The sequence below is a fragment of the Pseudomonas sp. CAU 1711 genome (assembly GCF_039888625.1).
Classification (GTDB): Bacteria; Pseudomonadota; Gammaproteobacteria; order Pseudomonadales; family Pseudomonadaceae; genus Aquipseudomonas.
In genome coordinates, this window is record NZ_JBDQQT010000001.1 from 279,546 (window position 1) to 390,889 (window position 111,344).

Sequence of the window (111,344 nt, forward strand, 5' to 3'; positions counted from 1 at the left end):
CGACGGCCTGCTGTTCACCCGCTACTTCTCCAACGGCACGCACACCCACCAGGGCATGTTCGCCAGCATGGCCTGCTTCCCCAATCTGCCGGGGTTCGAGTACCTGATGCAGATGCCCGAGGGCAGCCATCGCTTCTCCGGGCTGCCGCAGCTGCTCGGCGAGCGCGGCTTCGACAATCTCTACGTGTACAACGGCGACTTCGGCTGGGACAACCAGAAGGGCTTCTTCGGCAACCAGGGCATGAGCAACTTCGTCGGCCGCGACGACTACGTCGATCCGGTGTTCTCCGACCCGACCTGGGGGGTCTCGGACCAGGACATGTTCGAGCGCGCCGATCAGGAACTGCGCAAGATGGATGGCGAGCGGCCGTTCTATGCGCTGTTGCAGACCCTCTCCAACCACACGCCCTATGCCTTGCCGAGCCCCCTGCCGGTGGCCCCGGTGACGGGCTTCGGCTCGCTCGACGAGCACCTGACCGCCATGCGCTACTCCGACTGGGCGCTGGGACGCTTCTTCGCCAAGGCCCGCCAGGCGCCGTACTTCAAGGACACCCTGTTCGTCATAGTGGGCGACCACGGTTTCGGCAGCCCCGAGCAGCTCAGTGATATCGATCTGTACCGTTTCCATGTGCCGCTGCTGCTGATCGGCCCGGGCGTGCAGGAGCGTTTCGGCCCGCGCAACGACATCGCCGGAACCCAGCTGGACATAGTGCCGACCATCATGGGCCGCCTCGGCGGCGCGGTGCGGCACCAGTGCTGGGGGCGCGATCTGCTGGCCCTGGATCGCGACGATGCGGGGTTCGGCGTGATCAAGCCCTCGGGCAGCGATCAGACCGTGGCCCTGGTCGCTGGCCAGCGATTGCTGGTGCAGCCACGCGGCGCCGGGCCCGTGCTCTATCGCTACCGCCTGCACGCCGACGCGGGTGTCGAGCGGCTGCATGACGAGGGCTTGCAGCAGGCGCTGTTGCCACGCTTGCAGGCCTTTCTCCAGGTGGCCACCGCCAGCCTGCTGGGCAACACGGCCGGGGCCGACGCGGGTGAGTCGCATTCGGTCCTGGCTCAGCGCGGGGCCGCGGCCCCGTAGTTCGGGTGCCGGGCTCAGTCCAGGCGCAGATGCTCGCCGGCCGCCTGCAGTTCCTCGTAGGCGCGGTCCAGCTCCTCCAGCAGTTCGCGGCTGCCGGGCGCCTGGCGCGAGGCCACCAGGCGCAGCTGCAGGTTCTGCAACTCGGTGTAGGCCAGCGGTTCCAGGCCCAGGCTCTGGCGCGCCTGCTCCACCGGGCCCTGGTAGTCGAGCAGGTAGTCGCCGCGCTGGCGCAGCAGCATTTCCAGGGCCGACAGGTGGTGGTTGGTACGGTGCAGGGTCAGATCCAGGCCGGGCTCGGCGAGCATCCGGTTGACCGCCGGCCAGTAGCTGTAGCCGCTGATCAGGATCAGGCCCTTGCCGCGCAGATCGTCCGGTATGCGTGGCGCCGGCAGGCCGGGGCGGGCGTACAGCCCCAGGCGAAACTCGCCGATGGCGTTGCGTGCCTCGTAGGTGTGGCCGACCAGCTCGGCCTTGCCGCCGGCGCCCGGCCATAGCTGCACGTTGCCCTCGCGCAGCTCGGCATACAGGCGGGCATTGGGCAGCGAGCGATACTGGCCGCGATAGCCGGCATGGCGCAGCAGGCGCTCGGTGAGGGCGAGGATGGAACCGCGTGGCAGGCCGTGCTCGTCGGTCCAGGAATAGGGCGGGAACTCGTAGTAACCGACGCTGATGCTCGGCATGGGCGCCTGTTGCGCCAGGGCGCCGGCGCAGCACAGCCACGCCAGCAGGGCAGGGAGGAGGGTCTTGCGCATCGGCTACCGCGCGGCTTGAGCCGTCTTGTTGTGTGCTGTTTTTCGAGCATGGCCAGGCGTGGGGGCTTTGTCCAGCGTACAAGGGCGACCGGTCGGTCGTGTTGCGACGGCGCGCGCACGCCGTGGGCTATGCTCAGCACTGGGGGCCGCCCGGGCGGAGCATTGCCAAACGGGTCCTGTACGAGCAGTCTGCGAGCGGGTATCGCAACGGAGGAAGGCCCATGTACCGCAAGGTGTTCGCCAACAAGGTCTTCGAACGCAAGGTGGTGGCGGTCACCGGCGGTTGCGCCGGCATCGGTCGCGCCCTGGTCATGCGCTTCGCCCAGGCCGGAGCGCGGCTGGTGATTCTCGATCTGCAGCAGGAGACACTGGACAGCCTGGTCCAGCACCTGCGCGATCACCTGGGCTGCGAGGCGCTCGGCCTGGTCTGCGACGTGGCCGATGCGGCGGCCGTGCAGCAGACGTTGAGTCTGGCGGTGGAGCGTTTCGGCGGCATCGACCTGCTGGTCAACAATGCCGGCATCACTCACCGCAGCACCTTCGCCGAGACCGAGCTGGCGGTGTTTCAGCGCATCATGGCGGTCAACTACTTCGGCGCCGTGCACTGCACCAAGGCGGCACTGCCCAGCCTGATCGCCCGGCGCGGCCAGATTGTCGTGCTCAGCTCGCTGTCCGGCTTCGCCCCGCTGCTCTATCGCAGCGCCTACAACGCCAGCAAGCACGCGTTGCACGGCCTGTTCGAGACCCTGCGCGCCGAGCTCAAGGGTTCCGGAGTCAACGTCATGCTGGTGTGCCCCGGCTTCACCGCCACCGACCTGCGCAAGAACGCCCTGGTCGGCGATGGCTCGGTGACCCAGCAGCCACCCCTGGCCATCGGCAAGGTGGCCTCGGCCCAGGACGTGGCCGAGGCAATCTATCGCGGCGCGCTGCGCCGCCGGCGCCTGCTGGTGCTGTCCAACGTCAACTGGCGCGCCCGCCTGCTGGCGCGCTTCTTCCCGCGCCTGTTCGAGCGGGTGCTGCTGCCGCGCCTGTCGGGCCTGAAGCCGGGCTCGGCGGCGCGTTGAGCCATGCGCCGGTTCCTGCTCCTGCTGCTGTGCTGCGGTTCGGCGCTGGCAGAGCCGGCCCAGCAGCCGCTGCAACCGCTGCGGGTGGTGACCGACTACTGGCCGCCGTTTCGCATGCAGGGGGTGTCGGGTCAGCTGGAGGGCCTGGATATCGAGCTGCTGGACGAGCTGCAGCGTCGCACCGGCCTGCGCTTCGAGGTGCACCTGCAGCCCTGGGCGAGGGCGCTGGAGGCCATGCGCCGGGGCCAGGCCGACCTGATGACCGGGCTGGCCCGCACGGCCGAGCGCGAGCGCTACATCGACTATCTGGAGCCCGCCTACTATGCCTGTGCCCCGCGCCTGTACGGCCCGCCGGAGCGTGCCGCGCGGATCGCCGACTACCGGCAGCTGCTCGGCCTGCGCATCGGCTATGTGCTGGAGTCGGCCTATTTCGAACCCTTCGACTCGGACGCCAGCCTGCTCAAGGTGGGGGTGAAGAACGAGGAGCAGCTGTTGCAGATGCAGCTGCGCGGGCGCGTCGAGCTGATGATAGGCACGGACTGCCAGGTGGACTTCCAGCTGCGCGAGCCGGCCCTGGCACGGCGCCTGGTCAAGCTGGCCTACCGCCCGCCGGTGCGCACCGAGCTGTACATCGGCCTGTCGCGGACCCGCGGGCTCGTCGAGGAGCGCGAGCTGCTGCTCGAAGCCCTACACCACCTGCTGCGGGACGGCTGGCTGGAACGGGCCGCTCAGCGGTATCGCTGAGACGGTTATCCCCAGGCCGCTCGGCGCTCGCGCGGCAGCCCCTCTCCCTTCGGGAGAGGGGCAGGGGTGAGGGAGGAGCGCCGGGCTCGCTGTTCCTGGAACCAGGCGCTCAGTGGCCGCCGTCTGCTTCGTTGGGGTCGACATACAGCTCGTAGACCATCTCCATGTCCCAGAAGGCCGCCTCGATCTTGTGCCCGTCGAGGTCGCGGACGAAGCAGCCATAGTAGGGCTCGCCATAGTGCGGGCGCGGGCCGGGCGGGCCGTCCGGGGTGGCGCCAGCGACCACTGCGGCCTCGAAGAAGGCATGCACCTGCTCCTTGCTATTGGCGACGAAGCCGAAGTGGCTGCCGTTGCCGACATTGGCCGGCCGCCCGTCGATCGGTGTCTGTACCCAGAACTCCGGATATTCGCGGCCCCAGGCCACGGCGCCGGGGTGTTCGAGGATGCGCTTGCAGCCCAGGGCGGCCAGAACCTGGTCGTAGAAGGCCACGGCCTGATCGAAGCGGTTGCTGCCGATGGAGACGTGGGAGAGGATGCTGGGGTTCTGCTCGGACATGGGGCGTTCTTCCTTGAGGTAGAAGCCGCAAGACTAGCAGAGGCTCGGCGAATTCCTGGCCGTTGCGTCAGCTGCTGTGGCTGTCCTCGGTCGGCCGCTGGCTGCACAGCATGAAGCAGCGGAACAGCACCACCGTGGAAAACAGCTGGAGGAAACCGTTGACTATGTCCAGCACCAGGCTGCCGAAGGGGTCGGGCTGCTCGTCGAGCAGCTGCAGGGTCCAGTCGTCCAGCAGCCACAGCGGCACTATGACCAGCAGCACGCAGGCCAGCAGCGACCAGAAGTGGCCGATGCTGAGCAGAAAGCTCTCGCGCATCGCCTGCAGCGGAGGTAGGCCGCGCAGCACCAGCAGGTACTCGGAGAAGGCCAGCTTGACCATCGCCAGGAGCGCCAGGGGCAGGAACAGGGCGCCGCTGAGCATGATCAGCAGCGTGCTCAGCCCGGCCAGCACGGCGAAGGATGGCCACAGCTGCAGGCTGGCGGCCAGCAGGTTGCGTGGCGCCGGGCGCAGGCCCTGGCTGCGGGCATCGAGGAAGAGGATCAGCGCGGCGCTGTACAGCGGGTAGAAGAACAGGCCGACCAGCAGCTCGTAGGCCGGCGAGTGGGCCGGATCGACCAGGCTGGCGACCACCGCGCGCACCAGGCATTCGGCGGCGATCAGCGGCAGGCACAGCGGCGCGATGCTGGCCAGGTGGCGGCTGAAGAAGTAGAAGGAGTCTCGCAGAACGCTGAGCGGATTCATCGGCGGGCATCGCGGTAGTACTTCATGAGATCACTTTAGCCGATGGGTGGAGCCGGCGAACATGCGGGCGAATGGCGCATAATGCCGCTCCCTTTTCCCCAGGCCCGCCCGTGAGCAAGATCGCCCTGTTCGCCGATGTGCAGAACCTCTACTACACCGTGCGCCAGGCCCATGGCTGCCACTTCCACTATGCCGAGCTGTGGCGCCAGGTGGCGGCGCTGGGTGAGATTGTCGAGGCGCGCGCCTATGCCATCGAGCGTGGCGACGCCAGGCAGCAGCAGTTCCAGCAGATCCTGCGCAAGCTCGGTTTCCAGGTGCTGCTCAAGCCCTATATCCAGCGCAGCGACGGCTCGGCCAAGGGCGACTGGGATGTGGGCATCACCCTGGATGTGATGGAGGCCGCCGAGCGCGTCGACCAGGTGGTGCTGGCCTCCGGCGACGGCGACTTCGACCTGCTGCTCGAGCGCATCCGCGCCCGCCATGGGGTGAGCAGCTGCGTCTACGGCGTGGCCGGGCTCACCGCCCAATCCCTGATTCGCGCCGCCGACCGCTTCGTGCCGGTCGAGGGCGCGCTGCTGTTGAAACACTGAGGTAGAGAATGTCCGAACCCATCGCCGTGATCGACTTCGAGACCACCGGCATGTCGCCGGCCCAGGGCGCGCGGCCGACCGAGATAGGCGTGGCGCTGATCGCCGACGGCGAGATCGTCGGCCGCTACCAGAGCCTGATGAATGCCGGCGCCTGGGTGCCGCCGTTCATCGAGCAGCTCACCGGCATCAGCAACGCCATGCTGCGCGGCGCGCCGCCGGTGGCCGAGGTGATGGCCGAGGCGGTCGAGTTCATCGGCGCGGCGCCCCTGCTGGCGCACAACGCGGCGTTCGACAGCAAATTCTGGGATGCCGAGCTGGCGCAACTCGGGCGTCGGCGCCAACGCGACTTCGCCTGCTCGCTGCTGCTCTCAAGGCGCCTGCTGCCGGAGGCGCCCAGCCACAAGCTGGGCAGCCTCAACAGCTGGGTGGGCCTGCCCAGTACCGGCCGGGCCCACCGCGCGCTGGCCGATGCCGAGATGGCGGCCAACCTGTGCCTGCATCTGCAGCGCCTGTTGCGCGAGCGGCACGCCATCGAGGCGGACCACGCCTACCTGTGCGGCCTGCAGAAACTCTCGGCCGCCAAGGTACGCGCGCTGCTGCGCGGCGCTCAGCCGGCCAGTTCCAGCTTGCCGTAGTCGATGCGGTTCTCCTTCGGCGAGCCCTCGATGGCCATCACTTCGCGGCGCTTGTAGCGCAGGATGTAGGCGAAGCAGCCGAAGTACAGGGCGATCACCAGGGCACCTACCCACTCGATCTGCAGGAACTCCAGCTTGAACAGCAGGGTCAGCGCGCTCAGCGCCAGCAGATTGCCGAGGATGTAAGCCGTGCGCCCATGGCGGGCGGCGCTGAGGCCGAGGTTGTCGGTGTACAGGCGGATCAGCGAGTCCAGCGAGTTGACCACCATGCTCACGCCGACCACCACCATGGCCAGGTTGAGGAAGCCACCGATGTTCAGCGCCTGCTGGTGGTAGTAGTACAGCACGCTGAACCACACGCCGATGGCCAGCGAGGGGAACACCAGCATGGCGCCGAGCAGCTGCCAGGTGCGCAGGCCGCCGGCGAAGCGCGCGGTGAACTGGCCGATCATGATGCTCCAGGAGAACCACCAGTACAGGTAGAAGGCGTGGTAGTCGTTGATCGGCAGCAGGAAGCTGTCCAGGTGGGCGAAGTAGTCGCCGATCAGCCCGGCGGTGGCGAAGAAGTCGCCGACGCTGCCCTGCTCGCCGAGGAAGGCGGCGCCCCACATGTAGGCGATCAGGCCGATGAACAGCCAGCTGGTGCCGATGCTGAGCAGGCGCACGTAGCGCAGCTGGGTGCTGGAGTACACGGCGATGGCGATCGACAGCAGCACGATCAGGTAGAAGCTCGGCTGCAGCTGCTCGCCGTCGCCCAGCTGCGGCAGGTACCAGGGCAGGTTCTTCAGCAGCAGGAAGGCGGTGAAGGCGCAGGTGCCGATGATCACCAGGTTGTTCAGCAGCTTGACCAGCGGCAGCTCGAAGAAGCGCACGCGCGGCTCGATCACGCAGAAGTAGAAGCAGGTGAGGAAGTAGAAGCCCCAGATGAGGAAGCCCCAGAAGCCGAACTCGATCGCCAGCGGGTTGGCGAAGGCGTATTCGGGGCTGGCCGGGTCGGCGTAGCCGGCGAACTCGGTGAGGGGGAACATGATCAGGCCGACGTCCAGGCCCGAGGTGAAGAGGATGGCGATGAAGGTGAAGGTGCGCACCGGGGTCACGCCGATGCAGCGCAGATTACCCCATTTCGCCAGGATCGCCACGATCGCGGCGAAGGTGAACAACAGTCCTATCGATAACCAGAGAGTCATGGGCGGCTCCTGGTCGCTGTAACGGGTTCTTTGATCAGTAGCATGGGGATGCTCCTCCTGTGCTTATGGTTATTGGGCGCGCCTCGTGCGAGGCTCGTCGGGTGGATCAGGCGAAGCGGCGCTGTGGCGCGTGCGGGCGTTGCCGCTGCCCGCTGTGCTCGGCCAGCAGCACCGGCGCCGCGCTGGGCGCCAGTGGCGTGCGAGCGAGGATCAGGTCGGCGGCGCGTTCGGCGAGCATGATGGTCGGCGCGTTGAGATTGCCGTTGGGGATGCTCGGGAACAGCGAGGAGTCCACCACGCGTAGGCCTTCGAGACCGCGCACGCGGGTCTCGGAGTCGACCACCGCCAGGGCGTCCTCGCCCATGCGGCAAGTGCCGCAGGGGTGGTAGGCGCTCTCCACCGCCTGGCGCACGAAGCGGTCTATCTCGGCGTCGCTCTGCACGCCGGCGCCGGGCTGGATCTCGGCGCCGCGATAGGCGTCCATCGCCGGCTGGGCGATGATCTCGCGGGTCAGGCGCACGCAGGCGCGAAAGCCGGCGCGGTCGTCCTCGTGCTGCAGGTAGTTGAAGCGGATCTGCGGCGCGTCGGTCGGGTCGGCGCTGCGCACGCGCACGAAGCCGCGGCTCTTCGGCTTGTTGTGCCCGACATGCAGCTGGAAGCCATGGCCGTCGAAGGCCTCCTTGCCGTCGTAGCGCATGGCCGCCGGCAGGAAGTGGTACTGCAGGTCCGGCCAGGAACTGTCGGCCGTGGAGCGGATAAAGGCGCAGGACTCGAAGTGATTGGTCGCGCCCAGGCCGTCCTTCTTCAGCAGCCAGCGCGTGCCGATAAGGAACTTGCTCCACAGGTCGAGCTTGCCGTTAAGGGTGATCGGCTGCTTACAGCGGTACTGGAAGTAGAACTCCAGATGGTCCTGCAGATTCTCGCCGACCCCGGGCAGCTCGTGCCGCACCTCGATGCCGGCGGCCTTGAGTACATCTCCCCGGCCGATGCCGGACAGCTGCAGCAGGTGCGGCGAGCCGATCGGCCCGGCGCTGAGGATCACCTCGGCGTTGGCGCGTACTTCCTGCACCTTGCCGTTCTGCCGGAAACGCACGCCGACGGCGCGCTTGCCGTCGAGCAGTACACGCTCGACCAGGGCGTGGGTGACCACCTTGAGATTGTCGCGGGCCATCGCCGGGCGCAGGTAGGCGTTGGCGGTGGACCAGCGGCGGCCGTTCTTGACGGTCATGTGCATGGCGCCGAAGCCTTCCTGCTGCGCGCCGTTGTAGTCGGCGGTGGCCGGGTAGCCGGCCTGCACGCCGGCGTCGATGAAGGCGCGGTACAACGGGTTCTGCATGTTGTTGCCGTTGTTCACCGCCAGCGGGCCCTGCTCGCCGCGGTAGTCGTCGCCGCCGAAGGCCCAGGCCTCGGCCTTGCGGAAGTAGGGCAGGCAGTGCGCGTAGTCCCAGCCCTCGGCGCCGAGGGCCTGCCACTCGTCGAAGTCGCCGGCATGGCCGCGCACGTAGACCATGCCGTTGATCGACGAGGAGCCGCCCAGCACCTTGCCGCGCGGGCAGTGCATGCGGCGCATGTCCAGGTAGGGCTCGGGATCGCTGGTGAACTGCCAGGCGTACTTGCGGCTGTTCATCGGAATGGAGAGGGCGGTGGGCATCTGGATGAAGATGCTCTTGTCGCTGCCGCCGGTCTCCAGCAACAGCACGCGGTGAGCGCCATCCGCGCTGAGGCGGTTGGCCAGGACGCAGCCGGCCGAGCCGGCGCCGATGATGATGTAGTCGTATTCGGAATAAGTCATGCGTGACTGCCGGCCCTTAGAAAGGGCTCTGCAGATCCTCCATGCCGACGTAGACGGCTTTCAGTTGGGTGTAGTGGTTGAGGGTGGCCAGACCGTTCTCGCGGCCGATGCCGGACAGCTTGTAGCCGCCCACCGGCATCTGCGCCGGCGAGGCGCCGTAGGCGTTGATCCAGCAGATGCCGGCCTGCAGGCCGGCCGCCATGCGGTGGGCGCGGCGGATGTCGCGGGTGAACACGCCGGCGGCCAGGCCGGTGTCGGTGGCGTTGGCGCGGCGCAGCACTTCCTCTTCGCTGCCGAAGCGCAGCACGCTCATCACCGGGCCGAAGATTTCCTCGCGGCAGATGCGCATGTCGTCGCGGCAGTCGGCGAATACCGTGGGCTCGACGAAGAAGCCATTGGGCGCCGAGGCCGGTCGCGCGGCCTGGCCGCCGCAGAGCAGGCGCGCGCCGTCCTCCAGGCCGCTGGCGATGTAGCCGAGCACCTTGTCGCGGTGGGCGGCGGAGATCAGCGCGCCGAAGTTGGTCTGCGGGTCCATCGGGTCGCCCATGCGGATGTTGCCCTGCACGCGCTGCAGCAGGCGCTCGAGGAAGGCGTCGTGCAGGCTGTCGTGGACGAACACGCGGGTGCCGTTGGTGCAGATCTCGCCCTGGGTGTAGAAGTTGCCGAGCAGGGCGGCGGACACCGCGTTGTCCAGGTCGGCGTCGTCGAAGACGATCAGCGGCGACTTGCCGCCAAGCTCCATGGTCACTTCCTTGAGCGAGCCGGCGGCGGCGGCCATGACCTTCTGCCCGGTGCTGATCTGCCCGGTGAAGGAGACCTTGGCGATCTGCGGCTGCTCGGCCAGCCAGGCGCCGACCTTGCCGGCGCCCTGCACCACGTTGAACACCCCGGCGGGCACGCCGGCCTCGGTGAAGATTTCCGCCAGCTTCAACGCGCCCAGCGGCGTCTCCTCGGACGGCTTGAAGATCATGCTGTTGCCGCAGGCCAGGGCCGGGGCGGACTTCCAGCAGGCGATCTGCAGCGGGTAGTTCCACGCGCCGATGCCGGCGCAGATGCCCAGCGGCTCGCGGCGGGTGTAGTAGAAGTCGCCGCCCAGGTCCTGCTGGTTACCCTCGATCATCGGCGCCAGTCCGGCGAAGAACTCGATGGAGTCGGCGCCGGTCTGCACGTCCACCACCGCGGCCTCCTGCCAGGGCTTGCCGGTGTCGCGCACCTCGATGGCGGCCAGCTCGTCGTTGCGCGCGCGCAGCAGCGCCACGGCGCGCAGCAGAATGCGGCTGCGCTCCATGGCGCCCAGCGCGACCCACTGACGCTGGCCCTCGGCGGCGCTATCCAGGGCGGCGGCGAGGACCGACTCGTCGGCCACTTCCACCCGGTAGACCGCCTCGCCCGTGGCCGGGTTGATCACGTCGAAAGTCTCGCCGCTGGCATTGGCCAGCGGGCGGCCATGGATGTAGTTGCGATGGAGGGGCAGGCTCATGCGGGGGCAGTCTCCTCGGTGGCGTGGGTTTGCAGGCAGGCCAGGACGAAGCTCTTGCACAGGCGTTCGGCGGCGGCGAAGTCGGCGCTCGGGGTGTCGCCCAGGGTGCTGCGCAGCCAGAAACCGTCGATCATCGCCGCCGCTTGGCTGGCGGCGTCGCTGGCGGCGGCGGGCGCCAGGCAGCGGCCGAAGGCGTAGCGCAGATTGCTGTACAGACGCTTGTTGTTGATCCGCTGCAGGCGCGCCAGCCCCGGCTCGTGGGGCGCGCGGGCCCAGAAGCTGAGCCAGGTGCGGCCGGCCAGTTCGGAGCGCTGGAACTCGCTGAAGTTGGCCTCGACTATGGCCAGCAGGCGTTGCCGCGGCGTGACCCGGCCGTCGCCGAGGCGCTTGAGCAGGTCCTGGCGCAGTTGTTCCAGCAGGTGGCGCAGGGCCGCCTCTATCAGGGCCTGCTTGCCGCCGAAATAGTGGCTGATGATGCCCGACGACAGCTGTGCCTTGCCGCTGATGCTGAGGATGGTGGTGTCCTGCAGACCGAGCTCGGCGATGGACTCCAGGGTGGCCTGGATCAACTGCTGGCGGCGGGTTTCCTTGACTCCGATTTTGGGCATGTCTTGTTTGATTGATCGTTCAATTAAAACCTACCTTAAACAAGACTTCTGTCTGCATGCAACCTTTGTCGGTCAAGTTCTTAAAAGTTCTTCGAAAATGTCGCTATCGTGATAATCGATGGCGGGATTACTGGTGCGCGCGCCCGGGGCATTGCTGCTTGCTTGCCTCGGCTGGAACTGATCGCTGGGTTACGCCTGCGGCTAACCCAGCCTACGAGAGGTCTTCGAACTGGCATGGGCGAGGCACAAAAAAGGGCGCGGTCCTTGCGGAGCGCGCCCTCGGTCTGCGGCGGAGCTGTCAGTGGTGTTCGCGGGTGGCGCGGAATTTCACCTCCGGCCAGCGCTCTTCCATCAGGCTCAGGTTGACCCGGGTCGGCGCCAGGTAGGTGAGGTGGCCGCCGCCGTCCACCGCCAGGTTCTCGAAGGCCTTGTCCTGGAACTCCTTGAGCTTCTTCTCGTCGGCGCACTCGATCCAGCGCGCCGACCAGACGTTGATCGCCTCGTAGGCGCACTCCACCTTGTATTCCTCCTTCAGGCGGCTGGCGACCACATCGAACTGCAGCACGCCGACGGCGCCGAGGATGATGTCGTTGTTGCGCTCGGGGAAGAACACCTGGGTCGCGCCCTCTTCGGCCAGCTCCTGCAGGCCCTGGCGCAGCTGCTTGGACTTCAGCGGGTCCTTCAGGCGCACGCGGCGGAACAGCTCCGGGGCGAAGTGCGGGATGCCGGTGAAGCCGAGGCTCTCGCCTTCGGTGAAGGTGTCGCCGATCTGGATGGTGCCGTGGTTGTGCAGGCCGATGATGTCGCCGGCGTAGGCCTCTTCCAGGTGCTCGCGTTCGCTGGAGAAGAAGGTCAGGGCGTCGCCGACGCGCACGTCCTTGCCCAGGCGCGCGTGGCGCATCTTCATGCCCTGGCTGTACTTGCCCGAGCAGATGCGCATGAAGGCAATCCGGTCCCTATGTTTCGGGTCCATGTTCGCCTGGATCTTGAACACGAAGCCGCTGAACTTCTCCTCCTCCGGCTCCACGCTGCGCTCGTTGGCGACGCGCGCCAGCGGCTTGGGTGCCCAGTCGACCACGGCGTCGAGCACGTGATCCACGCCGAAGTTGCCCAGTGCGGTGCCGAAGAACACCGGAGTCATCTCGCCCTTGAGGAAGGCCTCCGGCTCGAACTCGTGGCAGGCGCCCTGCACCAACTCCAGCTCCTCGATGAAACGCTCGTACATGTCGCCGAGGTGGCTGCGCGCTTCATCGGAGTCGAGCTTCTCGATGATCTTGGCTTCGGTGCGCTCGTGGCCGTGGCCCGGGGTGTAGACGATGATGTAGTCGCCGCCGAGGTGGTAGACGCCCTTGAAGTCCTTGTAGCAGCCGATCGGCCAGGTGATGGGGGCGGCCTTGATCTTCAGCACCGCCTCGATCTCGTCGAGCAGTTCGATGGGGTCGCGGATATCGCGGTCGAGCTTGTTGATGAAGCTGACGATGGGCGTGTCGCGCAGGCGGCACACGTCCATCAGGGCGATGGTGCGCGGCTCCACGCCCTTGCCGCCGTCGAGCACCATCAGCGCCGAGTCCACCGCGGTCAGGGTGCGGTAGGTGTCTTCCGAGAAGTCCTCGTGGCCGGGGGTGTCGAGCAGGTTGATGATGTGCTCGCGGTAGGGGAACTGCATCACCGAGGTGGTGATGGAGATGCCGCGCTGCTTCTCCATTTCCATCCAGTCGGAGGTGGCGTGGCGGTCGGACTTGCGCGACTTCACCGTGCCAGCGACCTCGATCGCCTTGCCCATCAGCAAGAGCTTCTCGGTGATGGTGGTTTTACCGGCGTCGGGGTGAGAGATGATCGCGAAGGTGCGGCGCTTGGCGACTTCTTTGGCCTGGAGGGTCATGGGTGCGTGCCTGGCTGGAATCGGTGGCGGACAGCGAGACGGCTCGCTGTCCGGAAAAACGCGCGATTATAACGGAACGTCGGCCGCGATTGAGGCCGGTGGTCCGTCAGTGCGCGCTGCCGTTGCCTTGCGCCGGGCGATTCGGGTAGATGCGCTTGACCAGCGGGCCGATCGACAGGCCCTGGGCCAGGATCGACACCAGCACTATCACATAGGTCAGCGCCAGCAGCAGGTCGCGCTGCTCGCCGGCCGGCAGCGACAGCGCCAGGGCCACCGAGATGCCGCCGCGCAGGCCGCCCCAGGTGAGGATGCGCACGGTGCCCGGCGGAATCTGCCGGCCCCAGCGGCTGCGGCGCAGCAGGCCGATCACCGGCGCCAGGGTCAGCAGGCGCGAGCCCAGCACCGCCAGGCCGAGCAGCAGCGCCGCTGCGATATGCAGCCAGGTCAGCGGCAACAGCAGCAGCTCCAGGCCGATCAGGGCGAACAGCAGGGCGTTGAGGATCTCGTCGACCAGCTCCCAGAAGCGGTCGAGGTACAGGCGGGTCTCGTCGGACATGGCCAGGCTGCGCCCTTGGTTGCCGATGATCAGGCCTGCCACCACCAGCGCCAGCGGCGCCGATACGTGCAGGTGATTGGCCAGCGCGGCGCCGCCGAGGACCAGGGCCAGGCTGAGCATCACCTCGACCTGGTACTGGTCGATGCTGCGCATCATCAGGTACACCGCGTAGCCCAGCAGCGCGCCGAACAGCACGCCGCCGACCGCCTCGTGCAGGAACATGCCGGCGATGCTGGCGGCGCTCGGCGTTTCGCCGAGGCTGAGGATGCTCAGCAGGATGGCGAACAGCACCACGGCGGTGCCGTCGTTGAACAGCGACTCGCCGACTATGGTGGTGGCCAGCGGCTTGGGCGCGCCGGCCGACTTGAGGATGCCGAGCACGGCGATGGGGTCGGTGGGGGCGATCAGCGCGCCGAACAGCAGGCAATAGATGAAGTCCACCTGCCAGCCGAACAGGGCCAGGCCGTAATAGGCCAGCAGCGCCACCGCAGCGGTCGAGACCAGCACGCCGGCGGTGGCCAGCAGGCCGATCGGCCACTTGTAGCTGCGCAGGTCGCTCAGGTCGACGTGCAGGGCGCCGGCGAACAGCAGCGCCGGCAGGAACCAGGTCATCAGCACGGCGGAGAAGTCGATCTGGCGGATCAGTTCGCGCGACTCCTCCCGCAGGATCGGCAGGCCCAGTTCCGACAGGCCGAGCGCCAGGGCGGAAAACACCAGGGCGGTGGCCATGATGCCGATGGTCGGCGGCAGGCGAATGAAGCGGTAGTTGAAGTAGGTGATCAGGGTGGTGAAGACGATGAAGCTGGCGGCGAGATCGAGCATGCGAGGTCCTGGTGCGGGTCTATCCTTTGACGGATGCAGAGCATAGGGAAGGGCGTGGGCGAGGGCCAGCCACGGCCCCTGGGCGATGTGATCGGAGCCCCGATTTGTGCAGCATTCCGGACGTTTTGTTGCGTATCGAAAACGGTCAATCGGACAGGCGACAACCGGGTGCAAAACTGCGGCAATTTTCGGTTGATCTACTGGGCCCATGGTCCTAAAGTTCGCGCCCGAACGTCCATGCTGGCAACGATCCATCCGGCTCAAGTACTGACGACGAGGGGCTTTCCGCGCTGCGGAGGGTCATCGGCGACATGCCTTGGGAAGTAGGCGAACCAAAGTGGGGAAACTGATCAGACGTTCCGGCCCTCGGCCACCCCCTCACGCGCGGTTGAACCTGCGGCAGGTTCAGCTGCCCCAATAACTGTGTCACCGGTTTTGCCATTTGGGAGTCCACGCATGTCGATCAAGGTCGAAGACTATTTCGCCCCCGCCACTTTCCAACGCATGAAGGCCGTCGCCGATCAGCAGGAAACCCCCTTCGTGGTCATCGATCTGAAGACCATCAACGATGCCTACGACCAGCTGGGCAACTGCTTCCCCTTCGCCAAGATCTACTACGCGGTGAAGGCCAACCCGGCCATCGAGATCACCGAGCTGCTGCGCGACAAGGGCTCGAACTTCGACATCGCCTCCATCTACGAGCTGGACAAGGTGATGAGCGCGGGCGTCGGTCCGGAGCGCATCAGCTACGGCAACACCATCAAGAAGGCGCGTGATATCCGCTACTTCTTCGAAAAGGGCGTGCGCCTGTTCGCCACCGACTCGGAGGCCGACCTGCGCAATATCGCCAAGGCCGCGCCGGGCTCGAAGATCTATGTGCGCATCCTCACCGAGGGTTCGACCAGCGCCGACTGGCCGCTGAGCCGCAAGTTCGGCTGCAACCCGGACATGGCCCTCGACCTGCTGGTGCTGGCCAAGCAGCTGGGCCTGGTGCCCTACGGCATCTCCTTCCACGTCGGCTCGCAGCAGCGCGACATCGACGTGTGGGACGCCGCCATCGCCAAGGTCAAGGTGATCTTCGAGCGCCTCAAGGAGGAAGACGGCATCACCCTCAAGATGATCAACATGGGCGGCGGCTTCCCGGCCAACTACATCCAGCGCACCAACGACCTGGAGACCTACGCCGAGGAGATCACCCGCTTCCTCAAGGAAGACTTCGGCGACGAGTTGCCGGAGATCATCCTCGAGCCGGGCCGCTCGCTGATCGCCAACGCCGGCATCCTGGTCAGCGAAGTGGTGCTGGTGGCGCGCAAGTCGCGCACCGCCGTGGAGCGCTGGGTCTACACCGATGTGGGCAAGTTCAGCGGCCTGATCGAAACCATGGACGAAGCCATCAAGTTCCCCATCTGGACCGAGAAGAAGGGCGAGATGGAGGAAGTGGTGATCGCCGGGCCGACCTGCGACAGCGCCGACATCATGTACGAGAACTACAAGTACGGCCTGCCGCTCAACCTCTCCAGCGGCGACCGCCTGTACTGGCTGTCCACCGGCGCCTACACCACCAGCTACAGCGCGGTGGAGTTCAACGGCTTCCCGCCGCTGAAGGCCTTCTACATCTGAGCCGCTGGGCGGGCAGACAGAACCCCGCCCAGGCGGTAATGCTGTTCACTTAGCGACATCGCGCTCGGCCGAACTTTGATTGAGTCGGCACCGCGGCTGTTGTTCTCCCTCTCCCTCTGGGAGAGGGTCGGGGTGAGGGGCAGGCAACGAGTAGGCGATAGTCCCTCACCCCCAGCCCCTCTCCCGGCGGGAGAGGGGAGCGCTCCGCGACATCCAGGTCATGGTATTGCGCAGTGCCCTTCGCTGCTGGCCAAGCCAGAAAAACGCCGCGACTCTGTAAAGAAATCGCGGCGTTTTCTTAAATGAACAGCATTGCGCCCAGGCGGGGTTTTGTTTGTCCGGCAGTTGCATGCGTCGCGTTAATTGGCCATAACCGGTAGATGAACAGAATTCTCCTCAACTGCGACATGGGCGAGAGCTACGGCGCCTGGCGCATGGGCGACGACGAGCACGCCATGCCGCTGGTCGACCAGGCCAACCTGGCCTGTGGCTTCCACGCCGGCGACCCGTTGATCATGCAGCGCAGCGTGGCCCTGGCCGTGCGGCATGGCGTGGCCATCGGCGCGCATCCCTCCTATCCCGACCTGCAGGGCTTCGGGCGGCGTCACCTGAGCTGCTCGCCGGAAGAGGTCACCGCCCTGGTGCTGTACCAGCTCGGCGCGCTGGGCGCCTTCTGCCGCGCGGCCGGCACCCAGCTCGCCTATGTCAAGCCGCACGGCGCGCTGTACAACGATCTGGTGCGCGACGATGCGCTGCTGATGGCGGTGCTGGTCGCCTGCGCGGCCTACCGCCCCGGCCTGCCGCTGATGGTCCTGGCCCTGGCCGACAACGGGCGCGAGCGGCAGTTGGCCGAGGCGGCCGGGGTGCCGCTGCTGTTCGAGGCCTTCGCCGACCGTGCCTACCTGGCCGACGGTCAGCTGGTGCCGCGGCGCCTGGCCGGCGCGGTGCACCAGGACCCCGAGCGCATCCTCGCCCAGGCCCTGGCCATCGCCGGCGGCGAGCCCTTCGCCGATATCGACGGCCGGCCGTTGCGGCTGCAGGCCGACAGCCTCTGCGTGCACGGCGACAACGCCGAGTCGCTGGCCGTGCTGCGCCGTCTGCGGGCCCGCCTGGACGCCCTATGATCCGCCTGGAGCCGGCCGGTGCCGAGGCCCTGCTGCTGGTTCTGGCCGAGCAGGCCGAGGCCGACCTGCCGCTGCGCATCGCCGCCCTGGCCGAGCGAGTCCGCCAGGAGCTGGGCGATCTGCTGATCGATCTGGTGCCGGGCTGGACCAGCCTGCTGCTGCATTACGACCTGCTGCGCACCGACCATCTGCGCCTGGCCGAGCGCCTGGCGCCACTGCTCGAGGCCTGGCTGGACGAGCCGGCGCCGAGCGGGGGTGGGCGCCTGCACGAGATCCCGGTGTGGTATGCCGGCGAGGACCTGGCCGAGGTGGCGCAGGCCTGCGGCCTCTCCAGCGCCGGCCTGATCGAGCTGCACAGCGCCGGCGAGTACCGGGTCGGCGCCATCGGGTTCGCCCCCGGCTTCGCCTACCTCGGCGAGCTGGACGAGCGCCTGGCCCTGCCGCGCCGGGCCACGCCACGCACCCGGGTGCCGGCCGGCAGCCTGGCCATCGCCGAGCGGCAGACCGCCATCTACCCGCAGGCCTCGCCGGGCGGCTGGCACCTGCTCGGCCTCTGTCCCTGGCGGCTGTTCGAGGCGAGGCGCACGCCGCCCTGCCCGCTGGCGCTGGGCGACCGGGTGCGCTTCGTGCCGGTCGACGAGGCGACCTATCGCCGGGAGCTCGACGCATGAGCGGCCTGCGGGTGCTCAAGCCGGGGCCGCTGAGCCTGCTGCAGGATGGCGGCCGCCACGGCTGGCAGCACCTGGGCGTATCGCCCGCCGGGCCGCAGGACTGGCACGCGGCGGCCTGGGCCAACCGCTTGCTGGGCAATGCCTGGGGCGCGCCGCTGCTGGAGATCGCCCTGGGCGGGGTCGAGTTGCGCGCCGAGAGCGATGCCTGGCTGGCGCTCACCGGTGCCGAGGCCGCCAGCGAGCGCGACGGCGCGGCGTTGCCGCACTGGTCGCGCTTCGCCCTGCGTGCCGGCCAGCGCCTGCGTATCGGCTTCGCCCGCAGCGGCCAACGCCTGTACCTGGCGGCGGCCGGCGGTTTTCGCGCCGAGCCCGTGCTGGGCAGCGTCAGCACCCAGGTGCGCGAGGGCCTGGGCGGCCTGGATGGCTGCGGCACGGCGCTGCAGGAGGACGATCTGCTGGTCTGCACCGCCGGCGCCTTCGCCCATGGCGCCGGCGTGCCCTGGCGCTACTGGCCGGACTACCGGGCGGCGCCGCTGCTGCGAGTGATCACCGGCGCTGACGCGGTGGACTTCAGCGAGCCGGCGCTGGCCACCTTCTTCGAGCAGGTCTGGCGCCTCGATTCACAGTCCGACCGCATGGGTGCGCGCCTGCAGGGCGAGCCGGTGCAGGCGCCGGCCCGGCAGTGGTCGCTTGGCGTCGCGCGCGGTGCCATCCAGGTGCCGCCGGACGGCCAGCCGATCATCCTGCAGGCCGACCGCCAGACCATGGGCGGCTATCCCGTGCTCGGTTGGCTGCACCCGCTGGACCAGTGGCGCCTGGCGCAATGCCCGGCGGGGCAGAGCCTGCGTTTCACCCAGGTCAGCGTCAGCGACGCCCAGGCCGAGCTGCGCGAGTTCTACCGCTTCTTCAAAGCCTGAGCCCCAGAAAAGGCGAAGGCGCCACATGGGGCGCCTTCGGGTTCTCGAGCTGTGCACACTTCATCGCTTGCGGGCTCCCGGCTCCATTCGGTTACTCAGGCGACGTTGCTGTTGGTGCGGTCGAAACCATCTTCGGCGACGTTGCGGCCGGTGCGGTCGAAGCCATCTGCGGCAATGTTGCTGCCGGTACGGTCGAAGCCATCTTCGGCGACGTTGCTGCCGGTGCGGTCGAAGCCATCTTCGGCGACGTTGCGGCCGGTGCGGTCGAAGCCATCTGCGGCAATGTTGCTGCCGGTACGGTCGAAGCCATCTTCGGCGACGTTGCTGCCGGTGCGGTCGAAGCCATCTTCGGCGACGTTGCTGCCGGTACGGTCGAAGCCATCTGCGGCGACGTTGCTGCCGGTGCGGTCGAAGCCGTCTTCGGCGACGTTGCTGCCGGTGCGGTCGAAGCCATCTGCGTCGATGTTGCTGCCGGTGCGGTCGAAGCCATCGGCGGCGATATGGCTGGCGGTACGGTCGAAGCCGTCGGCTGCCAGGGTCAAGCCGCTGGCGGCGAAGGTGGATACGAACAGGGCGGCGAGGATTTGCTTTTTCATGCTGTCTTGCTCCGGGTGGGGGCTGAAAGTTGACTACGGAGCAGATGTTACTCAGAGAATCTTGATACAGAACTTGTTGCGCTCGATGTTGCCTATCGATGCCGTCGATAGTCTCCGTATGCCCTGTGGTTGCTGGGTTATGTTGGGATTATGGGGGCGTTCTAGAGGCTGCTGAGGAGGGAGGTCGCCGCTCTGCTTGTATCTAATTTATCGATCTGTTCATGGGCGTTCTGCCGACAAGGCGCCGCGGTGGGCGCCTTGTCGGGTCAGTCCCGCCGGCCGGACGCTTTCCCGCGAACCAGGCCGGCGGGGAGGCGCTCAGCCGGCCAGCTCCTCGGCGTGGTGGCAGGCCACCTGGCGCGCGTCGATCAGGCGCAGCTGCGGCACTTCCACCTGGCAGCGCTCGCTGGCGTGCGGGCAGCGCTTGTGGAAGGCGCAGCCGGAAGGCGGGTCGAGTGGGTTGGGCAGTTCGCCGGCGATCTTGATCTTCGGTTTGCTCGGGTCCGGGTGGATGGCCGGGGTGGCCGAGAGCAGGGCGCGGGTGTAGGGGTGCAGCGGCCGCTGGTAGATCAGTTCGGCCGGGCCCATCTCGGCCGGGCGGCCGAGGTACATCACCAGCACCTCGTCGGCCACATGGCGGACCACCGCCAGGTTGTGCGAGATGAACACATAGCCGGTGCCGTACTGGTCCTGCAGGTCCATAAACAGGTTGAGCACCTGGGCCTGGATCGACACGTCCAGCGCCGAGGTCGGCTCGTCCGCCACCAGCACCTTGGGCTGCAGCATCATGGCGCGGGCCAGGGCGATGCGCTGGCGCTGGCCACCGGAGAACATGTGCGGGTAGCGCTGATAATGCTCGGGGCGCAGGCCCACCTGCTGCATCATCGCCTGCACTTTCTCGCGGCGCTCGCCGCGCGACAGATCGGTGTTGATCAGCAGCGGCTCGGCCAGCTGGTCGCCGATCTTCTGTCGCGGGTTGAGCGAGGCGTAGGGGTTCTGGAACACCATCTGCACGTCGCGGCGCAGCTGTTTGCGCTCGGCCTTGCCTGCGCCGGCCACTTCCTGGCCGGCGATCTGCAGGCTGCCGGCGCTGGGCTGCTCGATCAGGGTCAGGGCGCGGGCCAGGGTCGACTTGCCGCAGCCGGATTCGCCGACCACGGCCAGGGTCTTGCCGGCGGACAGCGAGAAGGACACGCCGTTCAGCGCGCGCACCAGGGCATTCGGCTTGAACAGGCCGCGGGAAATCTCGTAGTGACGGGTCAGCTCGCGGGCCTCGAGGACGATGCTCATCGGGCCACCTCCGGGCTCAGGTTGACGGGCAGATTGAGGGGGTAGAAGCAGCGCACCGCGCCGCGCGCGTGCGCCTCCAGCGCCGGGCGCCGCTCGCGGCAGCGGGCCTGGGCATAGGGGCAGCGCGGCTCCAGCAGGCAGCCACTGGGCCTGTCGTAGCGGCCGGGCACTATGCCGGGCAGGGTGGCCAAGCGCTCGGCGCCCAGACAGTGTTCGGGAATGGCCTTGAGCAGCGCTTCGGTGTAGGGATGGGTGGGCGCGTCGAACAGCGCCGGCACGCCGCCGATTTCCACGGCCTGCCCGGCATACATCACGCACACGCGCTGGGCGGTCTCGGCGACCACGGCCAGGTCGTGGGTGATCAGCACCAGGGCCATGTCCTGCTCGCGCTGCAGGTCCAGCAGCAGGTCCATGATCTGCGCCTGGATGGTCACGTCCAGCGCCGTGGTCGGCTCGTCGGCGATCAGCAGCTTGGGTTCGGCGGCGATCGCCATGGCGATCGCCACGCGCTGGCTCATGCCGCCGGAGAGCTGGTGCGGATAGGCGTCGAGGCGGCTGAGGGCGCCGGGAATTTCCACCCGCTCGAGCAGCTGCAGGGCGCGCACGCGGGCGGCCTTGCCCTTGAGGCCGAGGTGCTGGCGCAGCACCTCCTCGATCTGCATGCCCACGGTGTAGCTGGGGTTGAGCGCGGTCATGGGGTCCTGGAACACCATGGCCAGGTCCTTGCCGACCACCTGGCGGCGCTGGCGGCCCTTGAGCGCGAGCATGTCGTGGCCGTCGAAGCGCAGGCTGTCGGCCGTGACCCGGCCGGGGGCGTCGATCAGGCCCATCAGCGCCATCATGGTCACCGACTTGCCGGAGCCGGACTCGCCGACTATGGCCAGCACCTCGCCCTTGTCCACGGACAGGTCGAGGCCGTCGACCACCGGCACGGCGTCGGCGGCGCCGAAGCGCACGCTGAGGTTCTTGATATCGAGAAGGCTCATGGACGGCCCTCCGATCCGTAGGCTGGGTCGGGCCGCGCAGGCGAGCGCGCGAAACCCAGCGCGTTTTGGCCCGCTTGCTGGGTTTCGGCGCTGCGCGCCTCTACCCAGCCTACAAAGGTCATTCGAATCATCTCGGGTTCCTTACTGCGCATTCTTCAGTTTCGGGTCGAGCGCGTCGCGCAGCCCGTCGCCCATCAGGTTGATCGCCAGCACGCTGAGCAGGATGGTCAGGCCCGGCAGCGATACCACCCACCAGGCGCGCTCGATGTAGTCGCGCGCCGAGGCCAGCATGGTGCCCCACTCGGGCGTCGGCGGTTGTACGCCGAGGCCGAGGAAGCCCAGTGCCGCCGCGTCCAAGATGGCCGAGGAGAAGCTCAGGGTGGCCTGCACGATCAAAGGCGCCATGCAGTTGGGCAGCACGGTGACGAACATCAGGCGCGGCAGGCCGGCACCCGCCAGTTGCGCGGCGGTGACGTAGTCGCGGCCCAGCTCGCCCATCACCGCGGCGCGGGTCAGGCGCACGTAGGAGGGCAGCGAGACGATGGCGATGGCGATCACCGTGTTGATCAGGCCCGGGCCGAGGATGGCGACGATGGCCACCGCCAGCAGCAGCGAGGGCAGGGCCAGCATGATGTCCATCAGGCGCATGATCGAAGGGCCGAGCAGGCGCGGGAAGAAGCCGGCGGTGAGGCCGAGGAGGATGCCGGGGATCAGCGACATCAGCACCGAGGCCAGGCCGATCAGCAGCGACAGGCGCGCGCCGTGGATCAGCCGCGAGAGCAGGTCGCGGCCCAGCTCGTCGGTGCCGAGCAGGAAGCGCGCCTGGCCGCCCTCCAGCCAGGACGGCGGGGTGAGCAGGGCGTCGCGGAACTGCTCGCTGGGATCGAAGGGCGCGACCCAGGGGGCGAACAGGGCGCAGAACACTATCACCAGCATGAACAGCAGGCCGCCGACGGCGCCCTTGTTGTGGGCGAAGGCCTGCCAGAACTCCTTGAGCGGCGAAGGGTAGAGCAGCGCCTGGTCGCGGAGGGAGGTATTGATTTCAATTGTCATAGTGGGCTCCGTAGAACCTGTTCATGGCCTCGCGAGCTAGAGCGAGACAAGGAAAAAGCGGCTGAGGAAGCGGAGTGTGCTGTTGCACATGAGCATGACTCGCTTTGCTCGCCCCTATGGGGCCGCCCTTGCGGGCGTTAGCAGCAAGCTGCTTCCGAAGCTGGTTTTGACGCGGTATCGCCGACGCGCAGCAGGTCATGGACAGGTTCTTAGCGCTGATGGCGAATGCGGGGATTAACCAGGCCGTAGAGCACGTCCACGACGAAGTTGACCAGGATCACCAGGCAGGCGATCAGCAGGATGCCGTTCTGCACCACCGGGTAGTCGCGCGCGCCGATGGCCTCGATCAGCCACTTGCCGATGCCCGGCCAGGAGAAGATGGTCTCGGTCAGCACGGCGCCGGCCAGCAGGGTGCCGACCTGCAGGCCGAACACGGTGAGCACCGGGATCAGCGCGTTGCGCAGGCCGTGCACGAACACCACGCGCGCCGGCGACAGGCCCTTGGCGCGGGCGGTGCGGATATAGTCCTCGCGCAGCACTTCGAGCATGGCCGAGCGGGTCATCCGCGCGATCACCGCCAGGGGGATAGTGCCCAGCACTATGGCCGGCAGGATCAGGTGCATCAGGGCGTCGCCGAAGGCGCCTTCCTCCTCGCTCAGGAGGGTGTCGATCAGCATGAAGCCGGTCCTGGGCTCTATGTCGTAGAGCAGGTCGATGCGCCCGGATACCGGGGTCCAGCCCAGGTGTACGGAGAAGAACATGATCAGCAGCAGGCCCCACCAGAAGATCGGCATCGAGTAGCCGGTCAGCGAGATGCCCATCACCCCGTGGTCGAACAGCGAGCCGCGTTTGAGCGCGGCGATTACCCCGGCCACCAGACCGAAACTGCCGGCAAATAGCAGGGCGGCCAGGGACAGCTCCAGGGTGGCCGGGAACAGGGTGAGGAACTCGTGCCACACGCCCTCGCGGGTGCGCAGCGACTCGCCCAGGTCGCCCTGGGCCAGCTTGCCGATATAGTCCAGGTACTGGGCCGGCAGCGGCTTGTCCAGGCCCAGGCGGTGCATGGCTTCGGCGTGCATCTCGGGATCGACCCGGCGCTCGCCCATCATCACTTCCACCGGGTCACCGGGGATCAGACGGATCAGCGCGAAGGTCAGCAGGGTGACGCCGAAGAAAGTGGGGATCAGCAGCCCCAGGCGTCTGGCGATAAAGGACAGCATTGCGTGGTGGTACTCCGCTTCATCGTTTGGGTACTCCCTCTCCCAGGGGGAGAGGGGAGCTATGGTGTGCGCCGCACCCGGGCGAAATTGTTCGAGCCCAGCGGGCTGAGCACGAAGCCCTCGACGTCCCGGCGCAGGGCGACGAACTGCCTGGGGTGGGCCAGGGCGATCCACGGCGCTTCGCGCTGGAAGATCGCCAGCGCCTCGCGGTACAGCGCGGCGCGGCGCTGCGGCTCGGCGATGCGGCGGGCCTCGCGGATCAGCTGGTCGAACTCCCTGTGGCACCAGCCGGCCTGGTTGTCGCCGCTTTCGGCGGCGGCGCAGGACAGGTTGGGGCTGAGGAAGTTGTCCGGGTCGCCGTTGTCGCCGGCCCAGCCCATGAACACCAGGTCGTGCTCGCCGTTCTTGGCGCGCTTGATCAGCTCGCCCCATTCGAACACGCGAATCTCGCTGTGGATGCCGATGGCGGCGAGGTCCGCCTGCAGCATCTGGGCGCCGATGCCCGGGTTGGGGTTGGTCGGGCCGCCGCCGGGGCGGGTCCAGATCGCCAGCTTCAGGCCCTGGGCATGGCCCGCCTCGGCCAGCAGTTGGCGGGCGCGTTCGAGGTCCCTGGGCCAGGGCTGCAGGCGCTCGTCATGGCCGGGCAGGGTGGCCGGGTAGGGCGCCGCCGTCAGGCTGGCATTGCCCTCGCCGTACTGGGCGCGCAAGTAGGCCTGGCGGTCGAAGGCCAGGTTGATGGCCTGGCGCACGCGCACGTCGTCCAGCGGCGGGTGCCGGGTGTTGATGGCGACATAGGCGGTGAGCAGCGAGTCCAGCTCCAGCACGCGCAGGTCCCGGTTCTCGCGCAGCGCCGGCACGTCGCTCGGGCGCGGGAACAGGGCGACCTGGCAGGCGCCGGCCTTGAGCTGCTGCACGCGGGTATTGGGATCGGGGGTGATGGCCAGCAGCAGGCGCTCCAGCGGCGGCTTGCCGGCCCAGTAGTGCGGGTTGCCGGCGAAGCGCACCTGGGCGTCCTTGGCGTAGCGCTCGAAGACGAAGGGGCCGGTGCCGATCGGCTGGCTGTTGAGCTTGCCCGGCTCGCCGGCGGCGAGCAGCTTGGCGGCGTACTCGGCGGAATAGATGGAGGTGAAGCCCATGGCCAGGTCGGCGAGGAAGGGCGCCTCGGGGTGTTTCAGGGTGAAGCGCACGCGGTGTTCGTCGAGTGCCTCGATCTTGTCGATCAGATCGGCGAAGCCCATCGCCTCGAAGTAGGGGTAGCCGCGCGGCGCCAGCTCGTGCCAGGGGTGCGCCTTGTCGCGCTGGCGCTGGAAGCTCCACAGCACGTCGTCGGCGTTCAGCGCGCGGCTCGGCTCGAACCAGGGCGTCTTGTGGAACTGCACGCCCTGGCGCAGGTTGAAGGTGTAGCTCAGGCCGTCGGCGGAAATCTCCCAGCTCTCGGCCAGGGCCGGGACTATGCGGGTGCTGCCGGGGGCGAACTGCACCAGGCGCTCGTAGACCGTCTCGGCCGAGGCGTCGGCGGTGGTGGCGGCGGTGTACTGGACGATGTCGAAACCTTCCGGGCTGGCCTCGGAGCAGACCACCAGGGACTGCTGGGCGAGCACGGGCAGGCTGGCGCACAGCGCCAGGAGTGCGAGGGTATTACGCATGAAGGCGTCCTTCTATGGATGGATGCCGGGCGGCACTGGGGTCGCCCGGCAGCCGGCTTACTCGCCGACGCTCACGCCGTAGAAGGAATTGAGTGCGAAGGGACTGATCTTGAAGTCCTGCACGTTCTTGCGCATCGGCTGGTACACGGTGGAGTGGGCGATCGGGGTGATCGGCACCTGCTCCTTGAGGATCACCTGGGCCTGCATGTACAGCTTGGTGCGCTCGGCCACGTCGGTGGTGCGCTTGGCCGCCTTGATCAGCTTGTCGTAGTCCTCGAAGCACCACTTGGAGAAGTTGTTGCCGTCGACCGCGTCGCAGCCGTACAGGGTGCCCAGCCAGTTGTCCGGGTCGCCGTTGTCGCCGCTCCAGCCGATCAGCATGCTGTCGTGCTCGCCGGCCTTGGAGCGCTTGAGGTACTCGCCCCACTCGTAGGTGACGATCTTGGCCTTGACGCCGACCTTGGCCCAGTCGGCCTGGATCATCTCGGCCATCAGCTTGGCGTTGGGGTTGTAGGGGCGCTGCACCGGCATGGCCCACAGGGTGATCTCGGTGCCTTCCTTGACGCCGGCGGCCCTGAGCAGCTCCTTGGCCTTCTCTGGGTTGTAGCCGGCGTCCTTGATGCTGTCGTTGTAGGACCACTGGGTCGGTGGCATGCCGTTGACCGCCAGCTGCCCGGCGCTCTGGTACACGGCGTCGATGATCGCCTGCTTGTTCACCGCCATGTCCAGCGCCTGGCGCACTTGCAGCTTGTCCAGCGGGGCGTGCAGCACGTTGTAGGCGATGTAGCCGTCGTTGAAGCCCGGCTGCGAGGGCATGACGATGTTCGGGTCCTTGGCCAGCGAGTCGAGGTCGGCCGGGCGCGGGTTGAGGGTGACCTGGCACTCGCCGGCCTTGAGCTTCTGCATGCGCACCGAGGCGTCGGTGTTGATGGCGAAGATCAGGTTGTCGATCTTCACGTCCTCCGGCTTCCAGTAGTCCTTGTTGCCGGTGAAGCGGATCTGCGCGTCCTTCTGGTAGCGCTTGAACACGAAGGGACCGGTGCCGATCGGCTTCTGGTTGATGTCGGCGGCCTTGCCGGCCTTGAGCAGCTGGTCGGCGTATTCGGCCGACTGGATCGAGGCGAAGCTCATCGCCAGGTTCTGGATGAAGGCGGCGTCCACCTCGTTGAGGGTGAAGCGCACGGTCATGTCGTCGAGCTTCTCGAGCTTGGCGATGTTGGCGTCCATGCCCATGTCGGTGAAGTAGGGGAACTCCGAGGGGTAGGCCTTGCGGAAGGGGTGGTCCTTGTCGAGCATGCGGCCGAAGGTGAACAGCACGTCATCGGCGTTGAACTCGCGGCTCGGCTTGAAGTAGTCGGTGGTGTGGAACTTCACGCCCGGACGCAGGTGGAAGGTGTAGGTCAGGCCGTCCGGGGTGACTTCCCATTTCTCGGCCAGGCCCGGCTCCACGGCGGTGCCGCCACGCTCGAACTGGGTCAGACGGTTGAACATGGTCTCCGCGGCGGCATCGAAGTCGGTGCCGGTGGTGTACTGGCCCGGGTCGAAGCCGGCGGGGCTGCCTTCGGAGCAGAACACCAGGTTGCTGGCGGCGCTGGCGAGCGGAGCGCTGGCGATCAGCCCAGCGGCGAGGAGAGCCTGGATGACGGCGTTTTTACGCATGTTGACCTCATGTTGTTGTGGTTATGTTCCCTGAGGGGTGCCTTGTGGGCGCCTTGCGTGAAGCTATGCACGGCATGTGCCGCGATCAAGCGCGAAACGACCTTGAGTGTAGAAGCTGTGGCGAAGCTGTAATCCTTTGTCGCAATTGTGCAAATTCGCGCGGCGGATATGGCGATGCGCCACTGCCCGAGGCCGTGGCGCATCGCTCCGGATCAGGGCAGTTGCACCTCGATCACGCCATCGGCGCTCATGCTCACCCGGCTGGTACCGGCCTCGATCTGCGGGGCGGCCTCGCTCTTGGCGAAGCTGCCACTGTCCATGGCCATGGCGCGCATCGGCATCACCGGCTGGAAGCCGCCGCCGTTGAGGCTCAGGCTGACCAGCCTGTAGCCCTTGCCGCCGAGGGCCTCGGTGGTCAGCTGGGCGCGCGCCTTGAAGGCTTCCACGGCCTGCTTGATCAGCTGGTCCTCGCTGGCCTTGCGGCTGTCCTCGGCCACGGCGAAGCTCATCTCGGCCATCTTCAGCTCGCCCAGCAGATCGGCGGACAGCTGTGCCAGACGGGCGAACTCGGCGCTCTCCAGGCGCAGCTCGGCGCGCTCGCGCCAGGCGCCGATCTTGCTGCCCTCGTCCTCGTATACCGGGTAGCTGTGGCGGCTGCCCAGGCTGATCTTGACGTCCTGCACCTGGCGCGCCCGTTCCAGTGCCTTGTTCAGCGTGGCGGTGATGGTGCTGGCCAGGCGGGCCGGGTTCTTGTCCTGCGCCTCGGTGTAGAGGGTGACGTACATGCGGTCGTGGGCCACTTCCTGGCTGACCTCGGCGCGCAGCGATACCTGGTTGTAGCGCGGCTCGTCGGCCAGGGCCGGCAGGCTGGCGAGAGTGGCCAGGCCGAGGGCGAGGGTGGCGGCGAGACGGTTGAGTGCGTGCATGGGAACTCCTTGCGGGTGGTTGTCCTTGAGGTTGACGAACAACTCAGACTGTTCGGGTTAAGCCCGGTTCGCAATTATTTTCCTGCGCTTCGTGCGCTGCGGCCGGTTGCCGCAGGCGGGCGGCCGGTACGGCGCTCTGGTTATACTCGCTGGCATGCCGACGACCTCCCTGTATGCGCCCGTGCAACTGCTCTCCGCCAGCCGCCAGAACCTCTGGCGCCTGACCCTGATCCGCCTGCTGGTGCTGGCCGCCCAGGCCGGCTCGGTGGGCATCGCCTACCTCTCCGGGCTGGTGCCGCTGCCCTGGCTGGCGCTGTGCGTGACCCTCGCCGTGTCCCTGGCCCTGTGCCTGTTCACCGCCCTGCGCCTGCGCCTGCGCGGGCCCTGGCCGGTGACCGAGCTGGAGTACACGGTGCAGCTGGCCTGCGACCTGGTGATCCACAGTGTGCTGCTGTACTACTCGGGAGGCGCCGCCAACCCCTTCGTCTCCTATTACCTGGTACCGCTGACCATCGCCGCGGCGACCCTGCCCTGGCTGCACACCATGGCGCTGTGCGGCCTGGGGCTGGCCGGCTACAGCCTGCTGCTGTTCTGGCCGCACCCGCTGAACATTCCGCTGGCCCAGCGCGAGTCGCTGCTGATCTACGGCATGTGGCTGTCGGTGGCCATGGCCGCGGTGCTGATCACCTTCTTCGCCGCCAAGATGGCCGGCGCCCTGCGCCGCCAGGATGAGCTGCAGGCGCTGCGCCGCGAGGAGGGCATGCGCGACCAGCAGCTGCTGGCCGTGGCCACCCAGGCCGCCGGCGCCGCCCATGAGCTGGGCACCCCGCTGGCGACCATGAGCGTGCTGCTCAAGGAGCTGCGCCAGGAGTACCGCGACAAGCCGGCGCTGCAGGACGACCTGGCCCTGCTGCAGGAGCAGGTCAAGCTGTGCAAGGACACCCTGCAGCAGCTGGTGCGCGCCGCCGAGGCCGAGCGCCGCCAGGCGCTGCAGGAGCAGACCGTGGTGCAGTGGCTGGAGGCCACGCTCAACCGCTGGCACCTGATGCGCCCCGAGGCCACCTACCGTTTCCAGTGCCTGGGCGGCGGTGCCGTGCCGCGCCTGCTGCCGCCGGCGGACCTGACCCAGGCCCTGCTCAACCTGCTGAACAACGCCGCCGACGCCTGTCCGGACAGGCTCGACATCCGCCTGGACTGGGACGAACACTGGATCGACCTGAGCATCCGCGATCATGGCGCCGGCGTGCCGCTGGCCATCGCCGAACAGATCGGCCGGCCCTTCTTCACCACCAAGGGCAAGGGCTTCGGCCTCGGCCTGTTCCTCAGCCAGGCCAGCGTGACGCGGGCCGGCGGTTCGGTGAAACTCTACAACCACGAAGAGGGCGGTACGCTGACGGAACTGCGTCTGCCCCGGGGAGCGCGACATGTCTGACGAACAGCTGAACGAGCAGGAAGAGCAACCGCATCTGCTGCTGGTGGACGACGATCCCACCTTCACCCGCGTCATGGCGCGGGCCATGGAGCGTCGCGGCTTGCGCGTGAGCGTGGCCAACTCGGCGGAGGAGGGCCTGGTGCTGGCCAGGGACGACCTGCCCGACTACGCCGTGCTCGATCTGAAGATGGAGGGCGACTCCGGCCTGGTGCTGCTGCCCAAGCTGCTGGAGCTGGATGCCGAGATGCGCGTGGTGATACTCACCGGCTATTCGAGCATCGCCACCGCGGTGGAGGCGATCAAGCGTGGCGCCACCAACTACCTGTGCAAGCCGGCCGACGCCGACGACGTGCTCACCGCGCTGCTCTCCGAGCACGCCGACCTGAATACCCTGGTGCCGGAAAACCCCATGTCGGTCGACCGCCTGCAGTGGGAGCACATCCAGCGCGTGCTGGCCGAGCACGACGGCAATATCTCCGCCACCGCGCGGGCGCTGGGCATGCACCGGCGCACCCTGCAGCGCAAGTTGCAGAAGCGCCCGGTCCGGCGCTGAGCGGAGGCCATCCGACCAAGGTCTGAAAGCCTGGCGAAAGGTAGCGGACGACTCTTGCGGTTATCATTAGCCGCCTAATCAATCGTCCGGTGCCGCCATGCTCGCCGTCATCCAGCAGACCCTGGTCGCCACCGCCCCGGTCTTCGCCATGCTGTTCCTCGGCGTGGCGCTCAAGCGCCTGGGCTGGATCGACGCGCGCTTCATCGATACCGCCTCGGCCCTGGTGTTCAGGGGCACCATGCCGGTGATGCTGTTCCTCGCCATACTGCGCGCCGACCTCGACGCCGCGCTGCAGCCGGCGCTGCTCGGCTACTTCCTGCTGGCCACGGTCGTTACCTTTCTGCTCGCCTGGGGCTGGGCCATCCTGCGGGTGCCGCGCGAGGAGCGCGGGGTCTATACCCAGGGCGCCTTTCGCGGCAACAACGGCATCCTCGGCCTGGCCCTGGCCACCAGCCTGTACGGCGACTACGGCCTGTCGCTCGGCGGCATCCTCGGCGGCGTGGTGATCCTGTCCTACAACTCGCTGTCGGCCATCGTCCTGGCCGTCTACGGGCGCGAGGCCAAGGCCGACCCGCTGGCCATCGCCCGCAGCATCATCAGCAACCCGCTGATCCTCGGCGTGCTGTCGGCCATCCCCTTCGCCTACTGGCGCGTGCCGCTGCCGCACTGGCTGCTGGTCTCCGGCGACTACTTCGCCAGCATGACATTGCCGCTGGCGTTGATCTGCATCGGCGGCACCCTGTCGCTGGCCTCCCTGCGCCAGGGCAGCGGCCTGGCACTGAGCGCCAGCCTGATGAAGATGATCTGGCTGCCGCTGCCGGCCACCCTCGGCGCCTTCCTCTGCGGTTTCCGCGGCGCCGAGCTGGGCATCCTCTTCCTCTATTTCGCCAGCCCCACGGCGGCGGCCAGCTTCGTCATGGCCAAGGCCTGCGGCGGCAATCACGAACTGGCGGCGGCCATCATCGTCATCACCACCCTGCTGGCGGTGCTGAGCATCAATCTCGGCCTGCTGGCGCTGCAGTGGGGCGGCTGGATCTGACGGGCGCCCGGCCAGGGGTGTCGATAAACCAGCGCCGGCTAATTGGCTTAATTGCCCGGCAGGCCGCAGAAAACCCCTTCGATTTGGGGTACATTGCCCGCCGACATTCGACGGCCTGCCTTCCCCGGGCGGGCCGTACTGTTCAACGGGAAACCACTATGAAGTTCATTTCGCCGTCTAGTCGGTCCCTTACCCGTGACGCCATTCGGGTCGTCAATCCACGCCGCCTGCTGCTGCCGGGCCTGGCGCTGTTGCTGCTGTGCAACCTGGGCGCCTTCGCCGGCGGCGTCTGGCTGGGCCAGGGCCTGGGCTCAGCCCAGGCGCCTGCGCGCGCGGGCGTGGCCAAGGTCAAACCGGCCGAGGAAAGCTTTGCCCTGGCCCGGCTCGGCGAGCTGGTCGGGCGCTTGCGCTCGCTGGAGGCCGACGCCCTGCAGTTGCGGCGCATGCTGGTGGAGCACAAGGCCCTGAGCGAGCAGGTGTCGGCCCTCGACCCGGCGTTGCTGCCGGAGCTGGCGCCGAGCATTCCCGCCGGCGGCCGGGGTGGGGTGCTGCTGCCGCCGCGCGGCTGTGCCGCCGCCCGTCTCGACACCGACGCCCAATCGCTGGAGGCGCTCGGGCGCAGCGAGACGACCGCGCGCTGCCTGCGTGGCGCGCTCGACCACCTGCTGGAGCGGGTGGCCAATCGCAATGCCGCGCTGATGGCGATTCCCTCCCACCGTCCGGTGCAGGGCGCGCGCCTGGGCTCGGCCTTCGGCAATCGCGTCGACCCCTTCAACAAGCGCCTGGCCTTCCATTCCGGCCTGGACTTCTCCATCGCCGGCGGCACCGCCGTGGTCGCCGCCGCCGGCGGCCGGGTGATGTCCGCCCAGCGTCACGGCGGCTACGGCAAGTTGCTGGAGATCGACCACGGCAATGGCCTGGTGACCCGTTACGCCCACCTGTCGCGCTTCTATGTGAAGGCCGGCGATGTGGTGACGCCTGGCCAGCGCGTCGCGGCCGTAGGCTCCACTGGCCGCTCCACCGGCCCGCATCTGCATTTCGAGGTGCGTCACCACGGTCGCTTCGTCGATCCGCAACGCTTCCTGGCCCTGGCCGACCTGCCGCACGACAGCGATCTGGCCCATGACTAAGGGACTGTCGACCCGCGAGCTGTTGCGTGGCGAGCATCGCCTGCAACTCGACCGGGGCCGCTGGCGCGGGGGCCTGCTGTTGTTGCTGTTGCTGGCCTGCATCGGCCTGGCCTTCTTCCTGCACCTGCGCCAGGACGCCAGGCAGTGGGGGGAACTGGACGAGCTGGCGGCGGAGAACCGGCAGCTCAAGGCTCGCCTGGCCCAGCTGGACATGCAGCAACGCGAGGCCGAGGCCGCCCAGGCCCAGCTGGTGCGGCGCAACGGCGATCTGGCGGCGCAGGTGAAGAAACTGAAAACCGATCTGGCGTTCTTCCGGCAGCAGCAAGAGCGTTAATCACTATCCGGGAGTATGAGGATGTTCACCAGCAAGAAAACGGCGCCACGGCTGTCCGTCGACAAATTCTCCAGCCTGATCTCCGACAACCTGGCGCTCAGCGGCGACCTGGAGTTCGAGGGCGGCCTGAAGATCAGCGGCAAGGTGCGCGGCAACGTGCGCCACAAGGCCGGCTCCACCAGCCTGCTGGCGCTGAGCGCCGGCGGTTGCATCGAGGGCAATGTCAGCAGCCATGACGCGCTGATCGACGGCAGCATTGTCGGCGACCTGGTGGTCGAGCACCTGCTGGAGCTGCATTCCAACGCGCGGGTGCGCGGCAATATCAGCTATCGCCAGCTGAGCATGGAGAACGGCGCCCAGGTGCAAGGCACCCTGACCCGCCTGGACGACCAGGTGCAGTTGCAGCTGCCGCGTCCGGCGCCGGTTGCTGGCGAGGAAGCCGAGCCGGCCTGAGGCTCAGGGCAGGAACTCCACCCGCAGCAGGCGCGAGCTGCTGCGCCCCTGATCGTCGACGACGCGCAGTTGGTACTGCCCGGACTTCTCCGGTCGCCATTGCAGGGGCGCCTGCGGCGCCCCCTGGCCCAGCAGACGCTGGTCGGCGAACCAGTACAGGGTGCGCGCGTCGGCGGCGGCGCTGGCGGCCAGGGCGATGTTCTCCTGCGGCTGTGACAGGCGCAGGCTGTAGGTCACCTTACTCAGCGGCGAGCTGATGCGTGGCACCTCGAGGCTGTCGATGGCCGCCTGCACGCGGCAGTCGCGCTCGGCATCCGGCGGCGTGCGCCGCGGCAGGCCGGCGGCGGCGAACAGGCGCTGCAGCTCGGTCGGCCAGAATTCGAACACCTGCAGCTCGCTGCTCGCCGCATCGTAGGGCGGGCAGGCGGCCTTGCCGCTCAGCCGGTCCACCCACACCGGGCGGTGCAGGTCGGAGACGCGGATCGGCGACACACCGGGGATATACCAGGTCTTGCGGGTCTGTGGGCACCAGCGGTTGGGCAGCTCGCCGGAGGCGGCACAGACGTCCACCCGGGTCAGCCCGGGCGGCGGCCGATCCACGGGCGCCCGCACCTGCGGCAGGGCCAGCGGCAGGGCGTCGGCGATGCGGAAGAACAGCGGCGCGGCGGTTCTCACCCCGACGAAGGCCGGGTTCGGCGTGGCGTCGAAGTTGCCCACCCAGACCACCAGCACATAGGGGCCGACCAGACCGGCGCTCCAGGCGTCGTGGAAGCCCCAGGAGGTGCCGGTCTTCCAGGCCACCGGCCAGTCGCGCCCGCGCGCATCGGCCGGCAGGCCATCCGGGCGCGGGTTGTGGCGCAGCATGTCGCGCACCATGAAGGCGGCCTGCGGCGACAGCAGCTGCGGGCCGGGCTCGCTGCGGTCTGAGCGGGTCCAGCGCAGCGCGCGCAGGCGGCCATCGCCGGCCAGCATCAGGTACAGCCCGGCCAGCTCGGCCGGGGTCAGCTCGCCGCCGCCCAGGGCCAGGGCCAGGCCGTAGTGCTCCTCGCTGCGCAGGCCGCGGATGCCGGCGCGCTGCAGCAGGCCGTGCAGCGATGGCTGGCGCAGCTGGCTGGCCAGCCATACGGCCGGCACGTTGCGGCTGCGGATCAGCGCGTCCTGGGCGGTCAGCGGGCCGGCGAACCTGCCGTCGAAGTTTTCCGGCTGGAAGGCGCCGAAGGCATGCGGCGCGTCACGCAGGATGCTCATCGGCTGGATCAGCCCCTGGTCCAGGGCCAGGCCGTAGAGAAAGGGCTTGAGGGTCGAGCCCGGCGAGCGCCGTGCCTGCGCGCCGTTGACCTGGCCATGGATGGCGGCGTCGAAGTAGTCGGCCGAGCCGACCATGGCCTTCACCGCCTGGTCGCGGCTATCCACCAGGATGGCGCTGGCGTTGTGCACGCCCTGGCGGCGATGGTCGCCGACGAACTGCTCGATCAGGCGTTCCAGGCGAGTCTGCAGGGCCAGATCGAGGGTGCTGTGCAGGGTGTCGTCGGGGCGGCTGGCCAGCAGTTGCTCGCTCAGATGCGGCGCGCGAAACGCCAACTGCTGGCGGCTGCGTGCCGTCAGCGGAAGCTCCAGCAGGCCATCGTTGCGTGGATCGTCGGCATGCTCCTGGCGCCACTGGGCCATCAGCTGCAGGCGGGCCCGCTGCAACGCCGGGCCGAAACGGCCGCGCCGTGGCTGTTGGGGGATCACCGCCAGGGCCAGGGCCTCGCTCAGCGACAGCTGCGCCGCCGACTTGCCGAAGTAGATGCGGCTGGCCGCCTCGACGCCCTCGATATTGCCGCCCATGGGCGCCAGGTTGAGGTAGGCCTCGAGTATGTCGTGCTTGCTGTGCCGCGCTTCCAGCCACAGGGCCAGGGCGATCTGCTGCAGCTTGCCGGCAATGCTGCGTGAGTTGAGGCCGTACAGCCGCCGCGCCAGCTGCATGCTCAGGGTCGAGCCGCCCTGGCGCATGCCGCCGCCATAGGTGGCCAGGGCCGCGCGCACCAGGGCGCCCGGGTCGACGCCGGGATGCCAGTAGAAGTTGCGGTCTTCCTTGAGCAGCTGGGCCTCGACCATGGCCGGAGCGATCTCCTCCAACGGCAGCCACAGGCGGTACTGGCCATCGCTGGCCAGGGTCATGCGCAGCAGCTCGCCGTTCTCCGCCAGGACCAGGCGCGACAGCGGCGCCGCCTCGCGCAGCGGCGTCTGCGGCCATAGGCGCAGGGTCAGAAGCAGCAAGGCGAGCAGGCCGAGGCCGAGCAGAATGCGTTTGAATCTGGGCATGCGGGGCGGCCCTCCCGTCTGGAGAGGGCCGTCGGCTCAGGGTTTGACTATGGTCAGCGTGCCCGCCTTGCCACGGGCCTGCTGACTGCTGTCGTACATGCCTTCGGCGTAGGCCGGTGGCGTGCCGAAGGTGCCGGCATTGGTGGCGCGCACCCGGTAGACGAAGGTGGCGGCATCGCGATACACGGTGCCATAGAGCACCACGCGGTCGTCGCGCACATCGGCGAACTCGGGGCGCCAGTCGCTCATGGCATATTCGCCGATCGGCGGCTGCCAGCCGGGTTCTTGCTCGTATTCGCCTTCCTCGTCGTACTCCTCATCGCTTTGCCTGGCCGGGGCCGGCTGGTTGTACACCGGCTCGGTACCGCCCGGCAGCAGGTCGACCACGGCCACCTGTTGCACCTGGTCGAAGTCCTTGGCGCGCAGGCGCAGGCGTACCAGGAACTCGTCGCCGACCGTGACCCGCTCCAGCGGCTCGCCTTCCAGGTCGGTGTATTCGTGACTCACTTCCAGGCCGTTGGCGATTACCTTGTTCGGTGCGCCGTGGTCATAGCCGGCCTCGCTGAGCATGTAGAACACTGGGGCGTCGCCGCTCTTGCGCAGCAGGATCATCTTCGCCGCCATCGGCACCTCGGCGAGCGGAGGCTTGCCGCTCAGGCTCAGGGGCTGCTCGCCCTGCTTGCCCAGCCAGGCGCTGACCCGCAGGCCCAGGTCCTGTTCGGCGCGCTCGCCGTAGTTGTCCAGGGCGCGCAGCAGCAGGGCGGCGGACAGCGAGTTGTAGCGCTGCTCGCTGAGGCGCGCGCCGAGGGCGTCGAGCAGTTTCACCGGCACCTCATCCAGCTCGTCGGGGAAGTGCCTGGCCAGCAGGCGCAGGTGTTCGGCGTCGTGTACCAGCGGGTCGTAGTACAGGCCGTAGCTGTGCCAGCCCTGCTCCAGGTTGCGCCAGACCTGCTGGGCGAACAGCGCATCGGCCTGCTTGTCCTGTTTGAGCAGCTTGTAGCTGGCGGCCAGATATGCCGCGCCTATGTCCTGCTGCCAGTGCTTGCCGTGGTAGGTCTCGTAGCGCTCGCGGATATCGGCCAGGGCACCGCTGGTGACCACCCCCTGGCGGGTCAGCAGGTAGGCGGCGTAGGCGCGGTTGCGCAGCTCATCGAGGCCCTCGCTGGGGCCGTTGGCCAGCTGCGACAGATAGCCGTTGGCGCGTCCCAGCAGGTCACCCGGCACCGGGAAGTCGCGTTCCTTGGCCTCGATCAGGAAGTCGGTGGCGTACAGGCTGGCGTAGGGCGCCACCTGCGGGTTGGCCGCCCACAGGCCGAAGCCGCCTTGCAGATTCTGCCGCGAGCGGAGGATGCGCACGGCGTTGTCGAAGGTGCTTTGTGCCTGTGCCTCGATGCCGTTCGCCGAGCTGCCCCAGACCAGCGCCGGCATGGCCTTGGACACCAACTGCTCGGTGCAGCTGTAGCCGTAGTCGGCCAGGTAGCTGTCCAGGCCTTTGGCCCACACCAGCGGCGAGCCGGCGGCGGCGAAGCGCACGTCGCGCAGTTGCGGATAGAGGTCGCGGCCGACCTCAACTTCGCCGCTGGAGGCTTCGCTGCGGCCCAGGGTCAGAGTCACGCGGCGTTCGGCCAGCGGGCGCACGGAGACGCTTTCGCCGATCTGCACGCGCTTGCCGCCCTCCAGGGTGGCGACGAAGTTGAGATCGGCCGCGCCCAGCGCTTCGCCGGCCAGCAGCTCGATCTCGACCACGCCCTCCTGGCGCGGCGCCAGTTGCAGTTCGGCCTGGTCGATAGCCTGGACTTTCAGGCCATCGCCGGTTTCCAGGCTGAACTTGACCTTGGCCGGCTGCTTCAGGTTGCTGAACACGCCGGCGCTGACCTTGAACCTGTCGCCGGGGGCGACGAAGGCCGGGACGTTGGGTGTGAGAACCAGCGGCCCGCGCACCTCGGTGGCGCCCTCGACGACGCCGATGCGGGCCTCGTCCACCGCCACCACGAACAGGTGCAGCTTGCCGTTGAAGTAGTCCGGCACCTGGTAGCGGAAGCTATTGTCGCCGGCCTGCAATTCGACCAGGCCGGACCAGTAGGCCACCGGTGGTTTGCGCTTGCGCTTGAACGGGTTGAGGTGGGCGCCGAGCAGGTCCTCGCCATCGCCACCGGCCGCGGCGGCGTCGAGCAGGCGACTGAACTCGGGCAGCAGCAGGTCGAGGATCTGGCTGGTCTGCACTTCCAGGGCGCGCTTCTGGAAGAAGCGCGCCAGCGGATCGGGCGCCTGGTAGCGCGCCACCTGCAGGATGCCTTCGTCCACCGCGTAGACCACGGCGCGGCCGGGGCGCTCGCTGTTGACCCGGATGTCCAGTGCCTGGCCCGGCTCGATATGCTCGGCGGCGCTGACCTTGAGCGCAATGCGACGGGCATCGAGCTTGATGCGCAGCGGCGCCACGCCATAGGACAGCGGGCTCATGTACACCTCGGGCGAGGCGCTGTCGCGGACGAACTGCACGTTGACGTAGGCGTTGCCTTCCAGTTCGGCCGGCAGGCGAATGCGCTGCACGCTGCTGGTGCTGTCGGCCTTGAACCACTGGTGGGCGTAGACCCGGTCGCGCTCGATGGTGATCAGCCCGGCGCCGGTGTAGGGCGCGCGGATGCTGATCTCCACTTCGTCGCCCTGGGCGTAGGATTTCTGGTCCAGGCGCAGTTGCAGTTCGGCATTGCGCTCCAGCGAGCGGCTGGCGTTGCCGTGGCCGGCGACGCTGTAGTCGATCTGGTTCAGCGGCGTGCCGTCGGCGGCCCTGAGGGTCAGGGTGAAGTCGCCCGGCTCGTTGGTGTTGAGAAGCTGCTTGCTGCCGCCGGCGGCGATGTCCAGCGGCTGGTTGCCCAGGGTGATGTTCTTGATGCGCGACTGGTATTTGTAGGTGCCATTGGACTGCTTGACCAGTACCGACACATGGCGATGTTCGACCAGTTCGGTGGACAGCCCGGTGACGGCCAGCGGGGCGAGGTCGGGGCCTATGGCCAGCCATTCCACCTCGCGCTTGGCGCCCTTGCTCACGTAGTCCAGCGAGTCGACGCTCTTGACCCCCACCAGCCAGGGCGCGGAGGACACCATCAGGCTCTGCTGGGCGGCGACGTTGCGTCCGCCCTCGGCCTCGAACACCCGCGCCAGCAGGCTCAGGCGGTAGGTGCGGGCGGCGTAGCGGTTCAGGCGCAGGTCGAGGGCGAACTCGCCGTTGTCGTCGGTCTGGCCTTGCGCCAGTTCCTCGGTCGTGCTGTCGCTCAGCGAGTCAATGATGCGGAAGCGGTGGGCCGGGTATTCGGCGAAGCCGGCATAGGCCGGCGACAGGGTCATCTCGGCGCTGACCCGGCGCGCCGAGGCCGGCGCGCCGAACAGGTGCATGGCCTTGACCCTGGCCGCGACCTGCTCGGGCGCGATCCAGCCTTTGACCGGGGCCTTGGCCAGGTCGACGCCGACCTTCATGCGCTCGGGCTCGAAGTCGCGCACCTTGAAGTCGACGCTGCCCAGCTCGACGCGCCGGTCGTCCTCGTCGATCAGGCTGAGGCTGGCGGTGTAGGTGCCGGCCGGCGCCGCTTCGCTGGTCTTGAAATCGAGGCTCTCGAAGCCGCTGGCGGAGAGCTTCAGGCGCTGGCGCAGCACGCTCTGGCCGCGCGGGTCACGCACGTCCAGCTCCACCGGCAGGCCCTGCAACTGGCCGCTCCAGTCGGCGCTGCGCACTATCATGGCCAGGTGTGCGGTCTCGCCCGGGCGGTACAGGCCGCGGTCGCTGAACAGGTAGGCGCCGAGGCGGTCCGGCTCGCCGTTCTCGTACTGGCCGCCGATATCGAAACGCGACAGGTCGAGGCGATGCTGGCTGCGCGCCACCGGCAGGAAGGACTGGTCGTTGCCATGCGTGACCACGTACATCAGCGGCGTCTTTTCGCGGCGCAGCTCGTCGAGCTTGGCGAAGTGCGCCTGGCCGTTGGCGTCGGTGTGGCCGCTGGCCACCGGCAGGCCGTTGCGGCCGAGAATCTCCACCTCGGCGCCGGCCACCGGGCCGCCCTGGCTGATGGACTGCACGAACAGGTCGTGGCTGCCGTCGCTGCTGCGCTTGGCGATGATGCCGAGGTCGCTGACCACCACGAAACGCAGGTCGCGGGTCGGGTTGTCGTCGTAGTAGTAATCGAAGGTCTCCTGGCTCGGATCGTCCTGGGCGCTGAGCTTGATCACGAAGATGCCGCGCCGGCCGCCCTCGGCATTCAGGTAGGGGCCGAGGTCGACATGGCTGTATTGGGTCTTGGCCGGGTCGCTGGCATCCAGCGGCAGGCTGACCTCCATGCGTTCCACCAGGCGGTCGAAGTAGCCGTTGGAGAATTCGGGGCGGGCGAAGCTGCCGTAGTTCTGGTCGACCAGGTGGTGCAGCTGGTTGGGTAGCAGGCGTGAAATCTCCACCTGGGCGCCCGGCACGCCACGACCCATGATGCCCAGGCGCTGCTCGCCACCCAGGCTGAGCAGGGCGCCCTCGGAGAGGAAGGCCAGGGCGCGCGGGTACTTGGGCATCTGCAGCAGACTGTAGGTCGGCTCCTTGGCCAGGTAGCCACCCACCGCCTCGACCTTGGCGGCGACCTTCACGTACAGGTAGCGGCCCGGTTCGGCCTTGAACTTGAAGGCGTGCAGGCTGTTCAGCTGCTCGACGCTGGGGATATGGGTGAGAGGCAGGCGCTCGGCCTTGGCCAGGGTCTGTTCGTCGATCTCCGCTTCGCTCCAGTACTCGGAGCCGCGCGCGTTGTGCCTGGGCAGCAGCCAAGCCTGCACCTGGCTGGCGATGGCCTCATCGGCCACGGCGCTGGAACTGCTGAACATCAGTACCGGCTCAGGCTCGCCGCGATCGTTGTCGACGAACTGGATATTGCTGGCGCTGAAGCTCAGGCGATAACGACCCGGCACGGTGACCGAGGTGTGCAGCGCCTGGGCGCTGGCATTGCCGCCGTCGCGTGCCTGCACGCCCTTGTCCAGGCTGAGGCCGACCGTGGTGCTTTCCAGGGGCGTGGCCAGCGGCGCGGAGTGCACGTAGGCCTCCAGTCGGTTCTTGTTGAAGCGGATTTCCGGAGTGGGCGCGACATCCTTGTCGCGGTATTCCAGGCCGCGGTCCAGATTGATCGCGACGCGCTGGCGCACGGAGGCCTCATCCACCGGATGGGAGAAGCGGATGGTCGCGACCAGCTTCTTCAGGCTGGGTACCACCGGGTCCTGATACAGCTCGCGGGAGGCCACGTCGGCGCCGAAGGGCTGGGTGGCGAAGCTGGCCTTGTAGTCATTGAGCAGCACGCCGTCGGCCAGCAGGCCTTCCTCGGCCAGGCTCACCTTGTAGCTCTGGTCGATGGGCCAGTCGCCGGCAGGAGTGAACACCAGGCTGCGGTCACTGGCCCAGTGCCAGGCGCCTTTCAGTTCGGGTTGCAGGGTAAGGCCTGCATGCACCTCCTTGCCGATGGCCTCCAGCGGCGCGGCGGACTCATGGAAGTCGATGCGCAGATTGTCGACCGTGATCGGTTCGTGCCGGTAGTCGGTGAGCTGTGGTGCATGCAGCGAGTAGGCCATGGTATGCGGCACCGGCAGATTCTTGTACCAGAGCCAGGCATAGGCGCCGGCGCCACCGAGCAGGGCCAGCACGGCCAAGGCGCTGGCCGTCTGCCTGGGCCGCGCGCGCAGCCAGCGGGCGCAGGCGCACAGGCTCTGCAACAACTTGCTCAGCCACAATGGCGGTTGCCAACTGCCGAACAGGGCGCCGAGCAGCCAGCGCGTCAGGCGCAGGACAGCGAGAACGATAATAGAGACAAACGCGAAGGCGCGGCGACAGGCCGCTATGAGCGAGGCGAACATGTGCATCCCTGCAGATGATGAGTGGGCATTGCGCCCGCGGCACCGAATGTACCGGCAATCGGCACGCAGATTATGCGCTTGGCGGCCGTGCCGCCGCTTCGGGCTCGGGAGCAGTATTCCGCCGATTTGTGATTGCTGTCACGGGGTGCCCAGGGTGACTCGAATGTGACTGGCTGCCAAACTCCAGGGTCTGGCGGTCGGCGGCAATTGTAAGGTGCCGTGCCACCCGATAGCCTTGGCCACTCTGCGCCTTTAAAGGACTAATCATGCGCACCCTGCTGCTGCCGGCATGCCTGACGCTGTTCGCGTCGGCCGTCTGGGCGGACCCCTCCGCCAGCCTCGAAGGCCCCGCCGGCGGCTGGCGCCACGACGGCCTGCTGGAGCGCTCGGCCGACGCCCGTGTCGCCTACCCGACGCCGCCCATCGATCGCGGCGGCCAGCGCGGGCGCAGCCTGATCGCTGGCAGGCTCGCAGGCACCCAGGGCCTGCGCCAGCCCTATACCCTGGCGGTCAACGGCAATCCCCTGCCTCTGTATACCGACGCCGAGGGGCGCTTCGTCCGCCCCTACAACTTCGGCGCCGGCTCCAACAGCGTCGAGCTGCGCGCCGACGGCAAGCCGCTGCGCCGCGTGCAGTTCTATGAGGCCAACCGCCTGAAGACCCCGGCGCGGGTGCGCATCGTCCTCGGCTGGGACGACCCCAAGGCCGAGCTCGACCTGCATGTGATCACCCCCGACGGCCAGCACGCCTTCTGGGCCGACCCGGTGATGAGCAACGGCGGCGGCCTCGACGTGGACAGCGTCGACGGTCCCGGCCCGGAGATGTTCACCATGACCGCGCCGCTGCACGGCACCTACCTGGTGTACGTCAACTACTGGGGCAACCTGGGCAGCCAGGGCTACAACTTCCAGGCCGGCAGCAACCAGAACGAGGTGATCACCGCGCAGATCAGCCTGGTGTTCAACGAGAACACCCTCAACGAGCGGCGCGAGACCTTCATCGTGCCGCTGCGCACCATCGGCGAGCTGCTGCCGGTGAAGTCCTTCAACTACTGAACGCTCCCGCGGAGTCTCTACCTATGAGCGACACCACCCCTCCCGTCGCGCCCGCCGTCACGCCGGGCCCGCGCCGCTGGCGCCCGCTGCTGCTCGGCCTGGCCGTGGCCCTGCCGCTGAGCGCCGCCGGCCTGTTCGCCTGGCTCGAGTACGAGCCGCAGGACGAGCGTCAGCTGGTCGAGGCCAGCTACCTGGGCCTCGACCTGGCGCGCCCGGACGTGCTGATCGAGAGCGCCTCGCTCAGCCGTCTGCCCAAGGACGTGCTCAGGGTGCCGCTGCTGCGCGACACCCTTACCGAGGACCTGGTGTTCTACTACGAGAACAACGCCGACCGCCTCGGCCTGACCGGCAGCCTGCGCCGGATCATCTACGAGCACGACCTCGAGCTGCGCGACAACCTGCTCGACGAGCTGCTCGACCAGCCGGCCGAGGTGGCCCTGTGGCGCGACGCCGGTGGCCGCCTGCGCCACTTCCTGGTGCTGATCCAGCGCGGCGGCCTGGCCAAGGTGCTGGAGCCGCTGGCCAGGGTGGCGCTGGACGATACCCAGCTGGGCCAGGCCGGCGAGTTCACAGTCGATGGCGCCGCGGTGCCCTTCTATCGCCTGCGCTACAACGGCGACCGTTCGATCCTGTTCGCCTCCCATGGCGACCAACTGCTGCTGATGTCCAGCATCGACATGCTGTTCGGCCCGACGCCGCAAGTGGCGCTCGATGAAGACGCCGCGGAGGATGCCAGTGGCGAGGAGGCCTCGGTCGAGTCGCCGCAGCCGGGCCTGGCCAAGGTCTCGGCCGAGGTCGCCGAGGCCCTGCTGGCCGGCCGGCATCCCTTCCCCGAGCGCTTCGGCCTGGCCGAGCGCGGCGCCCTGCGGCAGCGCGTCACCCTCGGCGCGGACTTCCTTGCCCTGGGCTACCGGCGCTTCCTGCCGGCCTTCGCCGGCCTGCGCTTCGAGATGAACGAGCAGGGCTGGAGCAGCTTCCTGGCCCTGGACGAAGTGGAGGGGCAGGGCGCCTTCGACTTCACCCCGGTGTGGCGTGCCATGCCCATGGGCGCCAGCGCCTGCGTGGCCCTGCCGGTGGCGCCGGGCCTGCCCGAGCGGTTGCTGACCAAGGTCGGCGCCGAACCCAAGGCCGCCAGTGAGCTGGCCGGCCAGCTCAGCGGCAGCGCCGGCCTGTGCTGGTACCCGGACTCGCGCCTGCACTCGCCGCTGCTGGTCGGCACGCTGAAGGACAAGCCCGGCGCGCAGACCGATGCCGAGCTGGGCAGACTGTTCGACAGCCTGATCGGCGCCTGGGAGCCCCAGGCCGAGGGCGGTAGTTTCCCCGTAGAGGAGACTGCCCAGGGCGAGCTGCGCAAATGGCAGCGCCAGGTCGGCTCCAACTTCGGCCAGTACCCGGCGGACCTGGCCGAACAACCGGACGCCCTGGCCTCGCGCGGCTTCTTCCGCGTCGGCCTGGCGCGCCATGGTTCCACCCTGCTGTTCTCGCTGGACGACCGCCTGCTGGACAAGGCCCTGCAGACCCTCGACAAGCGCTTCCCGCCGCTGGCCGAAGTGCTGCCGGGCAACGCCCTGGTGCCGGCCTACCTGGCGCCGGACAGCCTGGCCGCGCTGCTCGAGCGCGAGACCCTGGACAGCCTGCCGGAAGACATCGAACCGGTGTTCCGCAACGCCGCCCAGGCCAACCTGCTGCCCAAGCTGCGTTCGCTGTCCGGCCATGGCAAGTACGCGCTGAGCCTGCCGGCCGATGCCGAGGCCGACGAAGCCTGGCAGTGGCTGCCTCTGCAGTGGCGCGCCCTGTGAGAGCCGGCCTACGATCTCCTGGCTGTCGGCCATACGACGGCAAAAACGCCCTCGGAATGCTCATGTACTGCTTGTACATTCCGCTTCCTCGGTTGTTTTTGCCGCCGTCTGGCTCTAATCCAGAAAATCGTAGGCCGGCTCTGCGGCAACTGCTGATCGGCGTGTTGCTGCTCGCCCTGGGTGGGCCGGCGCTCGCCATCGAACAGGTGCCGCCGTTGGATGTGCAGCAGTCCCAGGTGTTCCGCGCCTGGTTCGTGCGCATCGCCCAGGAGCAGCTGCGCCAGGGCCCCAGCCCGCGCTGGCACCAGCAGGACTGCGCCGGCCTGGTGCGCTTCGCCGCCAACGAGGCGCTCAAGGTCCACGACGCCAAGTGGCTGCGCGCCAACGGCCTGAGCAACCGCTACCTGCCGCCGGAGCTTGCGCTGAGCGAGGCCCAGCGCGGCCTGGCCCAGCAGTGGCGGCAGGGCGGCGACCGGCTCGGCCCCTACGTCAACGCGATCAAGCTGATCCAGTTCAACAGCACCCTGGTGGGTCGTGACCTCAACCAGGCGCGCCCCGGCGACCTGATCTTCTTCGATCAGGGCGACGACCAGCACCTGATGATCTGGATGGGCCGCAACATCGTCTACCACACCGGCACCACCACCCCGACCGACAACGGCATGCGCTCCGTGAGCCTGCAGCAACTGATGACATGGAAGGACACCCGATGGATTCCCGACGCATCCAACCCCAACTTCATTGGCGTCTACCGGCTGCACTTTCTCAGCCGATGAGCGCGCCCATGAACCTGCTGCGTCTCGCCGCCACGGCCCTGCTGGCTGCCGTGCTGCCGCTGGCCGCCCAGGCCGACGACAGCGTCGAGCCCAGCGGCTACTCGTCGGTGGCGGGGCAGTCGTTCTTCCTCCTGGCCGACAGCAGCTTCGCCAGCGACGAGGTGGCCAAGGTGCGTCTGGAGGCGCCGGGCCGCGACTACCGTCGCTACATGATGGAGCCCTACGGCGGCGTGGACGTGCGCCTGTACCGCATCGAGCAGCCGCTGGAGTTCCTCAAGCGGCAGAAGAACCTGCACCGGGTGGTGGCCGAGGGGCAGTACCAGGGCGAGGGCCTGTCCAACACCCTGGCCTACCTGTGGGACAACTGGTACCGCAAGTCGCGTCGGGTGATGCAGCGGGCCTTCTCCTACGAGTCGCGGGTGCAGGTGACTGAGGAAGCGCCGGAGCTGAAGATGGGCGACGCGATCAAGGCGCCGACGCCTTTCGAGGCCCAGCCGCAGTACGCGCCGATGAAGGGCGTGCCGCTGGTAAGCCAGTTCCGCTACCCGCTGTGGGACGCCAAGGCCATTCAGCCGCCCAAGGGCGTGGAACTGGCCGGCTCGTCCAGCCAGTTTCTCAGCGTCAATCCGGGCAACGTCTATATCCCGTTGGGCAGGCTCAAGCCCGGCCTGTACCTGGTCGAGGCGCTGGTCGGCAAGTACCGCGCGACCACCGTGCTGTTCGTCTCCAACACAGTGGCGGTGAGCAAGATCGCCGGCCAGGAGCTGCTGGTGTGGACCGCGCGCAAACACGAGGGCAGCGCCGTGGCCGGCGCCAAGGTGCTATGGACCGACGGCCTGGGCGTGATGCGCAGCGGCAGCACCGATGGCCAGGGCCTGCTGCGCCTGCAGCACGCCAGCCCGGAACGCTCCTACCTGCTCGGCGAGGACGCCGAGGGCGGCGTGTTCGTCTCGGAAAACTTCTACTACGACAGCGAAATCTACGACACCAAGCTTTACGCCTTCACCGACCGCCCGCTGTACCGACCCGGCGACTGGGTCGAGGTGAAGATAGTCGGCCGCGAGTTCACCAGCGCGCGTGACTCCAAGGCCGCCGAGGCCGCGCCGCTCAAGCTGGCGGTGCTCGACGCCAACGGCACCACATTGCAGACCCTGGACCTCAACCTGGATGCCAAGGCCGGCACCCAGGGCCGCTTCCAGTTGCCGAGCAATGCCGTGGCCGGCGGCTACGAGCTGCGCTTCCTCTACCGCGACCAGCTGTACAGCAGCGCCTTCCGCGTCGCCGACTACATCAAACCGCACTTCGAGATCGCCCTCGACCTGGCCAAGCCGGACTTCCGCACCGGCGAGCCGGTCAGCGGCAACCTGGTGCTGCTCTACCCGGACGGCAAGCCGGTGCGCAATGCGCGCGTGCAGCTGAGCCTGCGAGCCCAGCAACTGTCGATGATCGACAACGAGCTGCAGTACCTCGGCCAGTTCCCGGTCGAGCTCGCCAGCAGCGAGCTGGTCACCGACGCCAAGGGGCGCGCGGCCTTCGAGCTGCCGGCCGCTGACAAGCCGAGCCGCTACCTGCTGACCCTGTTCGCCAGCGACGGCGCCGCCTACCGGGTCAAGACCAGTAAGGAGATCCTCATCGAGCGTGGCGCCGCCCGCTACCGCCTGGAGGCGCCGCAGCGCTTCAGCGCCGCCGGCGAGGCCGTGCAGTTCAGCTACCGCAGCGAGCAGCCGACCGAGCTCAAGCCGGCCAGCTACGAATGGGTACGCCTGGAGGACCAGAGCAAGCACAGCGCCAGCCTGGGCGACGACGAGCAGGGCTTCAGCCTGAGCTTCGAGCACCCCGGCACCTACAACATCACCCTCAAGGACGAACATGGTTTGATCCTCGGCGCCACCGGCCACTCGGTCAGCGGCAGCGGACTCAAAGCGGTGGCCGGCACAGTCGAAGTGGTGTTCGACCGCGACCAGTACCAGCCGGGCGACGAGGCACTGGCGCTGATCACCTTCCCCGAGCCGGTGGGCGACGCCCTGCTGACCCTGGAGCGCGACAGGGTCGAGGCCACCGCGCTGCTCTCGAGCGGCGGCGACTGGCTCAAGCTGGAGAAGCTCAACGACACCCAGTACCGCGCGCGCATCCCGGTCGACGATCACTTCGCCCCCAACCTGACCTTCTCGGTGCTCTACACCAAGGGTGGCGACTACAGCTTCCAGAATGCCGGGATCAAGGTGGCCAAGGCGCAGATCGAGATCGCCATCAGCACCGACAAGGAGCTCTACCAGCCGGGCGAGACGGTCACCGTCGATCTGACCACCCAGTTCAAGGGCCAGCCGGCCGCCACCCGCCTGACCGTGAGCGTGGTGGACGAGATGATCTACGCCCTGCAGCCGGAGATCGCCCCGGGCATCGATCAGTTCTTCTACCACCCGCGGCGCAACAACGTGCGTACCAGCGCCAGCCTGTCGTTCATCAGCTACGACGTGGCCCTGCCGGGCAACGCCAGCGCACCGGGGCGGGCCAACCGCAGCGAGCGCGGGGTCAAGGTGCTGGAGCGGCCGCGTCGCGAGGAAGTCGATACCGCCGCCTGGCAGCCCGATCTGGTCACCGATGCCCAGGGCAAGGCGCAGTTCAGCTTCCGCATGCCCGACTCGCTGACCCGCTGGCGTATCACCGTGCGCGCGGTCGACGAAGCCGGCGAAGTGGGGCAGAAGAAACAGTTCATCCGCTCCGAGAAGCCGCTGTACCTGAAGTGGAGCGGGCCGAGCCTGTTCCGCGACGGCGACAAGCCGCAGCTGGGCCTGTTCGCCTTCAACCAGGGCGAGGAGGAGAGCGAGGCCGAGCTGGTCACCCGCTTCGCCGGCCAGGAGCAGCGGCAGAAAGTGGAGCTGGCCCGTGGCGCCAACTACCTGGCCCTGCCGCCGACCGCCCTGGCCGCCGGCGAGCTGACGGCCGAGCTGGTGCAGGACGACAAGCCGGTCGATGCCCTGGCCGTCGGCCTGCGCGTGGCCGGTGAAGGCTGGCAGCGCCTGCATGTGCAGAACCTGGCGCTCAACCCGGGCAGCAACCCGCTGAGCCTGCCGGCGGACGCCCGCAACATCCGCCTGCGTCTCGGCGACAGTAGCCAGATGCTGTTCCGCTCGGCCCTCGACGACCTGCTGGAATACCCCTACGGCTGCGTCGAGCAGACCGCCAGTCGCCTGCTGCCGCTGAGCCTGGCCTACCCTGCTCTTGCGAAAGAGGGAGCCCAGGGCGAGGCACGCATCGGCGAGCGCCTGCGCCTGATCATGCAGAACAGCCGCCTGCGCCTGGTACAGATGGCCGGTCCCGAGGCGACCTTCACCTGGTGGGGGCAGGGCGAGAACGCCGATGCCTTCCTCACCGCCTACGCCTACTACGCCGACTGGCACGCCAGCCGCGCCCTGGCCGTGCAGCTGCCGCCCGAACACTGGCAGCGCGTGCTGGATATCTACGCCCAGCAGGCGCCGAGCGTGCCGTTGTTGCAGCGCGCGCTGATCCTCGGCTTCGCCCGCGAGATGCAGCTGCCCACCGAGACCCTGCTCAAGGGCCTGCTGGAAGACCTGGCCAACGCCGCCGAAGGCCAGGAAGTGGCGCTGGACGACAGCGGCGAGACCAGCCTGGTGATGGCCTACCCGGACTCGCGCCTGGGCCTGGACCTGGCCCGCGTACTGGCCGCCGATATGGCCGCCGGTTCGGGCGGCAGCAAGATCGGCCTGCCGCCGCGCTTCGCCGCCGATCTGGCCGCAGCCCGCGAGCGCGTGGCGGCCAGCAGCCAGCCGTTCGCCGAGGCCGTGCGCCTGTCCCGTGGTCCGCTCGAGCCGCTGCAGATCAATGCCCTGCTGCAGCGCCTGACCCCGGCCCAGGCCACCCTGGAGCGCGCCTTGGCCCTGACCTGGCTGCAGCGCCGCCTGGGCGATGCCCCGGCGGTCGTCGTGCCGCAACCTGGCGCCGGCTGGCAGGCCCGCGAGGGTGCCAGCGGCGAGACTCTGTGGCAGTGGCAGGGCAACCAGCCGCCGAGCGTGCTGGAGCTGCCGGCCGAGCTGGGCAGCCCGCTGGTGGCGGCGCTCAGCTACGACAGCGCCGCCACGCCGCCGAGCGGGCCGCTCGAGGTGAAGGTCAGTCGCCGCCTGCTGCGTCTGGTGCCGGGAGAGAAGGCATTCGACTTCAGCGTCGAGGAAGTCGGCGACGGCCCGATCTCCGGCGACCAACTGTATCTCGACGAGATCACCCTGCAGAGCGAGGCCGAGACGCCGCGCCGCTACGGCCTGCTGGAAGTGCCGCTGCCGCCGGGCGCGGACGTCGAGCGCACCACCTGGGGCCTGCAGGTCAGCGGCCTGGATTCGGCAGAGGCGGCGCCGCTGGAGAAGGCCCGCCACGAGCCCGGCCAGCTGCTCTACGCGGTGCCGGTGGACAGCCTGCAGGGCACTCTCAAGCTGCGCCACCTGGTGCGCTTCTCGCAGAAGGGCGAGTTCCACCTGCCGCCGGCGCGCTACTCGCGCATGTACGACCCGCAGGCCCAGGCCTTCGAGCAGCAGCCGGCGCTGGCCGAGCTGAAGGTCGAGTAAGGGTGCGCGCGCTCGCCTGGCTGGCGCTGCTGCCGCCGCTGCTGGCGTCGGCCGCGCCGGCGCCGCTGCAGCTGGCCTGGCACACGCCGCAGGGCGCCGAGCTGCTGCGTCTGGACGGGCGGCAGCTGCTCTCTCGCGAGCCGCTGCCGGCGAATCTGGAGGCGCCGCTGGGTAGCCTGTGGAAGCTGTTCGTCTACGCCTACCAGGTCGACCGCCAGTTGCCCGATCCGGGCTATGCCTGCACCGGCCAGGATCGCGAGGAGGTTTACTGCTGCACGGCCGGCGAGCGCATCGACCGCGACCAGGCGCTAGTGCGCTCCTGTGGCCTGTACTTCGCGCCGCAGCATCTGGGCCTGCGGGCCGGCGAGTGGCGCGACTACTGGCAGGCACGCCAGGCCCCCGAGTGGCTGCTCGGCCTCGATCAGTTGCAGCCGCAGCGCCGGGTGGCGGTGGCCGAGCTGCTCGACAGCCTGGCCAGGCTGCCGGCCCAGACCGAGGCGCGCCGCGTGCTGCTGGATGTGGCGGCGAATGCCGGCGACGGCGCGCTGCTCGGCCCGCTGGGCGGACGCCTGCGGGTGAAGACCTGGAGCTGGCTGGCCGATGGCGATGCCCAGGCCCGTCAGGGCGGCTTCGCCGGCTGGCTGGTCGATGGCACGCCGCTCTGGGCCGGCGGCTCCGGCACCAGCCAGGGCGTGCTCAAGCGCCATGCCGAGGCGCTCGGCAAGGTGTTGCCGGCGCCCTGGCCGGCGGAGCCGGGCGGTTGCGTCGAAGTGGCGCTATTCGACCGCTATCCGCTGCGCGGGCTCAGTCGTGCGGACGGCGTCGCCGTGAACCAGCCCGGCGCGCTGCGCGGCCGCTACCGGGTGGCCTTCGCCAACGGCAACGCCCTGGAGATCGAGAGCCAGGGCGAGCTGTTCCTACTGGCCGGTGAGCGGCCCAAGCTGGTGGCGCGCCTGAGCCGCGAGGAGTACGTGGCGCGGGTGCTCGACCGCGAGGCGGCGGCGCAGCCGGCCGAGGCGGCCAAGGCTCTGGCGGTGAGCATCCGCAGTTACCTGCTGCAGAATGGCGAACGGCGTGGCGAGTGCCTGGCGATCCGCGACAGCAGCGCCCAGCAACGGGTGGCGCCGCGCCCGGCCAGCGTTGCCGCGCGCGAGATCGCCGCCTGGACCGCCGATCTGGTGCTGGCCGGCGGCACCGTCACCTATCACGCCGACCAGCCCGGCACGGATCGCCTGGCCTGGAGCCGGGCCGTCGAACAGGCCCAGGCCGGCCTGCGCTACGACGCCATACTCGCCCGCGCCTTCCCGCGCGCCAGCCTGAGCCGCTGGGACAAGCCGGTGGCCGCCTGCCAGCCGCTGCCGGCCGCCGAGGACTGGCTGCACAAGCAGCGTCGGCGCTGGCGTGAGTCGCTGGATGCCGAGCCGGGCTATGCCGAGACCGCCGAGTTCGCCGTGTGCCGCCTGCACGGCGGCAACCCGCACGTCGACCGCGAGCGCCGGCGCATCTATGTGCGCGGCCTGCTGTCGCTGCAGGATCGCCTCGACCTGACCCACGAATACCTGCACCTGGCCTTCGACGCCCATCCGAATGGCCAGGACGAAACCTATATCGAGGGCCTCGCCCGCCATCTGCTGCTGGAAGCTCAGCCATGAAGCATCGTCTCTCCCCCCTCGCCCTGCTGGCCTGCGCACTGCCGTTCGGCGCCATGGCCGAAGTGCGCCTGGATACTCCGCGCGCCGGCTGGCGTACCGGCTCGGACGAGGGCGCGCACTTCATGCAGGAGGTCAATTACCCGGCCTCGGCGGTCAACAGCGCGCCGGACCAGGGCGACAGCGCGCGCATCCGCGGGCAGATCGGCGCCACCGGCAAGGCCCCCGGCGGCGAGCCGGCGCGCCTGGTGGTCAACGGCCTGAGCATGCCACTCAAGATGCAGGAAGGCGGCGGCTTCGACCGGCCCTTCGTGTTCCCGGCCGGCAGCAACAACGTCGAGGTGCGCAGCCCGGATGGCCAGCAGGTGCGCCGCGTGCAGTTCTACAACAATGGCAGCGGCGAGACGCCGGCCAAGCTGCGCGTGGTGCTGTCCTGGGACAGCGACAACACCGACCTCGACCTGCACCTGGTGACGCCCGACGGCGGCCATGTCTGGTATGGCGAGCGCGCCCTGGCCAACGGCGCGGCGCTGGACGTGGACGTGACCGGCGGCTACGGCCCGGAGATGATTGCCTCGCCGACCCCGCTCAAGGGCGAGTACCTGGTCTACGTCAATTACTACGGCGGTGGTCAGGGCGCCGAGGGCGACCCGGCGCAGGAGCTGACCACGGCGCAGGTGACGCTGATCAGCGACGAGGGTTCGTCCAACGAGAAGCAGGAGTCCTTCCTCATCCCCATGCGTGCGCCGGGCGAGCTGACCCTGGTGAAGCGCTTCAGTTATCCCTGATCGGCCTGCCAGGCGTCTATCGCTTCCTGCGCCGCGCGGAAGGCGTCGATGGCCGCCGGCACGCCGGCGTACACGGCGCAGTGCAGCAGGGCCTCGCGGATCTCCTCCAGGCTGCAGCCGTTGTTCAACGCGCCGCGCACATGGCCCTTGAGCTCCTGCGGGCACTTCAGCGCGGTCAGCGCGGCCAGGGTGATCAGGCTGCGGGTCTTGCGCTCCAGCACGCCGCGGGTCCACACCCCGCCCCAGGCGTGCTGGTTGACGAACTCCTGCAGCGGCTGGCCGAACTCGGTGGCGTTGTTCAGCGCGCGGTCGACGAAGGCGTCGCCCATCACTTCGCGGCGTATCTGTTCGCCGGCTTTGGCGTCGTCGCTCATACGAGATTCCTTAACGTTGTTGGTGCCAGGCGCGGGCGCCGACCACCGCCAGGGTGATCGCCGTCAGCGGCAGGGCGAAGGTCAGCATCGCCTGTTGGAAGGCGTCGAGCCAGGGCGCGTCGTTGCTGTGGGCAATCAGGTAGGCGGTGTACAGGCTGTAGTAGCCGACGAACAGGGCGCCTTCCCAGCGGTTGATCGCATAGCCGCTGAAGAAGATCGGCAGGCAGGCGATGGCCACCGCGATCATCACCGGGAAGTCGAAGGCCAGGGCGTTGGCGGCCACAGGAATGGCGTTCGGCGCCACCAGCGAGGCGAGGCCCAGCACGCACAGCAGGTTGAAGATGTTGCTGCCGACTATGTTGCCCACGGCGATGTCGCGCTCGCCCTTGAAGGCGGCCATCACCGAGGTGGCCAGCTCCGGCAGCGAGGTGCCGATGGCGACCACGGTCAGGCCGATCACCAGCTCGCTCATGCCCAGGGCACGGGCCAGTTGCACGGCGCCTTCGACCAGGAAGTTGGAACCGCCGACCAGCAGCACCAGGCCGGCGATCACCAGGCCCAGGTTGATGGCCCAGGCATGCGGTTTGGGTGCTTCGTGCAGGCCGTATTCGTCGTCGAACTCGTCGGCGCCCTCGGCCTTCTGCTCGCGGCGGCTGCTGACGATCAGGAAGGCGGTGTAGGCGACCACGCCGGCGAACAGCAGGGCGCCGTCCAGGCGGCTGAGGCTGCCATCGTAGGCCAGCGCCCAGGTGACCAGGCTGGCGCCGATCATGATCGGCACGTCGAGGCGGATCAGCTGGCGCGACACCAGCAGCGGCGCCACCAGGGCGGTGACGCCGAGGATCAGCAGGACGTTGGCGATATTGCTGCCGATCACGTTGCCGATGGCCAGGTCGCCGCTGCCGCTCCAGGCCGACTGCACGCTGACCGCGGTTTCCGGCGCGCTGGTACCGAAGGCCACCACGGTGAGGCCGATGATCAGCGGCGGGATGCCGAACTGCGCGGCCAGGCGGGCGGCGCCACGCACCAGCACCTCGGCGCCGGCGACCAGCAGCGCCAGGCCGGCGATCAGGTAGACGAGGGTCATCGGGGTCATGCCGGGCTCCTTGCACAAAAACCGGCACAGCATACCCAGGTGGCGCGGCGCCTGCAGGTCGCAGCTGTTGCGCTTTGCTTCAGTCGTCCAGGCTTTCCACGCGCACCTGGGCGACGCCGGCGCGCAGCATGTCCAGCTGCCTGGCGGCGGCCTGGGTCAGGTCGATCAGGCGGCCACGGCCGTGCGGGCCGCGGTCGGTGATGCGCACCACCACCGAGCGCTCGTTGGCCAGATTGGTGACCTTCACCCGCGTGCCGAAGGGCAGCTCGCGGTGGGCGGCGGTGAAGCCGCGGTTGTCCAGCCGTTCGCCGCTGGCGGTGCGCCGGCCATTGCTGCGCAGCGCATAGTAGGAGGCCTGTCCCTGGGCCAGGTAGCCGGGTTCGGCCTTGGTCTCTGGCTGGGGGCTGGCCGCGATGGGCTCTGGCTTGGGGGTTGGCGCGGTCCTGGCGGTGGCCGTTGGCGGCGGCTGCGGCTCGACGCGCTGCACGGTGCAGCCGCCCAGCAGCGTCAGGGACAGAAGGAGTAGCGCGATTCTGTGCATGGCGGCTCCCGCAGAAAGCGACGCCGGGTTGCCCCGGCGTCGTCTGCTCAGCTGTCGAGCTTCTTCTTCAGCAGCTCGTTGACCTGGCCCGGGTTGGCCTTGCCCTTGGAGGCTTTCATCGCCTGGCCGACGAAGAAGCCGAACATCTTGCCGCGCTTGGCCTCGTCGCTGGCGCGGTACTGTTCGACCTGTTCGGCATTGGCCGCCAGCACTTCGTCGAGCATGGCCTCGATGGCGCCGGAGTCGGTGACCTGCTTGAGGCCCTTCTTCTCGATCACCTCGTCGGCGCTGGCACCTTCGCCGGCGGCCAGGGCTTCGAACACCATCTTGGCGATCTTGCCGCTGATGGTGTTGTCCTTGATGCGCAGGATCATGCCGCCCAGCTGCTCGGCGGATACCGGCGACTGCTCGATCTCCAGGTTGTCCTTGTTGAGCAGGCTGGACAGCTCGCCCATCACCCAGTTGGCGGCCAGCTTGGCGTCGCCGCAGACCTGGGCCACCCGCTCGAAGTACTCGGCCATCTCGCGGCTGGCGGACAGCACGCTGGCGTCGTAGGCGGACAGCCCGTACTGGCTCTCGAAGCGCTCGCGCTTCTGGTTCGGCAGCTCCGGCAGCTGGCCGCGCACCTCGTCGAGGAAGCTCTGCTCGATCACCACCGGCAGCAGATCGGGGCAGGGGAAGTAGCGGTAGTCGTTGGCTTCTTCCTTGCCGCGCATGGAGCGCGTCTCGTCCTTGTTCGGGTCGTACAGGCGGGTTTCCTGCACCACCTTGCCGCCATCCTCGATCAGCTCGATCTGACGCTGGATCTCGTGGTTGATGGCCTTCTCGATGAAACGGAAGGAGTTGACGTTCTTGATCTCGGCGCGGGTGCCGAAGGCTTCCTGGCCTTTCGGGCGCACCGAGACGTTGCAGTCGCAGCGCAGCGAGCCTTCGGCCATATTGCCGTCGCAGATGCCCAGGTAGCGCACCAGCGCGTGGATGGCCCTCACATAGGCCACCGCTTCCTTGGCGCTACGGATATCCGGCTCGGAGACGATTTCCAGCAGCGGCGTGCCGGCGCGGTTGAGGTCGATGCCGCTCATGCCGTGGAAGTCTTCGTGCAGGCTCTTGCCGGCGTCCTCTTCCAGGTGGGCGCGGGTGATGCCGATGCGCTTGCTGGTGCCGTCTTCCAGGGTGATGTCCAGGTGACCCTTGCCGACGATGGGGTGGTCCATCTGGCTGGTCTGGTAGCCCTTGGGCAGGTCGGGGTAGAAGTAGTTCTTGCGCGCGAAGACGTTCTTCGGCGCGATCTCGGCGTCGATCGCCAGGCCGAACTTGCAGGCCATGCGCACGGCTTCGGCGTTGAGCACCGGCAGGGTGCCGGGCATGCCCAGGTCAATCAGGCTGGCCTGGGTGTTGGGCTCGGCGCCGAAGGTGGTGGCGCTGCCGGAGAAGATCTTCGATTGGGTGCTGAGCTGGGCGTGGATTTCCAGCCCGATCACGGTTTCCCATTGCATGTGCGTATTCCTCAATCCTGTGTGGCCTGCTGCAACCCTCTCCCGGCCCTGGGGGCCACCCTCTCCCTGTAGAAGGGAGAGGGGGAGGTGCTGCATGGCTGCGCCATGACTTAAAAGCCGGTCGGGGCTTGGCGGTGCCAGTCGGTGACCTGCTGGTACTGATGCGCCACGTTGAGCAGGCGGCTTTCATGGAAGTAGGGGGCCAGCAGCTGCACGCCGACCGGCAGGCCGTCGACGAAACCGGCGGGCATGGACAGCCCCGGCAGGCCGGCGAGGTTGGCGGTGATGGTGTAGATGTCTTCCAGGTACTCGGCGACCGGGTCGTTGTTCTTCGCGCCGATCTGCCAGGCCAGGTTCGGCGTGGTCGGGCCGAGGATCACGTCGACATCCGCGAAGGCGCTGACGAAGTCGTTCTTGATCAGCCGGCGGATCTGCTGGGCCTTGATGTAGTAGGCGTCGTAGTAGCCGGCGGACAGGGCGTAGGTGCCGACCATGATGCGCCGCTTGACCTCGGCGCCGAAGCCTTCGCCGCGCGAGCGCTTGTACAGGTCCTCGAGGTTCTGCGGGTTCTCGCAGCGGTAGCCGAAGCGCACGCCGTCGAAGCGCGACAGGTTGGAGCTGGCTTCCGCCGGCGCGATCACGTAGTAGGCGGGAATCGCGTGCTGCATATTCGGCAGCGAGATGTCCTTGACGCTGGCACCGAGCTTTTTCAGCTCCTCGACCACGGCCATGACCTTCTCGCCGATGCGCGCATCCAGGCCGCTACCGAAGTATTCCCTGGGCAAACCGATGCGCAGGCCGGCCAGCGGCTGGCTGAGCGCGGCCAGGTAGTCATCGACCGGCTGATCGACGCAGGTGCTGTCCTTGGGGTCGAAGCCGGCCATGGCGCCCAGCAGCAGGGCACAGTCCTCGGCGGTGCGGGCCAGCGGGCCGCCCTGATCGAGGCTGGAGGCGTAGGCGATCATGCCCCAGCGGGAGACGCGGCCGTAGGTCGGCTTGATCCCGGTGAGGTTGGTCAGCGCGGCCGGCTGGCGGATCGAGCCGCCGGTGTCGGTGCCGGTGGCGGCCGGCAGCAGGCGCGCGGCCACGGCGGCAGCCGAGCCGCCGCTTGATCCGCCCGGCACGCGGGTCAGGTCCCAGGGGTTCTTCACCGGGCCGTAATGGCTGGATTCGTTGGCCGAGCCCATGGCGAACTCGTCCATGTTCAGCTTGCCAAGGGTCACGGTGCCGGCGGCGGCCAGCTTCTCCACCACGGTGGCGTCGTAGGGCGCCTTGAAGCCTTGCAGGATTTTGGATGCGCAGCTGGTCAGCACGCCCTGGGTGCAGAACAGGTCTTTGTGGCCGATCGGCGCGCCGAGCAGGGCGCCGTCCTCGCCGGCGGCGCGGCGGGCGTCGGCGGCCCTGGCCTGCTCGCGGGCCAGCTCGGCGGTGACGGTGATGAAGCTGTTGAGCTGCGGATCGAGTTGCTGGATGCGCGCCAGCAGGTTCTCGGTCAGCTCGACGGAGGAGAAGGTCTTGTCCTTCAGGCCACGGGCGATCTCGGCCAGGGTCAGTTGATGCATGGGCAGGCCTTCCTTTTATTCGATGACTTTCGGCACGAGGAACAGGCCGTTTTCCACGGCCGGAGCGATGGCCTGGTAGGCGTCGCGGCGGTTTTCCTCGGTCACCGCGTCGGCGCGCAGGCGCTGGGTGGCTTCCAGTGGGTGGGCCAGCGGCTCGATGCCGTTGGTGTCGACCGCCTGCATGGCGTCGATCAGGCCGAGGATGTTGTTGAGGGTGGCGGTGGTCTGCGGAATTTCCGCCTCGGTCAGGCCCAGGCGGGCCAGGTGGGCGATTTTTTCCACGTCGGAGCGTTCGAGCGCCATCGTGAGTCTCCAGAAAAACGGGCGGGGAACGGATGCCGCGGGGAGCGGTCAAAGGCCGCGAATTGTGGGCCCTGAGGCCCGGAAAAGCAGGCAATTTAGCACATCTGGCGCCTTGCCCAAAAGGCGGGGCGTTGATAGAGTTTGCCGCACTTTTTTACCCAGCGTTTTCATCGCGCTCTGTCTAGGTCTTCCTATCCCATGTTCAAGAAACTGCGTGGCATGTTTTCCAGCGATCTGTCGATCGACCTGGGCACCGCCAATACCCTGATCTACGTGCGCGAGCGCGGTATCGTACTGAACGAGCCGTCGGTGGTCGCCATCCGCGCCAGCGGCAACCAGAAGAGCGTGGTCGCCGTCGGTACCGAGGCCAAGCGCATGCTCGGCCGTACCCCGGGTAACATCTCCGCCATCCGCCCGATGAAGGACGGCGTGATCGCCGACTTCAGCGTCTGCGAGAAGATGCTGCAGTACTTCATCAACAAGGTGCACGAGAACAGCTTCCTGCAGCCGAGCCCGCGCGTGCTGATCTGCGTGCCGTGCAAGTCGACTCAGGTCGAGCGCCGCGCCATCCGCGAATCCGCCCTGGGCGCCGGTGCCCGCGAAGTGTTCCTGATCGAAGAACCGATGGCTGCGGCCATCGGTGCCGGCCTGCCGGTCGAGGAGGCGCGTGGTTCGATGGTCGTCGATATCGGTGGCGGCACCACCGAAATCGCCCTGATCTCGCTGAACGGCGTGGTTTATGCCGAGTCCGTGCGGGTCGGCGGCGACCGTTTCGACGAAGCCATCATCACCTACGTGCGGCGCAACTACGGCTCGCTGATCGGCGAGTCCACCGCCGAGCGTATCAAGCAGGAGATCGGCACCGCCTACGCCGGCGGCGAAGTGCGCGAGGTCGATGTGCGCGGGCGCAACCTGGCCGAGGGCGTGCCGCGCAGCTTCACCCTGAATTCCAACGAGGTGCTGGAGGCGCTGCAGGAGTCCCTGGCCACCATAGTCCAGGCGGTCAAGAGCGCCCTGGAGCAGTCGCCGCCTGAGCTGGCCTCCGACATCGCCGAGCGCGGCCTGGTGCTGACCGGCGGCGGCGCGCTGCTGCGTGACCTGGACAAGCTGCTGGCCCAGGAAACCGGCCTGCCGGTGATAGTCGCCGAGGACCCGCTGACCTGCGTGGCGCGCGGCGGTGGCCGTGCCCTGGAGATGATGGACCGTCACTCCATGGACCTGCTGTCCACCGAGTGAGCCTGAAGAGGTGAGACGAAGCCGGAAGCTGGTCCTTCCGGCTTTGTGTTTTCTAGCCATCGGCTGAAGGGGATTCGCCATCAAACCGCTATTTGCCAAGGGTCCGTCGCTGGGCGTACGACTGCTGGTGCTGGTCGTGCTGTCGGCCGTGCTGATGGTGGTGGATGCGCGTTTCGAGGTGCTGCAGCCGCTGCGCGCGCAGCTCGGCATCATCACCGGACCGGCCTACCAGTTGGCGCGCCTGCCGCTGACCCTGTGGCAGGGGGTGACCCAGCAGTTCAGCAGCCGCAGCGAGCTGATGGCGGAGAACGAGAAGCTCAAGGCCGAGGCCCTGCTGATGCAGGGCCGGCTGCAGAAGCTGGCCACCCTCACCGAGCAGAACGTGCGCCTGCGCGAGCTGCTCAACTCGGCGGCGCTGGTCGACGAGAAGGTGCTGGTCACCGAGCTGATCGGCGTCGACCCCAACCCCTTCACCCACCGCATCCTGATCGACAAGGGCGAGAAGGACGGCGTGTTCCTCGGCCAGCCGGTGCTCGACGCGCGCGGCCTGATGGGCCAGGTGGTCGAGGTCATGCCCTACTCGGCGCGCGTGCTGCTGCTGACCGACACCAGCCATAGCATCCCGGTGCAGGTGAACCGCAACGGCCTGCGCGCCATCGCCACCGGCAGCGGCAATCCGGAACGCCTGGAGCTGCGCCATGTGGCCGATACCGCGGATATAAAGGAAGGCGACCTGCTGGTCAGCTCCGGCATGGGCCAGCGCTTCCCGGCCGGCTATCCGGTGGCCACGGTCAGCGAAGTGATCCACGACTCCGGCCAGCCCTTCGCCATCGTCCGCGCCGTGCCGACCGCGGCGCTCAATCGCAGCCGTTACATGCTGCTGGTATTCACCGATGCGCGCAGCGCCGAGGAGCGCGCCGCCGAGGCCGCCGAGGCGCAGGAGGCGGCCGACCGCCAGGCCACCGAGGGCGAGACCAAGCCCGGCGAGCAGCCGGCCGCGGGCCAGCAGCAGGCTGAGCCGGCGGCGCAACCCGCCGCGCCTAGGGTGTCCGGCGCAGGGGGGAATCGATGATGGTCCAGGTCAAGTCGCGCAATGGCTGGGTGATCTGGACCAGTCTGCTGCTGGCCCTGCTGCTCAGCGTGGCGCCCATGCCGCAGTTCATGGAGATCGGCCGGCCGCTGTGGCTGGCCCTGTTTCTGTCCTACTGGGTGCTGGTCTTGCCGCACCGCGTCGGCATGGTCGGCGCCTGGTGCCTGGGGCTGGTGCTGGACGTGCTCAACGGCACGCTGCTCGGGCAGAACGCCCTGACCCTGACCCTGATCGTGTTCCTGGTGCTGTCCCTGCAGCGCCGCCTGCAGATGTTCCCCATGTGGCAGCAGAGCCTGGTGCTGCTGGTGGTGTTCGGCCTGGCCCAGCTGGTGCAGCTGTGGCTCAACGCGCTGACCGGCAACCGGCCGCCGACCCTGACTTTCGTCCTGCCGGCGCTGATCGGCGCCTTGCTCTGGCCCTGGGTGTTCGCCATCCTGCGCGGACTGCAGCAGCGCTTCGGTGTCCACTGAGGCGTCGCCTCGACCATTTCTGACAGGGAGATGTCTGCATGGCCACCCTGTATCTGGCCTCGGGTTCCCCGCGCCGGCGCGAGCTGCTGGCGCAGGTCGGTGTGCCCTTCGTCACGCTAAGCGCTTCCATAGATGAAACGGCGTTGCCCGGCGAGCCGGCCGAGCGCTATGTAGAGCGCCTGGCGCGGGACAAGGCGGTGGCCGGCCTGGCCGCCCTGGCGGATGAGCGCGATGCCGTGGTGCTGGGTGCCGACACCGCCGTGGTGCTCGACGGGCTCATCCTCGGCAAGCCGGCCGATCGCGCCGAGGCGCTGGCCACCCTGGGCGTACTGTCCGGCCGCGAGCATCGAGTGCTGACCGCCGTGGCTCTGGCCGCCGCAGGGCGCGTCGAGTCGCGGGTGGTGACCAGTCGGGTGAGCTTTCGCGCCCTGGCCCCGGGCGAGGCCGAGGCCTACTGGGCCACCGGCGAGCCCCGCGACAAGGCGGGCAGCTATGGTATTCAGGGGCTGGCGGCGGTGTTCGTCGAGCGGCTCGAGGGCAGCTATTCGGCCGTGGTCGGTCTGCCGCTGTGCGAGACCGCGCAGCTGCTGGGGGAATTCGGAATTTCGTGCTGGCAGCTTCCTGCCGGCCCACAATAAAAACGGCGGTGGCCCCTGGCCGGCAGCCGCGACGCGCAGAGTAGGACGCATGAGCGAAGAGATCCTGATCAACATCACGCCGATGGAGTCGCGCGTGGCCGTGGTGGAAAACGGCGTGCTGCAGGAAGTGCACGTCGAGCGCACACAGAAGCGCGGCATAGTCGGCAACATCTACAAGGGCAAGGTGGTGCGGGTGTTGCCGGGCATGCAGGCGGCCTTCGTCGACATCGGCCTGGAGCGCGCCGCCTTCATTCACGCGGCGGAAATCTCCAGCCGCGAGGGCAGCGCGGTGGAGTCCATCGGCGCCCTGGTCCACGAGGGCCAGAGCCTGGTGGTGCAGGTGACCAAGGACCCGATCGGCACCAAGGGCGCGCGCCTGACCACCCATCTGTCGATTCCCTCGCGCTACCTGGTGTACATGCCGCGCACCGCGCATGTCGGCATCTCCCTGAAGATCGAGGACGAGGCCGAGCGCGAGCGCCTCAAGCAGGTGGTGGCCGACTGCGTCGCCGCCGAGGGCATCGAGGAGGCCGGCGGCTTTATCCTCAGAACCGCCGCCGAGGGGGCCGGCAGCGATGAGATCCTGGTCGATATCCGCTACCTGCGCCGCCTGTGGGAGCAGATCGCCGGGCAGATGCAGACGGCCAAGACGCCCTCGGTGATCTACGAGGACCTGTCGCTGGCCCTGCGCACCCTGCGCGACCTGGTCAACCCGAAGATCGAGAAGATTCGCATCGATTCGCGGGAGACCTTCGGCAAGATCACCCAGTTCGTCGACGAACTGATGCCGGAGATCGCCGACCGCCTGGAGCACTATCCCGGAGAGCGGCCGATCTTCGACCTGTACGGCGTCGAGGACGAGATTCAGCGCGCCCTGGAGCGCAAGGTGCCGCTCAAGTCCGGTGGCTACCTGATAGTCGACCCGGCCGAGGCGATGACCACCATCGACGTCAACACCGGCGCCTTCGTCGGCCATCGAACCCTCGAGGAAACCATCTTCAAGACCAACCTCGAGGCGGCCACCGCCATCGCCCGGCAACTGCGCCTGCGTAATCTGGGCGGGATCATCATCATCGACTTCATCGACATGGAGGACGAGGAGCATCAGCGCCAGGTGCTGCGCACCCTGGAGAAGCAGCTGGAGCGCGACCACGCCAAGACCAATATCATCGGCATCACCGAACTGGGCCTGGTGCAGATGACCCGCAAGCGCACCCGCGAGAGCCTCGAACAGGTGCTCTGCGAGCCCTGCGAGGCCTGCCAGGGGCGCGGCAAGCTGAAGACCCCGGAGACCATCTGCTACGAGATCTTCCGCGAGATCCTGCGCGAGGCCCGTGCCTACCAGGCCGAGGGCTACCTGGTGCTGGCCAACCAGAAGGTGGTCGACCGCCTGCTCGACGAGGAGTCGGGCAATGTCGCCGATCTGGAGGCCTTTATCGGCCGCACCATCAAGTTCCAGGTGGAGAGCATGTATTCGCAGGAGCAGTACGATGTGGTGCTGCTCTGAGGCGCGCGACTGAATGAGCCTGCTGATGCGTCTGCTGCGCCTCGCCCTGGGGGGCTGTGCGCTGGCCCTGGTGCTGGCCGCGTTCTATGTCAGCCTGGGCCGCGAGCTGACCCCGCTGGTGGCCGAGTACCGCGACGAGGTCGAGCGCGAGGCGCGCACGCTGCTCGGCCTGCCATTGACCATCGGCAGCCTGGAGGGGGGCTGGAGCGGTTTCGACCCGGTGCTGACCGCCCACGACGTGCTGCTCGGCGAAGGCGCCAGCGCCCTGCGCCTGGATCAGGTGCGAGTGGTGCCGGACGTGCTGGGCAGTCTGCTGGCGGGGCAGGCGCGCCTGGCCAACCTGCAGGTCGAGGGGCTGCAGCTCAGCCTGCGCCAGGGCGAGGACGGCCGCTGGGCGGTGGAGGGCCTGCCACGACGCGAGTCGGCGACGCCCGTCGATCCCGCCCGCCTGCACGAGGCGCTGGCGATGGTCGGCAGGGTCTCGCTGTTCGGCAGCCAGCTGACCTTCGAGCCGCAGGGGCGCGAGCCGCTCAGCCTCACCTATATCGACCTGACCCTGCGCAGCGGCCGAGTGCGCCAGCGCCTCGACGGCCGCCTGCGCCTGCCCGACGGTCAGCCGCTGGCCTTCAACCTGCGCGTGCGCCTGGCTGCCGCGGACTGGCGCGACAGCCAGGCCGAGGCCTATCTCAGCCTGCCGCAGAGCGACTGGGCGACCTGGTTGCCGCCGGCGCTGAGCGGGGCCTGGAAGCTGGACAAGGCCCAGGCCGGCGGCGAACTCTGGCTGGACTGGAGCGCGGGGCGCGTACAGCGCGCCGCCGTGCGCCTGCATGCCCCGGAGATTCGCGCCGCGCATGAAGGGCGCAAGGCGGTGCGGATCGGCGACCTCGGCCTGAGCGCTTACCTCGAGGGGCGCGCCGATGGCTTCGACCTGCTGGTCGACGGCCTGGCCATGAGCCTGGGCGAGAGCCGCTGGGGCGAGGCGCAGCTGGCGCTGCGTCAGCGTCGCGCCGCCGATGGCCGGGTGGAGAGCTGGCAGCTGAGCGCCGACAACCTCGATCTGACCCCGCTGACGCCGGTGGTGCAGGCCCTGGCGCCGCTACCGGAGCCGGCGGCGCAGGCGCTGGCGGCCTTGCACCCGCGCGGCGCGCTGAGCAATGTTCGGCTGGATTATCGGCCGCTGCAGGACGATCCCGGGCGTGTGCAGTTTTCCGCCAACCTGACTCGGGTCGGCATCGGCGCCTGGCAGGGCGTGCCGGCCGTGGAGAACGCCAGCGGCAGCATCAGCGGCGACCTGGCGGGCGGCGAGGCGCTGGTCGACAGCGAGAACTTCGGCCTGCACTTCCCCAACCTGTTTCCCGAGATGTGGCGCTACCGCAGCGCCGGCGCGCGCCTGCTGTGGGCGCTGGACGAACAGGGGCTGACCCTGCGCAGCCCCTACCTGCGGGTGGTGGGCGACGAGGGGCGCATCGCCGGCGACTTCCTGGTGCGCCTGCGCAGCGATCCGGAGCAGGAGGACTACATGGACCTGCGTGTCGGCCTGCGCGACGGCGACGCGCTGCAGGCCAAGAAGTACCTGCCGACCCGCTCGCCCGGCCTCAGCCCGGCGCTGGCCGAATGGCTGCAGACGGCGATTCGCGGCGCCCATATCGACGACGGCTGGTTCCAGTACCAGGGCTCGCTGGCCAAGGGTGCCGAGGACGCCGCGCGCAGCATCGGCCTGTATTTCCGGGTCAGGGATGCCGTGCTGGCGTTCCAGCCGGGCTGGCCGGAACTGCGCGAGGCGCACGGCGAGGTGTTGATCGAGGACGATGGGGTCGATGTGCGGGTGCCGCAGGGGCGCATCCTCGACAGCCGCCTGCATGACGTGCTGGCCAGCGTGCCGAAGCCGGCCAACGCTCAGCCGCCGCGCCTGGCGCTGAGCGGGCAGCTGGAAAGCAGCCTGACCGACGCCCTGAAGATCCTCCAGGAAGCGCCCATCGGCACCGCCGAGACCTTCGCCGGCTGGCAGGGACAGGGGCCGCTGGCCGGCCAGCTCAAGCTGGACATTCCCCTGGCCCAGGAGCCGCCGCAGGTGCAGGTGGACTTCGCCACCGAGGGCGCGACCCTCAAGCTGGTCAATCCCGACCTGACCCTGACTCAGCTCAAGGGCGCCTTCCGCTTCAACAGCGCCAGCGGCCTCAGCGCGCCGGATATCCGTGCCCAGGCCCTCGGCCATGCCGTGCGCGGGCGGGCCCTGGCCGAGGGCGCGCGCGGCAATGCGCGTACCCGCATCGAGGCCGGCGGGCGTATCCCGCTGGCCAACCTGACCCAGTGGCTGGGCGTGACCCGGCCCCTGCCGCTGAGCGGCACGCTGCCCTACGACCTGCGCCTGACCCTGGAGGGCGCCGACAGCCAGTTGCGTATCGACTCCGACCTGAAGGGGCTGGCCATCGAGCTGCCGGCGCCTTTCGCCAAGCCGGCCGACGAGGCCCGGCCGAGCGTCTGGCGCATGACCCTGCAGGGCCAGGAGCGGCGCTACTGGCTGGAGCATGGCCAACTGGCCAGCCTGGACTTCGCCGCTCCCCCGGGACAGGCGCTGGCCGGGCGCGGCGAGCTGCGCCTGGGCGGCACGCCGGCGCGCTTGCCGACCGACAGGGGGCTGCGCCTGCGCGGGCGACTCGCCGAACTGGACTGGGCCGCCTGGCAGCAAGCGCAGGCCAAGTTCGCCGGTGTTGCCGGCGATGCCCAGCAGTTGCAGCTGCTGCGCGATGCCGAGCTGGAGATAGGTCGGTTTAGCGGCTTCGGCGCCCAGGCCGACGACCTGCGGGTGCGCCTGACCCGGGCCGAGTCCGCCTGGCAGCTGGATGTGCAGAGCCAGCCGCTGGAGGGCCGCGTGAGCCTGCCCGATGTCCAGGGGGCGCCCATCGCCCTCGACCTGCAGCGCCTGAGCTTTCCCCCGGCGAAGCCGCCCGGCGCGGCGCAGGAGGACGGTCCCGATGCGCTGGCCGACGTCGACCCGCGACAGATCCCGGCGCTGGATGTGCATATCGCCAGGGTCATGCAGGGCGACGCGCTGATCGGCGCCTGGTCGCTGAAGGCGCGGCCGACCCCCCAGGGGCTGCGTTTCAGCGATATTTCCCTCGATCTCAAGGGCCTGCGGGTCGGCGGCGAGGCCGGCTGGGAAGGGGCGCCGGGCAGCAGCAGAAGTTGGTACAAGGGCCGCCTGAAGGGCGACAACCTGGCCGACGTACTGAGCGCCTGGGGCTATGCGCCCAGCGCCACCAGCGAGCGTTTTCGCCTGGATGTCGACGGCAACTGGCCGGGATCGCCGGCCTGGCTCAGCCTCAAGCGCTTCACCGGTACTCTCGACGCCAGTCTGCGCAAGGGCCAGTTCGTCGAGGTGCAGGGCTCGGCTTCGGCGCTGCGGGTATTCGGCCTGCTCAACTTCGATTCGATCAACCGTCGCCTGCGCCTGGACTTCTCCGACCTGCTCGGCAAGGGCTTCAGCTACGACACCACCAAGGCCCTGCTGGCCGGCCAGAGCGGCGTGTTCGATACCCGCGAGCCGCTACGCGTGGTGGGCCCCTCCAGTACCCTGGAGCTGAACGGCGAGCTCGACCTGGCCAACGACCGCATCGACGCCAAGCTGCTGGTGACTCTGCCGGTGACCAACAACCTGCCGCTGGCGGCGCTGATCGTCGGCGCGCCGGCCATCGGCGGCGCGCTGTTCATCGCCGACAAGCTGCTGGGCGACAGGGTGGCCCGCTTCGCCAGCGTGCAGTACAAGGTCAAGGGCCCCTGGCAGAACCCCAAGATCAGCTTCGACAAGCCGTTCGAGAAGCCGCGTTGAGTGAAGCCTCCCCTCTGCTGCGGCCTTGGATTTTTTCACGCCCTCCGAGTTGCGGTAGCATGCAGGCATCAACCGGACGGAAGCATCCATGTCGCTCGCCGTAATCCAGATGGTCAGCCAGGACGATGTCCTGGCCAACCTCGCCGCCGCCCGCCGCCTGCTGCAGCAGGCCGCCGAGGGCGGCGCGCGACTGGCCGTGCTGCCGGAGAACTTCGCCGCCATGGGCCGCCGCGACCTGGCCGCCCTCGGTCGCGCGGAAGCCGCAGGCAGCGGCCCGATCCTGCCCTGGCTGCGCCAGGCCGCGCGCGACCTGCGCCTATGGATAGTCGCCGGTACCATTCCCCTGCCGCCGGACGAGCGGCCCGAGGCGCGCGCCCATGCCTGCTCCCTGCTGGTCGACGAGCGCGGCGAGCGGGTGGCGCGCTACGACAAGCTGCACCTGTTCGACGTCGATGTGAGCGACGCCCGCGGGCGCTACCGCGAGTCGGACGACTACGCCTTCGGCGAGCGCGTGGTGGTGGCCGACACCCCGGTCGGTCGCCTGGGCCTGACGGTGTGCTACGACCTGCGCTTCCCCGAGCTGTACACCCGGCTGCGCGAGGCCGGCGCCGAGCTGATCAGCGCGCCGGCGGCCTTCACCGCCGTGACCGGCGCCGCCCACTGGCAGGTGCTGACCCGCGCCCGCGCCATCGAGACCCAGTGCTACCTGCTGGCGGCGGGGCAGGGCGGCAGCCACCCGGGTGGGCGGCAGACCTTCGGCCACTCGGCGATCATCGATCCCTGGGGGCGGGTGCTGGCCGAGCAACCCGGCGGCGAGGCCGTGCTGCTGGCCGGCCGCGACGCCGCCGAGCAGGCGCTCGTCCGCCAGCGCATGCCGGTGGCGCGCCACAGAAGATTCATCGCGGCGGATCGTCCCGGTCCGGCGCCCACGGAGTAGTTATGAGCGATATCCTCGGCCGCGTCGGCGGCCTCCTGTTGAGCCCCGGCAATCTTTCCATCGAGCAGTTGCCGGCGATTCTCGGCGACCTGGCCGGCCCCGGCATCGACGCCGCCGATCTGTACTTCCAGAGCCAGGTCAGCGAGTCCTGGGTGCTGGAGGACGGCATCGTCAAGGAAGGCAGCTTCAACCTCGACCAGGGCGTCGGCGTGCGCGCCCAGTCTCTTGATAAGACCGGCTTCGCCTACAGCAACGCCATCCATGCCGAGGCCCTCGGCCAGGCGGCGCGTGCCGCCCGCTCCATCGCCCGGGCCGGCCAGCAGGGGCGGGTGCAGGCCTTCGCCAGCCCGGCGGTGACCGCGCTCTATGCCCAGGACAACCCGCTGGAGGTGCTGCAGCGTGCCGAGAAGGTCGAGCTGCTCAAACGCATCGACCGCGCCACCCGCAGCCTCGACCCGCGCATCAAGCAGGTCACGGTGAGCCTGGCCGGGGTCTGGGACCATGTGCTGGTGGCCGCCAGCGACGGCAGCCTGGGCGCCGATATCCGCCCGCTGGTGCGCTTCAACGTCAGCGTCATCGTCGAGCATAACGGCCGTCGCGAGCGTGGCGGCCACGGTGGCGGCGGGCGCACCGACTACCGCTACTTCCTCGAGCGCGACGGCAGCGGCGACGAACGTGCCATGGGCTACGCCCGCGAGGCGCTGCGCCAGGCGCTGGTCAACCTGGAGGCGATCCCCGCGCCGGCCGGCACCCTGCCGGTGGTGATGGGCGCCGGCTGGTCCGGCGTGCTGCTGCACGAGGCGGTCGGCCATGGCCTGGAGGGCGACTTCAACCGCAAGGGCAGCTCGGCCTACAGCGGCAAGATAGGGCAGAAGGTGGCATCGAGCCTGTGCACCATAGTCGACGACGGCACCCTGGCCGGCCGTCGCGGCTCGCTGAGCCTGGACGACGAGGGCACGCCGAGCCAGTGCACCACGCTGATCGAGAACGGCGTGCTCAAGGGCTATATGCAGGACAAGCTGAACGCACGCCTGATGGGCGCCGCGCCGACCGGCAACGGTCGCCGCGAGTCCTACTCGCACCTGCCGATGCCGCGCATGACCAATACCTACATGCTGGCCGGGCAGAGCGAGCCGGAGGAGATCATCCGTTCGGTGAAGCGCGGCATCTACTGCGCCAACCTGGGCGGCGGCCAGGTGGACATCACCAGCGGCAAGTTCGTGTTTTCCACCAGCGAGGCCTACCTGATCGAGGACGGCCGCATCACCGCGCCGGTCAAGGGCGCGACCCTGATCGGCAACGGTCCGGAGGCCATGAGCCGGGTGTCCATGGTCGGCAACGACCTGGCCCTGGACAGCGGCGTGGGTACCTGTGGCAAGGACGGCCAGTCGGTGCCGGTGGGCGTCGGCCAGCCGACCCTGAAGATCGATGCCATCACCGTGGGAGGCACAGGCGCCTAAAGGCAGTAGCAAGCTTCAAGCCGCAAGCCTCAAGGAAAAGCCGCTCTCACTTGCGGCTTGAGGCTCGCAGCTAGTCGCTGCTTTAACGCAGGCCGCGCTGGATCTCGTCGAGATCGCGGAGGTATTTGAAGATTTTGCGCGCGGCGCTCGGCGGTTTGTTCCGCGCCGCCTCGTGCTGGGCATGGCGGATCAGGCCGCGCAGGTGCTGGCGGTCGGTCTCCGGGTAGTCGGCGACGAAGCTCTCCAGGGTGCTGTCGTCGCCGGCGATCAGGCGATCGCGCCAGCGTTCCAGATTGTGGAAGCGCTCGTTGTATTCGCGGGTGGAACTGTCGACCTGGTCGAGCAGTGAGGTGATCGCCTCGATGTCCTGGTCGCGCATGAGCTTGCCGATGAACTGGATGTGGCGCTTCTTGGCCGCATTGGCGGTGTGTTTCGGCGCTTCGGCCAGGGCCTTGCGCAGGCCGTCGGTCAGCGGCAGCTTGGCGATCAGCTCGGGCTTGAGGGTGGTCAGGCGCGCGCCCAGGTCCTGCAGGGCATGCAGCTCGCGCTTGATCTGGGTCTTGCTCTTCTCGCCGGAGAAGTCGTCGTCGTAAGAATCAGCCATGGGGGCGGTCCGGATGGAAACGCCGCCATGATAACCAGTCAGGGGAGGCCTGTCCCGAATGGCCGCCTCCCGCCGATGGAGTCGAACATGAGTGCAGTGGAAACAGTCGGACCGCAGGCGTTGCCGGTCCTGCAGGAGCAAGTCGAACGAATTCTCGCCGAGGCCAAACGCCAGGGCGCCAGCGCCTGCGAGGTGGCGGTTTCCGTGGAGCAGGGGCTGTCGACCACGGTGCGCCAGGGCGAGGTCGAGACGGTGGAGTTCAACCGCGACCAGGGCTTCGGTATCACCCTGTATGTCGGCCAGCGCAAGGGTTCGGCCAGCACCTCGGCGAGCGGCGAGGCGGCGATACGCGAAACGGTGGCGGCGGCCCTGGCGATTGCCAGGCATGCCTCCGAGGACGACTGCGCCGGCCTCGCCGACGCCGAGCTGATGGCCCGCGAGTTGCCCGAGCTGGATCTGTTCCATCCCTGGAGCATCACCCCGGAACAGGCGCTGGAGCGTGCGCTGGCCTGCGAGGCCGCGGCCTTCGCCAGCGACCAGCGGATCAGCAACGCCGACGGCACCAGCCTCAGCACCCACCAGGGCTGCCGGGTCTACGGCAATAGCCACGGTTTCGTCGGCGGTTACGCCAGCAGCCGGCACAGCCTGAGCTGCGTGATGATCGCCGAGAACGCCGGGCAGATGCAGCGCGACTACTGGTACGACGTCAATCGCCAGGGCGAGCTGCTGGCCGAGCCGGCGCTGATCGGCCGCCTGGCCGCCGAACGCACGGTGGCGCGCCTGGGCGCCCGGCCGGTGGCGACCTGCGAGGTGCCGGTGCTGTTCGCCGCGGAGCTGGCCACCGGGTTGTTCGGCCATTTCCTCGCGGCGATTTCCGGCGGCAACCTGTATCGCCACTCCTCGTTCCTCGAGGGCGCGCTGGGCCAGCGCCTGTTCCCCGAGTGGCTGACCCTCGACGAGCGCCCGCACATCCCGCGCGCCATGGGCAGTGCCGCCTTCGATGGCGACGGCCTGGCCACCCGGGCCAAGCCTTTCGTCGCCGGTGGCGAGCTGGTGTCCTACATCCTCGGCAGCTATTCCGGGCGCAAGCTGGGCCTGCCCAGCACCGCCAACGCCGGCGGGGTGCACAACCTGTTCGTCAGCCACGGCGACGAGGATCGCCAGGCGCTGATCCGCCGCATGGGCCGGGGCCTGCTGGTCACCGAGCTGATGGGTCAGGGGCTCAACCTGGTCACCGGCGATTATTCGCGCGGCGCCGCCGGCTTCTGGGTGGAAAACGGCGAGATCCAGTTCCCCGTGCAGGAGGTCACCATCGCCGGCAACCTCAGGGACATGTTCCGCCAGATAGTCGCGGTGGGCAGCGACCTAGAGCTGCGCGGCAATATCCGCAGCGGCTCGGTGCTGATCGAGCGCATGACGGTGGCCGGCAGCTAGGGCGGCAGCGGCAAGCTACAAGCCATAAGCTGCAAGTATCAGCGGGTCGCGGGATGGGGCGTATGCTGATTCGCTTGCAGCTTGCAGCTTGCAGCTTGCAGCTTGCAGCTTGCAGCTTGCAGCTTCCGCTTATTCGCCCTCGTCGAACTTGTTGTCGATCAGCTCGACCAGGGCCGCCAGCGCCTCGTCCGCTTGTTCGCCCTCGCTGAACAGGTGCAGGCTGGTGCCCTTGCCGGCGGCCAGCATCATCACCGCCATGATGCTCTTGCCGTCCACCGTGCTCTCGGCCGAGCGGCCGACCCGCACCTGGCAGGGGAAACCGTTGGCCACGCCGACGAACTTGGCGGCGGCGCGGGCGTGCAGGCCGAGCTTGTTGCTGATGGTGATCTCGCGGGAGGGCATTGCGGTCCTTAGCCGAGGTCGCGGTGGCGCACCTGGACGTTCTTCAATACGGGTTTGAGGGCCTGGCCCAGGCGATTGGCCAGATACACCGAGCGGTGGTGTCCGCCGGTGCAGCCGATGGCGATGGTCACGTAGGAACGGTTGCTGGCGGCGAAGCGCGGCAGCCATTTGTTCAGGTAGCCGAGGATGTCCTGGTACATCTCCTCCACGTCCGGCTGCGCCGCCAGGTAGTTGGCCACCGGCGCCTCCAGGCCGGACATGTCGCGCAGGTCCGGCTTCCAGTAGGGGTTGGGCAGGCAGCGCACGTCGAACACCAGGTCGGCGTCGACCGGCATGCCGCGCTTGAAGCCGAAGGACTCGACCAGGAAGGCGGTGCCCGGTGCCGGCTGGTTGAGCAGGCGCAGCTTGAGGCTGTCGCGCAGCTGGTAGAGGTTGAGATGGGTGGTGTCGATCTTCAGATCGCACAGGTCGACTATCGGCGCCAGCAGCGCGGCCTCGTCGCGGATGGCCTCGGCCAGCGAGCGGTTCTCGTTGGTCAGCGGGTGGCGCCGGCGGGTCTCGGAGAAGCGCTTGAGCAGGGTTTCCTCGTCGGCGTCGAGGAACAGCACGTCGCACTGGATATGGCGGCCCCGCACCTCGGCCAGCAGTTCGGGGAAGCGCTGCAGCTGGCTGGGCAGGTTGCGCGCGTCCACCGACACGGCGACCTGCGGATGCAGCAGCTCGGTCTGCAGCAGGGCGCGTTCGGCCAGGTCCGGCAGCAGGCTGGCCGGCAGGTTGTCGATGCAGTAGAAGCCGTTGTCTTCCAGCACGTCGAGGGCGGTGCTCTTACCCGAGCCGGAGCGGCCGCTGACGATGATCAGGCGCATGGCTGGGACCCCTGGGCTCAGTGCCCGCTCTGCACGTCGACCACGACCTGGTACAGGCTCTCGTTGCTCTGGGCCTGGCGCAGGCGTTCGCGCACCTCGGTGCGGTCGAGCATGCTGGCGATCTGCCGCAGCAGCTCCAGGTGTTCGTCGGTGGCCGCCTCCGGCACCAGCAGGACGAACAGCAGGTCCACCGGGGCGCCGTCGATGGCGTCGAAGTCCACGGCGGTGTCCAGGTGCAGCACGGCGCTGATCGGCGCCTGGCAGCCGGGCAGGCGGCAGTGGGGAATGGCGATGCCGTTGCCGAAGCCGGTGGAACCGAGCTTCTCGCGGGCGATCAGGTTTTCGAAGATGTCCTGGCCGTCCAGATCGGGAAGATCGCGGGCGACCAGGTTGGCGATCTGTTCGAGTACGCGTTTTTTGCTGCCTCCCGGCACGTTCACCAGGGAACGCGCGGGAGTCAGAATGGTTTCGAGTCGAATCATGGGGTGGGGGGTGTCAGCGAGCCGTGGCGCCTTGCAGGCGGTTCAGCTGCTTTTCCTTGTGCTTGATCAGTTGACGGTCGAGTTTGTCGGCCAGCAGGTCGATGGCGGCGTACATGTCTTCGTGTTCGGCGTTGGCGACCACTTCACCGCCGGCGATGTGCAGGGTGGCTTCGATCTTCTGCTTGAGCTTCTCGACCTCCATGATGACCTGCACATTGGTGATTCTGTCGAAGTGGCGCTCCAGTCGGCTGAGTTTTTCACCGACATAGTCGCGCAGGGCGTCGGTCACATCCAGTTGATGTCCACTGATGTTGACTTGCATAACGCATCTCCTTGTTGCCTTGTGTAAGAGACAGGCTATCGGGCCTGCCGCCGTAACACGTTGGCTGGGAGGGCTGTGCACTGCGGGCCGTGGTTCCCCCGACAGGGTATCCGGCGCTCGATGCTGTGGTGCAGAAGTCTCCCCCTCAGGGCCGCTTACATCAGTCGCTTGCGTTCGCTGGACGGCGCTATGCCGAGGGATTCGCGGTACTTGGCGACGGTGCGGCGGGCTACCTGAATGCCCTGTGCCTCCAGTAAACCAGCGATCTTGCTGTCGCTCAACGGCTTTTTCGCGTTTTCCGCGGCCACCAGCTTCTTGATGATGGCGCGGATCGCGGTGGAGGAGCATTCGCCGCCCTCGGCGGTGCTGACGTGGCTGGAGAAGAAGTACTTCAGTTCGTAGATGCCGCGCGGGGTGTGCATGAACTTCTGCGTGGTGACCCGCGAGATGGTCGACTCGTGCATGCCCACCGCCTCGGCGATGTCGTGCAGGACCAGCGGCTTCATGGCCTCGTCGCCGTAGTCGAGGAAGCCGCGCTGGTGCTCGACTATCTGGGTGGCGACCTTCATCAGGGTCTCGTTGCGGCTCTGCAGGCTCTTGATGAACCAGCGCGCCTCCTGCAGCTGGTTACGCATGAAGGTGTTGTCGGCGCTGGAGTCGGCGCGGCGCACGAAGCCGGCGTACTGCGGATTGACCCGCAGGCGCGGCACCGCCTCCTGGTTGAGCTCCACCAGCCAGCGGTCGTTGTGCTTGCGCACTATGACGTCCGGCACCACGTATTCCGGCTCGCTGGCCTCGATCTGCGAGCCCGGGCGCGGATTGAGACTCTGGATCAGCTCGATGATCTGCTTGAGCTCGTCCTCCTTGAGCTTCATGCGCCGCATCAGCTGGGCGTAGTCGCGGCCGCCGAGCAGATCGAGGTGATCGCCGGCCAGGCGCTGGGCCTCGGCCAGCCAGGGCGTGCCGGGCGGCAGCTGGCGCAGCTGCAGCAGCAGGCATTCGCGCAGGTCGCGGGCGCCGACGCCGGCCGGCTCGAAGTGCTGCAGGCGGTGCAGCACGGCCTCGACCTCGTCGGCCTCGACCTCCAGTTCCGGGTCGAAGGACTCGACTATCTCGTCGATGCTCTCCTCCAGGTAGCCCTGGTCGTTGATGCAGTCGATGAGGGTGACGCCGATCAGTTTGTCCTTGTCGGACATCGGCACCAGGTTGAGCTGCCACAGCAGGTGGCTCTGCAGGCTCTCGCCGGCGGAGGTGCGGGTGGTGAAGTCCCACTCGTCGTCGTCGTTGCTCGGCAGGCTGCTGGCGCTGGTCTGGTAGACGTCTTCCCAGGCGGTGTCGACCGGCAGTTCGCTGGGGATGCGGTCGTGCCACTCGCCGTCCTCGGCGCTCTCGCTGTTGTTTACCGCGACGGTGCTGTCCTGAAAGCTGGAGCTGTCCTGCTGCGCCTGGGTGTTCTGCTCGGCGCCGTCGGCCATGGGGTCTGAGTTGTCGAAGTCCTCGCCGTCTTCCTGGCGTTCGAGCATGGGGTTGGATTCCAGGGCCTCCTGGATTTCCTGTTGCAGGTCCAGGGTGGAGAGCTGGAGTAGACGGATGGCCTGTTGCAGCTGCGGAGTCATCGTCAGCTGCTGGCCCATCTTGAGGACTAGCGACGGTTTCATGGTGTGGGGCTGGGTACCTTGTTCACTTGCCGGCGCGTGGCGCCATCCACTGCAGGGCGCCGGGGCGCCCTAGTAAGCAAATTATATGCCCGACCTTGAAGGATTCCAGTCCTTTGCGCAAGCCCCTGGCGGGGCTGCTCACAGGCGGAATTCGTGACCCAGATAGACTTCCTTGACCAGCTGGTTGGCCAGGATGGCCTCGGCGTCGCCCTCGGCGATCAGCTGGCCATCGTTGACTATGTAGGCGATCTCGCAGATGTCCAGGGTCTCGCGCACGTTGTGATCGGTGATCAGCACGCCGATGCCCTTGGCCTTGAGGTGGTGGATGATCTGCTTGATGTCGCCGACCGAGATTGGGTCGACGCCGGCGAAGGGTTCGTCGAGCAGGATGAACTTGGGTTCGGTGGCCAGGGCGCGGGCGATTTCCACCCGGCGCCGCTCGCCGCCGGACAGGCTCATGCCCAGGCTGTCGCGGATATGGCTGATGTGGAATTCCTGCAGCAGGGCTTCCAGAGCCTGCTCGCGGCCGGCGCGGTCGAGGTCCTTGCGGGTCTCGAGGATGGCCATGATGTTGTCGGTCACCGACAGCTTGCGGAAGATCGAGGCTTCCTGCGGCAGGTAGCCGATGCCGGAGCGGGCACGTCCGTGCATGGGTTGGTGGCTGAGGTCGCGGTTGTCGATCAGCACGCGGCCCTGATCGGCCTGGACCAGGCCGACGATCATGTAGAAGCAGGTGGTCTTGCCGGCGCCGTTGGGGCCGAGCAGGCCGACGATCTGGCCGCTGTCGATGGATAGGCTGACATCGCGGACCACCTGGCGGCCCTTGTAGCTCTTGGCCAGGTGCTGGGCTTTGAGGGTGGCCATTACTGCTGCTGCTCTTGCTGGGCGTTCTTCTTGCGCGGCTGCAGGATCATGTCGATGCGCGGGCGCGGCACCGAGACGTTGCTGCCCGTGGCGCGGCCGGCGTTGACGATCTGGCGCTGGGTGTCGTAGACGATCTTCTCGCCTTCGAAGACGTTGCCCTGCTGGATCACCTTGGCCTGGTCGATCAGTACGATGCGCTCGTTGGCGGCGAAGTACTGAATGGTCAGGCCGTAGGCCTTGACCACCTCCTTGTCCTCGGCAGGCTTCTGCTCGTAGTAGGCGGGCTTGCCCACCGAAGTGAAGACCTCGATCTCGCCGTTGGCGTCCTGGGTGATGGTCACCGTGTCGCCGGTGATCTTCAGGGTGCCCTGGGTGATCACCACGCCGCCGCGGTAGACGGCCACGCCCTGCTTGTCGTCCAGTTCGGCGCTGTCGGCCTGAACGCGGATCGGCTGCTCGCGGTCGCTGGGCAGGGCCCAGGCGCTGGCGCTTCCGAGCGCGGCACCCAGGCAGAGCAGTAGGGGGAAGGTTTTAACGAACCTCATGCTGGCCTCTTACCTTGGACAGCAAGTGGATCTTGCCGTCGTTCATGTACGCTTTCATTCCCTGGGCCGTGGTCACCCCATTGGCGGCCTCGATTCTAACGGCTTGCTGGGTCTGCGCATATTCCTCGTCGGGGAATACGGTGACTCGGCTGCTGGTGATCACGGTAGGGCGGTTCTTGGCATCGGTGCGAGCGATGCGCACGTTGTCGATCAGCTCGACTTCCTTGCCTTGCGGGGCGACTTCGCCCCTGTCGCTGCGGACATGCCAGGGGTACTGGCTGCCGCGGTAGAGCTGCAGGTCGGGCTTGTCCACCAGGGTCGCGTCGCTGGCCTTGAGGTGCTCCAGCTTCTCGGCGGTCATCTCGTAGTGCAGCTGGCCGTCTTCCTGAAATTGCAGGGTGTGGGCGCCGACCACATAGAAATCGATGGCGTTGTCGGTGGTCGCGGGCTTCCTCTCCATAAAGCTTTCCGGGCGAACGTTCCAGTAGCCGAGGGCGCCGACCAGGGCCACCAGCAGGGTGCCGAATAGATAGGTGCGCAGTTTGCCGTTCATGGGGCGTTCCTAGAGGTAGGCGGCCTGGGCGGCTTCGAGCGTGCCCTGGGCGCGCATGATCAGTTCGCAGAACTCGCGGGCGGCACCCTCGCCGCCGCGGGCGACGGTCACGCCATGGGCGTGCTGGCGGACGAAGGCGTCGGCGCTGGCCACCGCCATGCCCAGGCCGACGCGACGGATCACCGGCAGGTCGGGCAGGTCGTCGCCCAGATAGGCGACCTGTTCATAGTTCAGGCCCAGCTCGCCGAGCAGCTCGTCCAGTACTACCAGCTTGTCCTCGCGGCCCTGGTACAGGTGCTGGATGCCCAGGTTCTGCGCGCGGCGCTCGACCACCGGAGTCTTGCGCCCGCTGATGATGGCGGTGCGCACCCCGGAGCCGATCAGCATCTTGATGCCGTGGCCGTCCAGAGTGTTGAAGGTCTTGAATTCGCTGCCGTCGACGAGAAAGTACAGCTTGCCGTCGGTCAGCACGCCATCCACGTCGAAGATGGCCAGTTTCACGCCCTTGGCGCGTTGCAACAGGTCTGCGCTCATTTACAGCACTCCGGCGCGCAGCAGGTCGTGCATGTTGAGGGCGCCGATCGGTCGGTCCTCGTCATCCACCACCACCAGCGCGTTGATCTTGTGGTCTTCCATGATTTTCAGCGCCTCGGCGGCGAGCATCTCGGCGCGGGCGGTCTTGCCGTGGGCGGTCATCACCTGGTCGATGCTGGCCTCGCGCACGTCGATGCCCTTGTCCAGGGTGCGGCGCAGGTCGCCGTCGGTGAAGATGCCGGCCAGCTTGCCGTCGGCCTCGACTATCACGGTCATGCCCAGGCCCTTGCGGGTCATTTCCAGCAGCGCCTCGCGCAGTGGGGTGCCGCGCGCGACCAGGGGCAGGCGCTCGCCGGCATGCATCACGTTCTCCACCTTGAGCAGCAGACGGCGGCCGAGGGCGCCGCCCGGATGGGAGAAGGCGAAGTCTTCGGCGGTGAAGCCGCGGGCTTCCAGCAGGGCGATGGCCAGGGCGTCGCCGAGCACCAGGGATACGGTGGTGGAGGCGGTCGGCGCGAGGTTCAGCGGGCAGGCTTCCTGGGCCACGCGGGCGTCCAGGTTGACTTCGGCGGCCTTGGCCAGTGGCGAGTCCGGGTTGCCGGTCATGCTGATCAGGGCGATGCCGAGGCGCTTGATCAGCGGCAGCAGGGTGACGATCTCGGCGGTGGAGCCGGAGTTGGACAGGGCCAGCACCACGTCGTCCTTGGTGATCATGCCCATGTCGCCATGGCTGGCCTCGGCCGGATGGACGAAGAAGGCCGGGGTGCCGGTGCTGGCCAGGGTGGCGGCGATCTTGTTGCCGATGTGCCCGGACTTGCCCATGCCGACCACCACCACGCGGCCCGTGCAGGCCAAGATCATCTCGCAGGCGCGCACGAAGTCGGCGTCGATGCGGCTCAGCAGGTCGTTCACGGCCTCGGTTTCGAGGCGGATGGTGCGCTGTGCGGACTGGATCAGGTCGCTGGTCTGGCTCATGGATGTACGGCGAGGCTCGGCATAAAAGATGTGGAGTATAACGATAACTGCGTCCGGCCTCACCTGGCTTGCTGCGTGCGCCGTGCATCTTGTGACCGATTGTTATGAAAAAGTTGCAGCCTGTTGGGCTGCAGGCCCCGCCGATGCTATATTCCGCGCCCTGTTTGGCCTGACCCCGGCGCCAGGTATCCCCGCCGCGGGATGGCGCGTCTGATCCCAGGAAGGGCCATGTAACAAGGAGTTTGGATGAGCGCCGAGAATGCCTATGCCGTCGAATTGAAGGGCCTGACCTTCAAGCGTGGCTCGCGCAACATCTTCGACAATGTGGATATCCGCATCCCGCGCGGCAAGGTCACCGGCATCATGGGACCGTCCGGCTGCGGCAAGACCACCCTGCTGCGCCTGATCGCCGCCCAGCTCAGGCCGGCCAGCGGCGAAGTGTGGGTCAACGGGCAGAATCTGCCGAGCCTGTCGCGCGCCGACCTGTTCGACATGCGCAAGCAGTTCGGCGTGCTGTTCCAGAGTGGCGCGCTGTTCACCGATTTGGACGTGTTCGAGAACGTGGCCTTTCCGTTGCGCGTGCACACCCGCCTGCCGGACGAGATGATCCGCGACATCGTGCTGATGAAGCTGCAGGCCGTGGGGCTGCGCGGCGCCGTCGAGCTGATGCCCGATGAGCTGTCCGGCGGCATGAAGCGCCGCGTGGCGCTGGCCCGGGCCATCGCCCTGGACCCGCAGATCCTGATGTACGACGAGCCGTTCGTCGGCCAGGACCCCATCGCCATGGGCGTGCTGGTGCGCCTGATCCGCCTGCTCAACGACGCCCTCGGCATCACCAGTATCCTGGTCTCCCACGATCTGGCCGAGACCGCCAGCATCGCCGACTACCTCTATGTGGTGGGCGATGGTCAGGTGCTTGGTCACGGCACGCCGGCCGAGCTGATGAATTCCGATAATCCGCGCATCCAACAGTTCATGAAGGGCATTCCGGACGGTCCGGTGCCCTTCCACTACCCGGCGCCGGATTACCTCGACGATCTGCTGGGAGCTCGCTGATGCGCAGGAAGTCCCCTCTCGAACGCATAGCCCTGCTCGGCCGTGCCGGCATCGACGTGGTCGAGGCCATGGGCCGCTCGACCCTGTTCCTGCTCAGCTCGCTGTTCGGTCGCAGCGGCCTGCGCAACGGCGGCCAGTTGCTGATTCGTCAGCTCTACTCGGTGGGCGTGCTGTCGCTGCCGATCATAGTGGTGGCCGGCCTGTTCATCGGCATGGTGCTGGCCCTGCAGGGTTACAACATCCTCACCAGCTACGGCTCGGAGCAGGCGGTGGGGCAGATGGTCGCCCTGACCCTGCTGCGCGAGCTGGGGCCGGTGGTCACCGGCCTGCTGTTCGCCGGGCGCGCCGGTTCGGCGCTGACCGCCGAGATCGGCAACATGAAGTCCACCGAGCAGCTGTCCAGCCTGGAAATGATCGGCGTCGATCCGCTCAAGTACATCATCGCCCCGCGCCTGTGGGCCGGCTTCATCTCCATGCCGCTGTTGGCCGCCATCTTCAGCGTGGTCGGCATCTGGGGTGGGGCCATGGTCGCGGTGGACTGGCTGGGCGTATACGAGGGCTCGTTCTGGTCGAACATGCAGAACAGCGTGGAATTCACCGAAGACGTGCTCAACGGCGTGATCAAGAGCATGGTGTTCGCCTTCGTGGTGACTTGGATCGCCGTGTTCCAGGGCTACGACTGCGAGCCGACTTCCGAAGGCATCAGCCGCGCCACCACCAAGACAGTGGTTTATGCCTCCTTGGCCGTGCTCGGCCTCGACTTTATTCTGACCGCACTGATGTTTGGAGATCTCTGATGCAAAGCCGCTCCCTGGAAATCGGCGTCGGCCTGTTCCTGCTGGCCGGATTGCTGGCCCTGCTGCTGCTGGCCCTGCGGGTCAGCGGGCTGTCGGTCGCCAGCTCCGGCGATACCTACAAGCTTTATGCGAACTTCGACAATATTGCCGGTCTTACCGTTAGGGCCAAGGTGACCATGGCCGGCGTGACCATCGGCAAGGTCACCGCCATCGATCTGGACCGCGACAGCTACACCGGTCGCGTGACCATGGAGATCGAGAAGCGGGTGAACAATCTGCCGCTGGATTCCACCGCCTCCATCCTCACCGCCGGCCTGCTGGGCGAGAAGTACATCGGTATCAGTGTCGGTGGCGAGGAAGACCTGCTGGCCGACGGCAGCACCATCCACGACACCCAGTCGGCGCTGGTGCTGGAGGATCTGATCGGCAAGTTCCTGATGAATTCGGTAAACAAGGAGAGCAAATGAACCTGCTCAAGACCCTGCGTCACGGCCTGCTGGCCGTGCTGGCCTGCCTGCCGCTGCTGGCTGCGGCCACTCCGAGCGCCCACGAGGTGGTCAAGGGCACCACCGACCAGCTGCTCGGCGACCTCAAGAGCAACAAGGCGGCCTACCTGCAGAACCCGCAGTCCTTCTACGACAGCCTGGAGCGCATCCTTGGCCCGGTGGTGGACAGCGAGGGCATCTCGCGCAGCATCATGACCGTGAAGTACTCGCGCGGCGCCAGCGCCGAGCAGATGAAGCGCTTCGAGGACAGCTTCAAGCGCAGCCTGATGCAGTTCTACGGCAACGCCCTGCTCGAATACGATAACCAGGACATCCGCGTGCTGCCGGCCAAGGCCGAGGGCAGCGATCGCGCCAGCGTCGGCATGGAGGTGCGCGACAGCAAGGGCACCGTCTATCCGGTGTCCTACACCATGGTGCAACTGGACGGGCAGTGGAAGCTGCGCAACGTGATTATCAACGGCATCAACATCGGCAAGCTGTTCCGTGACCAGTTCGCCGACAGCATGCAGCGCAACGGCAACGACCTGGATCGCACCATCGACGGCTGGGCCGAAGTGGTGGCCAAGGCCAAGAATGGCGCCGAAGGCCAGCAGGCGGGCGGGCAATGAACGACGGCGCCATCCGTCTGGGCGAGTCCGGCGAACTGCTGCTGTCCGGCGTGCTCGACTATCGCAGCGGTCCGCGCCTGCGCGAGGCCGGGCGCAAGCTGATCGCCGCCAATGGCGCCAGCCTGGTGCTGGACTGCTCGGCGGTGGAGAAATCCAGTAGCGTCGGGCTGTCCCTGCTGCTGGCCTTCGCGCGTGACGCCAAGGCCGCGGGCAAGCACCTGGAGGTGCGCGGCCTGCCGCAGGACATGCGCGAAATCGCCAAGGTCTCCGGGCTGCAGGAGCTGTTCGGCGCCCAGTCATGAGGGCGTCGAGGGCCCTCCGTCCTGTCGGGCTTCGCAGGCGGGGGGCTTTTTTGTATGATTGCCGGCCCTTAGCGCCGCACCGAGGTCGAGCATGCAGGCCGTAGAAGTCAAGAACCTCCTGGAGGCCAAGCTGCCCAACACCCGCGTCGAGGTGGAAGGCGAGGGCTGCAACTTCCAGCTGAACCTGATCGGCGACGAGCTGGCCGCGCTCAGCCCGGTCAAGCGCCAGCAGCAGGTCTATGCCCACCTCAACGAGTGGATCGCCAGCGGCGCCATCCATGCCGTGACCATGAAATTCTTCAGCCAGGCCGCCTGGGCCGAGCGTTCCTGAGCCTGCGGGCAGCGAGATTCCCTAGATGGACAAACTGATCATTACCGGCGGCGTGCGCCTCGATGGCGAAATCCGTATCTCCGGGGCGAAGAACTCGGCCCTGCCGATTCTCGCCGCCACCCTGCTGGCCGATACCCCGGTCACCGTGTGCAACCTGCCGCACCTGCACGACATCACCACCATGATCGAGCTGTTCGGCCGCATGGGCGTGCAGCCGATCATCGACGAGAAGCTGTCCGTCGAAGTCGATGCCAGCACCATCAAGACCCTGGTCGCGCCCTACGAGCTGGTGAAGACCATGCGTGCCTCGATCCTGGTGCTCGGCCCCATGGTCGCCCGTTTCGGCGAGGCCGAAGTGGCCCTGCCCGGCGGCTGCGCCATCGGCTCGCGTCCGGTCGACCTGCACATCCGCGGCCTCGAGGCCATGGGCGCCGAGATCCTGGTCGAAGGCGGCTATATCAAGGCCAAGGCGCCGCAAGGCGGCCTGCGTGGCGCGCACTTCTTCTTCGATATCGTCAGCGTGACCGGTACCGAGAACATCATGATGGCCGCGGCCCTGGCCAAGGGTCGTACCGTGCTGGAGAACGCCGCGCGTGAGCCCGAGGTGGTCGACCTGGCCAACTTCATCAATGCCATGGGCGGCAAGGTCAGCGGCGCCGGCACCGACACCATCGTCATCGATGGCGTCGAGCGCCTCGGTGGCGGCCGCTACAGCGTGATGCCCGACCGTATCGAGACCGGCACCTATCTGGTGGCCGCGGCCGCCACCGGTGGCCGGGTCAAGCTCAAGGACACCGATCCGACCATCCTCGAGGCCGTGCTGGCCAAGCTGCAGGAGGCCGGCGCCGAGATCACCACCGGCAAGGACTGGATCGAGCTGGACATGAAGGGCAAGAAGCCCAAGGCGGTCAACGTGCGCACTGCGCCGTACCCGGCCTTCCCGACCGACATGCAGGCCCAGTTCATCTCCCTCAACGCCATCGCCGAGGGCACCGGCACCGTCATCGAGACGGTGTTCGAGAACCGTTTCATGCACGTCTACGAGATGAACCGCATGGGCGCGCAGATTCTGGTCGAGGGCAACACCGCCATCGTCACCGGCGTGCCGGCGCTCAAGGGCGCTCCGGTGATGGCCACCGACCTGCGCGCCTCCGCCAGCCTGGTGATCGCCGCGCTGGTCGCCGAGGGCGAAACCCTGATCGACCGCATCTACCACATCGACCGTGGTTACGAGTGCATCGAAGAGAAACTGCAACTGCTCGGCGCCAAGATCCGCCGCGTACCGGGCTAGTAAGGGCGTTCCATGCTGACCATCGCGCTGTCCAAGGGCCGTATCCTCGATGACACCCTGCCGCTGCTCGCCGCGGCGGGCATCGAGCCGACCGAGAACCCGGACAAGAGCCGCAAGCTGATCATCCCCACCACCCAGGCGGATGTGCGCCTGCTGATCGTGCGCGCCACCGACGTGCCGACCTATGTCGAGCAGGGCGCCGCCGACCTCGGCGTGGCCGGCAAGGACGTGCTGATGGAGTACGGCGGCCAGCTGTACGAGCCGCTGGACCTGCGCATCGCCAACTGCAAGCTGATGACCGCCGGCAAGGTCGGCGCGCCTGAGCCGAAAGGGCGCCTGCGCGTGGCCACCAAGTTCGTCAACGTGGCCAAGCGTTACTACGCCGAGCAGGGCCGCCAGGTCGACATCATCAAGCTGTACGGCTCGATGGAACTGGCGCCGCTGGTCGGCCTGGCCGACAAGATCATCGACGTGGTCGACACCGGCAACACCCTGCGCGCCAACGGTCTGGAACCGCAGGAGCTGATCGCCCACGTCAGTTCGCGGCTGATCGTCAACAAGGCCTCGATGAAGATGCAGCACGACCGCATTCAGGCGCTGATCGGCACCCTGCGCGATGCCGTCGAGGCTCGACACCAAAGCTGACACCACTCCGACGCGACCATTGGTCGCGTCCGCCTATCCGTGTCATAGCCAGAATTCTCAGGTGCCCGCACGGAGCGGCTGGTACTCTACGGGCGCCTGAGCAATAGCCAACTATGAGGCCCGCTATGACCGCTCCCGTTGCCATTCGCCGACTCGATGCCGCTGACCAGGACTTCGCGAGGCACCTGGATCATCTGCTGAGCTGGGAAAGCGTGTCGGACGACGCGGTCAACCAGCGCGTGCTGGATATCATCCAGGCAGTGCGCGAGCGCGGCGATGCCGCCCTGATCGAGTTCACCGAGAGGTTCGACGGCCTCAGCGTCGCCTCCATGGCCGAGCTGATCCTGCCGCGCGAGCGCCTGGAACTGGCCCTCACTCGCATCAGTGCCGAACAGCGCGAGGCCCTGGAAAAGGCTGCCGAGCGCGTGCGCCTTTACCACGAGCGCCAGCGCCAGGATTCCTGGACCTACACCGAAGCTGATGGCACCGTGCTGGGGCAGAAGGTCACCCCGCTGGACCGCGCCGGCCTGTACGTGCCGGGCGGCAAGGCCTCCTACCCCTCGTCGGTATTGATGAACGCCATTCCGGCCAAGGTCGCCGGTGTGCCGGAAGTGGTCATGGTGGTGCCGACCCCGCGCGGCGAGATCAACGAGATCGTCCTGGCCGCCGCCTGCGTGGCCGGCGTCGACCGTGTGTTCTGCATCGGCGGCGCCCAGGCCGTGGCCGCCCTGGCCTATGGCACCGAGAGCGTGCCGCCGGTGGACAAGATAGTCGGGCCGGGCAACATCTACGTGGCCACCGCCAAGCGCCACGTGTTCGGCAAGGTCGGCATCGACATGATCGCCGGACCGTCGGAAATCCTGGTGGTGTGCGACGGCCAGACCGACCCGGACTGGATCGCCATGGACCTGTTCTCCCAGGCCGAGCACGACGAGGACGCCCAGGCCATCCTGGTCAGCCCGGATGCCGCCTTCCTCGACCGCGTGGGCGAGAGCATCGCCAGGCTGCTGCCGACCCTGGAGCGCGAGGCCATCGCCCGCACTTCCATGGAGGGTCGTGGCGCGCTGATCCAGGTCGCCGACATGGCCCAGGCCATCGAGGTGGCCAACCGCATCGCCCCCGAGCACCTGGAGCTGTCGGTGGAGAATCCCGAGCAGTACCTGCCGCTGATCCGCCACGCCGGCGCCATCTTTATGGGCCGCTACACGGCGGAGGCGCTGGGCGACTACTGCGCGGGGCCCAACCACGTGCTGCCGACCTCCGGCACCGCGCGCTTCTCCTCGCCGCTGGGCGTGTACGACTTCCAGAAGCGCTCGTCGATCATCCACTGCTCGGCCGAGGGTGCCTCCGAGCTGGGCAAGGTCGCCAGCGTGCTGGCCCGTGGCGAGTCGCTGACCGCTCACGCGCGCAGCGCCGAGTACCGCATCAAGAGTTGAGGCGTAGGGTGGGTTAGGCCGCAGGCCATAACCCACCGTGCCGACCGATGCGTGGGTTACGCCGTTGCACGGCTAATCCACCCTACGCAAACCGAAGAATTCGAGGAGAGAAGGGCAGATGAGCAAGTTCTGGAGCCCCTTCGTCAAGGACCTGGTGCCCTACGTGCCGGGCGAGCAGCCGAAACTGGCCAAGCTGGTCAAGCTGAATACCAACGAGAACCCCTATGGCCCGTCGCCCAAGGCGCTGGCGGCCATGCAGGCCGAGCTGGGTGACAGCCTGCGCCTGTACCCGGACCCCAACGGCGACCGCCTCAAGCAGGCGGTGGCCGACTACTACGGCGTGAGCACCGCCCAGGTGTTCGTCGGCAACGGTTCCGACGAGGTGCTGGCGCACGCCTTCCACGGCCTGTTCCAGCACGGCAAGCCGCTGCTGTTTCCCGACGTGACCTACAGCTTCTACCCGGTCTACTGCGGGCTGTACGGCATCGAGTACGAGGCGCTGGCGCTGGACGAGCAGTTCCAGATTCGCGTCGAGGACTACGCGCGACCGAATGGCGGGATCATCTTCCCCAATCCCAACGCGCCGACCGGCTGCCTGCTGGCGCTGGATGCCATCGAGCGCATGCTCCAGGCCAACCCGGACAGCGCGGTGCTGGTGGACGAGGCCTATGTCGACTTCGGCGGCGAGACGGCGATTCGGCTGGTCGACCAGTATCCGAACCTGCTGGTGACCCAGACCCTGTCCAAGTCGCGCTCGCTGGCAGGCCTGCGGGTCGGTATCGCGGTCGGCCATGCGGACCTGATCGAGGCGCTGGAGCGGATCAAGAACAGCTTCAACTCCTACCCGCTGGATCGCATGGCCATAGTCGGCGCGGCGGCGGCCTTCGAGGATCGCGAGTATTTCCAGCAGACCTGCCGGCGGGTGATCGAGAGCCGCGAGGCGGTGGTCGCCGGGCTCGAGGGGCTGGGCTTCGAGGTGCTGCCCTCGGCCGCCAACTTCGTCTTCGCCCGCCACCCGGGCAAGGACGCCGCGACCCTGGCCGCCGGCCTGCGCGAGCGGGGGGTGATAGTGCGGCACTTCAAGCAGGCGCGCATCGCCCAGTTCCTGCGCATCAGCATCGGCACCCCGGAACAGAACCGGGCGTTGCTGGACGCCCTCGGGCCGCTGGTCTGAACCCATGAAAAAGGCGCCGCGAAGGCGCCTTTTTCTTGTCACTGCGGCTGGAGTTCGGCGGGCGGTCGCAGGCCGATCTCGGCGGTCAGCTCCAGCGGCTCGCCGCCACGCAGCACTTCCAGGCGGATCTTCTCGCCGGGCTGGGTGCGCGCCACCTGGTTCATCGAGCGGCGGCCGTCGGTGGCCGGCTCGTCGCCGATCTTCAGAATCAGGTCGCCCGGCTGCAGGCCGGCCAGCTGCGCCGGGCCGCCGCGGTAGATGCCGGCCACCAGGATGCCGGCGCGGCCCTGCAGGCCGAAGGACTCGGCCAGCTCCGGGGTCAGCGGCTGCACCTCGATGCCGAGCCAGCCGCGGATCACCTGGCCGTGCTCGATGATCGCCTTCATCACCTCGCGCGCCAGCTTGACCGGGATGGCGAAGCCGATGCCCTGGGAACCGCCGGACTTGGAGAAGATCGCGGTGTTGATGCCGATCAGGTTGCCGTGGGCGTCGACCAGCGCGCCGCCGGAGTTGCCGGGGTTGATCGCCGCGTCGGTCTGGATGAAGTCCTCGTAGGTGTTCAGGCCCAGCTGGTTGCGCCCGGTGGCGCTGATGATGCCCATGGTCACGGTCTGGCCGACGCCGAAGGGGTTGCCGATGGCCAGGGTCACGTCGCCGATCTTGATCCGGTCGGAGCGCCCCAGGGTCATGGCCGGCAGGTTCGGTAGGTCGATCTTGAGCACCGCCAGGTCGGTTTCCGGGTCGCTGCCGATCAGCCGGGCCAGGGTCTCGCGGCCGTCCTTGAGCGCCACCACTATCTGGTCGGCGCCGGACACCACGTGGTTGTTGGTCAGCAGGTAGCCTTCCGGGCTCATGATCACCGCCGAACCCAGGCTCGACTCCATGCGCCGCTGCTTGGGCAGGCTGTCGCCGAAGAAGCGGCGGAACACCGGGTCCTCCAGCAGCGGGTGGCTCGACTTGCTGACCACCTTGGTGGTGTACAGGTTGGCCACCGCCGGCGCCGCGCGGCCCACGGCGTCGGCATAGGACACCGGGCCTTCCTGGGCGATGCCGTACTGCGGCGCCTGGTGCAGGTTCACCCCGTTGGACGGCAGGCCGACCCAGTGCGGGTAGCGCTGGATCAGCAGCAGTGCCAGCAGCAGGCCGACCAGCAGGGGCCAGCCAAGGAAGCGCAGAGCCTTGAGCATCGCAGAGGAATCCTGAGGGTTGCGGGGCCCCGAAGCGGCCCTTAAGGTGGCGGCATTATAGAGAGGCGGTCGCCGATCCGGCAGCGCTTCGCAACAGTTTGACGAGGAATTCCCATGGCCATTGCCCTGACCACCCTGGTGGAGGAAGCCGAACGCTTCCTCGATGCCGCGCGCATCGCCGACTACTGTCCCAACGGCCTGCAGGTCGAGGGGCGGCCGCAGGTGCGCCGCATCGTCAGCGGCGTGACCGCCAGCCAGGCGCTGCTGGACGCCGCGGTGGAGGCCGAGGCCGATGTGGTGCTGGTGCATCACGGCTACTTCTGGAAAGGCGAGGATGCGCGCATCACCGGTATCAAGCGCCGCCGCCTGCAGACCCTGCTGACCAACGACATCAGCCTGCTGGCCTATCACCTGCCGCTGGATGTGCATCCGCAGGTGGGCAACAACGTGCAGCTGGCGCGCCAGCTGGAAATCACCGTGGAGGGCCCGCTGGACCCGGACAATCCCAAGGTGGTCGGCCTGCTCGGCTCGCTGGCCGAGCCGATGAGCCCGCGCGACTTCGCCCGCCGGGTGCAGGAGGTGCTGGGCCGCGAGCCGCTGCTGGTGGAAGGGGCGGGCACGGTGCGTCGGGTCGGCTGGTGCACCGGTGGCGGTCAGGGCTATATCGACGATGCCATCGCCGCCGGCGTCGATCTGTTCCTCACCGGCGAGGCCTCCGAGCAGACCTTCCACAGCGCCCGCGAGAACGGCATCAGCTTTATCGCCGCGGGGCATCATGCCACGGAGCGCTACGGCGTGCAGGCGCTCGGCGACTATCTGGCGCGGCGCTTCGCCATCGAGCACCTGTTCATCGACTGCCCCAACCCGGTCTGACGGCCGGGCATATATCTAGACCGTTTCGGTCTAATAGCCTCCGTCAATAGAAGCGGGCGCTGTGCTAGAGTGCGCCCTCGTCCACGGCCGTCGGCCGTCCACTCCAGATCCGTGACCAGCCATGCTCGATAAACTGACGCACCTGAAACAGCTCGAGGCGGAAAGCATCCACATCATTCGTGAGGTGGCCGCCGAATTCGATAACCCGGTGATGCTGTACTCCATCGGCAAGGACTCCGCCGTGATGCTGCATCTGGCGCGCAAGGCCTTCTTCCCCGGCAAGTTGCCGTTCCCCGTGCTGCACGTGGACACTCGCTGGAAGTTCCAGGAGATGTACCGTTTCCGCGCGAAGATGGTCGAGGAGATGGGGCTGGACCTGATCACCCACATCAACCCCGATGGCGTGGCGCAGGACATGAACCCCTTCACTTACGGCAGTGCCAAGCACACCGACGTGATGAAGACCGAGGGCCTCAAGCAGGCGCTGGACAAGTACGGCTTCGACGCCGCCTTCGGTGGCGCGCGCCGCGACGAGGAGAAGTCCCGCGCCAAGGAGCGCGTCTACTCCTTCCGCGACAGCAAGCACCGCTGGGACCCGAAGAACCAGCGCCCCGAGCTGTGGAACGTGTACAACGGCAAGGTCAAGAAAGGCGAGTCGATCCGCGTGTTCCCGCTGTCCAACTGGACCGAGCTGGACATCTGGCAGTACATCTACCTGGAGCAGATCCCGATCGTGCCACTGTACTTCGCCGCCGAGCGCGAAGTGGTCGAGCTCAACGGCGCCCTGGTGATGATCGACGACGAGCGCATCCTCAATTACCTGACCCCCGAGCAGAAGGCCAGCATCACCAAGAAGATGGTGCGTTTCCGCACCCTGGGCTGCTACCCGCTGACCGGCGCCGTGGAGTCCACCGCGCAGTCCCTGCCGGAAATCATCCAGGAAATGCTCCTGGCCAGGACCAGCGAGCGTCAGGGCCGGGTAATCGACCATGATTCGGCCGGTTCGATGGAAGAGAAGAAACGTCAGGGCTATTTCTAAGCCACAAGTTGCAAGCGACAAGCTTCAAGTGGACTGGAGCTAGAGCAAATGGATTTTGAAAAGCTTGAGGTCTGGCAAAGGGCCAGGCAATTGGCGGTTCAGGTTTTCCGGGTATTGCAGGACTGCCGGGATTACGGCTTCCGGGATCGGATAGGGCGTTCGGCTTTATCTGTCCCCAGTAACATTGCCGAGGGCATGGAGCGTGGTAGTGGCAGGGAGAAGTGTCACTATCTGCGCATCGCCAAAGGCTCCTGTGCGGAGTTGCGTACGCAATTGCTGATCGGCAGTGATATCGGCTATTTCCCGGAGCCGCTTGCGACTGAGTGGATACAGGAAACTCGTGAGCTTTCCAGAATGCTCAGCGGGTTGATCAACAGAATTTCAGGCTAGCCGCGTGCTTTGGCTTGCCGCTTGAAGCTTGCAGCTTGGAGCTACGAAGAATGAGTCACCAATCCGAACTGATCAGCCAGGACATCCTCGCCTACCTGGCCCAGCATGAGCGCAAGGAACTGCTGCGCTTCCTCACCTGCGGCAACGTCGATGACGGCAAGAGCACCCTGATCGGGCGCCTGCTGCACGACTCCAAGATGATCTACGAAGACCATCTGGAAGCCATCACCAAGGATTCGAAGAAAGTCGGCACCACCGGCGAAGAGGTCGATCTGGCGCTGCTGGTCGACGGCCTGCAGGCCGAGCGCGAGCAGGGCATCACCATCGACGTGGCCTACCGCTACTTCTCGACCGCCAAGCGCAAGTTCATCATCGCCGACACCCCCGGCCACGAGCAGTACACCCGCAACATGGCCACCGGCGCCTCGACCTGCGACCTGGCCATCATCCTGATCGACGCCCGCTACGGCGTGCAGACCCAGACCAAGCGGCACAGTTTCATCGCGTCCTTGCTGGGCATCAAGCACATCGTCGTCGCGGTCAACAAGATGGACCTCAAGGACTTCGACCAGGGCGTGTTCGAGCAGATCAAGGCCGATTACCTGGCCTTCGCCGACAAGATCGACCTCAAGCCCAGTTCGCTGCACTTCGTGCCGATGTCGGCGCTCAAGGGCGACAACGTGGTCAACAAGTCCGAGCGCTCGCCCTGGTACGACGGCCAGTCGCTGATGGAGATCCTCGAAACCGTGGAGATCGCCGGCGACCGCAACCTCGACGACATGCGTTTCCCGGTGCAGTACGTCAACCGCCCCAACCTGAACTTCCGCGGCTTCGCCGGCACCCTGGCCAGCGGCGTGGTGCGCAAGGGCGACGAAGTGGTGGCCCTGCCCTCGGGCAAGGGCAGCAAGGTCAAGTCCATCGTCACCTATGACGGCGAACTGGAGCAGGCCGGTCCCGGCCAGGCCGTCACCCTGACCCTGGAAGACGAGATCGACGTGTCGCGTGGCGACATGCTGGTGCATGCCGACAACCGCCCGCAGGTGGCCGACGGCTTCGAGGCCATGCTGGTGTGGATGGCCGAGGAGCCGATGCTGCCGGGCAAGAAGTACGACATCAAGCGCGCCACCAGCTATGTGCCCGGCTCGATCCCGAGCATCCTGCACAAGGTGGACGTGAACACCCTGGAGCAGGCCGCCGCCAGCGAGCTCAAGCTGAACGAGATCGCCAGGGTCAAGGTCGCGCTGGACGCTCCGATCGCCCTCGATGGCTACGAGTACAACCGCACCACCGGCGCCTTCATCGTCATAGATCGCCTGACCAACGGCACCGTCGGCGCCGGCATGATCATCGCCAAGCCGGCCGCTGGCAGCCATGAGCAGCACGGCAAGCTGGCCCATGTCAGCGCCGAGGAGCGTGCCGCGCGCTTCGGTCAGCAGCCCGCCACCGTGCTGTTCAGCGGCCTGTCCGGCGCCGGCAAGAGCACTCTGGCCTATGCCGTGGAGCGCAAGCTGTTCGATATGGGGCGCGCGGTCTATGTGCTGGACGGCCAGAATCTGCGCCATGACATCAACAAGGGCCTGCCGCAGGATCGCGCCGGTCGCGCCGAGAACTGGCGTCGTGCCGCCCAGGTGGCCAAGCAGTTCAACGAGGCCGGCCTGCTCACCCTGGCCGCCTTCGTCGCCCCGGATGCCGAGGGGCGCGAGCAGGCCAAGGCTGCGATCGGTGCCGAGCGCCTGATCACCGTGTACGTCCAGGCCTCGCCGGCCGTGTGCCGCGAGCGCGACCCGCAGGGCCTGTACGCCGCCGCTGGCGACAACATCCCGGGCGAGTCCTTCGCCTACGACGTGCCGCTGGATGCCGACCTGGTGATCGACACCCAGGCGCTGTCGGTGGAAGAGGGCGTCAAGCAGGTGCTGGAGCTGCTGCGTAGCCGCGGCGCCCTCTAAGCGCCGGCTCACAAGGAAGCCCCGCCCGTGCGGGGCTTCCTTGTTTTCGGGGTGTCGCGCGCGGCTTTCACCCGGACATAAAAAGCCCCGCATCTGCGGGGCTTTTTATTGCGGGCCGTTAGCGCTTGAGGCCGAAACCCTCGTCCAGGGTGCCGGGCTGGTCCGGTGCCTTGGGCGCATAGTCCTTCGGCGCCTCGTTGCTCTTCGGCGGAGTCAGGCGCTCGCGCGGGGCTTTGGCCTCCTCGGTGTTGAGCGCGGCCAGCAGGCGCTGGCGGGTCAGCTCGTCGGCGGCCAGGCGGTTGGCGCCCTGGGACAGGTGCTCCTGCACTTCCTGGTAGCTCTGGGTCAGTTTCTTGACCAGGCTGGCGGTGGTATTGAAGTGAGTCACCACTTCGCTCTGGTAGCTGTCGAAGCGCTGCTGCATCTCGTCCAGCTGGCGCTGGGTGCGGCCGGGCGCGGCGTTGGGCAGCAGGCGTGCGGCCAGGAAACCTATGGCCACGCCGGCCAGCAGGGCGATGGCGGGCAGCAGCCAGGGGGTGAGCGATTGTTCCACGAGTCCTTCCTCTGCAAGCGGCTTTGTTTTACGGTAGCGGCTCTCGCCGGCGCTGTATACCGCGGCAAAGCCCGTTGTGCGATGTGCCTAACCAAGACGTGTCGACCCTGCCCGGGGTCACGGAGTTCCCGCTGTTGATCCGCGAAAACCCGCTCTCCCTCGACGGCCCCTGCGGTGCGCTCGAGGCGCTCCTCTGTGAAGTGGCGGACGCCCGTGGCGTCGCCCTGATCTGCCATCCCAACCCGGTCCAGGGCGGCACCATGCTCAACAAGGTGGTCTCCACCCTGCAGCGCAGCGTGCGCGACATGGGCTACCACAGCCTGCGTTTCAACTATCGAGGCGTCGGCGCCAGCGCCGGCAGCCATGACATGGGCGCGGGCGAGGTTGACGATGCCGAGGCCGTGGCCCACTGGCTGCGTGAGCGCTATCCCGAGCTGCCGCTGATCCTGCTCGGCTTCTCCTTCGGCGGCTTCGTCGCCGGTGCCCTGGCCGGGCGCCTGGAAGAGCAGGGCATGGCGGCCGCCAAGCTGTTCATGGTCGCCCCCGCCGTGCACCGCCTGCAGGCCCCCGAGCGCCTGCCGCAGGGCGGCGAGCTGGTGGTGATCCAGCCGGAGCAGGACGAGGTGGTGGCGCCCGAGGCCGTCTACGCCTGGTCGGCGGCGCTGGCGCGTGCCCATGAGCTGCTGAAGGTGGCAGAATGCGGCCACTTTTTTCACGGCAGGCTGCCCGAGCTGAAAGACCTGGTGCAGCCTCGTATCCAATAAGCTGAAGCGAAATCCCGATGACCACTCGTATCCTGACCGGCATCACCACCACCGGCACCCCGCACCTGGGCAACTACGCCGGCGCCATCCGCCCGGCCATAGTCGCCAGCCGTGCCGCCGATGCCGACTCCTTCTACTTCCTCGCCGACTACCATGCGCTGATCAAGTGCGACGAGCCGGCGCGCATCCAGCGTTCGCGCCTGGAGATCGCCGCCACCTGGCTGGCCTGCGGCCTGGATGTGGACAAGGCGACTTTCTATCGCCAGTCCGACATTCCCGAGATCCCCGAGCTGTGCTGGCTGCTCACCTGCGTCGCCGGCAAGGGCCTGCTCAACCGCGCCCACGCCTACAAGGCCTCGGTGGACAAGAATGTCGAGCAGGGCGAAGACCCGGACGCCGGCGTGACCATGGGTCTGTTCAGCTACCCAGTGCTGATGGCGGCGGACATCCTGATGTTCAACGCACACAAGGTGCCGGTCGGCCGCGACCAGATTCAGCATGTGGAAATGGCCCGCGACATCGGCCAGCGCTTCAACCACCTGTTCGGCAACGGCAAGGAACTGTTCACCCTGCCCGAGGCGGTGATCGAGGAAGAAGTAGCGACCCTGCCCGGCCTCGACGGGCGCAAGATGAGCAAGAGCTACGACAACACCATCCCGCTGTTCGGCAGTGCCAAGCAGCTGAAGGAGGCGATCGCCCGCATCGTCACCGACTCGCGCGCGCCGGGCGAGCCCAAGGATGCCGACGGTTCGCACCTGTTCACCCTCTACCAGGCCTTCGCCACTGCCGCCCAGCAGGCCGAGTTCCGCGCCGAGCTGGAAGGCGGTCTGGCCTGGGGCGAGGCGAAGAATCGCCTGTACCAGCTGCTGGAAAACGAACTGGGCGAGGCCCGTGAGCGCTACAACGCGCTGATCGCCAGGCCCGCCGAGCTGGAAGACATCCTGCTGGCCGGCGCCGCCAAGGCGCGCAGGATCGCCACGCCCTTCCTCGGTGAGCTGCGCGAGGCGGTGGGCCTGCGGTCATTCAAGAATGTGATGACTGTCGTTGATGGGAATAAGAAAAAGAAGTTGTCTGCAGAGAAAACAAAGTTCGTAAGTTTTCGCGAGAAAACCGGCGAGTTTCATTTCAGAGCGACAGCCAAGAACTCCAGAGATGTTTTCCTCTCTCGAGCTTTTAAAGATCCTAAGAAGGCTGGTTCCCGTAGAGAGTGGTTGGAAAACGCCTTCCTGAACGAAAGCCTGCGACACACGGTGAAGATCAAGCGTCCTCGTAAACCAGATGCAAACTACTTTTTTGTTTGTATCGGAAAGAAAGTTCTTCTGAGTGATCGTTACAAAACTAAAGAGGAGAAGGAGAAAGCTCTCTCTGCTCTTGAGATGGAGCTTAAGGCTTAGTGCGCCGGGGCTAATGGCCGATTGCCAAGCACGGGGCGCGTCGCTAAAGTGACGCCCCCGTTTTTACTTGCCCGGCTAACGAATCATGACTCCTCTCGAGCGCTATCAGGCCGATCTGCAGCGGCCGGACTTCTTTCACGACGCCGCCCAGGAAAACGCCGTGCGTCACCTGCAGCGCCTGTACGACGACCTGGTCGCCGCTGATGCGGGCAAGTCCGGTCTGTTCGGCAAGCTGTTCGGCAAGAAGCCGCAGGGGCCGGTCAGGGGCATCTACTTCTGGGGCGGGGTAGGGCGCGGCAAGACCTACCTGGTCGACACCTTCTTCGAGGCGCTGCCGTTCAAGCAGAAGATGCGCACCCACTTCCACCGCTTCATGAAGCGCGTGCACGAGGAGATGAAGACCCTCAAGGGCGAGAAGAACCCGCTGACCATTATCGGCAAGCGTTTCGCCGACGAAGCGCGGGTGATCTGTTTCGACGAGTTCTTCGTCAGCGACATCACCGACGCCATGATCCTCGCTACCCTGCTCGAGGAGCTGTTCAAGAACGGCGTTTCCCTGGTGGCCACTTCCAACATAGTGCCGGACGGCCTGTACCGCGACGGCCTGCAGCGCGCGCGCTTCCTGCCGGCCATCGCCCTGCTCAAGGAGCACACCGAGATCGTCAACGTCGACAGCGGCGTGGACTACCGCCTGCGCGCCCTGGAGCAGGCCGAGCTGTTCCACTTCCCGCTGGATGCCGAGGCCGAGGTCAGCCTGGAGAAGAGCTTCCGCAGCCTGCTGCCGGAGCACTGTTCGGTGCAGGAGAACGAGGCGCTGATGATCGAGAATCGCGCGATCGTGGCGCGCAAGGTCGGCGACGATGTCGCCTGGTTCGAGTTCCGCGAGCTGTGCGACGGCCCGCGCAGCCAGAACGACTACATCGAGCTGGGCAAGATCTTCCACGCGGTGATCCTGGCCAACGTCGAGCAGATGGGCGTGGCCAAGGACGACATGGCGCGGCGCTTCATCAACCTGGTGGACGAGTTCTACGACCGCAACGTCAAGCTGATCATCTCCGCCGAGGTGGAACTCAAGGACCTGTACACCGGCGGTCGTCTGAGCTTCGAGTTCCAGCGCACCCTGAGCCGCCTGCTGGAGATGCAGTCGCACGAATTCCTGTCGCGCCCGCATAAACCCTAAAGGCAGCTACAAGCCGCAAGCGGCAAGCCTCAAGTTAAGCGCTTGCCGATAGCCCGGCAGGCCGCAAGCTGATTCGCTTGCAGCTTGCAGCTTGCAGCTTGCAGCTTGCAGCTTGCAGCTTGCAGCTTGCCCTTATTCCTTGTGCTGGAACTGGCGGCGGTACTGGTTGGGCGATAGCCCGGCGTGCTGGCGGAACAGGCGGGCGAAGAAGCTGGCGTCGTCGTAGCCCACCTCGTAGCTGATGGTCTTGATGCTCTTGCGGGTGGCCGACAGCAGGCTCTTGGCGGTTTCGATGCGCAGGCGCTGCAGGTAGTGCAGCGGCTTGTCGCCTGTTGCGCTCTGGAACCGGCGCATAAAGTTGCGGATGCTCATGCCGTGCTGGCGCGCCACGTCCTCGATGCGGAACTTCTCCGCGAAGTGCTCTTCCAGCCACTGCTGCACCTGCAGGATGGCCACGTCCTGGTGCAGCTTCTGCCCGCCGAAGCCGATGCGCCCCGGGCTGTAGCTGCGCTGGGTCTCGTAGAGGATGTCGCGGGCCACGCCCCGGGCGATGCCGGCGCCGCAGTAGCGCTCGATCAGGTAGATGTAGAGGTCGCAGGCCGAGGTGACGCCGCCGGCGCAGTACAGGTTGTCGGCGTCGGATAGGTGCTTGTCCTGGTTCAGCAGCACTTTCGGGAAGCGCTCGGCGAACTCGCGGAAGAAGCGCCAGTAGGTGGTCGCCTCCTTGCCGTCGAGCAGGCCGGCCTGGGCCATCCAGAACACTCCGGTGGCCTCGCCGCAGATGGCGGCGCCGGCCGCATGGCGCTCGCGCAGCCAGGGGGTGATCTGCGGGTAGCGCCGGCACAGCGCGTCGAAGTCGCCCCAGAAGGCCGGCAGTACTATCACATCGGCGTCGGCCAGGGTGCCGTCGACCGGGATCAGCGCCTCGCTGAAGCTGGTCACCGCCTGGCCGTCGGGGCTGAGCACGCGAATCTGGAAGGGCGAGCTGGCGCCATGACCCTGCTGCTTGCCGTGGCGCAGGCCGGCCATGTGGAAGAAGTCGCGGGCCTGCATCAGGGTGGCGGCGAAGGTGCCATCGATGGCGAGGATGGCGATGCGAATGAGCGGCATGGTTGTTCTTTTTGGTGATTAAACGGTCATTGGCTGGCTGGATCGTCTTATTTTTTGTCGCATGTGTCCAGTGCCGGCTGCCGGGGCCCTGGCCTAGAGTGTGGGCCACCCAATGACCACTCGATCGCAGGTGTAACAATGATTCCAAGAACCCTGTTCAGCCCCGAGCACGAGCTGTTTCGCGACTCCGTGCGCAAGTTCTTCGAGCAGGAGGCGGTGCCCTTCCATGCCCAGTGGGAGAAGGACGGTCATATCGATCGTGCCCTGTGGAACAAGGCTGGTGAGGCCGGCATGCTCTGCTCGCATATCCCCGAGGAATACGGCGGCATGGGCGCGGATTTTCTCTACAGCACCGTGGTGATCGAGGAGCAGTCGCGCCTGGGGCTGTCCGGCGTCGGTTTCTCCCTGCACTCGGACATCGCCGCGCCCTACATCCTCCACTACGGCAGCGAGGAGCAGAAGCAGCACTACCTGCCCAAGCTGGTCAGCGGCGAGCTGGTCGCCGCCATCGCCATGACCGAGCCGGGCACCGGCTCCGACCTGCAGGGGGTGAAGACCACCGCCGTGCTGGACGGCGACGAGTATGTGATCAACGGCTCCAAGACCTTCATCACCAACGGCTGGCTGGCCGACCTGGTGATAGTGGTGGCCAAGACCGATCCCAAGGGCGGCGCCAAGGGCATCAGCCTGTTCCTGGTCGAGGCCGATACCCCTGGTTTTTCCAAGGGCAAGCGCCTGGAGAAGGTCGGCATGAAGGCCCAGGACACCTCCGAGCTGTTCTTTCAGGACGTGCGCATCCCCAAGGAGAACCTGCTGGGCAAGGAGGGCATGGGCTTCGTCTACCTGATGCAGGAGCTGCCGCAGGAGCGCCTGACCGTCGGCGTGCTGGCCCTGGCCTCGGCCGAGGCGGCGCTGCAGTGGACCCTGGACTACACCCGCGAGCGCAAGGCCTTCGGCAAGCCCATCGCCGAGTTCCAGAACAGCCGCTTCAAGCTGGCCGAGATGGCCACCGAGATCCAGATCGGTCGGGTGTTCGTCGACCGCTGCCTGGAGCTGCACCTGCAGGGCAAGCTGGATGTGCCGACCGCGGCGATGCTCAAGTACTGGGGTACCGACCTGCAGTGCAAGGTGATCGACGAGTGCGTGCAGCTGCACGGCGGCTACGGCTACATGTGGGAATACCCGATCGCCCGTGCCTGGGCCGACTCGCGGGTGCAGCGCATCTATGCCGGCACCAACGAGATCATGAAGGAGATCATCGGCCGCGCGCTGTAAGGCGCGGTCGATGCGAAAAGCCCGGCGAATGCCGTAATGCTGTTCGCTTAGCGGAATCACGGCCACGGCCGGGCTTTTCTTGGTTCGGGTCTGCTGTTCTCCCTCTCCCCCTGGGAGAGGGTCGGGGTGAGGGCTAGGCAACGAGTAGGCGATAGTCCATCACCCTCAGCCCCTCTCCCGGCGGGAGAGGGGAGAGCACTCTCAAGACGCCGCGACATCCAGGTCATGGTATTGCGCAGTGTCCTTCGCTGCTGGCCAAGCCAGAAAAACGCCGCGACTCTGTAAAGAAATCGCGGCGTTTTCTTAAGTAAACGGCATTGCGGCGCTTGCCGGGCTTGTCGTTTCAGGGCGCCGGGTTGGGCTGCTCGCGCTGGATCGCCTCGATGGCCTCCAGCAGCTCATCGCCCAGCTCCAGGCTCAGGCTGCCGAGGTTGCTCTCCAGCTGCTCCAGGCTGGTGGCGCCGATGATGTTGCTGGTGACGAAGGGCTGGCGGGTGACGAAGGCCAGGGCCATCTGCGCCGGGTCCAGGCCATGTTCCTCGGCCAGGCGCACATAGCGGCTGCAGGCGGCCACCGCCTGCGGATTGGTGTAGCGGCTGAAGCGGCTGAACAGGCTGATGCGCGCATTGGCCGGCCGCGCGCCGTTCTCGTACTTGCCGCTGAGCATGCCGAAGGCCAGCGGCGAATAGGCCAGCAGGCCGCACTGTTCGCGCATCGCCACCTCGGCCAGGCCCACTTCGAAGCTGCGGTTGAGCAGGTTGTAGGGGTTCTGGATCGACACCGCGCGCGGCAGGCCCAGGCTGTCGGCCAGCTGCAGGTACTTCATGGTGCCCCAGGGCGTCTCGTTGGACAGGCCGATATGGCGGATCTTGCCGGCCTTGACCTGTTCGTCGAGCGCCTCGAGGGTCTCCTGCAGCGGGGTGAAGTCCTGTTCCTGGTGGCGATAGCCGAGCTGGCCGAAGAAGTTGGTGCTGCGCTCGGGCCAGTGCAGCTGGTAGAGGTCGATCCAGTCGGTCTGCAGGCGCTTGAGGCTGTCGTCCAGCGCGGCGACTATGTGCCGGCGGTTGTGCTTCAGGCTGCCGTCGCGGATATAGCCGATGCCGTTGCCGGGGCCGGCCACCTTGCTCGCCAGTACCCAGTCGGCGCGATTGCCGCGCGCCTTGAAGTAGTTGCCGATGATGCGCTCGGTGGCGCCGTAGGTCTCGGCGCGCGGCGGCACCGGGTACATCTCGGCGCTGTCGAGGAAGTTGATCCCGGCGGCGTACGCCCGGTCGAGCTGGGCGAAGCCCTCGGCCTCGCCGTTCTGCTCGCCCCAGGTCATGCTGCCCAGGCACAGGGCGCTGACTTCCAGTTCGGTTCGGCCCAGTTTGCGGTATTCCATGGCGACTCCTTGTGTCTGACTGCGCGGTCGATCATAAAGCAGGTTGCCTTTTCCGCAGTAATCGGCATAATTCCGCGGCTTTCTCGGCGGGGATGCCTAGCCTGTCCGGGAAGGAAGGTGGGGATGCCTAGCCCGCCGAACCCCCGCCGTGGCGGACGCGCTGACCCGAGCCCCCGATAGCGTCTGTTTCCGGCCGTCTTTGACCTTGTCAAAGCAAGCACTATTCAGTAAGATCCGCCGTCTTATTTTCAGGGCGGCCCCTGAGGCTATAGCGAATGAAGACTTTTACTGCAAAACCGGAAACCGTTAAGCGCGACTGGTACGTCGTCGACGCTGCCGGCCAGACCCTGGGTCGTCTGGCTACCGAAATCGCCAGCCGTCTGCGCGGCAAGCACAAGCCGGAGTACACCCCGCACGTTGATACCGGCGACTACATCGTCGTGATCAATGCCGAGCAGGTGCGTGTCACCGGTGCCAAGACCAGCGACAAGATGTACTACTCGCACTCCGGTTTCCCGGGCGGCATCAAGGAAATCAGCTTCGAGAAGCTGATCGCCAAGGCCCCCGAGCGCGTGATCGAGACCGCGGTCAAGGGCATGCTGCCGAAGAACCCGCTGGGTCGCGACATGTATCGCAAGCTGAAGGTGTACAAGGGTGCCAACCACCCGCACGCCGCTCAGCAGCCCCAAGAACTGAAGATTTGACGGAATAGTTCATTATGTCGGCGACTCAAAACTACGGCACTGGCCGTCGCAAGACCGCAACCGCGCGCGTATTCCTGCGCCCGGGCACTGGCAAGATCTCCATCAACAACCGCAGCCTGGATAACTTCTTTGGCCGCGAGACCGCTCGCATGGTCGTGCGTCAGCCGCTGGAGCTGACCGAGACCACCGAGAAGTTCGACATCTACGTCACCGTGCTCGGTGGTGGTGTCAGCGGTCAGGCCGGTGCCATCCGTCACGGCATCACCCGCGCCCTGATCGAGTACGACGAGAGCCTGCGCAGCCCGCTGCGCAAGGCCGGCTACGTCACTCGTGATGCCCGCGAAGTCGAGCGTAAGAAAGTGGGTCTGCGCAAGGCGCGTAAGCGTCCGCAATACTCCAAGCGTTAATTCGCTGCTACGTTCAAAGACGCCCAGTTTCCTCGCGGAGCTGGGCGTTTTTTATTGTCTCGAAATTCTTCTGCGACAACCTGTCGCATTGGTGCAAGGCCCGTTCCGCAAGGCCTGCGGCCAATTTGTATCCGGTAATTACCTTGTCAGAAAAGGGGCTTTTCTTTACCATTCGGCAAATTTTTGTGCGGCCCGATTTATTACTTAGTAGAGGCCTGACCACAGGCCACAAAGCTGATGGGAGACGACTGAATGAGCAATGACGGCGTGAATGCAGGCCGGCGTCGCTTCCTGGTGGCGGCCACTTCGGTGGTAGGCGCTGCCGGAGCGGTGGGTGCTGCGACTCCGTTCGTGGGGTCATGGTTCCCCAGTGCCAAGGCCAAGGCGGCCGGCGCACCGGTGAAAGTGAATATCGCCAAGGTCGAGCCCGGCCAGCAGATGGTTGCCGAGTGGCGCGGTCAGCCGGTGTTCATCGTGCGTCGTACCGAAGAGATCCTGGCCAATCTGGGCAAGATCCACGACAAGATGGCCGACCCCGAGTCCGCCTCGTCGGTTCAGCCGACCTATGTCGACAAGTCCAATCGCGCGATCAAGCCGGAAATCCTGGTGCTGGTCGGCCTGTGCACCCACCTGGGCTGCTCGCCGTCCTTCCGCCCGGAAGTGGCGCCGGCCGATCTCGGCCCGGAGTGGGTCGGCGGCTACTTCTGCCCCTGCCACGGTTCGCGCTACGACCTCGCCGGTCGCGTCTACAAGGCCCAGCCCGCGCCGCTGAACCTGCCGGTTCCGCCGCATTCCTACGAATCCGATGACGTCATCGTCGTCGGCGTGGACCAGGAGAAAGCATGATGGAAAAATTCATGGCCTGGATCGATGCGCGCTTCCCCGCCACCAAGATGTGGGAAGACCATCTGAGCAAGTACTACGCACCGAAGAACTTCAACTTCTTCTACTTCTTCGGCTCGCTGGCCCTGCTGGTGCTGGTCAACCAGATCCTCACCGGCATCTGGCTGACCATGAGCTTCACCCCGTCCGCCGAGGAAGCCTTCGCCTCCGTCGAGTACATCATGCGCGACGTGGAGTTCGGCTGGATCATCCGCTACCTGCACTCCACCGGTGCCTCCGCATTCTTCATCGTGGTCTACCTGCACATGTTCCGCGGCCTGCTCTACGGCTCCTACCAGAAGCCGCGCGAGCTGGTGTGGATCTTCGGCATGCTGATCTACCTGTGCCTGATGGCCGAGGCCTTCATGGGCTACCTGCTGCCGTGGGGTCAGATGTCCTACTGGGGCGCCCAGGTGATCATCTCGCTGTTCGGTGCCATCCCGGTGATCGGCGACGACCTGACCCAGTGGATCCGCGGTGACTACCTGATCTCCGGCATCACCCTGAACCGCTTTTTCGCCCTGCACGTGATCGCCCTGCCGATCGTCCTGCTCGGCCTGGTCGTGCTGCACATCCTGGCGCTGCACGAAGTCGGCTCGAACAACCCGGACGGTGTCGACATCAAGAAGAAGAAGGACGATAACGGCGTACCGCTGGACGGCATCGCCTTCCACCCGTACTACACCGTGAAGGACATAGTCGGTGTCGTGGTGTTCCTGTTCGTCTTCTGCGCCGTGGTGTTCTTCTTCCCGGAGATGGGCGGCTACTTCCTGGAGAAGCCGAACTTCGAGCAGGCCAACCCGTTCAAGACCCCCGAGCACATCGCTCCGGTGTGGTACTTCACCCCCTTCTACGCCATCCTGCGCGCCGTGCCGGACAAGCTGCTGGGCGTGATCGCCATGGGCGCGGCCATCGCCATCCTGTTCGTCCTGCCGTGGCTCGACCGTAGCCCGGTCAAGTCCATGCGCTACAAGGGCTGGCTGAGCAAGATCTGGCTGCTGGTGTTCTGCATCTCCTTCGTGATCCTCGGCGTGCTGGGCGTGCTGGCGCCGACCCCGGAGCGAACCCTGCTGTCGCAGGTCTGCACCGCGCTGTATTTCGCCTACTTCATCCTGATGCCGTTCTACACCCGGATGGAGAAGACTAAACCGGTTCCGGAAAGGGTGACTGGCTGATGAAAAAGCTATTTGCTGCATTCGTATTCGCCGCGCTGCCGGCCCTGTCTCTGGCATCCGGCGGTGCCGCGGTGCACCTGGATCAGGTCGATATCGATCTGACCGACAAGGCCGCCCTGCAGGACGGCGCGCGCACCTTCGCCAACTACTGCATGGGCTGCCACAGCGCCAAGTTCCAGCGTTACGAGCGTGTGGCCGACGACCTCGGCATTCCGCACGAGCTGATGCTGGACAACCTGGTGTTCACCGGCGCCAAGATCGGCGACCACATGAAGATCGGCATGAAGCCGGAAGACGCCAAGGTTTGGTTCGGCGCCGCGCCGCCCGACCTGACCCTGGTCGCCCGCGTACGCGGCACCGACTGGCTGTACACCTATCTGCGTACCTTCTACGAGGACCCCAGCCGTCCGCTGGGCGCCAACAACAAGGTATTCCCCAACGTCGGCATGCCCAACGTGCTGGTCGGCCTGCAGGGTCGCCAGGTGATCGGCTGCAAGCAGGTGCAGGTGGTCGAGGATGGCAAGAAGCAGTACGACCCGCTGACCGGCGCGCCCATCACCCATGAGGCCTGCGACCAGCTCACCGTGCTGCCCGACACCGGCAAGCTGAGCGAGGCCGAGTTCGACGAGAAGGTACACAACCTGGTGACCTTCCTCGCCTACTCGGCCAACCCGGTCAAGCTGGAGAGCCAGCGCATCGGCACCTACGTGCTGCTGTATCTGGCCTTCTTCTTCGTGTTCGCCTACCTGCTCAAGCGCGAATACTGGAAGGACGTCCACTGATATCCCGCGTTACCGTTGTCGACGCACGCACCCTCTGGGGTGCGTGCGTCTTTGCTTTTCTAGGAGGGCGCCATGGCCGCCACCAATAAGCTGGCCTGCTATTCCGACCCCGCCGACCACTATTCCCATCGCGTGCGCCTGGTGCTGGCCGAGAAGGGCGTCGCCGCCGAGATCATCGAGGTGCAGGCCGGGCGTTGCCCGGCCAAGCTGGCCGAAGTGAACCCCTACGGCAGTCTGCCGACCCTGGTCGACCGCGATCTGGCGCTGTACGAGTCCACCGTGGTGATGGAGTACCTCGACGAGCGTTACCCGCATCCGCCGTTGTTGCCGGTGTATCCTGTGGCCAGGGCCAATAGTCGGCTGCTGATGCACCGCATTCAGCGCGACTGGTGTCAGCTGGTCGATCGCATCCTCGATGCGCGCGCCAAGGACGCCGACAAGGCGCTGGCCCGCAAGGAGCTGCGCGAGAGCCTGACCGGCGTGTCGCCGCTGTTCGCCGACAAGCCGTTCTTCCTCAGCGAGGAGATGAGCCTGGTGGACTGTTGCCTGCTGCCCATCCTCTGGCGCCTGCCGCAGCTGGGGATCGAGTTGCCGCGCCCGGCCAAGCCGCTGCTGGACTACATGGAGCGGATGTTCGCCCGCGAGGCCTTCCAGGCCAGCCTGTCCACCGTCGAGCGTGATATGCGCTGAGCCGAGGAGAGCCGAGATGAATTCCAGTCGTCCCTACCTGGTGCGCGCACTCTACGAGTGGATAGTCGACAACGACTGCACGCCACATCTGCTGGTCAATGCCGAGTATCCGGGCGTACGGGTGCCGGCCGGTTACGCCAACGACGGCCAGATCGTGCTCAACGTGTCGCCCAGCGCCGTGCGCAACCTGCATATGGACAACGAGGCGGTCAGCTTCGAGGGGCGCTTCGGCGGTGTGGCCCACAGCCTGTTCATCCCGGCCGGCGCCATGCTGGCGATCTACGCGCGGGAGAACGGCCAGGGCATGGTCTTCGAGCTGGAGCCTCCGGTCGACGACGAGGACGAGGGGCCGGAGCCGGATGGCGATGGCCCGTCCGGCGGCGAGCCGCCGCGTCCCAGCGGGCGGCCCAGCCTCAAGGTGGTCAAATAGGCGCAGCGATAAGCTTCAAGCTGCAAGCCGCAAGTAGAGGCAACAAAAAACGGGCGCCGATGGCGCCCGTTTTTTGCTTGAGGCTTGAAGCTTGTGGCTTGCAGCTGCCTAGTTGGTGTACTGGTACAGCTGCACGATCTTCTGCACGCCGGACACGCTCTGCACCACGCGGGTGGCGGCGGCCCCTTCGGCGCGGGTGACCAGGCCCATCAGGTAGACGATGCCGTTCTCGGTCACCACCTTGACCCGTGCGCTCGGCACCTGGCTGTCGAACAGCATCTGCGTCTTGATCTTGGTGGTCAGCGCCGTGTCGCTGCTGCGCGCGGCCAGTGAGCTGGGCGGCAGCACCTGCAGTTCGTTGTGCACCTTGGTCACGCCCTGCACGTTGCGTGCGACTTGGCCGGCCTTTTCCTTGAGCTCGGCGCGCGGGGTCTGCCCGGCCAGCAGGATCACGCCGTTGTAGGCGGTCACCACCACGTGGGAGGTGGGCGAGGTCAGGTCGGCGTGGCTGCGCGAGATGTTGTTGGCCACGTCCGGTTCGAGGAACTGGTCGTCGATCTTGTTGCCGATGCTGCGGTTGCTGCAGCCGCCCAGCACGAGGCCGAGGGCGAGGGCGAGGATCAGGGCATTGCGGGTCATTCTTCGCTCCCGAACAGTTGACGGTCGATCAGGTCGCACAGGCAGTGGATCACCAGCAGGTGCACCTCCTGGATGCGCGCGGTGACCTTGGACGGCACGCGGATCTCCACGTCCTCCGGCAGCAGCAGCGAGGCCATGCCGCCGCCGTCGCGGCCGGTCAGGGCGACCACGGTCATCTCGCGGTCGTGGGCGGCCTGGATGGCCTGGATCACGTTGGCCGAGTTGCCGCTGGTGGAGATCGCCAGCAACACGTCGCCGGGGCGGCCGAGGGCGCGGATCTGCTTGGAGAACACCTCGTTGTAGCTGTAGTCGTTGGCGATCGAGGTGATGGTCGAGCTGTCGGTGGTCAGGGCGATGGCTGGCAGGCTCGGGCGCTCGCGCTCGAAGCGATTGAGCAGCTCCGAGGAGAAGTGCTGCGAGTCGCCGGCCGAGCCGCCATTGCCGCAGGAGAGGATCTTGCCCTCGTTGAGCAGCGAATGGACCATCACCGTGCTGGCGTGTTCGATGAAGGGCACCAGCACGTCCATGGCCTGCTGCTTGGTGTCGATGCTGGCCTGGAACATCTGGCGGATTCGGGATTGCATGTCCATGGGGCGAACCTTAGGTGTGCTGGCTGAGACAGCCGGGAAATAGCGAAGTTGCAGCGGTTTTTACCCGAGCCGGCGCGGTGTGTCGACTAGAAATCCTCGATCGGCGCGATTCAGCTTTCGAAGGCATTGCGCAGCCAGTTCGGCACGGCGCCCTCGGGGCCGAGCGCCACCACGTCGAAGCGGCAGGGCCGGTCGCGCCAGCGGCTCTCGCGCTGCAGGAACTGCCCGGCGGCGAGGATCAGGCGCTGGCGCTTGCGCGCGTCGATGCTTTCCAGGGCGCCGCCCCAGGCGGCGTGGCTGCGGTAGCGCACCTCGACGAAGACCAGGGTGTCGCCGTCGAGCATGATCAGGTCCAGCTCGCCGCCGCGGCAGCGCCAGTTCTGCGCCAGCAGGCGCAGGCCCTGACGCTGCAGGTGCTCGCGGGCCAGCGCCTCGGCGGCGCGGCCGCTGTCCTGGGGCTTACTGATAGACGACATCCGGCAGGCGCTGCACCTGGCCGCCGCGGAACTCGGCCCAGGGCAGCTGGCGCTCGATGCGCTGGCTCTGGTTCAGGCTGAGGCTGCCGGAAAGGCCTTCGACGCGGCTGTCCGGCAGGGCCTTGAGCTGGCTCAGGCGCGGTGCCAGGCGGAAGGCGTCGACGCCCATGGCGTACAGGCGGCCCAGGCTGCCGGCGGCCTGCGGCCACTGGCGGTCGACCTGCTGGCGCAGTGGATCGTTGGCGTCCAGCAGCCAGGGGGTCTCGCAGAAGCGAATGCCCTCCAGGTCCTGGTACTGGGTCGGGTTATGGCCGCCGGTATAGAGGTGGGAGGTGGCGTAGACCGGCAGGTCGCCGGCGTACTGGAAGGCCAGGGTCGGCTTGATCTGCTGGGCCTGCTGCGGGGTGGCGGCGAGGAAGATGAAGTCGATGTCCTGGCGTCGTGCCGGCAGAGCGGCCAGTTGGCTGCCCAGGGTGTTCTGCAGGCGCTTGGCGCGGGTTTCGCTCTGGCGCAGCTGGAGCAGGTCGGCGATCTGTCGGGCCAGTTCCACCGGTTGGTCGACGTGCTCGGCGGCGATCAGGCTGCCGCCGGCGGCCTGCCAGTTCTGCTGGAAAGCCGCCAGCACGCGATTGCCCCACTCGCCGCGCGGCACCAGGGCCACGGCGCTGCGCATGCCGTCGGCCCAGGCGCGGCGCGCTACCTCGCGGGCCTCGTCTTCGGCGGCCAGGCCGAACTGGAACAGCTGGGCCGGCGTCTCGCGGCCGGCGTCGCTGTAGTTCAGGGCCAGGGTGGTCAGCGGCAGTTGCGGTCGCTCGCTGAGCTGCTTGACCAGCGGCTTCTCCAGCGGGCCGACCACCAGTTGCGCGCCGTCGGCCTGGGCCTGGCGATAGAAGTCGTCCAGGGAGCTCAGGCGCGAGCTGTCGTAGAGCAGCACTTCCGGCGGATTCTGTCCGGCCTGCTGGGCCTGGTAGTGGGCTGCCAGGAAGCCGTCGCGCAGGGCGCGGGCCACGGCGGCCAGCTGGCCTTCCTGCGGCAGCAGCAGGGCGATCTTCTGCAGCGGCTGTCCGGCCAGCTCCTCGAGCTTGCTCAGGGCCTGCGGCGGCTGTTCGGCGGCCGGGTGCTCGGGGTGCTGGCGCTTCCAGGCGTCGATGGCGGCCAGTTGCTGATCCGGGGTGCCGGCGCTCTTGGTGGCCAGGGCCAGGCTCAACCAGCCGTCCAGGTCGCTGTCGCCGGAGGCGCTCAGCTGGCTCTGCGGCAGGCTGGAGACCAGGCTCCAGATGGCCTCGTGGTTGTTCAGGGCGGCCTTGCCGGAGAGCAGGGGGGCGATGAAGACTCGCTCGCGGGCGGCGGCCAGGGCCTGGCCGTCGGCCTCCAGGGCGCGGGCGCGGACCAGCTGGCTGCGGATCTGCTGCTCGACCGGCAGCTCGCCCAGGCGCTCCAGGCTCGGGTGCTGCAGGGCCTTGAGCGCGCTCTTCGGCTTGTTGCGGGCCATCGCCAGCTCGGCCTCCAGGGTGACGGCGAACACCTGCTGGGCCGGCTTCAGACCGTCCAGCGCGACTTCGTCGAGAATGCGTGTGGCGCGGCCGATGTCCTGCTGGCGCCAGGCCTGGTCGGCGGCCGACAGGCGCAGCAGGGCCGCCTGCTGAGGCTCGCTGGTGCTGGCCTGTTGCAGCAGTTGGTCGATGCTGGCCTGGGGCGTACGCGGCAGTTCACCGAGGCTGGACGAGGGCGAGCCGGCGCAGGCGGCGAGCAGGCCGGCGAGGCAGAGTGCGGAGAGCGGGCGCAGGCAGGCGATCATCTGGATACGTTCCCGGTACTGATCTAAAGGAAGGGCGGATTGTACCCAAGCACCGCCCCAGGCGCGATGTCGCCGCCGTGAAACGGGCTACAATGCGCGTTTTCCGTTTTCCGAGGGCTGTCCGTGAGCGCTTCCGTACCATCCGCCGCCGGCGGCACTCTCTATGTGGTCGCCACGCCCATCGGTAATCTCGATGACATCAGTGCGCGGGCGCTGCGCGTCCTCGCCGAGGTGGCGCTGATCGCCGCCGAGGACACCCGTCACTCGGCGCGGCTGCTGCAGCACTTCGGCATCGGCACGCCGCTGGCCGCCTGCCACGAGCACAACGAGCGCGACCAGGGTGGGCGCTTCCTGGCGCGCCTGCAGGCCGGCGAGGATGTGGCGCTGATCTCCGATGCCGGCACGCCGCTGATTTCCGACCCCGGCTTCCATCTGGTGCGCGCGGCCCGCGCCGCCGGCATCCGCGTGGTGCCGGTGCCGGGGGCCTGTGCGCTGGTCGCCGCGCTGTCGGCGGCCGGGTTGCCGTCGGACCGCTTCGCCTTCGAAGGTTTCCTGCCGGCCAAGGCGGTGGGGCGCCGCACGCGCCTGGAACAGGTCAGGGAAGATGGTCGCACCCTCATCTATTACGAGGCGCCGCATCGCCTGCTGGAGTCCCTGGCCGATATGCGTGATGTGTTCGGTGCCGAGCGCATGGCGGTGCTGGGGCGTGAGCTGACCAAGACCTTCGAGACCCTCAAGGGCCTGCCGCTGGGCGAACTGCACGACTGGGTGGCGGCCGACAGCAACCAGCAGCGCGGCGAGTGCGTGGTCCTGGTCGCCGGCTGGCAGGCGCCGGAAGGCGAGGAGGCGGTCAGCGGCGAGGCGCTGCGCGTGCTCGACCTGCTGCTCGCCGAGTTGCCGCTCAAGCGTGCGGCGGCGCTGGCGGCGGAGATCACCGGCGTGCGCAAGAACCTGTTGTACCAGGTGGCGCTGACGCGCCAGCTCTGAGCTACACGCTGCAAGTAAAAGTCGGGCTGGACGGGCCCTCGCTTGCGGCTTGAAGCTTGCCGCTTGTGGCTGCTCCCGTTACCCTTGGCGGCGGAGAGTCGATCGGACAGTCGCTGCCTTCGCAAGAAGGGGGAGGAAAGTCCGGGCTCCATAGGGCGGAGTGCCAGGTAACGCCTGGGAGGCGCGAGCCTACGGAAAGTGCCACAGAAAACAACCGCCTAAGCACGCGAGTGCCGGTAAGGGTGAAAAGGTGCGGTAAGAGCGCACCGCACGGCTGGCAACAGTCCGTGGCTAGGTAAACCCCACTCGGAGCAAGACCAAATAGGGTTCCATCGGCGTGGCCCGCGCTGGAACCGGGTAGGTTGCTAGAGGCGTACAGCGATGTGCGTCGTAGAGGAATGACTGTCCTCGACAGAACCCGGCTTACAGATCGACTCTCCTCCTTTCTCTTCTATCTGCTTCGCTTCTCAATACCAAAAAAATCTTACTCTTAAGAAATCACTTTAACTTTGAAGTTCAGCTTCATGAGGTGGCAGAAATTCGCCTGCGAAATAGCCTCTCCTTGTCCCTGCAAAGCCCCTCCTTAGTTCGCTAAATCACCGTCCCGTAAGGATTTTTCTGAGTTGGCGCGCCTTGACGCTAAGGCTTCTGCGTTCCTATAGTGTGCCGAAGTGGCACAAAGTGGAAAAAAGTGGGTCAAAGGGGCACGGAAAGCTAATCAGAGTGGGGAAGCGCAGCCTTGTTTCGTGGAGCTAACGCCATCAGTCTCGACGCCAAAGGGCGACTCGCGATGCCGAGCCGGTATCGCGACGAGCTCGTTGTGCGTTGTGGCGGCCAGCTCATCGTCACCATCGATGCCGTCGATCCCTGCCTGTGCGTCTACCCCCTGCCGGAGTGGGAGCTGATCGAGGCCAAACTGCGCGACCTGCCGTCGCTGCGCGAAGAGACCCGTCGCCTGCAGCGCCTGCTGATCGGCAATGCCGTGGACATCGAACTGGACGGCAGCGGCCGCTTCCTGGTGCCGCCGCGCCTACGCGCCCATGCCGGCCTGGACAAGCATGCGATGCTGGTCGGCCAGCTGAACAAATTCCAACTGTGGAACGAAGAGGCCTGGAACGCACTTGCCGATGCGGACCTGGCAGCCATCAAACAACCCGGCGCCCTGCCGGACGACCTACGTGACCTGATCCTGTGACCATGACCAGCAGCTACCGCCATATCACCGTGCTGCTCGACGAGGCCGTCGAGGCCCTCGCCGTGCGCGAAGGCGGCTGCTACCTGGATGGCACCTTTGGTAGAGGGGGGCACAGCAGGTTGATCCTGCAGGGCCTCGGGGCAGCGGGGCGCCTGCTCGGGTTCGACAAGGATCCGCAGGCGATCGCAACGGGGAATGCACTGGCGGCCGAAGACGGCCGCTTCGTCGTTGTGCAGCGCAGCTTCGCCGAGTTGGGCGAGGAGGCCGCCGCGCGGGGCCTGGTCGGCAAGGTCGACGGCCTGCTGCTCGACCTCGGCGTGTCCTCGCCGCAGCTGGACGATGCCGAGCGTGGCTTCAGTTTCCTCAACGACGGTCCGCTGGACATGCGCATGAACCCGGGCGTCGGCATCAGCGCCGCGCAGTTCATCGCCACCGCCGACGAGGACGAGATCGCCCGGGTGTTCAAGGACTACGGCGAGGAGCGCTTCGCCAAGCGCATGGCCCGCGCCGTGGTGCAGCGCCGCGCACAGCAGCCGTTCGAGCGCACCGCCGACCTGGCCCAGGTGCTGACCGACGCCAATCCGGCCTGGGAGAAGGGCAAGCATCCGGCGACCCGCGCCTTCCAGGGCCTGCGCATCCACGTCAACAACGAGCTGGGCGACCTGGAGCGCGGCCTGGACGCCGCGCTGGAGGTGCTGGCGGTCGGTGGTCGTCTGGTGGTGATCAGCTTCCATTCGCTGGAAGACCGCATCGTCAAGCAATTCATGAAGCGTCAGGCCAAAGGCGAGGCGGACAAGCTGCCGCGTGATCTGCCGATCATTCCCAAGGCCTTCGAGCCGCGCCTGAAACTCCTGGGCAAGCCGATCTACGCCGGCGATGCCGAGGTCAAGGCCAACCCGCGCTCGCGCAGCGCGGTGATGCGTGTGGCGGAGAAGCTGCGGTGAGCCGCCTGTACGCCAAGCCCCTGCCGCCCGGCAGCCTGCTGCTGGCCGTGCTGTTCGGCGGCGTGCTGCTGTCGGCCATCGCCGTGTCCTACAGCGCGCACTGGAACCGCCAGCTGCTCAACGCGCTGTACGCCGAGCTCAGCGTGCGCGACAAGGCGCAGGCCGAGTGGGGGCGCCTGGTGCTGGAGCAGAGCACCTGGACCGCGCCCAGCCGCATCGAGGCGCTGGCCGCCGGCCAGCTGCGCATGCGTGTGCCCGAGCCGAGCGAAGTGCGGATGGTGGCGCCATGATCGGGCTCGAAGGCGCGCTCTATCCCTGGCGCTTCCGCCTGGTGCTGGCCCTGCTGGCGCTGATGGTTGGTGCCATCGCCTGGCGCATCGTCGACCTGCACGTGATCGACCAGGACTTCCTCAAGGCCCACGGCGACGCGCGCAGCGTGCGGCATATCCCGATTCCGGCGCACCGCGGCCTGATCACCGACCGCAACGGCGAGCCGCTGGCCGTCAGCACCCCGGTGACCACCCTGTGGGCCAACGGCAAGGAGCTGTTCAAGGCCCAGGAGCGCTGGGCCGACCTGGCCGCCGCCTTGGGGCAGGAGCCCAAGTCCTTCGCCCAGCGCCTGACCCAGGCCCAGGAGCGCGAGTTCATCTATCTGGTGCGCGGC

At 67.5% G+C, this 111,344-nt stretch carries 104 protein-coding genes and 1 other RNA gene (2 of these 105 cut by a window edge); 61 read left to right on the top strand and 44 right to left on the bottom strand.

Going from position 1 to position 111,344, the window contains the following annotated elements; all coding sequences use genetic code 11:
* On the top strand, positions 1–1,084 hold the 3' portion of the coding sequence (locus AAFN46_RS01220; RefSeq protein WP_347806861.1) for an LTA synthase family protein. 992 nt of this gene lie to the left of the window's left edge; 1,084 of the gene's 2,076 nt are visible here — the last part of the coding sequence; its start codon lies off the left edge, out of view; it ends in the stop codon at positions 1,082–1,084.
* Between the two features lie 14 nt (positions 1,085–1,098).
* Here AAFN46_RS01220 and AAFN46_RS01225 read toward each other — a convergent pair whose 3' ends face one another.
* A complete protein-coding gene (locus AAFN46_RS01225) occupies positions 1,099–1,836 on the bottom strand; it encodes a bifunctional lytic transglycosylase/amino acid ABC transporter substrate-binding protein (RefSeq protein ID WP_347806862.1) in 738 nt (245 codons plus the stop codon).
* Between the two features lie 221 nt (positions 1,837–2,057).
* Between AAFN46_RS01225 and AAFN46_RS01230 the strand changes: the two genes are divergently transcribed.
* Both AAFN46_RS01230 and AAFN46_RS01235 read left to right on the top strand, forming a co-directional pair.
* Positions 2,058–2,900, top strand: coding sequence for an SDR family oxidoreductase (locus AAFN46_RS01230; protein WP_347806863.1), 843 nt, complete (start codon positions 2,058–2,060; stop codon positions 2,898–2,900).
* Positions 2,901–2,903: 3 nt separating this feature from the next.
* A complete protein-coding gene (locus AAFN46_RS01235; protein WP_347806864.1) occupies positions 2,904–3,644 on the top strand; it encodes a transporter substrate-binding domain-containing protein in 741 nt (246 codons plus the stop codon).
* A 109-nt stretch (positions 3,645–3,753) separates the two neighbouring features.
* On the opposite strand, the gene AAFN46_RS01240 is transcribed toward AAFN46_RS01235, so the two are convergent.
* Positions 3,754–4,200: a VOC family protein gene (locus AAFN46_RS01240; protein ID WP_347806865.1), complete on the bottom strand. Its 447-nt coding sequence runs from the start codon at positions 4,198–4,200 to the stop codon at positions 3,754–3,756.
* Between the two features lie 67 nt (positions 4,201–4,267).
* Entirely contained in the window at positions 4,268–4,942 is a 675-nt protein-coding gene (locus AAFN46_RS01245; RefSeq protein ID WP_347806866.1) for a hypothetical protein, read from the bottom strand.
* A 110-nt stretch (positions 4,943–5,052) separates the two neighbouring features.
* On the opposite strand from AAFN46_RS01245, the gene AAFN46_RS01250 reads away from it, so the two are divergent.
* Positions 5,053–5,532, top strand: a complete 480-nt coding sequence (locus tag AAFN46_RS01250; protein WP_347806867.1) for an NYN domain-containing protein — start codon at positions 5,053–5,055, stop codon at positions 5,530–5,532.
* A gap of 8 nt (positions 5,533–5,540) precedes the next feature.
* Complete coding sequence (locus AAFN46_RS01255; RefSeq protein ID WP_347806868.1) at positions 5,541–6,167, top strand: 3'-5' exonuclease; 627 nt, start codon at positions 5,541–5,543, stop codon at positions 6,165–6,167.
* Here AAFN46_RS01255 and AAFN46_RS01260 read toward each other — a convergent pair.
* The 6 genes from AAFN46_RS01260 to AAFN46_RS01285 all read right to left on the bottom strand — a co-directional run bounded on the left by AAFN46_RS01260 (position 6,140) and on the right by AAFN46_RS01285 (position 14,494).
* Positions 6,140–7,354 (bottom strand): BCCT family transporter, encoded by a 1,215-nt coding sequence (locus AAFN46_RS01260; RefSeq protein ID WP_347806869.1) that lies wholly within the window; start codon positions 7,352–7,354, stop codon positions 6,140–6,142. The genes AAFN46_RS01255 and AAFN46_RS01260 overlap by 28 nt on opposite strands.
* Before the next feature lie 106 nt (positions 7,355–7,460).
* A complete protein-coding gene (betA, locus tag AAFN46_RS01265) occupies positions 7,461–9,146 on the bottom strand; it encodes a choline dehydrogenase (protein ID WP_347806870.1) in 1,686 nt (561 codons plus the stop codon).
* Positions 9,147–9,162: 16 nt separating this feature from the next.
* On the bottom strand, positions 9,163–10,626 hold the full coding sequence (gene betB, locus AAFN46_RS01270; protein ID WP_347806871.1) for a betaine-aldehyde dehydrogenase: 1,464 nt from the start codon (positions 10,624–10,626) through the stop codon (positions 9,163–9,165).
* Positions 10,623–11,234, bottom strand: coding sequence for a transcriptional regulator BetI (gene betI / locus AAFN46_RS01275; protein ID WP_347806872.1), 612 nt, complete (start codon positions 11,232–11,234; stop codon positions 10,623–10,625). Before betI ends, betB begins: the two co-directional genes overlap by 4 nt.
* Before the next feature lie 298 nt (positions 11,235–11,532).
* Positions 11,533–13,116 (bottom strand): peptide chain release factor 3, encoded by a 1,584-nt coding sequence (locus AAFN46_RS01280; protein WP_347806873.1) that lies wholly within the window; start codon positions 13,114–13,116, stop codon positions 11,533–11,535.
* Between the two features lie 106 nt (positions 13,117–13,222).
* A complete protein-coding gene (locus AAFN46_RS01285; protein WP_347806874.1) occupies positions 13,223–14,494 on the bottom strand; it encodes a sodium:proton antiporter in 1,272 nt (423 codons plus the stop codon).
* Positions 14,495–14,950: 456 nt separating this feature from the next.
* Here AAFN46_RS01285 and AAFN46_RS01290 point away from each other — a divergent pair, with 456 nt between their 5' ends.
* From AAFN46_RS01290 to AAFN46_RS01305, 4 genes are all read left to right on the top strand, one after another.
* Positions 14,951–16,114, top strand: a complete 1,164-nt coding sequence (locus AAFN46_RS01290) for a type III PLP-dependent enzyme (RefSeq protein ID WP_347806875.1) — start codon at positions 14,951–14,953, stop codon at positions 16,112–16,114.
* Positions 16,115–16,494: 380 nt separating this feature from the next.
* A complete protein-coding gene (locus AAFN46_RS01295; protein WP_347806876.1) occupies positions 16,495–17,238 on the top strand; it encodes a 5-oxoprolinase subunit PxpA in 744 nt (247 codons plus the stop codon).
* Positions 17,235–17,909 carry a 5-oxoprolinase subunit PxpB gene (gene pxpB / locus AAFN46_RS01300; protein ID WP_347806877.1) on the top strand — a complete coding sequence of 225 codons (675 nt, stop codon included), beginning with the start codon at positions 17,235–17,237 and terminating at the stop codon, positions 17,907–17,909. The genes AAFN46_RS01295 and pxpB overlap by 4 nt, the downstream gene beginning before the upstream one ends.
* Positions 17,906–18,826, top strand: a complete 921-nt coding sequence (locus tag AAFN46_RS01305) for a biotin-dependent carboxyltransferase family protein (protein ID WP_347806878.1) — start codon at positions 17,906–17,908, stop codon at positions 18,824–18,826. Before pxpB ends, AAFN46_RS01305 begins: the two co-directional genes overlap by 4 nt.
* 95 nt (positions 18,827–18,921) lie before the next feature.
* On the opposite strand, the gene AAFN46_RS01310 is transcribed toward AAFN46_RS01305, so the two are convergent.
* The 8 genes from AAFN46_RS01310 to AAFN46_RS01345 all read right to left on the bottom strand — a co-directional run bounded on the left by AAFN46_RS01310 (position 18,922) and on the right by AAFN46_RS01345 (position 28,202).
* Positions 18,922–19,422, bottom strand: a complete 501-nt coding sequence (locus AAFN46_RS01310; RefSeq protein ID WP_347806879.1) for a heme utilization protein — start codon at positions 19,420–19,422, stop codon at positions 18,922–18,924.
* 318 nt (positions 19,423–19,740) lie between these two features.
* Positions 19,741–20,712 carry a peptide ABC transporter ATP-binding protein gene (locus AAFN46_RS01315; RefSeq protein WP_347806880.1) on the bottom strand — a complete coding sequence of 324 codons (972 nt, stop codon included), beginning with the start codon at positions 20,710–20,712 and terminating at the stop codon, positions 19,741–19,743.
* Positions 20,709–21,698, bottom strand: a complete 990-nt coding sequence (locus AAFN46_RS01320) for an ABC transporter ATP-binding protein (RefSeq protein ID WP_347806881.1) — start codon at positions 21,696–21,698, stop codon at positions 20,709–20,711. The genes AAFN46_RS01315 and AAFN46_RS01320 overlap by 4 nt, the downstream gene beginning before the upstream one ends.
* A gap of 141 nt (positions 21,699–21,839) precedes the next feature.
* On the bottom strand, positions 21,840–22,751 hold the full coding sequence (locus tag AAFN46_RS01325) for an ABC transporter permease subunit (RefSeq protein WP_347806882.1): 912 nt from the start codon (positions 22,749–22,751) through the stop codon (positions 21,840–21,842).
* A gap of 209 nt (positions 22,752–22,960) precedes the next feature.
* The gene (locus tag AAFN46_RS01330) at positions 22,961–23,971 is read right to left on the bottom strand and encodes an ABC transporter permease subunit (RefSeq protein WP_347806883.1); all 1,011 of its coding nucleotides are present in this window, start codon (positions 23,969–23,971) and stop codon (positions 22,961–22,963) included.
* A 59-nt stretch (positions 23,972–24,030) separates the two neighbouring features.
* Entirely contained in the window at positions 24,031–25,617 is a 1,587-nt protein-coding gene (locus tag AAFN46_RS01335) for an ABC transporter substrate-binding protein (RefSeq protein ID WP_347806884.1), read from the bottom strand.
* 57 nt (positions 25,618–25,674) lie between these two features.
* Positions 25,675–27,276, bottom strand: a complete 1,602-nt coding sequence (locus AAFN46_RS01340) for an ABC transporter substrate-binding protein (RefSeq protein WP_347806885.1) — start codon at positions 27,274–27,276, stop codon at positions 25,675–25,677.
* Positions 27,277–27,488: 212 nt separating this feature from the next.
* On the bottom strand, positions 27,489–28,202 hold the full coding sequence (locus AAFN46_RS01345; protein WP_347806886.1) for an SIMPL domain-containing protein: 714 nt from the start codon (positions 28,200–28,202) through the stop codon (positions 27,489–27,491).
* Positions 28,203–28,371: 169 nt separating this feature from the next.
* Between AAFN46_RS01345 and AAFN46_RS01350 the strand changes: the two genes are divergently transcribed.
* From AAFN46_RS01350 to AAFN46_RS01375, 6 genes are all read left to right on the top strand, one after another.
* Positions 28,372–29,634: an ATP-binding protein gene (locus AAFN46_RS01350; protein ID WP_347807003.1), complete on the top strand. Its 1,263-nt coding sequence runs from the start codon at positions 28,372–28,374 to the stop codon at positions 29,632–29,634.
* Complete coding sequence (locus AAFN46_RS01355) at positions 29,627–30,187, top strand: response regulator transcription factor (protein ID WP_347806887.1); 561 nt, start codon at positions 29,627–29,629, stop codon at positions 30,185–30,187. Before AAFN46_RS01350 ends, AAFN46_RS01355 begins: the two co-directional genes overlap by 8 nt.
* 97 nt (positions 30,188–30,284) lie before the next feature.
* Positions 30,285–31,226, top strand: coding sequence for an AEC family transporter (locus tag AAFN46_RS01360; RefSeq protein ID WP_347806888.1), 942 nt, complete (start codon positions 30,285–30,287; stop codon positions 31,224–31,226).
* A 158-nt stretch (positions 31,227–31,384) separates the two neighbouring features.
* Entirely contained in the window at positions 31,385–32,356 is a 972-nt protein-coding gene (locus tag AAFN46_RS01365; RefSeq protein ID WP_347806889.1) for a M23 family metallopeptidase, read from the top strand.
* Positions 32,349–32,690 (top strand): hypothetical protein, encoded by a 342-nt coding sequence (locus AAFN46_RS01370; protein ID WP_347806890.1) that lies wholly within the window; start codon positions 32,349–32,351, stop codon positions 32,688–32,690. The genes AAFN46_RS01365 and AAFN46_RS01370 overlap by 8 nt, the downstream gene beginning before the upstream one ends.
* A 21-nt stretch (positions 32,691–32,711) precedes the next feature.
* Positions 32,712–33,143, top strand: a complete 432-nt coding sequence (locus AAFN46_RS01375) for a polymer-forming cytoskeletal protein (RefSeq protein ID WP_347806891.1) — start codon at positions 32,712–32,714, stop codon at positions 33,141–33,143.
* Positions 33,144–33,146: 3 nt separating this feature from the next.
* On the opposite strand, the gene pbpC is transcribed toward AAFN46_RS01375, so the two are convergent.
* Together pbpC and AAFN46_RS01385 are read right to left on the bottom strand one after the other, a co-directional pair.
* Positions 33,147–35,450 carry a penicillin-binding protein 1C gene (pbpC, locus tag AAFN46_RS01380; protein WP_347806892.1) on the bottom strand — a complete coding sequence of 768 codons (2,304 nt, stop codon included), beginning with the start codon at positions 35,448–35,450 and terminating at the stop codon, positions 33,147–33,149.
* Between the two features lie 36 nt (positions 35,451–35,486).
* Positions 35,487–41,321, bottom strand: a complete 5,835-nt coding sequence (locus AAFN46_RS01385) for an alpha-2-macroglobulin (RefSeq protein ID WP_347806893.1) — start codon at positions 41,319–41,321, stop codon at positions 35,487–35,489.
* A 266-nt stretch (positions 41,322–41,587) separates the two neighbouring features.
* Here AAFN46_RS01385 and AAFN46_RS01390 point away from each other — a divergent pair, with 266 nt between their 5' ends.
* The 6 genes from AAFN46_RS01390 (at position 41,588) to AAFN46_RS01415 (ending at position 51,965) form a co-directional block, all read left to right on the top strand.
* Positions 41,588–42,376, top strand: a complete 789-nt coding sequence (locus AAFN46_RS01390) for a DUF2135 domain-containing protein (protein WP_347806894.1) — start codon at positions 41,588–41,590, stop codon at positions 42,374–42,376.
* Positions 42,377–42,399: 23 nt separating this feature from the next.
* Positions 42,400–44,175: a DUF2138 domain-containing protein gene (locus AAFN46_RS01395; protein WP_347806895.1), complete on the top strand. Its 1,776-nt coding sequence runs from the start codon at positions 42,400–42,402 to the stop codon at positions 44,173–44,175.
* 140 nt (positions 44,176–44,315) lie between these two features.
* The gene (locus tag AAFN46_RS01400; RefSeq protein WP_347807004.1) at positions 44,316–44,951 is read left to right on the top strand and encodes a DUF1175 family protein; all 636 of its coding nucleotides are present in this window, start codon (positions 44,316–44,318) and stop codon (positions 44,949–44,951) included.
* An 8-nt stretch (positions 44,952–44,959) separates the two neighbouring features.
* A complete protein-coding gene (locus AAFN46_RS01405; RefSeq protein ID WP_347806896.1) occupies positions 44,960–49,528 on the top strand; it encodes an alpha-2-macroglobulin in 4,569 nt (1,522 codons plus the stop codon).
* 2 nt (positions 49,529–49,530) lie between these two features.
* Positions 49,531–51,180, top strand: coding sequence for a DUF2300 domain-containing protein (locus tag AAFN46_RS01410; protein ID WP_347806897.1), 1,650 nt, complete (start codon positions 49,531–49,533; stop codon positions 51,178–51,180).
* Positions 51,177–51,965, top strand: coding sequence for a DUF2135 domain-containing protein (locus AAFN46_RS01415; RefSeq protein ID WP_347806898.1), 789 nt, complete (start codon positions 51,177–51,179; stop codon positions 51,963–51,965). Before AAFN46_RS01410 ends, AAFN46_RS01415 begins: the two co-directional genes overlap by 4 nt.
* On the opposite strand, the gene AAFN46_RS01420 is transcribed toward AAFN46_RS01415, so the two are convergent.
* The 6 genes from AAFN46_RS01420 to gatC form a co-directional block, all read right to left on the bottom strand.
* A complete protein-coding gene (locus AAFN46_RS01420) occupies positions 51,956–52,339 on the bottom strand; it encodes a carboxymuconolactone decarboxylase family protein (protein ID WP_347806899.1) in 384 nt (127 codons plus the stop codon). The genes AAFN46_RS01415 and AAFN46_RS01420 overlap by 10 nt on opposite strands.
* A 10-nt stretch (positions 52,340–52,349) precedes the next feature.
* Positions 52,350–53,435: a calcium/sodium antiporter gene (locus AAFN46_RS01425; protein ID WP_347806900.1), complete on the bottom strand. Its 1,086-nt coding sequence runs from the start codon at positions 53,433–53,435 to the stop codon at positions 52,350–52,352.
* A 79-nt stretch (positions 53,436–53,514) separates the two neighbouring features.
* Positions 53,515–53,976, bottom strand: coding sequence for a septal ring lytic transglycosylase RlpA family protein (locus AAFN46_RS01430; RefSeq protein WP_347806901.1), 462 nt, complete (start codon positions 53,974–53,976; stop codon positions 53,515–53,517).
* A 47-nt stretch (positions 53,977–54,023) separates the two neighbouring features.
* On the bottom strand, positions 54,024–55,472 hold the full coding sequence (gatB, locus tag AAFN46_RS01435; RefSeq protein ID WP_347806902.1) for an Asp-tRNA(Asn)/Glu-tRNA(Gln) amidotransferase subunit GatB: 1,449 nt from the start codon (positions 55,470–55,472) through the stop codon (positions 54,024–54,026).
* Positions 55,473–55,582: 110 nt separating this feature from the next.
* Complete coding sequence (gatA, locus tag AAFN46_RS01440) at positions 55,583–57,034, bottom strand: Asp-tRNA(Asn)/Glu-tRNA(Gln) amidotransferase subunit GatA (RefSeq protein ID WP_347806903.1); 1,452 nt, start codon at positions 57,032–57,034, stop codon at positions 55,583–55,585.
* Between the two features lie 15 nt (positions 57,035–57,049).
* Positions 57,050–57,337, bottom strand: a complete 288-nt coding sequence (gene gatC / locus AAFN46_RS01445; RefSeq protein ID WP_347806904.1) for an Asp-tRNA(Asn)/Glu-tRNA(Gln) amidotransferase subunit GatC — start codon at positions 57,335–57,337, stop codon at positions 57,050–57,052.
* A 198-nt stretch (positions 57,338–57,535) separates the two neighbouring features.
* On the opposite strand from gatC, the gene mreB reads away from it, so the two are divergent.
* From mreB to tldD, 8 genes are all read left to right on the top strand, one after another.
* A complete protein-coding gene (gene mreB / locus AAFN46_RS01450; protein ID WP_347806905.1) occupies positions 57,536–58,573 on the top strand; it encodes a rod shape-determining protein MreB in 1,038 nt (345 codons plus the stop codon).
* A gap of 79 nt (positions 58,574–58,652) precedes the next feature.
* Complete coding sequence (gene mreC, locus AAFN46_RS01455; protein WP_347807005.1) at positions 58,653–59,645, top strand: rod shape-determining protein MreC; 993 nt, start codon at positions 58,653–58,655, stop codon at positions 59,643–59,645.
* Positions 59,645–60,133, top strand: coding sequence for a rod shape-determining protein MreD (gene mreD / locus AAFN46_RS01460; RefSeq protein WP_347807006.1), 489 nt, complete (start codon positions 59,645–59,647; stop codon positions 60,131–60,133). Before mreC ends, mreD begins: the two co-directional genes overlap by 1 nt.
* 38 nt (positions 60,134–60,171) lie before the next feature.
* Positions 60,172–60,771 (top strand): Maf family protein, encoded by a 600-nt coding sequence (locus tag AAFN46_RS01465; protein ID WP_347806906.1) that lies wholly within the window; start codon positions 60,172–60,174, stop codon positions 60,769–60,771.
* A 49-nt stretch (positions 60,772–60,820) separates the two neighbouring features.
* Positions 60,821–62,278, top strand: a complete 1,458-nt coding sequence (gene rng / locus AAFN46_RS01470) for a ribonuclease G (RefSeq protein ID WP_347806907.1) — start codon at positions 60,821–60,823, stop codon at positions 62,276–62,278.
* Between the two features lie 13 nt (positions 62,279–62,291).
* On the top strand, positions 62,292–66,107 hold the full coding sequence (locus AAFN46_RS01475) for a YhdP family protein (protein WP_347806908.1): 3,816 nt from the start codon (positions 62,292–62,294) through the stop codon (positions 66,105–66,107).
* Between the two features lie 88 nt (positions 66,108–66,195).
* Positions 66,196–67,044, top strand: a complete 849-nt coding sequence (locus AAFN46_RS01480; RefSeq protein ID WP_347806909.1) for a carbon-nitrogen hydrolase family protein — start codon at positions 66,196–66,198, stop codon at positions 67,042–67,044.
* Between the two features lie 2 nt (positions 67,045–67,046).
* Positions 67,047–68,504 (top strand): metalloprotease TldD, encoded by a 1,458-nt coding sequence (tldD, locus tag AAFN46_RS01485; protein ID WP_347806910.1) that lies wholly within the window; start codon positions 67,047–67,049, stop codon positions 68,502–68,504.
* A gap of 82 nt (positions 68,505–68,586) precedes the next feature.
* On the opposite strand, the gene yjgA is transcribed toward tldD, so the two are convergent.
* On the bottom strand, positions 68,587–69,108 hold the full coding sequence (gene yjgA, locus AAFN46_RS01490) for a ribosome biogenesis factor YjgA (protein ID WP_347806911.1): 522 nt from the start codon (positions 69,106–69,108) through the stop codon (positions 68,587–68,589).
* A gap of 87 nt (positions 69,109–69,195) precedes the next feature.
* On the opposite strand from yjgA, the gene pmbA reads away from it, so the two are divergent.
* Complete coding sequence (gene pmbA, locus AAFN46_RS01495) at positions 69,196–70,542, top strand: metalloprotease PmbA (RefSeq protein ID WP_347806912.1); 1,347 nt, start codon at positions 69,196–69,198, stop codon at positions 70,540–70,542.
* 129 nt (positions 70,543–70,671) lie between these two features.
* On the opposite strand, the gene AAFN46_RS01500 is transcribed toward pmbA, so the two are convergent.
* The 10 genes from AAFN46_RS01500 to AAFN46_RS01545 form a co-directional block, all read right to left on the bottom strand.
* Positions 70,672–70,944: an HPr family phosphocarrier protein gene (locus AAFN46_RS01500; protein ID WP_347806913.1), complete on the bottom strand. Its 273-nt coding sequence runs from the start codon at positions 70,942–70,944 to the stop codon at positions 70,672–70,674.
* An 8-nt stretch (positions 70,945–70,952) separates the two neighbouring features.
* Positions 70,953–71,810, bottom strand: a complete 858-nt coding sequence (rapZ, locus tag AAFN46_RS01505; protein WP_347806914.1) for an RNase adapter RapZ — start codon at positions 71,808–71,810, stop codon at positions 70,953–70,955.
* 17 nt (positions 71,811–71,827) lie between these two features.
* The gene (ptsN, locus tag AAFN46_RS01510) at positions 71,828–72,292 is read right to left on the bottom strand and encodes a PTS IIA-like nitrogen regulatory protein PtsN (protein WP_347806915.1); all 465 of its coding nucleotides are present in this window, start codon (positions 72,290–72,292) and stop codon (positions 71,828–71,830) included.
* Positions 72,293–72,305: 13 nt separating this feature from the next.
* On the bottom strand, positions 72,306–72,614 hold the full coding sequence (gene raiA, locus AAFN46_RS01515) for a ribosome-associated translation inhibitor RaiA (RefSeq protein WP_347806916.1): 309 nt from the start codon (positions 72,612–72,614) through the stop codon (positions 72,306–72,308).
* A gap of 155 nt (positions 72,615–72,769) precedes the next feature.
* Complete coding sequence (locus tag AAFN46_RS01520) at positions 72,770–74,272, bottom strand: RNA polymerase factor sigma-54 (RefSeq protein ID WP_347806917.1); 1,503 nt, start codon at positions 74,270–74,272, stop codon at positions 72,770–72,772.
* A 138-nt stretch (positions 74,273–74,410) separates the two neighbouring features.
* Positions 74,411–75,136: an LPS export ABC transporter ATP-binding protein gene (lptB, locus tag AAFN46_RS01525; protein ID WP_347806918.1), complete on the bottom strand. Its 726-nt coding sequence runs from the start codon at positions 75,134–75,136 to the stop codon at positions 74,411–74,413.
* On the bottom strand, positions 75,136–75,681 hold the full coding sequence (lptA, locus tag AAFN46_RS01530) for a lipopolysaccharide transport periplasmic protein LptA (protein WP_347806919.1): 546 nt from the start codon (positions 75,679–75,681) through the stop codon (positions 75,136–75,138). Before lptA ends, lptB begins: the two co-directional genes overlap by 1 nt.
* Entirely contained in the window at positions 75,668–76,234 is a 567-nt protein-coding gene (lptC, locus tag AAFN46_RS01535) for an LPS export ABC transporter periplasmic protein LptC (protein WP_347806920.1), read from the bottom strand. The genes lptA and lptC overlap by 14 nt, the downstream gene beginning before the upstream one ends.
* Before the next feature lie 9 nt (positions 76,235–76,243).
* Positions 76,244–76,768 (bottom strand): HAD family hydrolase, encoded by a 525-nt coding sequence (locus tag AAFN46_RS01540; protein ID WP_347806921.1) that lies wholly within the window; start codon positions 76,766–76,768, stop codon positions 76,244–76,246.
* On the bottom strand, positions 76,769–77,743 hold the full coding sequence (locus AAFN46_RS01545; RefSeq protein WP_347806922.1) for a KpsF/GutQ family sugar-phosphate isomerase: 975 nt from the start codon (positions 77,741–77,743) through the stop codon (positions 76,769–76,771). It abuts the gene before it with no gap.
* Between the two features lie 246 nt (positions 77,744–77,989).
* Here AAFN46_RS01545 and AAFN46_RS01550 point away from each other — a divergent pair, with 246 nt between their 5' ends.
* From AAFN46_RS01550 to hisC, 10 genes are all read left to right on the top strand, one after another.
* A complete protein-coding gene (locus tag AAFN46_RS01550) occupies positions 77,990–78,799 on the top strand; it encodes an ABC transporter ATP-binding protein (protein WP_347806923.1) in 810 nt (269 codons plus the stop codon).
* The gene (gene mlaE, locus AAFN46_RS01555; RefSeq protein WP_137974940.1) at positions 78,799–79,596 is read left to right on the top strand and encodes a lipid asymmetry maintenance ABC transporter permease subunit MlaE; all 798 of its coding nucleotides are present in this window, start codon (positions 78,799–78,801) and stop codon (positions 79,594–79,596) included. The genes AAFN46_RS01550 and mlaE overlap by 1 nt, the downstream gene beginning before the upstream one ends.
* Positions 79,596–80,063, top strand: a complete 468-nt coding sequence (gene mlaD, locus AAFN46_RS01560) for an outer membrane lipid asymmetry maintenance protein MlaD (protein ID WP_347806924.1) — start codon at positions 79,596–79,598, stop codon at positions 80,061–80,063. The genes mlaE and mlaD overlap by 1 nt, the downstream gene beginning before the upstream one ends.
* Before the next feature lie 2 nt (positions 80,064–80,065).
* The gene (locus tag AAFN46_RS01565) at positions 80,066–80,710 is read left to right on the top strand and encodes an ABC transporter substrate-binding protein (RefSeq protein ID WP_347807007.1); all 645 of its coding nucleotides are present in this window, start codon (positions 80,066–80,068) and stop codon (positions 80,708–80,710) included.
* A complete protein-coding gene (locus AAFN46_RS01570; RefSeq protein WP_347806925.1) occupies positions 80,707–81,012 on the top strand; it encodes an STAS domain-containing protein in 306 nt (101 codons plus the stop codon). The genes AAFN46_RS01565 and AAFN46_RS01570 overlap by 4 nt, the downstream gene beginning before the upstream one ends.
* 91 nt (positions 81,013–81,103) lie before the next feature.
* Positions 81,104–81,343: a BolA family protein gene (locus AAFN46_RS01575; protein WP_347806926.1), complete on the top strand. Its 240-nt coding sequence runs from the start codon at positions 81,104–81,106 to the stop codon at positions 81,341–81,343.
* A 25-nt stretch (positions 81,344–81,368) separates the two neighbouring features.
* Positions 81,369–82,634, top strand: a complete 1,266-nt coding sequence (murA, locus tag AAFN46_RS01580; protein ID WP_347806927.1) for a UDP-N-acetylglucosamine 1-carboxyvinyltransferase — start codon at positions 81,369–81,371, stop codon at positions 82,632–82,634.
* A gap of 12 nt (positions 82,635–82,646) precedes the next feature.
* Positions 82,647–83,279 (top strand): ATP phosphoribosyltransferase, encoded by a 633-nt coding sequence (gene hisG / locus AAFN46_RS01585; RefSeq protein ID WP_347806928.1) that lies wholly within the window; start codon positions 82,647–82,649, stop codon positions 83,277–83,279.
* A gap of 125 nt (positions 83,280–83,404) precedes the next feature.
* Entirely contained in the window at positions 83,405–84,715 is a 1,311-nt protein-coding gene (gene hisD, locus AAFN46_RS01590) for a histidinol dehydrogenase (RefSeq protein ID WP_347806929.1), read from the top strand.
* A gap of 118 nt (positions 84,716–84,833) precedes the next feature.
* Complete coding sequence (gene hisC / locus AAFN46_RS01595) at positions 84,834–85,889, top strand: histidinol-phosphate transaminase (protein WP_347806930.1); 1,056 nt, start codon at positions 84,834–84,836, stop codon at positions 85,887–85,889.
* Positions 85,890–85,927: 38 nt separating this feature from the next.
* On the opposite strand, the gene algW is transcribed toward hisC, so the two are convergent.
* The gene (gene algW / locus AAFN46_RS01600; protein ID WP_347806931.1) at positions 85,928–87,076 is read right to left on the bottom strand and encodes a Do family serine endopeptidase AlgW; all 1,149 of its coding nucleotides are present in this window, start codon (positions 87,074–87,076) and stop codon (positions 85,928–85,930) included.
* A gap of 114 nt (positions 87,077–87,190) precedes the next feature.
* On the opposite strand from algW, the gene AAFN46_RS01605 reads away from it, so the two are divergent.
* From AAFN46_RS01605 to cysN, 4 genes are all read left to right on the top strand, one after another.
* Complete coding sequence (locus AAFN46_RS01605) at positions 87,191–87,949, top strand: Nif3-like dinuclear metal center hexameric protein (protein ID WP_347806932.1); 759 nt, start codon at positions 87,191–87,193, stop codon at positions 87,947–87,949.
* A gap of 121 nt (positions 87,950–88,070) precedes the next feature.
* The gene (gene cysD, locus AAFN46_RS01610; RefSeq protein ID WP_347806933.1) at positions 88,071–88,988 is read left to right on the top strand and encodes a sulfate adenylyltransferase subunit CysD; all 918 of its coding nucleotides are present in this window, start codon (positions 88,071–88,073) and stop codon (positions 88,986–88,988) included.
* A 48-nt stretch (positions 88,989–89,036) separates the two neighbouring features.
* A complete protein-coding gene (locus AAFN46_RS01615; protein WP_347806934.1) occupies positions 89,037–89,378 on the top strand; it encodes a four helix bundle protein in 342 nt (113 codons plus the stop codon).
* A gap of 50 nt (positions 89,379–89,428) precedes the next feature.
* Positions 89,429–91,324 (top strand): sulfate adenylyltransferase subunit CysN, encoded by a 1,896-nt coding sequence (gene cysN / locus AAFN46_RS01620; RefSeq protein ID WP_347806935.1) that lies wholly within the window; start codon positions 89,429–89,431, stop codon positions 91,322–91,324.
* Positions 91,325–91,442: 118 nt separating this feature from the next.
* Here the strand turns inward: cysN and AAFN46_RS01625 are convergent, their stop codons facing one another.
* Positions 91,443–91,877, bottom strand: a complete 435-nt coding sequence (locus AAFN46_RS01625) for a DUF1043 family protein (protein ID WP_347806936.1) — start codon at positions 91,875–91,877, stop codon at positions 91,443–91,445.
* Positions 91,878–92,008: 131 nt separating this feature from the next.
* On the opposite strand from AAFN46_RS01625, the gene AAFN46_RS01630 reads away from it, so the two are divergent.
* The 3 genes from AAFN46_RS01630 (at position 92,009) to zapE (ending at position 95,215) form a co-directional block, all read left to right on the top strand.
* Positions 92,009–92,641 carry an alpha/beta fold hydrolase gene (locus tag AAFN46_RS01630; RefSeq protein ID WP_347807008.1) on the top strand — a complete coding sequence of 211 codons (633 nt, stop codon included), beginning with the start codon at positions 92,009–92,011 and terminating at the stop codon, positions 92,639–92,641.
* A 17-nt stretch (positions 92,642–92,658) separates the two neighbouring features.
* Complete coding sequence (locus tag AAFN46_RS01635) at positions 92,659–94,035, top strand: tryptophan--tRNA ligase (RefSeq protein ID WP_347806937.1); 1,377 nt, start codon at positions 92,659–92,661, stop codon at positions 94,033–94,035.
* Positions 94,036–94,120: 85 nt separating this feature from the next.
* Positions 94,121–95,215, top strand: a complete 1,095-nt coding sequence (gene zapE / locus AAFN46_RS01640; protein ID WP_347806938.1) for a cell division protein ZapE — start codon at positions 94,121–94,123, stop codon at positions 95,213–95,215.
* A 132-nt stretch (positions 95,216–95,347) separates the two neighbouring features.
* Here the strand turns inward: zapE and AAFN46_RS01645 are convergent, their stop codons facing one another.
* The gene (locus AAFN46_RS01645; RefSeq protein WP_347807009.1) at positions 95,348–96,244 is read right to left on the bottom strand and encodes a GlxA family transcriptional regulator; all 897 of its coding nucleotides are present in this window, start codon (positions 96,242–96,244) and stop codon (positions 95,348–95,350) included.
* 219 nt (positions 96,245–96,463) lie between these two features.
* Between AAFN46_RS01645 and AAFN46_RS01650 the strand changes: the two genes are divergently transcribed.
* Positions 96,464–97,600, top strand: a complete 1,137-nt coding sequence (locus AAFN46_RS01650; protein ID WP_347806939.1) for an acyl-CoA dehydrogenase family protein — start codon at positions 96,464–96,466, stop codon at positions 97,598–97,600.
* A 343-nt stretch (positions 97,601–97,943) separates the two neighbouring features.
* On the opposite strand, the gene AAFN46_RS01655 is transcribed toward AAFN46_RS01650, so the two are convergent.
* A complete protein-coding gene (locus AAFN46_RS01655; RefSeq protein ID WP_347806940.1) occupies positions 97,944–98,981 on the bottom strand; it encodes an NADP(H)-dependent aldo-keto reductase in 1,038 nt (345 codons plus the stop codon).
* A gap of 275 nt (positions 98,982–99,256) precedes the next feature.
* On the opposite strand from AAFN46_RS01655, the gene rplM reads away from it, so the two are divergent.
* The 7 genes from rplM to AAFN46_RS01690 all read left to right on the top strand — a co-directional run bounded on the left by rplM (position 99,257) and on the right by AAFN46_RS01690 (position 104,051).
* A complete protein-coding gene (gene rplM / locus AAFN46_RS01660) occupies positions 99,257–99,685 on the top strand; it encodes a 50S ribosomal protein L13 (RefSeq protein ID WP_043309119.1) in 429 nt (142 codons plus the stop codon).
* 14 nt (positions 99,686–99,699) lie between these two features.
* Complete coding sequence (rpsI, locus tag AAFN46_RS01665; protein WP_021701334.1) at positions 99,700–100,092, top strand: 30S ribosomal protein S9; 393 nt, start codon at positions 99,700–99,702, stop codon at positions 100,090–100,092.
* A gap of 252 nt (positions 100,093–100,344) precedes the next feature.
* The gene (petA, locus tag AAFN46_RS01670) at positions 100,345–100,938 is read left to right on the top strand and encodes a ubiquinol-cytochrome c reductase iron-sulfur subunit (protein WP_347806941.1); all 594 of its coding nucleotides are present in this window, start codon (positions 100,345–100,347) and stop codon (positions 100,936–100,938) included.
* Positions 100,938–102,149, top strand: a complete 1,212-nt coding sequence (locus tag AAFN46_RS01675) for a cytochrome bc complex cytochrome b subunit (RefSeq protein WP_347807010.1) — start codon at positions 100,938–100,940, stop codon at positions 102,147–102,149. The genes petA and AAFN46_RS01675 overlap by 1 nt, the downstream gene beginning before the upstream one ends.
* Positions 102,149–102,931 (top strand): cytochrome c1, encoded by a 783-nt coding sequence (locus AAFN46_RS01680; protein ID WP_347806942.1) that lies wholly within the window; start codon positions 102,149–102,151, stop codon positions 102,929–102,931. Before AAFN46_RS01675 ends, AAFN46_RS01680 begins: the two co-directional genes overlap by 1 nt.
* 72 nt (positions 102,932–103,003) lie before the next feature.
* A complete protein-coding gene (locus AAFN46_RS01685; protein ID WP_347806943.1) occupies positions 103,004–103,621 on the top strand; it encodes a glutathione S-transferase N-terminal domain-containing protein in 618 nt (205 codons plus the stop codon).
* A 16-nt stretch (positions 103,622–103,637) separates the two neighbouring features.
* Positions 103,638–104,051: a ClpXP protease specificity-enhancing factor gene (locus tag AAFN46_RS01690; protein WP_347806944.1), complete on the top strand. Its 414-nt coding sequence runs from the start codon at positions 103,638–103,640 to the stop codon at positions 104,049–104,051.
* Positions 104,052–104,159: 108 nt separating this feature from the next.
* On the opposite strand, the gene AAFN46_RS01695 is transcribed toward AAFN46_RS01690, so the two are convergent.
* From AAFN46_RS01695 to AAFN46_RS01710, 4 genes are all read right to left on the bottom strand, one after another.
* Positions 104,160–104,690, bottom strand: coding sequence for a BON domain-containing protein (locus AAFN46_RS01695; protein WP_347806945.1), 531 nt, complete (start codon positions 104,688–104,690; stop codon positions 104,160–104,162).
* Positions 104,687–105,280: a phosphoheptose isomerase gene (locus tag AAFN46_RS01700; RefSeq protein ID WP_347806946.1), complete on the bottom strand. Its 594-nt coding sequence runs from the start codon at positions 105,278–105,280 to the stop codon at positions 104,687–104,689. Before AAFN46_RS01700 ends, AAFN46_RS01695 begins: the two co-directional genes overlap by 4 nt.
* A gap of 110 nt (positions 105,281–105,390) precedes the next feature.
* Positions 105,391–105,756 carry a YraN family protein gene (locus AAFN46_RS01705; RefSeq protein ID WP_347806947.1) on the bottom strand — a complete coding sequence of 122 codons (366 nt, stop codon included), beginning with the start codon at positions 105,754–105,756 and terminating at the stop codon, positions 105,391–105,393.
* Positions 105,740–107,554 (bottom strand): penicillin-binding protein activator, encoded by a 1,815-nt coding sequence (locus AAFN46_RS01710; RefSeq protein ID WP_347806948.1) that lies wholly within the window; start codon positions 107,552–107,554, stop codon positions 105,740–105,742. Before AAFN46_RS01710 ends, AAFN46_RS01705 begins: the two co-directional genes overlap by 17 nt.
* A gap of 123 nt (positions 107,555–107,677) precedes the next feature.
* On the opposite strand from AAFN46_RS01710, the gene rsmI reads away from it, so the two are divergent.
* The 6 genes from rsmI to AAFN46_RS01740 form a co-directional block, all read left to right on the top strand.
* Positions 107,678–108,541 carry a 16S rRNA (cytidine(1402)-2'-O)-methyltransferase gene (gene rsmI / locus AAFN46_RS01715; protein WP_347806949.1) on the top strand — a complete coding sequence of 288 codons (864 nt, stop codon included), beginning with the start codon at positions 107,678–107,680 and terminating at the stop codon, positions 108,539–108,541.
* Between the two features lie 94 nt (positions 108,542–108,635).
* Positions 108,636–108,983: RNase P RNA component class A (gene rnpB, locus AAFN46_RS01720), an RNA gene on the top strand.
* A 297-nt stretch (positions 108,984–109,280) separates the two neighbouring features.
* Positions 109,281–109,736: a division/cell wall cluster transcriptional repressor MraZ gene (gene mraZ, locus AAFN46_RS01725; protein ID WP_347806950.1), complete on the top strand. Its 456-nt coding sequence runs from the start codon at positions 109,281–109,283 to the stop codon at positions 109,734–109,736.
* 2 nt (positions 109,737–109,738) lie between these two features.
* The gene (gene rsmH, locus AAFN46_RS01730; protein WP_347806951.1) at positions 109,739–110,680 is read left to right on the top strand and encodes a 16S rRNA (cytosine(1402)-N(4))-methyltransferase RsmH; all 942 of its coding nucleotides are present in this window, start codon (positions 109,739–109,741) and stop codon (positions 110,678–110,680) included.
* Entirely contained in the window at positions 110,677–110,970 is a 294-nt protein-coding gene (gene ftsL / locus AAFN46_RS01735) for a cell division protein FtsL (protein ID WP_347806952.1), read from the top strand. The genes rsmH and ftsL overlap by 4 nt, the downstream gene beginning before the upstream one ends.
* A protein-coding gene (locus AAFN46_RS01740; RefSeq protein ID WP_347806953.1) for a penicillin-binding transpeptidase domain-containing protein crosses the window boundary here: on the top strand, positions 110,967–111,344 show its 5' end (the start). It continues 1,374 nt past the right edge of the window; 378 of the gene's 1,752 nt are visible here — the first part of the coding sequence; its start codon is at positions 110,967–110,969; its stop codon lies beyond the right edge, outside the window. The genes ftsL and AAFN46_RS01740 overlap by 4 nt, the downstream gene beginning before the upstream one ends.

What these genes read in the sequence shown, in the direction of transcription:
- AAFN46_RS01225 (WP_347806862.1), bottom strand. Translation starts at nt 1,836, where the DNA reads ATGCGCAAGACCCTCCTCCCTGCCCTGCTGGCGTGGCTGTGCTGCGCC.
- AAFN46_RS01230 (WP_347806863.1), top strand. Translation starts at nt 2,058, where the DNA reads ATGTACCGCAAGGTGTTCGCCAACAAGGTCTTCGAACGCAAGGTGGTG.
- AAFN46_RS01235 (WP_347806864.1), top strand. Translation starts at nt 2,904, where the DNA reads ATGCGCCGGTTCCTGCTCCTGCTGCTGTGCTGCGGTTCGGCGCTGGCA.
- AAFN46_RS01240 (WP_347806865.1), bottom strand. Translation starts at nt 4,200, where the DNA reads ATGTCCGAGCAGAACCCCAGCATCCTCTCCCACGTCTCCATCGGCAGC.
- AAFN46_RS01245 (WP_347806866.1), bottom strand. Translation starts at nt 4,942, where the DNA reads ATGAATCCGCTCAGCGTTCTGCGAGACTCCTTCTACTTCTTCAGCCGC.
- AAFN46_RS01255 (WP_347806868.1), top strand. Translation starts at nt 5,541, where the DNA reads ATGTCCGAACCCATCGCCGTGATCGACTTCGAGACCACCGGCATGTCG.
- AAFN46_RS01260 (WP_347806869.1), bottom strand. Translation starts at nt 7,354, where the DNA reads ATGACTCTCTGGTTATCGATAGGACTGTTGTTCACCTTCGCCGCGATC.
- betA (WP_347806870.1), bottom strand. Translation starts at nt 9,146, where the DNA reads ATGACTTATTCCGAATACGACTACATCATCATCGGCGCCGGCTCGGCC.
- betB (WP_347806871.1), bottom strand. Translation starts at nt 10,626, where the DNA reads ATGAGCCTGCCCCTCCATCGCAACTACATCCATGGCCGCCCGCTGGCC.
- betI (WP_347806872.1), bottom strand. Translation starts at nt 11,234, where the DNA reads ATGCCCAAAATCGGAGTCAAGGAAACCCGCCGCCAGCAGTTGATCCAG.
- AAFN46_RS01280 (WP_347806873.1), bottom strand. Translation starts at nt 13,116, where the DNA reads ATGACCCTCCAGGCCAAAGAAGTCGCCAAGCGCCGCACCTTCGCGATC.
- AAFN46_RS01285 (WP_347806874.1), bottom strand. Translation starts at nt 14,494, where the DNA reads ATGCTCGATCTCGCCGCCAGCTTCATCGTCTTCACCACCCTGATCACC.
- AAFN46_RS01290 (WP_347806875.1), top strand. Translation starts at nt 14,951, where the DNA reads ATGTCGATCAAGGTCGAAGACTATTTCGCCCCCGCCACTTTCCAACGC.
- AAFN46_RS01295 (WP_347806876.1), top strand. Translation starts at nt 16,495, where the DNA reads ATGAACAGAATTCTCCTCAACTGCGACATGGGCGAGAGCTACGGCGCC.
- pxpB (WP_347806877.1), top strand. Translation starts at nt 17,235, where the DNA reads ATGATCCGCCTGGAGCCGGCCGGTGCCGAGGCCCTGCTGCTGGTTCTG.
- AAFN46_RS01305 (WP_347806878.1), top strand. Translation starts at nt 17,906, where the DNA reads ATGAGCGGCCTGCGGGTGCTCAAGCCGGGGCCGCTGAGCCTGCTGCAG.
- AAFN46_RS01310 (WP_347806879.1), bottom strand. Translation starts at nt 19,422, where the DNA reads ATGAAAAAGCAAATCCTCGCCGCCCTGTTCGTATCCACCTTCGCCGCC.
- AAFN46_RS01315 (WP_347806880.1), bottom strand. Translation starts at nt 20,712, where the DNA reads ATGAGCATCGTCCTCGAGGCCCGCGAGCTGACCCGTCACTACGAGATT.
- AAFN46_RS01320 (WP_347806881.1), bottom strand. Translation starts at nt 21,698, where the DNA reads ATGAGCCTTCTCGATATCAAGAACCTCAGCGTGCGCTTCGGCGCCGCC.
- AAFN46_RS01325 (WP_347806882.1), bottom strand. Translation starts at nt 22,751, where the DNA reads ATGACAATTGAAATCAATACCTCCCTCCGCGACCAGGCGCTGCTCTAC.
- AAFN46_RS01330 (WP_347806883.1), bottom strand. Translation starts at nt 23,971, where the DNA reads ATGCTGTCCTTTATCGCCAGACGCCTGGGGCTGCTGATCCCCACTTTC.
- AAFN46_RS01335 (WP_347806884.1), bottom strand. Translation starts at nt 25,617, where the DNA reads ATGCGTAATACCCTCGCACTCCTGGCGCTGTGCGCCAGCCTGCCCGTG.
- AAFN46_RS01340 (WP_347806885.1), bottom strand. Translation starts at nt 27,276, where the DNA reads ATGCGTAAAAACGCCGTCATCCAGGCTCTCCTCGCCGCTGGGCTGATC.
- AAFN46_RS01345 (WP_347806886.1), bottom strand. Translation starts at nt 28,202, where the DNA reads ATGCACGCACTCAACCGTCTCGCCGCCACCCTCGCCCTCGGCCTGGCC.
- AAFN46_RS01355 (WP_347806887.1), top strand. Translation starts at nt 29,627, where the DNA reads ATGTCTGACGAACAGCTGAACGAGCAGGAAGAGCAACCGCATCTGCTG.
- AAFN46_RS01360 (WP_347806888.1), top strand. Translation starts at nt 30,285, where the DNA reads ATGCTCGCCGTCATCCAGCAGACCCTGGTCGCCACCGCCCCGGTCTTC.
- AAFN46_RS01365 (WP_347806889.1), top strand. Translation starts at nt 31,385, where the DNA reads ATGAAGTTCATTTCGCCGTCTAGTCGGTCCCTTACCCGTGACGCCATT.
- AAFN46_RS01370 (WP_347806890.1), top strand. Translation starts at nt 32,349, where the DNA reads ATGACTAAGGGACTGTCGACCCGCGAGCTGTTGCGTGGCGAGCATCGC.
- AAFN46_RS01375 (WP_347806891.1), top strand. Translation starts at nt 32,712, where the DNA reads ATGTTCACCAGCAAGAAAACGGCGCCACGGCTGTCCGTCGACAAATTC.
- pbpC (WP_347806892.1), bottom strand. Translation starts at nt 35,450, where the DNA reads ATGCCCAGATTCAAACGCATTCTGCTCGGCCTCGGCCTGCTCGCCTTG.
- AAFN46_RS01385 (WP_347806893.1), bottom strand. Translation starts at nt 41,321, where the DNA reads ATGTTCGCCTCGCTCATAGCGGCCTGTCGCCGCGCCTTCGCGTTTGTC.
- AAFN46_RS01390 (WP_347806894.1), top strand. Translation starts at nt 41,588, where the DNA reads ATGCGCACCCTGCTGCTGCCGGCATGCCTGACGCTGTTCGCGTCGGCC.
- AAFN46_RS01395 (WP_347806895.1), top strand. Translation starts at nt 42,400, where the DNA reads ATGAGCGACACCACCCCTCCCGTCGCGCCCGCCGTCACGCCGGGCCCG.
- AAFN46_RS01405 (WP_347806896.1), top strand. Translation starts at nt 44,960, where the DNA reads ATGAACCTGCTGCGTCTCGCCGCCACGGCCCTGCTGGCTGCCGTGCTG.
- AAFN46_RS01415 (WP_347806898.1), top strand. Translation starts at nt 51,177, where the DNA reads ATGAAGCATCGTCTCTCCCCCCTCGCCCTGCTGGCCTGCGCACTGCCG.
- AAFN46_RS01420 (WP_347806899.1), bottom strand. Translation starts at nt 52,339, where the DNA reads ATGAGCGACGACGCCAAAGCCGGCGAACAGATACGCCGCGAAGTGATG.
- AAFN46_RS01425 (WP_347806900.1), bottom strand. Translation starts at nt 53,435, where the DNA reads ATGACCCCGATGACCCTCGTCTACCTGATCGCCGGCCTGGCGCTGCTG.
- AAFN46_RS01430 (WP_347806901.1), bottom strand. Translation starts at nt 53,976, where the DNA reads ATGCACAGAATCGCGCTACTCCTTCTGTCCCTGACGCTGCTGGGCGGC.
- gatB (WP_347806902.1), bottom strand. Translation starts at nt 55,472, where the DNA reads ATGCAATGGGAAACCGTGATCGGGCTGGAAATCCACGCCCAGCTCAGC.
- gatA (WP_347806903.1), bottom strand. Translation starts at nt 57,034, where the DNA reads ATGCATCAACTGACCCTGGCCGAGATCGCCCGTGGCCTGAAGGACAAG.
- gatC (WP_347806904.1), bottom strand. Translation starts at nt 57,337, where the DNA reads ATGGCGCTCGAACGCTCCGACGTGGAAAAAATCGCCCACCTGGCCCGC.
- mreB (WP_347806905.1), top strand. Translation starts at nt 57,536, where the DNA reads ATGTTCAAGAAACTGCGTGGCATGTTTTCCAGCGATCTGTCGATCGAC.
- mreD (WP_347807006.1), top strand. Translation starts at nt 59,645, where the DNA reads ATGGTCCAGGTCAAGTCGCGCAATGGCTGGGTGATCTGGACCAGTCTG.
- AAFN46_RS01465 (WP_347806906.1), top strand. Translation starts at nt 60,172, where the DNA reads ATGGCCACCCTGTATCTGGCCTCGGGTTCCCCGCGCCGGCGCGAGCTG.
- rng (WP_347806907.1), top strand. Translation starts at nt 60,821, where the DNA reads ATGAGCGAAGAGATCCTGATCAACATCACGCCGATGGAGTCGCGCGTG.
- AAFN46_RS01475 (WP_347806908.1), top strand. Translation starts at nt 62,292, where the DNA reads ATGAGCCTGCTGATGCGTCTGCTGCGCCTCGCCCTGGGGGGCTGTGCG.
- AAFN46_RS01480 (WP_347806909.1), top strand. Translation starts at nt 66,196, where the DNA reads ATGTCGCTCGCCGTAATCCAGATGGTCAGCCAGGACGATGTCCTGGCC.
- tldD (WP_347806910.1), top strand. Translation starts at nt 67,047, where the DNA reads ATGAGCGATATCCTCGGCCGCGTCGGCGGCCTCCTGTTGAGCCCCGGC.
- yjgA (WP_347806911.1), bottom strand. Translation starts at nt 69,108, where the DNA reads ATGGCTGATTCTTACGACGACGACTTCTCCGGCGAGAAGAGCAAGACC.
- pmbA (WP_347806912.1), top strand. Translation starts at nt 69,196, where the DNA reads ATGAGTGCAGTGGAAACAGTCGGACCGCAGGCGTTGCCGGTCCTGCAG.
- AAFN46_RS01500 (WP_347806913.1), bottom strand. Translation starts at nt 70,944, where the DNA reads ATGCCCTCCCGCGAGATCACCATCAGCAACAAGCTCGGCCTGCACGCC.
- rapZ (WP_347806914.1), bottom strand. Translation starts at nt 71,810, where the DNA reads ATGCGCCTGATCATCGTCAGCGGCCGCTCCGGCTCGGGTAAGAGCACC.
- ptsN (WP_347806915.1), bottom strand. Translation starts at nt 72,292, where the DNA reads ATGATTCGACTCGAAACCATTCTGACTCCCGCGCGTTCCCTGGTGAAC.
- raiA (WP_347806916.1), bottom strand. Translation starts at nt 72,614, where the DNA reads ATGCAAGTCAACATCAGTGGACATCAACTGGATGTGACCGACGCCCTG.
- AAFN46_RS01520 (WP_347806917.1), bottom strand. Translation starts at nt 74,272, where the DNA reads ATGAAACCGTCGCTAGTCCTCAAGATGGGCCAGCAGCTGACGATGACT.
- lptB (WP_347806918.1), bottom strand. Translation starts at nt 75,136, where the DNA reads ATGGCCACCCTCAAAGCCCAGCACCTGGCCAAGAGCTACAAGGGCCGC.
- lptA (WP_347806919.1), bottom strand. Translation starts at nt 75,681, where the DNA reads ATGAGGTTCGTTAAAACCTTCCCCCTACTGCTCTGCCTGGGTGCCGCG.
- lptC (WP_347806920.1), bottom strand. Translation starts at nt 76,234, where the DNA reads ATGAACGGCAAACTGCGCACCTATCTATTCGGCACCCTGCTGGTGGCC.
- AAFN46_RS01540 (WP_347806921.1), bottom strand. Translation starts at nt 76,768, where the DNA reads ATGAGCGCAGACCTGTTGCAACGCGCCAAGGGCGTGAAACTGGCCATC.
- AAFN46_RS01545 (WP_347806922.1), bottom strand. Translation starts at nt 77,743, where the DNA reads ATGAGCCAGACCAGCGACCTGATCCAGTCCGCACAGCGCACCATCCGC.
- AAFN46_RS01550 (WP_347806923.1), top strand. Translation starts at nt 77,990, where the DNA reads ATGAGCGCCGAGAATGCCTATGCCGTCGAATTGAAGGGCCTGACCTTC.
- mlaE (WP_137974940.1), top strand. Translation starts at nt 78,799, where the DNA reads ATGCGCAGGAAGTCCCCTCTCGAACGCATAGCCCTGCTCGGCCGTGCC.
- mlaD (WP_347806924.1), top strand. Translation starts at nt 79,596, where the DNA reads ATGCAAAGCCGCTCCCTGGAAATCGGCGTCGGCCTGTTCCTGCTGGCC.
- AAFN46_RS01570 (WP_347806925.1), top strand. Translation starts at nt 80,707, where the DNA reads ATGAACGACGGCGCCATCCGTCTGGGCGAGTCCGGCGAACTGCTGCTG.
- AAFN46_RS01575 (WP_347806926.1), top strand. Translation starts at nt 81,104, where the DNA reads ATGCAGGCCGTAGAAGTCAAGAACCTCCTGGAGGCCAAGCTGCCCAAC.
- murA (WP_347806927.1), top strand. Translation starts at nt 81,369, where the DNA reads ATGGACAAACTGATCATTACCGGCGGCGTGCGCCTCGATGGCGAAATC.
- hisG (WP_347806928.1), top strand. Translation starts at nt 82,647, where the DNA reads ATGCTGACCATCGCGCTGTCCAAGGGCCGTATCCTCGATGACACCCTG.
- hisD (WP_347806929.1), top strand. Translation starts at nt 83,405, where the DNA reads ATGACCGCTCCCGTTGCCATTCGCCGACTCGATGCCGCTGACCAGGAC.
- hisC (WP_347806930.1), top strand. Translation starts at nt 84,834, where the DNA reads ATGAGCAAGTTCTGGAGCCCCTTCGTCAAGGACCTGGTGCCCTACGTG.
- algW (WP_347806931.1), bottom strand. Translation starts at nt 87,076, where the DNA reads ATGCTCAAGGCTCTGCGCTTCCTTGGCTGGCCCCTGCTGGTCGGCCTG.
- AAFN46_RS01605 (WP_347806932.1), top strand. Translation starts at nt 87,191, where the DNA reads ATGGCCATTGCCCTGACCACCCTGGTGGAGGAAGCCGAACGCTTCCTC.
- cysD (WP_347806933.1), top strand. Translation starts at nt 88,071, where the DNA reads ATGCTCGATAAACTGACGCACCTGAAACAGCTCGAGGCGGAAAGCATC.
- AAFN46_RS01615 (WP_347806934.1), top strand. Translation starts at nt 89,037, where the DNA reads ATGGATTTTGAAAAGCTTGAGGTCTGGCAAAGGGCCAGGCAATTGGCG.
- cysN (WP_347806935.1), top strand. Translation starts at nt 89,429, where the DNA reads ATGAGTCACCAATCCGAACTGATCAGCCAGGACATCCTCGCCTACCTG.
- AAFN46_RS01635 (WP_347806937.1), top strand. Translation starts at nt 92,659, where the DNA reads ATGACCACTCGTATCCTGACCGGCATCACCACCACCGGCACCCCGCAC.
- zapE (WP_347806938.1), top strand. Translation starts at nt 94,121, where the DNA reads ATGACTCCTCTCGAGCGCTATCAGGCCGATCTGCAGCGGCCGGACTTC.
- AAFN46_RS01645 (WP_347807009.1), bottom strand. Translation starts at nt 96,244, where the DNA reads ATGGCCGGCCTGCGCCACGGCAAGCAGCAGGGTCATGGCGCCAGCTCG.
- AAFN46_RS01650 (WP_347806939.1), top strand. Translation starts at nt 96,464, where the DNA reads ATGATTCCAAGAACCCTGTTCAGCCCCGAGCACGAGCTGTTTCGCGAC.
- AAFN46_RS01655 (WP_347806940.1), bottom strand. Translation starts at nt 98,981, where the DNA reads ATGGAATACCGCAAACTGGGCCGAACCGAACTGGAAGTCAGCGCCCTG.
- rplM (WP_043309119.1), top strand. Translation starts at nt 99,257, where the DNA reads ATGAAGACTTTTACTGCAAAACCGGAAACCGTTAAGCGCGACTGGTAC.
- rpsI (WP_021701334.1), top strand. Translation starts at nt 99,700, where the DNA reads ATGTCGGCGACTCAAAACTACGGCACTGGCCGTCGCAAGACCGCAACC.
- petA (WP_347806941.1), top strand. Translation starts at nt 100,345, where the DNA reads ATGAGCAATGACGGCGTGAATGCAGGCCGGCGTCGCTTCCTGGTGGCG.
- AAFN46_RS01675 (WP_347807010.1), top strand. Translation starts at nt 100,938, where the DNA reads ATGGAAAAATTCATGGCCTGGATCGATGCGCGCTTCCCCGCCACCAAG.
- AAFN46_RS01680 (WP_347806942.1), top strand. Translation starts at nt 102,149, where the DNA reads ATGAAAAAGCTATTTGCTGCATTCGTATTCGCCGCGCTGCCGGCCCTG.
- AAFN46_RS01685 (WP_347806943.1), top strand. Translation starts at nt 103,004, where the DNA reads ATGGCCGCCACCAATAAGCTGGCCTGCTATTCCGACCCCGCCGACCAC.
- AAFN46_RS01690 (WP_347806944.1), top strand. Translation starts at nt 103,638, where the DNA reads ATGAATTCCAGTCGTCCCTACCTGGTGCGCGCACTCTACGAGTGGATA.
- AAFN46_RS01695 (WP_347806945.1), bottom strand. Translation starts at nt 104,690, where the DNA reads ATGACCCGCAATGCCCTGATCCTCGCCCTCGCCCTCGGCCTCGTGCTG.
- AAFN46_RS01700 (WP_347806946.1), bottom strand. Translation starts at nt 105,280, where the DNA reads ATGGACATGCAATCCCGAATCCGCCAGATGTTCCAGGCCAGCATCGAC.
- AAFN46_RS01705 (WP_347806947.1), bottom strand. Translation starts at nt 105,756, where the DNA reads ATGTCGTCTATCAGTAAGCCCCAGGACAGCGGCCGCGCCGCCGAGGCG.
- AAFN46_RS01710 (WP_347806948.1), bottom strand. Translation starts at nt 107,554, where the DNA reads ATGATCGCCTGCCTGCGCCCGCTCTCCGCACTCTGCCTCGCCGGCCTG.
- rsmH (WP_347806951.1), top strand. Translation starts at nt 109,739, where the DNA reads ATGACCAGCAGCTACCGCCATATCACCGTGCTGCTCGACGAGGCCGTC.